Annotated in this window: 124 protein-coding genes, 1 tRNA gene, 11 pseudogenes, 1 riboswitch and 1 other annotated feature (2 of these 138 only partly in view); of the genes and pseudogenes, 108 read left to right on the top strand and 28 right to left on the bottom strand. The window is 42.4% G+C overall.

What is annotated here, in order from left to right:
* From AU387_RS08565 to AU387_RS21130, 3 genes and pseudogenes are all read left to right on the top strand, one after another.
* Window positions 1–165, top strand: the end of a protein-coding gene (locus AU387_RS08565; protein ID WP_059335456.1) for a DMT family transporter. 735 nt of this gene lie to the left of the window's left edge; only the last 165 of its 900 coding nucleotides appear in the window; its start codon lies beyond the left edge, outside the window; its stop codon occupies window positions 163–165.
* A 441-nt stretch (window positions 166–606) separates the two neighbouring features.
* Window positions 607–996, top strand: a complete 390-nt coding sequence (locus tag AU387_RS08560; protein ID WP_059335455.1) for a tautomerase family protein — start codon at window positions 607–609, stop codon at window positions 994–996.
* A gap of 378 nt (window positions 997–1374) precedes the next feature.
* Window positions 1375–1473 (top strand): annotated as a pseudogene (locus AU387_RS21130) (recombinase family protein); the annotation flags it as partial.
* A 182-nt stretch (window positions 1474–1655) separates the two neighbouring features.
* On the opposite strand, the gene sigK reads toward AU387_RS21130, so the two are convergent.
* Complete coding sequence (gene sigK / locus AU387_RS08550) at window positions 1656–2384, bottom strand: RNA polymerase sporulation sigma factor SigK (RefSeq protein ID WP_013308023.1); 729 nt, start codon at window positions 2382–2384, stop codon at window positions 1656–1658.
* Between the two features lie 176 nt (window positions 2385–2560).
* On the opposite strand from sigK, the gene AU387_RS08545 reads away from it, so the two are divergent.
* On the top strand, window positions 2561–2986 hold the full coding sequence (locus AU387_RS08545) for a NucA/NucB deoxyribonuclease domain-containing protein (protein ID WP_059335453.1): 426 nt from the start codon (window positions 2561–2563) through the stop codon (window positions 2984–2986).
* A 33-nt stretch (window positions 2987–3019) separates the two neighbouring features.
* Here AU387_RS08545 and AU387_RS08540 read toward each other — a convergent pair whose 3' ends face one another.
* Window positions 3020–3748, bottom strand: coding sequence for a YqeB family protein (locus AU387_RS08540; RefSeq protein ID WP_044154478.1), 729 nt, complete (start codon window positions 3746–3748; stop codon window positions 3020–3022).
* 320 nt (window positions 3749–4068) lie between these two features.
* Between AU387_RS08540 and gnd the strand changes: the two genes are divergently transcribed.
* Window positions 4069–4962 (top strand): phosphogluconate dehydrogenase (NAD(+)-dependent, decarboxylating), encoded by an 894-nt coding sequence (gnd, locus tag AU387_RS08535; RefSeq protein WP_059335452.1) that lies wholly within the window; start codon window positions 4069–4071, stop codon window positions 4960–4962.
* A gap of 20 nt (window positions 4963–4982) precedes the next feature.
* Here the strand turns inward: gnd and AU387_RS08530 are convergent, their stop codons facing one another.
* Complete coding sequence (locus tag AU387_RS08530; RefSeq protein ID WP_059335451.1) at window positions 4983–5609, bottom strand: TVP38/TMEM64 family protein; 627 nt, start codon at window positions 5607–5609, stop codon at window positions 4983–4985.
* Between the two features lie 194 nt (window positions 5610–5803).
* On the opposite strand from AU387_RS08530, the gene AU387_RS08525 reads away from it, so the two are divergent.
* The 3 genes from AU387_RS08525 to AU387_RS22185 all read left to right on the top strand — a co-directional run bounded on the left by AU387_RS08525 (window position 5804) and on the right by AU387_RS22185 (window position 7746).
* Entirely contained in the window at window positions 5804–6556 is a 753-nt protein-coding gene (locus AU387_RS08525) for a peptidoglycan recognition protein family protein (protein WP_059335450.1), read from the top strand.
* A gap of 246 nt (window positions 6557–6802) precedes the next feature.
* Window positions 6803–7534: an SGNH/GDSL hydrolase family protein gene (locus AU387_RS08520; protein WP_059335449.1), complete on the top strand. Its 732-nt coding sequence runs from the start codon at window positions 6803–6805 to the stop codon at window positions 7532–7534.
* 77 nt (window positions 7535–7611) lie between these two features.
* Complete coding sequence (locus tag AU387_RS22185; protein ID WP_010335019.1) at window positions 7612–7746, top strand: hypothetical protein; 135 nt, start codon at window positions 7612–7614, stop codon at window positions 7744–7746.
* Between the two features lie 137 nt (window positions 7747–7883).
* Here AU387_RS22185 and sda read toward each other — a convergent pair whose 3' ends face one another.
* Window positions 7884–8024: a sporulation histidine kinase inhibitor Sda gene (sda, locus tag AU387_RS08515; RefSeq protein WP_003226124.1), complete on the bottom strand. Its 141-nt coding sequence runs from the start codon at window positions 8022–8024 to the stop codon at window positions 7884–7886.
* A 361-nt stretch (window positions 8025–8385) separates the two neighbouring features.
* Here sda and AU387_RS08510 point away from each other — a divergent pair, with 361 nt between their 5' ends.
* From AU387_RS08510 to AU387_RS08475, 8 genes are read left to right on the top strand one after another with little or no spacing between them, the layout of a single operon-like run.
* Window positions 8386–8904: a YqeG family HAD IIIA-type phosphatase gene (locus AU387_RS08510; protein ID WP_003226126.1), complete on the top strand. Its 519-nt coding sequence runs from the start codon at window positions 8386–8388 to the stop codon at window positions 8902–8904.
* 2 nt (window positions 8905–8906) lie between these two features.
* Entirely contained in the window at window positions 8907–10007 is a 1101-nt protein-coding gene (gene yqeH / locus AU387_RS08505; protein WP_059335448.1) for a ribosome biogenesis GTPase YqeH, read from the top strand.
* 18 nt (window positions 10008–10025) lie between these two features.
* On the top strand, window positions 10026–10862 hold the full coding sequence (aroE, locus tag AU387_RS08500; protein WP_059335447.1) for a shikimate dehydrogenase: 837 nt from the start codon (window positions 10026–10028) through the stop codon (window positions 10860–10862).
* Window positions 10862–11152 carry a ribosome assembly RNA-binding protein YhbY gene (yhbY, locus tag AU387_RS08495; protein WP_024122118.1) on the top strand — a complete coding sequence of 97 codons (291 nt, stop codon included), beginning with the start codon at window positions 10862–10864 and terminating at the stop codon, window positions 11150–11152. Before aroE ends, yhbY begins: the two co-directional genes overlap by 1 nt.
* Window positions 11153–11162: 10 nt before the next feature.
* A complete protein-coding gene (locus tag AU387_RS08490; RefSeq protein ID WP_010335014.1) occupies window positions 11163–11732 on the top strand; it encodes a nicotinate-nucleotide adenylyltransferase in 570 nt (189 codons plus the stop codon).
* Window positions 11722–12282, top strand: coding sequence for a bis(5'-nucleosyl)-tetraphosphatase (symmetrical) YqeK (gene yqeK / locus AU387_RS08485; RefSeq protein ID WP_024122116.1), 561 nt, complete (start codon window positions 11722–11724; stop codon window positions 12280–12282). The genes AU387_RS08490 and yqeK overlap by 11 nt, the downstream gene beginning before the upstream one ends.
* A 17-nt stretch (window positions 12283–12299) precedes the next feature.
* A complete protein-coding gene (gene rsfS / locus AU387_RS08480; protein WP_044154484.1) occupies window positions 12300–12656 on the top strand; it encodes a ribosome silencing factor in 357 nt (118 codons plus the stop codon).
* The gene (locus AU387_RS08475) at window positions 12653–13396 is read left to right on the top strand and encodes a class I SAM-dependent DNA methyltransferase (RefSeq protein WP_059335446.1); all 744 of its coding nucleotides are present in this window, start codon (window positions 12653–12655) and stop codon (window positions 13394–13396) included. Before rsfS ends, AU387_RS08475 begins: the two co-directional genes overlap by 4 nt.
* Window positions 13397–13460: 64 nt before the next feature.
* Here the strand turns inward: AU387_RS08475 and comER are convergent, their stop codons facing one another.
* Window positions 13461–14282 carry a late competence protein ComER gene (comER, locus tag AU387_RS08470; RefSeq protein ID WP_059335445.1) on the bottom strand — a complete coding sequence of 274 codons (822 nt, stop codon included), beginning with the start codon at window positions 14280–14282 and terminating at the stop codon, window positions 13461–13463.
* Between the two features lie 83 nt (window positions 14283–14365).
* Here comER and AU387_RS08465 point away from each other — a divergent pair.
* The 3 genes and pseudogenes from AU387_RS08465 (at window position 14366) to AU387_RS08455 (ending at window position 17951) form a co-directional block, all read left to right on the top strand.
* Window positions 14366–14982: pseudogene (locus tag AU387_RS08465) on the top strand (helix-hairpin-helix domain-containing protein).
* 65 nt (window positions 14983–15047) lie between these two features.
* Window positions 15048–15617, top strand: coding sequence for a ComE operon protein 2 (locus AU387_RS08460; protein ID WP_044154488.1), 570 nt, complete (start codon window positions 15048–15050; stop codon window positions 15615–15617).
* 3 nt (window positions 15618–15620) lie between these two features.
* Entirely contained in the window at window positions 15621–17951 is a 2331-nt protein-coding gene (locus AU387_RS08455; protein WP_059335658.1) for a DNA internalization-related competence protein ComEC/Rec2, read from the top strand.
* A 38-nt stretch (window positions 17952–17989) separates the two neighbouring features.
* On the opposite strand, the gene AU387_RS20485 is transcribed toward AU387_RS08455, so the two are convergent.
* A complete protein-coding gene (locus tag AU387_RS20485; RefSeq protein WP_010335005.1) occupies window positions 17990–18124 on the bottom strand; it encodes a YqzM family protein in 135 nt (44 codons plus the stop codon).
* A gap of 40 nt (window positions 18125–18164) precedes the next feature.
* On the opposite strand from AU387_RS20485, the gene AU387_RS21575 reads away from it, so the two are divergent.
* On the top strand, window positions 18165–18314 hold the full coding sequence (locus AU387_RS21575; RefSeq protein WP_157722685.1) for a hypothetical protein: 150 nt from the start codon (window positions 18165–18167) through the stop codon (window positions 18312–18314).
* Between the two features lie 39 nt (window positions 18315–18353).
* Window positions 18354–19397, top strand: coding sequence for a DNA polymerase III subunit delta (gene holA, locus AU387_RS08450; protein WP_059335444.1), 1044 nt, complete (start codon window positions 18354–18356; stop codon window positions 19395–19397).
* Between the two features lie 14 nt (window positions 19398–19411).
* Here the strand turns inward: holA and rpsT are convergent, their stop codons facing one another.
* Complete coding sequence (gene rpsT / locus AU387_RS08445) at window positions 19412–19678, bottom strand: 30S ribosomal protein S20 (RefSeq protein WP_010335003.1); 267 nt, start codon at window positions 19676–19678, stop codon at window positions 19412–19414.
* A 203-nt stretch (window positions 19679–19881) separates the two neighbouring features.
* On the opposite strand from rpsT, the gene gpr reads away from it, so the two are divergent.
* From gpr to mtaB, 12 genes and pseudogenes are all read left to right on the top strand, one after another.
* A complete protein-coding gene (gene gpr, locus AU387_RS08440; protein ID WP_044154490.1) occupies window positions 19882–20988 on the top strand; it encodes a GPR endopeptidase in 1107 nt (368 codons plus the stop codon).
* A 62-nt stretch (window positions 20989–21050) separates the two neighbouring features.
* Window positions 21051–22256 carry a spore autolysin SpoIIP gene (gene spoIIP, locus AU387_RS08435; protein ID WP_059335443.1) on the top strand — a complete coding sequence of 402 codons (1206 nt, stop codon included), beginning with the start codon at window positions 21051–21053 and terminating at the stop codon, window positions 22254–22256.
* Window positions 22257–22272: 16 nt separating this feature from the next.
* Entirely contained in the window at window positions 22273–22611 is a 339-nt protein-coding gene (locus AU387_RS08430) for a YqxA family protein (RefSeq protein ID WP_044154492.1), read from the top strand.
* Between the two features lie 133 nt (window positions 22612–22744).
* Window positions 22745–24580: a translation elongation factor 4 gene (lepA, locus tag AU387_RS08425; protein WP_010334999.1), complete on the top strand. Its 1836-nt coding sequence runs from the start codon at window positions 22745–22747 to the stop codon at window positions 24578–24580.
* Window positions 24581–24635: 55 nt separating this feature from the next.
* Entirely contained in the window at window positions 24636–25775 is a 1140-nt protein-coding gene (hemW, locus tag AU387_RS08420; protein WP_044154494.1) for a radical SAM family heme chaperone HemW, read from the top strand.
* 80 nt (window positions 25776–25855) lie between these two features.
* Window positions 25856–26887: a heat-inducible transcriptional repressor HrcA gene (hrcA, locus tag AU387_RS08415; protein WP_024122104.1), complete on the top strand. Its 1032-nt coding sequence runs from the start codon at window positions 25856–25858 to the stop codon at window positions 26885–26887.
* Between the two features lie 72 nt (window positions 26888–26959).
* Window positions 26960–27523, top strand: a complete 564-nt coding sequence (gene grpE, locus AU387_RS08410; protein WP_024122103.1) for a nucleotide exchange factor GrpE — start codon at window positions 26960–26962, stop codon at window positions 27521–27523.
* Window positions 27524–27546: 23 nt separating this feature from the next.
* Entirely contained in the window at window positions 27547–29382 is a 1836-nt protein-coding gene (gene dnaK / locus AU387_RS08405; RefSeq protein WP_024122102.1) for a molecular chaperone DnaK, read from the top strand.
* A gap of 196 nt (window positions 29383–29578) precedes the next feature.
* Window positions 29579–30703 carry a molecular chaperone DnaJ gene (dnaJ, locus tag AU387_RS08400; protein WP_059335442.1) on the top strand — a complete coding sequence of 375 codons (1125 nt, stop codon included), beginning with the start codon at window positions 29579–29581 and terminating at the stop codon, window positions 30701–30703.
* A 24-nt stretch (window positions 30704–30727) separates the two neighbouring features.
* Window positions 30728–31663, top strand: a complete 936-nt coding sequence (prmA, locus tag AU387_RS08395; protein ID WP_059335441.1) for a 50S ribosomal protein L11 methyltransferase — start codon at window positions 30728–30730, stop codon at window positions 31661–31663.
* 22 nt (window positions 31664–31685) lie between these two features.
* A pseudogene (locus AU387_RS08390) lies at window positions 31686–32456 on the top strand (16S rRNA (uracil(1498)-N(3))-methyltransferase).
* The gene (mtaB, locus tag AU387_RS08385) at window positions 32456–33811 is read left to right on the top strand and encodes a tRNA (N(6)-L-threonylcarbamoyladenosine(37)-C(2))-methylthiotransferase MtaB (protein WP_044154501.1); all 1356 of its coding nucleotides are present in this window, start codon (window positions 32456–32458) and stop codon (window positions 33809–33811) included. The pseudogene AU387_RS08390 and the gene mtaB overlap by 1 nt, the downstream one beginning before the upstream one ends.
* Window positions 33812–33851: 40 nt before the next feature.
* Here the strand turns inward: mtaB and AU387_RS08380 are convergent, their stop codons facing one another.
* Window positions 33852–34778 carry a Na/Pi symporter gene (locus AU387_RS08380; RefSeq protein WP_059335440.1) on the bottom strand — a complete coding sequence of 309 codons (927 nt, stop codon included), beginning with the start codon at window positions 34776–34778 and terminating at the stop codon, window positions 33852–33854.
* A 172-nt stretch (window positions 34779–34950) separates the two neighbouring features.
* Between AU387_RS08380 and rpsU the strand changes: the two genes are divergently transcribed.
* From rpsU to AU387_RS08260, 25 genes and pseudogenes are all read left to right on the top strand, one after another.
* Window positions 34951–35124, top strand: coding sequence for a 30S ribosomal protein S21 (rpsU, locus tag AU387_RS08375; RefSeq protein ID WP_003152957.1), 174 nt, complete (start codon window positions 34951–34953; stop codon window positions 35122–35124).
* A gap of 14 nt (window positions 35125–35138) precedes the next feature.
* Window positions 35139–35585 carry a GatB/YqeY domain-containing protein gene (locus AU387_RS08370; protein WP_059335439.1) on the top strand — a complete coding sequence of 149 codons (447 nt, stop codon included), beginning with the start codon at window positions 35139–35141 and terminating at the stop codon, window positions 35583–35585.
* 131 nt (window positions 35586–35716) lie between these two features.
* Window positions 35717–37030 carry an NfeD family protein gene (locus AU387_RS08365; RefSeq protein WP_059335438.1) on the top strand — a complete coding sequence of 438 codons (1314 nt, stop codon included), beginning with the start codon at window positions 35717–35719 and terminating at the stop codon, window positions 37028–37030.
* Window positions 37031–37051: 21 nt separating this feature from the next.
* Window positions 37052–38047, top strand: a complete 996-nt coding sequence (gene floA / locus AU387_RS08360) for a flotillin-like protein FloA (protein ID WP_044154507.1) — start codon at window positions 37052–37054, stop codon at window positions 38045–38047.
* 27 nt (window positions 38048–38074) lie between these two features.
* Window positions 38075–38500, top strand: coding sequence for a hypothetical protein (locus AU387_RS08355; RefSeq protein ID WP_044154508.1), 426 nt, complete (start codon window positions 38075–38077; stop codon window positions 38498–38500).
* Window positions 38501–38555: 55 nt separating this feature from the next.
* Window positions 38556–38837, top strand: a complete 282-nt coding sequence (yqfC, locus tag AU387_RS08350) for a sporulation protein YqfC (protein ID WP_024122093.1) — start codon at window positions 38556–38558, stop codon at window positions 38835–38837.
* Between the two features lie 18 nt (window positions 38838–38855).
* Window positions 38856–40051, top strand: a pseudogene (gene yqfD, locus AU387_RS08345) (sporulation protein YqfD).
* Entirely contained in the window at window positions 40048–41007 is a 960-nt protein-coding gene (locus AU387_RS08340) for a PhoH family protein (RefSeq protein ID WP_044154510.1), read from the top strand. Before yqfD ends, AU387_RS08340 begins: the two are co-directional and overlap by 4 nt.
* A gap of 71 nt (window positions 41008–41078) precedes the next feature.
* A complete protein-coding gene (gene pgpH, locus AU387_RS08335; protein WP_081638339.1) occupies window positions 41079–43214 on the top strand; it encodes a cyclic-di-AMP phosphodiesterase PgpH in 2136 nt (711 codons plus the stop codon).
* The gene (gene ybeY / locus AU387_RS08330) at window positions 43215–43688 is read left to right on the top strand and encodes an rRNA maturation RNase YbeY (protein WP_059335437.1); all 474 of its coding nucleotides are present in this window, start codon (window positions 43215–43217) and stop codon (window positions 43686–43688) included.
* A complete protein-coding gene (locus AU387_RS08325; protein WP_059335436.1) occupies window positions 43669–44046 on the top strand; it encodes a diacylglycerol kinase family protein in 378 nt (125 codons plus the stop codon). Before ybeY ends, AU387_RS08325 begins: the two co-directional genes overlap by 20 nt.
* A gap of 113 nt (window positions 44047–44159) precedes the next feature.
* Window positions 44160–44570 (top strand): cytidine deaminase, encoded by a 411-nt coding sequence (gene cdd, locus AU387_RS08320; protein WP_059293579.1) that lies wholly within the window; start codon window positions 44160–44162, stop codon window positions 44568–44570.
* On the top strand, window positions 44551–45456 hold the full coding sequence (gene era / locus AU387_RS08315; protein ID WP_044154513.1) for a GTPase Era: 906 nt from the start codon (window positions 44551–44553) through the stop codon (window positions 45454–45456). Before cdd ends, era begins: the two co-directional genes overlap by 20 nt.
* A 143-nt stretch (window positions 45457–45599) precedes the next feature.
* A complete protein-coding gene (locus AU387_RS20475) occupies window positions 45600–45743 on the top strand; it encodes a YqzL family protein (protein ID WP_024122087.1) in 144 nt (47 codons plus the stop codon).
* Window positions 45744–45779: 36 nt separating this feature from the next.
* Window positions 45780–46547 carry a DNA repair protein RecO gene (gene recO / locus AU387_RS08310; RefSeq protein ID WP_024122086.1) on the top strand — a complete coding sequence of 256 codons (768 nt, stop codon included), beginning with the start codon at window positions 45780–45782 and terminating at the stop codon, window positions 46545–46547.
* A 39-nt stretch (window positions 46548–46586) separates the two neighbouring features.
* Window positions 46587–46761, top strand: a binding site (T-box leader).
* A gap of 83 nt (window positions 46762–46844) precedes the next feature.
* Window positions 46845–47732, top strand: a complete 888-nt coding sequence (gene glyQ / locus AU387_RS08305) for a glycine--tRNA ligase subunit alpha (RefSeq protein ID WP_010334976.1) — start codon at window positions 46845–46847, stop codon at window positions 47730–47732.
* Window positions 47725–49764, top strand: coding sequence for a glycine--tRNA ligase subunit beta (gene glyS / locus AU387_RS08300; protein ID WP_059335435.1), 2040 nt, complete (start codon window positions 47725–47727; stop codon window positions 49762–49764). Before glyQ ends, glyS begins: the two co-directional genes overlap by 8 nt.
* A 133-nt stretch (window positions 49765–49897) precedes the next feature.
* Window positions 49898–50536 (top strand): transcriptional regulator CcpN, encoded by a 639-nt coding sequence (gene ccpN, locus AU387_RS08295; RefSeq protein ID WP_024122084.1) that lies wholly within the window; start codon window positions 49898–49900, stop codon window positions 50534–50536.
* Between the two features lie 25 nt (window positions 50537–50561).
* Window positions 50562–51374 (top strand): pyruvate, water dikinase regulatory protein, encoded by an 813-nt coding sequence (locus AU387_RS08290; protein ID WP_044154519.1) that lies wholly within the window; start codon window positions 50562–50564, stop codon window positions 51372–51374.
* Window positions 51375–51627: 253 nt separating this feature from the next.
* Window positions 51628–52122: a YaiI/YqxD family protein gene (locus AU387_RS08285; RefSeq protein ID WP_024122083.1), complete on the top strand. Its 495-nt coding sequence runs from the start codon at window positions 51628–51630 to the stop codon at window positions 52120–52122.
* Between the two features lie 33 nt (window positions 52123–52155).
* A complete protein-coding gene (gene dnaG / locus AU387_RS08280; protein WP_059335434.1) occupies window positions 52156–53967 on the top strand; it encodes a DNA primase in 1812 nt (603 codons plus the stop codon).
* A 199-nt stretch (window positions 53968–54166) separates the two neighbouring features.
* The gene (gene rpoD, locus AU387_RS08275) at window positions 54167–55282 is read left to right on the top strand and encodes an RNA polymerase sigma factor RpoD (protein ID WP_003226225.1); all 1116 of its coding nucleotides are present in this window, start codon (window positions 54167–54169) and stop codon (window positions 55280–55282) included.
* A 328-nt stretch (window positions 55283–55610) separates the two neighbouring features.
* On the top strand, window positions 55611–55973 hold the full coding sequence (gene cccA / locus AU387_RS08270; RefSeq protein WP_059335433.1) for a cytochrome c550: 363 nt from the start codon (window positions 55611–55613) through the stop codon (window positions 55971–55973).
* A gap of 244 nt (window positions 55974–56217) precedes the next feature.
* Window positions 56218–56886, top strand: coding sequence for a tRNA (adenine(22)-N(1))-methyltransferase TrmK (gene trmK / locus AU387_RS08265; RefSeq protein ID WP_059293832.1), 669 nt, complete (start codon window positions 56218–56220; stop codon window positions 56884–56886).
* Window positions 56879–58000: a Nif3-like dinuclear metal center hexameric protein gene (locus AU387_RS08260; protein ID WP_059335432.1), complete on the top strand. Its 1122-nt coding sequence runs from the start codon at window positions 56879–56881 to the stop codon at window positions 57998–58000. Before trmK ends, AU387_RS08260 begins: the two co-directional genes overlap by 8 nt.
* 23 nt (window positions 58001–58023) lie before the next feature.
* Here AU387_RS08260 and AU387_RS08255 read toward each other — a convergent pair whose 3' ends face one another.
* Window positions 58024–58968 (bottom strand): 4-hydroxy-3-methylbut-2-enyl diphosphate reductase, encoded by a 945-nt coding sequence (locus AU387_RS08255; protein WP_044154526.1) that lies wholly within the window; start codon window positions 58966–58968, stop codon window positions 58024–58026.
* Between the two features lie 123 nt (window positions 58969–59091).
* A complete protein-coding gene (gene vrrA / locus AU387_RS08250) occupies window positions 59092–59799 on the bottom strand; it encodes a VrrA/YqfQ family protein (RefSeq protein WP_059335431.1) in 708 nt (235 codons plus the stop codon).
* A gap of 168 nt (window positions 59800–59967) precedes the next feature.
* On the opposite strand from vrrA, the gene cshB reads away from it, so the two are divergent.
* Complete coding sequence (gene cshB / locus AU387_RS08245; RefSeq protein WP_044154530.1) at window positions 59968–61284, top strand: DEAD-box ATP-dependent RNA helicase CshB; 1317 nt, start codon at window positions 59968–59970, stop codon at window positions 61282–61284.
* A gap of 9 nt (window positions 61285–61293) precedes the next feature.
* Window positions 61294–62187 (top strand): deoxyribonuclease IV, encoded by an 894-nt coding sequence (locus tag AU387_RS08240; RefSeq protein WP_044154531.1) that lies wholly within the window; start codon window positions 61294–61296, stop codon window positions 62185–62187.
* Between the two features lie 28 nt (window positions 62188–62215).
* On the opposite strand, the gene AU387_RS08235 is transcribed toward AU387_RS08240, so the two are convergent.
* Window positions 62216–62470: a DUF2624 domain-containing protein gene (locus AU387_RS08235; protein WP_044154532.1), complete on the bottom strand. Its 255-nt coding sequence runs from the start codon at window positions 62468–62470 to the stop codon at window positions 62216–62218.
* A 116-nt stretch (window positions 62471–62586) separates the two neighbouring features.
* Here AU387_RS08235 and AU387_RS08230 point away from each other — a divergent pair, with 116 nt between their 5' ends.
* The gene (locus AU387_RS08230) at window positions 62587–63468 is read left to right on the top strand and encodes a YitT family protein (RefSeq protein ID WP_059335430.1); all 882 of its coding nucleotides are present in this window, start codon (window positions 62587–62589) and stop codon (window positions 63466–63468) included.
* Between the two features lie 141 nt (window positions 63469–63609).
* Window positions 63610–64047 carry a zinc uptake transcriptional repressor Zur gene (gene zur / locus AU387_RS08225; protein WP_059335429.1) on the top strand — a complete coding sequence of 146 codons (438 nt, stop codon included), beginning with the start codon at window positions 63610–63612 and terminating at the stop codon, window positions 64045–64047.
* A 42-nt stretch (window positions 64048–64089) separates the two neighbouring features.
* Here zur and AU387_RS08220 read toward each other — a convergent pair whose 3' ends face one another.
* Window positions 64090–64671 carry a nucleotidase gene (locus tag AU387_RS08220; RefSeq protein ID WP_044154534.1) on the bottom strand — a complete coding sequence of 194 codons (582 nt, stop codon included), beginning with the start codon at window positions 64669–64671 and terminating at the stop codon, window positions 64090–64092.
* A 132-nt stretch (window positions 64672–64803) separates the two neighbouring features.
* Here AU387_RS08220 and AU387_RS08215 point away from each other — a divergent pair, with 132 nt between their 5' ends.
* The gene (locus AU387_RS08215; protein ID WP_082687864.1) at window positions 64804–65193 is read left to right on the top strand and encodes a DUF308 domain-containing protein; all 390 of its coding nucleotides are present in this window, start codon (window positions 64804–64806) and stop codon (window positions 65191–65193) included.
* Window positions 65194–65218: 25 nt separating this feature from the next.
* Here the strand turns inward: AU387_RS08215 and ispG are convergent, their stop codons facing one another.
* On the bottom strand, window positions 65219–66337 hold the full coding sequence (ispG, locus tag AU387_RS08210; RefSeq protein ID WP_174754447.1) for a flavodoxin-dependent (E)-4-hydroxy-3-methylbut-2-enyl-diphosphate synthase: 1119 nt from the start codon (window positions 66335–66337) through the stop codon (window positions 65219–65221).
* A gap of 137 nt (window positions 66338–66474) precedes the next feature.
* Window positions 66475–66774 carry a LysM peptidoglycan-binding domain-containing protein gene (locus AU387_RS08205; protein WP_059335427.1) on the bottom strand — a complete coding sequence of 100 codons (300 nt, stop codon included), beginning with the start codon at window positions 66772–66774 and terminating at the stop codon, window positions 66475–66477.
* 185 nt (window positions 66775–66959) lie between these two features.
* Here AU387_RS08205 and AU387_RS21125 point away from each other — a divergent pair.
* Together AU387_RS21125 and yqgA are read left to right on the top strand one after the other, a co-directional pair.
* Window positions 66960–67104, top strand: a pseudogene (locus tag AU387_RS21125) (transposase); the annotation flags it as partial.
* 905 nt (window positions 67105–68009) lie between these two features.
* A complete protein-coding gene (gene yqgA, locus AU387_RS08200) occupies window positions 68010–68438 on the top strand; it encodes a cell wall-binding protein YqgA (protein ID WP_044154538.1) in 429 nt (142 codons plus the stop codon).
* A gap of 527 nt (window positions 68439–68965) precedes the next feature.
* Here the strand turns inward: yqgA and AU387_RS08195 are convergent.
* A pseudogene (locus tag AU387_RS08195) lies at window positions 68966–69741 on the bottom strand (DUF1189 domain-containing protein).
* A gap of 129 nt (window positions 69742–69870) precedes the next feature.
* Between AU387_RS08195 and AU387_RS08190 the strand changes: the two are divergent.
* From AU387_RS08190 to pstB (AU387_RS08150), 9 genes are all read left to right on the top strand, one after another.
* A complete protein-coding gene (locus AU387_RS08190) occupies window positions 69871–70353 on the top strand; it encodes a DUF456 domain-containing protein (RefSeq protein WP_059335426.1) in 483 nt (160 codons plus the stop codon).
* Window positions 70354–70530: 177 nt separating this feature from the next.
* On the top strand, window positions 70531–71139 hold the full coding sequence (gene sodA, locus AU387_RS08185) for a superoxide dismutase SodA (protein WP_044154540.1): 609 nt from the start codon (window positions 70531–70533) through the stop codon (window positions 71137–71139).
* A 105-nt stretch (window positions 71140–71244) separates the two neighbouring features.
* Window positions 71245–72537, top strand: coding sequence for an MFS transporter (locus tag AU387_RS08180; protein ID WP_044154541.1), 1293 nt, complete (start codon window positions 71245–71247; stop codon window positions 72535–72537).
* Between the two features lie 113 nt (window positions 72538–72650).
* On the top strand, window positions 72651–74801 hold the full coding sequence (gene pbpA, locus AU387_RS08175; protein ID WP_044154542.1) for a penicillin-binding protein 2A: 2151 nt from the start codon (window positions 72651–72653) through the stop codon (window positions 74799–74801).
* Between the two features lie 154 nt (window positions 74802–74955).
* On the top strand, window positions 74956–75858 hold the full coding sequence (locus tag AU387_RS08170) for a phosphate ABC transporter substrate-binding protein (protein WP_044154545.1): 903 nt from the start codon (window positions 74956–74958) through the stop codon (window positions 75856–75858).
* A gap of 68 nt (window positions 75859–75926) precedes the next feature.
* Complete coding sequence (gene pstC / locus AU387_RS08165) at window positions 75927–76856, top strand: phosphate ABC transporter permease subunit PstC (protein ID WP_024122067.1); 930 nt, start codon at window positions 75927–75929, stop codon at window positions 76854–76856.
* Window positions 76856–77740, top strand: coding sequence for a phosphate ABC transporter permease PstA (gene pstA, locus AU387_RS08160; protein WP_059335425.1), 885 nt, complete (start codon window positions 76856–76858; stop codon window positions 77738–77740). Before pstC ends, pstA begins: the two co-directional genes overlap by 1 nt.
* A gap of 20 nt (window positions 77741–77760) precedes the next feature.
* Entirely contained in the window at window positions 77761–78570 is an 810-nt protein-coding gene (gene pstB / locus AU387_RS08155) for a phosphate ABC transporter ATP-binding protein PstB (RefSeq protein WP_059335424.1), read from the top strand.
* A gap of 10 nt (window positions 78571–78580) precedes the next feature.
* Complete coding sequence (gene pstB, locus AU387_RS08150; protein ID WP_044154551.1) at window positions 78581–79363, top strand: phosphate ABC transporter ATP-binding protein PstB; 783 nt, start codon at window positions 78581–78583, stop codon at window positions 79361–79363.
* Window positions 79364–79393: 30 nt separating this feature from the next.
* On the opposite strand, the gene AU387_RS08145 is transcribed toward pstB (AU387_RS08150), so the two are convergent.
* The gene (locus tag AU387_RS08145) at window positions 79394–79855 is read right to left on the bottom strand and encodes an endolytic transglycosylase MltG (protein WP_024122063.1); all 462 of its coding nucleotides are present in this window, start codon (window positions 79853–79855) and stop codon (window positions 79394–79396) included.
* Window positions 79852–80205 (bottom strand): hypothetical protein, encoded by a 354-nt coding sequence (locus AU387_RS08140; protein ID WP_010334943.1) that lies wholly within the window; start codon window positions 80203–80205, stop codon window positions 79852–79854. Before AU387_RS08140 ends, AU387_RS08145 begins: the two co-directional genes overlap by 4 nt.
* Window positions 80206–80384: 179 nt before the next feature.
* Here AU387_RS08140 and AU387_RS08135 point away from each other — a divergent pair, with 179 nt between their 5' ends.
* The 12 genes and pseudogenes from AU387_RS08135 (at window position 80385) to AU387_RS08090 (ending at window position 90678) form a co-directional block, all read left to right on the top strand.
* A complete protein-coding gene (locus tag AU387_RS08135) occupies window positions 80385–80855 on the top strand; it encodes a hypothetical protein (protein ID WP_059335423.1) in 471 nt (156 codons plus the stop codon).
* Window positions 80852–81937 (top strand): glycosyltransferase family 4 protein, encoded by a 1086-nt coding sequence (locus AU387_RS08130; RefSeq protein ID WP_059335422.1) that lies wholly within the window; start codon window positions 80852–80854, stop codon window positions 81935–81937. The genes AU387_RS08135 and AU387_RS08130 overlap by 4 nt, the downstream gene beginning before the upstream one ends.
* An 84-nt stretch (window positions 81938–82021) precedes the next feature.
* Window positions 82022–82171: a 50S ribosomal protein L33 gene (rpmG, locus tag AU387_RS20470; protein WP_003153056.1), complete on the top strand. Its 150-nt coding sequence runs from the start codon at window positions 82022–82024 to the stop codon at window positions 82169–82171.
* Between the two features lie 82 nt (window positions 82172–82253).
* A pseudogene (locus tag AU387_RS08125) lies at window positions 82254–82816 on the top strand (5-formyltetrahydrofolate cyclo-ligase).
* A gap of 66 nt (window positions 82817–82882) precedes the next feature.
* A complete protein-coding gene (locus AU387_RS20465; RefSeq protein WP_024122059.1) occupies window positions 82883–83056 on the top strand; it encodes a hypothetical protein in 174 nt (57 codons plus the stop codon).
* A gap of 88 nt (window positions 83057–83144) precedes the next feature.
* Complete coding sequence (gene yqgP / locus AU387_RS08120; RefSeq protein WP_059335421.1) at window positions 83145–84665, top strand: rhomboid protease YqgP; 1521 nt, start codon at window positions 83145–83147, stop codon at window positions 84663–84665.
* Between the two features lie 130 nt (window positions 84666–84795).
* Window positions 84796–85012, top strand: a pseudogene (locus tag AU387_RS08115) (YqgQ family protein).
* A gap of 10 nt (window positions 85013–85022) precedes the next feature.
* Window positions 85023–85988, top strand: a complete 966-nt coding sequence (glcK, locus tag AU387_RS08110; RefSeq protein WP_044154564.1) for a glucose kinase GlcK — start codon at window positions 85023–85025, stop codon at window positions 85986–85988.
* A 138-nt stretch (window positions 85989–86126) separates the two neighbouring features.
* The gene (locus AU387_RS08105) at window positions 86127–88022 is read left to right on the top strand and encodes an LTA synthase family protein (protein WP_059335656.1); all 1896 of its coding nucleotides are present in this window, start codon (window positions 86127–86129) and stop codon (window positions 88020–88022) included.
* An 81-nt stretch (window positions 88023–88103) separates the two neighbouring features.
* A complete protein-coding gene (locus AU387_RS08100; protein ID WP_082687880.1) occupies window positions 88104–89234 on the top strand; it encodes a M14 family metallopeptidase in 1131 nt (376 codons plus the stop codon).
* 67 nt (window positions 89235–89301) lie between these two features.
* On the top strand, window positions 89302–90360 hold the full coding sequence (locus AU387_RS08095; protein WP_059335419.1) for a YqgU-like beta propeller domain-containing protein: 1059 nt from the start codon (window positions 89302–89304) through the stop codon (window positions 90358–90360).
* 3 nt (window positions 90361–90363) lie between these two features.
* The gene (locus AU387_RS08090) at window positions 90364–90678 is read left to right on the top strand and encodes an MTH1187 family thiamine-binding protein (RefSeq protein ID WP_010334936.1); all 315 of its coding nucleotides are present in this window, start codon (window positions 90364–90366) and stop codon (window positions 90676–90678) included.
* A gap of 32 nt (window positions 90679–90710) precedes the next feature.
* On the opposite strand, the gene AU387_RS20460 is transcribed toward AU387_RS08090, so the two are convergent.
* A complete protein-coding gene (locus tag AU387_RS20460) occupies window positions 90711–90884 on the bottom strand; it encodes a DUF2759 domain-containing protein (protein WP_010334935.1) in 174 nt (57 codons plus the stop codon).
* Window positions 90885–91040: 156 nt separating this feature from the next.
* Here AU387_RS20460 and AU387_RS08085 point away from each other — a divergent pair, with 156 nt between their 5' ends.
* Window positions 91041–91676, top strand: a complete 636-nt coding sequence (locus AU387_RS08085) for an MBL fold metallo-hydrolase (RefSeq protein WP_059335418.1) — start codon at window positions 91041–91043, stop codon at window positions 91674–91676.
* 39 nt (window positions 91677–91715) lie between these two features.
* On the opposite strand, the gene AU387_RS08080 is transcribed toward AU387_RS08085, so the two are convergent.
* Entirely contained in the window at window positions 91716–91961 is a 246-nt protein-coding gene (locus AU387_RS08080; RefSeq protein ID WP_033884711.1) for a DUF2626 domain-containing protein, read from the bottom strand.
* A gap of 234 nt (window positions 91962–92195) precedes the next feature.
* Between AU387_RS08080 and mgsR the strand changes: the two genes are divergently transcribed.
* Window positions 92196–92576 carry a transcriptional regulator MgsR gene (gene mgsR / locus AU387_RS08075; RefSeq protein WP_052330300.1) on the top strand — a complete coding sequence of 127 codons (381 nt, stop codon included), beginning with the start codon at window positions 92196–92198 and terminating at the stop codon, window positions 92574–92576.
* Between the two features lie 65 nt (window positions 92577–92641).
* On the opposite strand, the gene AU387_RS08070 is transcribed toward mgsR, so the two are convergent.
* Window positions 92642–92712, bottom strand: a tRNA-Gln gene (locus AU387_RS08070).
* Between the two features lie 96 nt (window positions 92713–92808).
* Here AU387_RS08070 and AU387_RS08065 point away from each other — a divergent pair.
* Complete coding sequence (locus AU387_RS08065) at window positions 92809–93648, top strand: STAS domain-containing protein (RefSeq protein WP_059335417.1); 840 nt, start codon at window positions 92809–92811, stop codon at window positions 93646–93648.
* Between the two features lie 78 nt (window positions 93649–93726).
* On the opposite strand, the pseudogene AU387_RS08060 reads toward AU387_RS08065, so the two are convergent.
* Window positions 93727–95056 (bottom strand): annotated as a pseudogene (locus AU387_RS08060) (hemolysin family protein).
* Window positions 95057–95199: 143 nt separating this feature from the next.
* Here AU387_RS08060 and corA point away from each other — a divergent pair.
* The 10 genes from corA (at window position 95200) to AU387_RS08010 (ending at window position 101138) form a co-directional block, all read left to right on the top strand.
* Entirely contained in the window at window positions 95200–96153 is a 954-nt protein-coding gene (gene corA, locus AU387_RS08055; protein ID WP_059335416.1) for a magnesium transporter CorA, read from the top strand.
* Window positions 96154–96215: 62 nt separating this feature from the next.
* Complete coding sequence (locus tag AU387_RS08050; RefSeq protein ID WP_024122048.1) at window positions 96216–96626, top strand: CBS domain-containing protein; 411 nt, start codon at window positions 96216–96218, stop codon at window positions 96624–96626.
* Between the two features lie 320 nt (window positions 96627–96946).
* A complete protein-coding gene (comGA, locus tag AU387_RS08045; RefSeq protein ID WP_024122047.1) occupies window positions 96947–98017 on the top strand; it encodes a competence protein ComGA in 1071 nt (356 codons plus the stop codon).
* A complete protein-coding gene (comGB, locus tag AU387_RS08040; RefSeq protein WP_059335415.1) occupies window positions 98004–99041 on the top strand; it encodes a competence type IV pilus assembly protein ComGB in 1038 nt (345 codons plus the stop codon). The genes comGA and comGB overlap by 14 nt, the downstream gene beginning before the upstream one ends.
* Before the next feature lie 13 nt (window positions 99042–99054).
* The gene (comGC, locus tag AU387_RS08035; RefSeq protein WP_010334925.1) at window positions 99055–99351 is read left to right on the top strand and encodes a competence type IV pilus major pilin ComGC; all 297 of its coding nucleotides are present in this window, start codon (window positions 99055–99057) and stop codon (window positions 99349–99351) included.
* Complete coding sequence (comGD, locus tag AU387_RS08030; protein ID WP_059335414.1) at window positions 99341–99772, top strand: competence type IV pilus minor pilin ComGD; 432 nt, start codon at window positions 99341–99343, stop codon at window positions 99770–99772. The genes comGC and comGD overlap by 11 nt, the downstream gene beginning before the upstream one ends.
* A complete protein-coding gene (gene comGE, locus AU387_RS08025; RefSeq protein WP_059335413.1) occupies window positions 99756–100103 on the top strand; it encodes a competence type IV pilus minor pilin ComGE in 348 nt (115 codons plus the stop codon). The genes comGD and comGE overlap by 17 nt, the downstream gene beginning before the upstream one ends.
* Before the next feature lie 25 nt (window positions 100104–100128).
* Window positions 100129–100512 (top strand): competence type IV pilus minor pilin ComGF, encoded by a 384-nt coding sequence (gene comGF, locus AU387_RS08020; protein ID WP_157722684.1) that lies wholly within the window; start codon window positions 100129–100131, stop codon window positions 100510–100512.
* Complete coding sequence (gene comGG, locus AU387_RS08015) at window positions 100513–100887, top strand: competence type IV pilus minor pilin ComGG (protein ID WP_059335411.1); 375 nt, start codon at window positions 100513–100515, stop codon at window positions 100885–100887. It abuts the gene before it with no gap.
* 71 nt (window positions 100888–100958) lie between these two features.
* Window positions 100959–101138, top strand: coding sequence for a YqzE family protein (locus AU387_RS08010; protein WP_003236949.1), 180 nt, complete (start codon window positions 100959–100961; stop codon window positions 101136–101138).
* Window positions 101139–101180: 42 nt separating this feature from the next.
* On the opposite strand, the gene AU387_RS08005 is transcribed toward AU387_RS08010, so the two are convergent.
* Complete coding sequence (locus AU387_RS08005; protein WP_024122040.1) at window positions 101181–101504, bottom strand: YqzG/YhdC family protein; 324 nt, start codon at window positions 101502–101504, stop codon at window positions 101181–101183.
* Between the two features lie 276 nt (window positions 101505–101780).
* Between AU387_RS08005 and tapA the strand changes: the two genes are divergently transcribed.
* The 3 genes from tapA to tasA all read left to right on the top strand — a co-directional run bounded on the left by tapA (window position 101781) and on the right by tasA (window position 103948).
* Window positions 101781–102542, top strand: a complete 762-nt coding sequence (gene tapA, locus AU387_RS08000; RefSeq protein WP_059335410.1) for an amyloid fiber anchoring/assembly protein TapA — start codon at window positions 101781–101783, stop codon at window positions 102540–102542.
* Window positions 102514–103098, top strand: a complete 585-nt coding sequence (sipW, locus tag AU387_RS07995; RefSeq protein ID WP_059335409.1) for a signal peptidase I SipW — start codon at window positions 102514–102516, stop codon at window positions 103096–103098. Before tapA ends, sipW begins: the two co-directional genes overlap by 29 nt.
* Before the next feature lie 64 nt (window positions 103099–103162).
* Complete coding sequence (tasA, locus tag AU387_RS07990) at window positions 103163–103948, top strand: biofilm matrix protein TasA (RefSeq protein ID WP_059335408.1); 786 nt, start codon at window positions 103163–103165, stop codon at window positions 103946–103948.
* Window positions 103949–104034: 86 nt separating this feature from the next.
* On the opposite strand, the gene sinR is transcribed toward tasA, so the two are convergent.
* From sinR to AU387_RS07970, 4 genes are all read right to left on the bottom strand, one after another.
* Window positions 104035–104370 (bottom strand): transcriptional regulator SinR, encoded by a 336-nt coding sequence (gene sinR, locus AU387_RS07985; RefSeq protein WP_082687863.1) that lies wholly within the window; start codon window positions 104368–104370, stop codon window positions 104035–104037.
* 33 nt (window positions 104371–104403) lie between these two features.
* A complete protein-coding gene (gene sinI / locus AU387_RS07980; RefSeq protein WP_024122036.1) occupies window positions 104404–104577 on the bottom strand; it encodes an anti-repressor SinI in 174 nt (57 codons plus the stop codon).
* A 183-nt stretch (window positions 104578–104760) separates the two neighbouring features.
* A complete protein-coding gene (locus tag AU387_RS07975) occupies window positions 104761–105555 on the bottom strand; it encodes a YqhG family protein (RefSeq protein ID WP_059335406.1) in 795 nt (264 codons plus the stop codon).
* Between the two features lie 19 nt (window positions 105556–105574).
* Window positions 105575–107248: a DEAD/DEAH box helicase gene (locus AU387_RS07970; protein ID WP_059293610.1), complete on the bottom strand. Its 1674-nt coding sequence runs from the start codon at window positions 107246–107248 to the stop codon at window positions 105575–105577.
* A 168-nt stretch (window positions 107249–107416) separates the two neighbouring features.
* Window positions 107417–107518: riboswitch (glycine riboswitch) on the top strand.
* A 173-nt stretch (window positions 107519–107691) separates the two neighbouring features.
* Between AU387_RS07970 and gcvT the strand changes: the two genes are divergently transcribed.
* Genes gcvT through gcvPB form a run of 3 tightly spaced genes read left to right on the top strand, consistent with a single transcriptional unit; the run spans window position 107692 to window position 111630 of the window.
* Window positions 107692–108780, top strand: coding sequence for a glycine cleavage system aminomethyltransferase GcvT (gcvT, locus tag AU387_RS07965; RefSeq protein WP_059293611.1), 1089 nt, complete (start codon window positions 107692–107694; stop codon window positions 108778–108780).
* A 29-nt stretch (window positions 108781–108809) separates the two neighbouring features.
* Entirely contained in the window at window positions 108810–110156 is a 1347-nt protein-coding gene (gene gcvPA / locus AU387_RS07960; RefSeq protein ID WP_059293612.1) for an aminomethyl-transferring glycine dehydrogenase subunit GcvPA, read from the top strand.
* Window positions 110149–111630, top strand: a complete 1482-nt coding sequence (gene gcvPB / locus AU387_RS07955; RefSeq protein ID WP_044154625.1) for an aminomethyl-transferring glycine dehydrogenase subunit GcvPB — start codon at window positions 110149–110151, stop codon at window positions 111628–111630. Before gcvPA ends, gcvPB begins: the two co-directional genes overlap by 8 nt.
* 33 nt (window positions 111631–111663) lie before the next feature.
* On the opposite strand, the gene AU387_RS07950 is transcribed toward gcvPB, so the two are convergent.
* Entirely contained in the window at window positions 111664–112044 is a 381-nt protein-coding gene (locus AU387_RS07950; protein ID WP_059335405.1) for a rhodanese-like domain-containing protein, read from the bottom strand.
* Window positions 112045–112234: 190 nt separating this feature from the next.
* On the opposite strand from AU387_RS07950, the gene lipM reads away from it, so the two are divergent.
* The 3 genes and pseudogenes from lipM (at window position 112235) to AU387_RS07935 (ending at window position 114601) form a co-directional block, all read left to right on the top strand.
* Window positions 112235–113071 (top strand): octanoyltransferase LipM, encoded by an 837-nt coding sequence (gene lipM, locus AU387_RS07945; protein ID WP_059335404.1) that lies wholly within the window; start codon window positions 112235–112237, stop codon window positions 113069–113071.
* Window positions 113072–113171: 100 nt separating this feature from the next.
* Window positions 113172–113600, top strand: coding sequence for a transcriptional regulator MntR (gene mntR, locus AU387_RS07940; RefSeq protein ID WP_010334908.1), 429 nt, complete (start codon window positions 113172–113174; stop codon window positions 113598–113600).
* Between the two features lie 126 nt (window positions 113601–113726).
* Window positions 113727–114601 (top strand): annotated as a pseudogene (locus AU387_RS07935) (patatin-like phospholipase family protein).
* On the opposite strand, the pseudogene AU387_RS07930 reads toward AU387_RS07935, so the two are convergent.
* A pseudogene (locus tag AU387_RS07930) lies at window positions 114598–114733 on the bottom strand (SA1362 family protein); it runs 259 nt beyond the window's last position. The pseudogenes AU387_RS07935 and AU387_RS07930 sit on opposite strands and share 4 nt — an antisense overlap.

Here is a 114733-nt window from a genome sequence, read left to right as displayed (position 1 = left end):
TCATACATGTTTGTTATACCAATCGTTGCATTAATTATTGGAGCACTTTTTTTAAATGAACCAATTACTTTAAATATTCTGGTGGGCATAATTATGGTTACTATGAGTATTTATTTTGTGAATAGAAAGCCGAAGAAATTAGATGTTTTAAAAATTCAGAGTTAACAACCTGTGAAACATTAACATGTCCTTGCAGTAATTAGAAAAACTTTCATCAATTGAATATTCATCATGAGTTCTCCTGAAAAGCGATACCTAATTTTAAGATGTCTAACATCTTAATTTTGAATTATATACGACAGGAGAATTTAATGTAATCTAAGGCTTAGAAAAATACAGATAAGGCTATTAAAGAAATGGTTAATTTGCTCGAAGTTGATTCTGTATATTGTCCAATGGAAATACGCATCATAACATGGGAACGACTAACAACAGAATTAAAAGGACAATCAAGAGGAAGGGCTATTGTGAAATTATTTTAACCTAATGTAGTAAGAGTAAAAAATAACACATTATGTAGTAGCTACTCAACTGCTTGGACACAGCTACACATTAACGAATAGAAATTAAAAAGACTGTTGATTTGTAGTAGAAGGAGGAAATTTTATGCCATTACTTCGTTTTGACTTAATAGAAGGGCGAGATAAATCAAGTTTAAAAAAACTTCTAGATGTCACTCACAATGTTGTGGTAGAGGCTTTTGATGTGCCTCAACAGGACCGTTATCAAATTGTTCATGAACATCCAGAAGATCATATGATTATTGAGGATACTGGCTTAGGATTTAAACGAACCAAAAATCTTGTTGTTCTTTCTGTTACAAGTAAATCCCGACCGGAAGAGAAGAAACAAAAATTCTACAATCTGTTAGCCGAAAGACTGGAATCTGAGTGTGATATCGCATCAACTGATTTAATTGTATCTATTGTTGAAAATGATAATGCTGACTGGAGTTTTGGACTTGGGGAGGCCCAATTTTTAACCGGTAAATTGTAGTTGAAAACACATTTAGATAATGATTAAGCTTCATTTAAAACTTATGCCCAAAATGAATATAAAATCATGCAATCGAGTGTAATGAATTACTTCAATTGCTTGAAATAATGGGCTTCTGTAACTGAAAATATACTTACACTTTATTTAGGGCCTAGTGGATTTAGTAAATATTCTAGAAAAAACCGATGGTTTCAAACTATCGGTTTTTATCTGTTTTCATTTTGAAAATCACCTCATTAGGACAAACAGTTATTACATAGCATTACCCAAGGTGTGATGCATTTTTGAAGGTGATACTCATCGAGGGACCGCAAGCTGACAAATGCATGAACGATTCCTCTCATTATTTAATAAAACTTGATAGGAAGAAGATCCAGAGTGATGGCAATGTATATAAGGGTATCGACCGAGAAACAAGCGATCAAGGGATCGAGCAACTACACCCAGATCGAGGCCTGTATAAAGAAAGCAGGGACGATGCGATTAAAGAATTCATAATCAAGTTATCTGTATGATCCAGATTGTCTTTCTCATATAGCTTATTAGTATGCAAAAAATGCTTTTCATAACTCTTTCATCTATTCTTTCTCTATTTCTTTTAAAAGAAACTTTAGTGAAAATATAGAAAAGCCGGAATGTCCGATCCGGCCTTTGCTAAATTATTTCCCCTTCGCTTTCTTCCGCTTTTCCTTCTCCGCCCGATAAAACTCATGAAACATCTTCATCAGCGCCCGTTTCTCAATCCGCGATACATAGCTGCGCGAAATACCGAGTTCTTTGGCAATCTCACGCTGCGTTTTTTCCTTCTTTAAATCAAGCCCAAACCGCCCGACAATCACTTCCTTCTCACGGTCATCTAAAATGTCAATGTATTGCTTCACTTTTTCAAGCTCCATATTGAGCTGGATCGTATCAATCACGTCTTCATTTTCTGATTTCAGGACATCGATCAGGCTTATTTCATTCCCTTCCTTATCCTGCCCGATCGGATCATGAAGGGAGACGTCTTTTTTTGTTTTTTTTAATGCACGCAAATGCATGAGGATTTCATTTTCAATACACCGTGCAGCATACGTCGCCAGTTTTGTCCCTTTTCCGGCGGAATAGCTTTCAATTCCTTTGATCAGCCCGATTGTTCCGATGGAGATTAAGTCCTCTGCGTCTTCACCTGTATTTTCAAACTTTTTTACAATATGGGCGACCAAGCGAAGATTATGCTCAATCAGCATGTTTCTGGCATGTTCATCCCCTTTAGCCATGAGCTCTAAGTATTTTTTTTCCTCGCTGCTTGAGAGCGGTTGTGGAAAGGCATTGTTTTTCACGTAAGATACTAAAAAGACAAGCTCTTTAACTACAAAACCGAGCGCTGCGAAAACACCTGTCACCATCGTCACCTCCACATGATTATGTAGGCAAAAGCCTATATGTCAATGTATGTGATCGGAAGGCTGTCTGTGTCTGTACCGGGAAATTTCTCAATGGAGAGCTTAGGTTTTGTTTTTTAAAATAATCTTTACGCTGCCCCCATACATTTAAATGAACGAAACCGTATGGGGGGATGAGGATGAAAAGATGGATGGCAATGCTTCTTCTGGCGGCAGCGGTTTTTCTTTGTTTGTTGGGAAAGGATATGACGGCTCCGCAACAGGTCAAGGGGGCTGCTTTATATGACAAAATTTTATACTTTCCGTTGTCTCGTTATCCGGAAACCGGGGATCATATAAAAGATGCGATTGCCGAAGGACATTCTGATATATGTACAATTGATCGTGAGGGGGCGGACAAAAGGCGGGAGGAGTCATTAAAAGGAATTCCGACGAAGCCTGGCTACGATCGGGATGAATGGCCGATGGCAGTTTGTGAAGAAGGAGGCGCCGGAGCCGATGTCCGATATGTAACGCCTTCTGATAATCGCGGCGCCGGTTCATGGGTAGGAAATCAAATGAGCAGTTATCCGGATGGCACCAAAGTGTTGTTTATTGTTCAGTAATAAAAGAAGAGGCTCAATTCTGAGCCTCTTTTGCTATGATCCTATTTTGCCGCTAGGCTGATTCTCCTGAGGAGGATACGATTCTGCTTTTCGCCAATACTGGCGTGTTCCTTCTTCACGTACAACAATTCCGATCTTTGCGAGTTCAAGACGGAAATCTTCAATGTCGTCTGTTTCCTCTTCTTTCAGTGCTTTCTGACGAGCCTTCAATATAGCATGAGCGCTTGGAGAGAGATCGGGTGATTCAGGTACCCATCGCCGAAATTTATCTTTAAACGGGTCACCTTCAGCCGACCACACGTAATGATGCTTTTTAAAGGCCTGCTCAATGTTTTTAGGTTTTTCATCTATTTCTTCACGGGCCAGTTCATATCCGTCTGTTCCTAAGAGGACAAGCCGTTTGTGATCAATAAATACCAGAGCAATGTCTTCGGAGTGGATCGTTTGCACATGCTTGCCTTTCATTAATGCTACGGAGTCGTTTGTAATCTGTACAGTTAATAGCAATTTCATGATTGAATGAGCGAACCATATACCGGCAATCAGGCCAAGCAGCGCGGTGATAAACTTAACCGGTGATCCGTAAAAAGAGGTAACAAGCCGAAGAGGGCCTTCTAATGGAATCCACGGCAGGGATAATGCCCATTTCGCAAGCTGATGAAAAAAATAACCAATGAGAAGACCGATGATTGCAAGTGTACCGTATAATAAACATTTCGCGGTTTTCGTCATTCCAATGATCGTTTGTGTTTGATCCTGCAAGTTGTCACCTTCTTAGCTAGAAATAAGTTGAATTCCCTTCCCATATTTTAACTTAAATAGAGAGGAAATCAAGCATGTTGCCGCGATTTTTGCTGTCATACATGAAGCCGCCAAATGATTATCAAGCCTTCTTTATGATAAAGCTCATACAGAAACGATATGACACGGAGCAGTAAGTTACTGGGGATAAAAGGAATGACTCTTGCTGATCGCGGCCTGCTTTTGTTTTTTATTTGAGAAAACAGGACGTATCACATAGCAGTTCACAGGGAACATAAAGAGTAATGGCTTTAGAGTTTAGACAACCAGGAGGAACTCACATGAAAATAGGATTGATCGGCTTAGGGAAAATGGGCATAAACATAGGAAAGCAATTGATCGACCGCAATCATCAAGCAATCGGTTATGACGTGAATCAAGCGGCTGTTGATGAACTGATATCATATGGAGCTGAGGGGACAACAAATATAAAAGAATTGATTTCTTTATTAGATACGCCGCGAATTTTGTGGGTGATGGTGCCGCATGGCGTTGTAGATGCTGTACTGAGTGATGTGGCACCGTTATTAAACGAAGGGGATATTATCATTGAGGCTGGAAATTCTCATTATAAAGAATCGATACGGCGCTACAATCAATTGAAAGAAACCGGTCTTCATTATCTCGACGCCGGAACTTCGGGCGGAATGGAAGGAGCGCGTCACGGGGCTTGTTATATGGTTGGAGGAGACCCGGAAGCATGGCGTATCGCGGAGCCGCTGTTTCGGGATACTGCTGTTGAAAATGGATATTTATATGCCGGAGAAGCGGGCAGCGGCCACTTTTTGAAAATGATTCATAATGGCATTGAGTACGGAATGATGGCTGCCATTGGTGAAGGATTTGAAGTGCTGGAAAACAGTCCGTTTGAATTTGACTATGAGAAAGTTGCAAGGGTATGGAATCATGGCTCTGTCATAAGGTCGTGGCTTATGGGGCTGACTGAGCGCGCTTTTTCTAAAGACGCGAGGCTGGATCAGATCAAAGGCGTCATGCATTCCTCCGGGGAAGGGAAATGGACAGTGGAAACGGCACTAGATCTGCAGACAGCAGCTCCGGTGATCGCGATGTCGCTCTTGATGAGATACCGTTCGTTAACAGACGATACGTTTACAGGAAAGGTTGTTGCTGCGCTCCGTAATGAATTTGGAGGACATGCAACAGAAAAAAAGTAAGGGGGCGAAGCGGGCCGCCCTTATTTTTTTGACGCTTTTACCAGATGAGGAAACTTTATATATATGATTAGCATCAAGATCAGAACGTAGGCCCCGTAAATACTGAAAGACAGCAATTTGTTGCTGGAGAAATTGGCGCCGGCAATGGTAACAACTAAAATGTTTGGAATTTTTCCTATTAAAGAGGCGAAGAAAAAAACATGCCACCGAACACTGCTTAGTCCGCATACAACGTTCATGACTAGAGAAGGGATAACAGGGATCAGCCTTCCCAATAAAACAGCGGTAAACGCATTTTTATCGAATGAAGCCTCGTATCCTTGTATAGCAGGATAAGCTTTTATTTTTTTTCTGGCCCAATCTCGAAAGCTGTACCTCGCGAGAAAAAACAGCAATATTGTACCGAGCATTGAACCGGACAGTGTAATCCAAACACCATTTGCAATTCCGAACACAGCGCCATTTAAAGCTGCAATGATTGCAAACGGCACAATCGGGAAAAAGACGTCGGCGGCTATCAGCAGCATACTACATAAAACGGAGATCAATCCGCCTGCTTTTATAGCATCAAGCCAAGCTTCTTTCTGATAAAACCCGACTGCAATTACGGCGATGATCAAGATTATACCTAAAGTCTTTTTTAACATTTCAATTATCCACTCCCAACACTTGCGGCGATGTCATGAGGCAGAATCTCCGGCATCTACGTTAGTATAACTTGTACCGTTTCGGTGGTTCAACTGTAATATTAGTGGGGGGAAATACAATTCTTTTTTATCTAGTAAAATAGGCTGTCCATTTCTCTTGTTGCTGCATTCTTTAATAGTAGGGAGGGATAGAAATGGTAGCGATAAAAAAGGATTTTATACCAGAATCAAACGATAACCGTCCCGGCTATGCGATGACACCTGCATATATTACGGTGCACAATACAGCAAATACCGCCAAAGGTGCCGATGCGAAAATGCACGCTGATTATGTGAAAAACCCAAGTACATCTGTCAGCTGGCATTTTACAGTAGACGATTCAGACATCTATCAGCATCTTCCTCTTACTGAAAACGGGTGGCATGCTGGCGACGGCATCAATGGGACAGGGAATCGCAAATCAATCGGGATTGAAATCTGTGAAAATGCAGACGGCGATTTTGACAAAGCAGTAGCTAATGCGCAGTGGCTGATCAAAAAATTAATGAAGGATCATAATATTTCGCTGGATCGTGTTGTTCCCCACAAAAAATGGTCTGGAAAAGAATGTCCCCGCAAACTCTTACATCAATGGAGTGCTTTCAAAAACGGAATTTCTTCCTCTGATACGCCATCTAAAGAATCACCCAAATCTTATCCTCTGCCATCAGGAGTAATAAAACTCACTGCGCCTTATAGAAAAGGCACTAAAGTTCTTCAGCTGCAAAAGGCTTTAGCCGCCCTTCATTTTTACCCCGATAAAGGCGCGAAGAATAACGGTATTGACGGCATTTATGGACCGAAAACAGCAAATGCCGTGAAACGTTTTCAGCTGATGAATGGATTAAAAGCTGATGGTATTTACGGACCAAAAACAAAGGCCAAGCTTAAAGCGAAATTAAAATAAATGCAGAGATAATCAATAGCCTGTTTCCTCTGGCGGAAGCAGGTTATTGCATTCAACTCTCTGAAGTGTTTTTTCACAGAAAAAGACGGGAACTGAAATAGATATCTCACCCCTTACTGGAAACAGAATGATTTTAGTTGAGAGGGACACGTTAACAATAGAGAGAACGCTATAACGAAAAAACTCTGCGTTGAATGAAACAGAACAGAGGTATAACATAAAGATGAAGCTTTTGGGGGTGTAAAGATGAAGTATATGTTCATCCTTTTCCTTCTGCTGTTCGTTACAGCAGGATGTGAAGGAAAAGGATACGAAGACGTGGTAGCGTTTGGTGACAGCAATACACGCGGCTCTAATTGGGATTATCGTGACTATCCAAAAGCGCAGCAGTGGGTCAATGTATTAAAAACGGCTGAACGCGGGAATCTTGATATTCTCAACGCAGGAATTGGAGGACAAACGACTGAAGATGCCCGTTTACGGTTTCAAACAGATGTACTCGATCAAAAACCTAAGCATCTTTTTATTATGTTTGGCACTAATGACGCTGGGATTCTGGCTGAAGGAAAGCCAAGAGTGTCAAAGCTGCGTTTCAGAGAGAATCTGGTTTACTTTATAAAAGAAAGCAGAAAACACGGCATCAAGCCTGTTTTAATGACGTGTATCCCTATTATTGAAGGAAACGGGAAGCGTCACCTCTTTTACTATTCCAGGTATAAAGCGGCTGCTTTTGAATCAAAAGGCGGGGCGAGAAAGTGGCATAACTCATACAATGATATTACAAGAGATGTCGCGAAACATATGAATGTGCCTCTCGTAGACAACTGGAAGCACTTTATAGAAGCAGACGGCGGAAAAGCTACTGATGAAGCACTTATCCAATCCGGCTTGATAGATCCTTCTGGCAATCATATGACACCTAAAGGGGCAAGGGTAGTTTATGAAGGAATACAAGATGGGCAGGTCCTGAAGCGCTGATCCGGACAAAGGCCTAAGCCGTTTTATTTCTCCTACATAGGCTGTTATAGAAACATTTTTAAGGAGGCGCGCTTCACATGTACAGCGGTTATTTATACACGTATCCTTTCGGCGGCTGGCCATATGGCGCAAGCAGAGCATACGGATACGCTTTTATCGTTGTTTTGATTGTTGTTCTCCTGATTGTGGGCGGAGTGTATTGGTTCACATGAAATCCAGCCCTGAAAACACCTCTTTTTAGGGGTGTTTTTTGCTGAAAACAGTAGTAAAGCGCGTAACTGAAGTGATATAATATCAGTCATCTGAGTAAAAAAAGGAAATACGCCCGGAAAAAATAGACAAATTCCTATTAAGAAGATACGGAAATAATATGTCCGAGCGATCTTCTTTTTATTTCGTTTTCGATTAACTCGATAAAGTCACGGTTTAAATTCATTTCGGTGGCTTTGAAATAAGATTCTATTAATAATTCATCAGACAATTTTCTCATGCTAGGAACCCAATTAATGGGAGAGACACCTCCTTCATAGTTGGAATCATTCATGACTTTGTGACATACATTTATAGGTTGCGTTCATCTGAAGCTGAAGATTATCTTTAATCTACCATGAATTGCATATAAGAACAATCGTTCTGTTATCCACACCAAAAAGTGGATAACTTGTGAGTATCGTGTTTATAATTTGTCAAAAGAGTGATGTAATAAGAGTGGATAGTGTGTGTAAATTTATCCACACCTGGTGAAGAAACCCAATTTTTGTCGAAATTTTTTTGCTCAGTTTTTCTTTAAGCGCAAGTTCGATTTTTTTCGACATGAATTTTAAGAGAAAGAAAAGGGAAGGGTGCGGGTTTTGTTAAAAAAGTTTTTTTTACCTGACGAGTTTGTTAAAAATATTTTTCATATTACACCTGAAAAATTAAAGGAACGAAATGTAAAAGGAATTATCACTGACCTGGATAATACACTTGTTGAATGGGACAGACCAAACGCGACGCCGCGATTGATCGAGTGGTTTGAAGAAATGAAAGAGCACGGCATTAAAGTGACGATTGTCTCTAATAATAATGAGCGAAGAGTAAAACTTTTCTCGGAACCGCTCGGCATACCATTCATCTATAAAGCAAGAAAACCGATGGGCAAAGCCTTTAATAGAGCAGTGCGCAATATGGAGCTGAAAAAAGAGGACTGTGTTGTCATCGGAGACCAGCTGCTGACTGATGTACTCGGCGGGAACCGTAACGGCTACCATACGATCCTGGTCGTGCCTGTCGCTTCCTCGGATGGCTTTATTACGCGCTTTAACCGCCAGGTCGAACGCAGAATACTGAGTGCTCTCAAACGAAAAGGGCACATTCAGTGGGAGGAGTAAGAATGGAAAAGGTTGTTTGTATCGGCTGCGGAGTCACAATCCAAACCGAAGACAAAAATGGTCTGGGATACGCGCCGCCGGCTTCGCTTTCTAAAGAAAGTGTAATTTGCCAGCGCTGCTTCAGACTGAAAAACTACAATGAAATACAAGACGTTTCCTTAACGGATGATGACTTTTTAAACATCCTCCATGGAATTGGAGAAACGGATTCTCTCGTTGTTAAAATTGTTGATATTTTTGATTTTAACGGCAGCTGGATTAATGGATTGCAGCGCTTAGTCGGAGGCAATCCTATATTGTTAGTCGGAAACAAGGCGGATATTCTGCCTAAATCGCTCAAAAGAGAACGGCTGATCCAGTGGATGAAGCGCGAGGCGAAAGAGCTTGGCTTAAAACCGATTGACGTATTTTTGGTCAGTGCGGGACGCGGCCAGGGAATCAGAGAAGTCATTGATGCGATTGAGCATTACCGTAACGGCAAGGATGTTTACGTTGTCGGCTGTACCAATGTAGGAAAATCAACGTTCATTAACCGGATTATTAAAGAAGTGTCAGGTGAAGACAACATTATCACGACATCCCAATTCCCGGGCACAACTCTTGATGCTATTGAAATTCCGTTAGATGACGGCTCTGCGCTTTATGATACACCGGGAATCATCAATCACCATCAAATGGCGCACTATGTAAACAAAAAGGATTTAAAAGTACTCTCGCCCAAAAAGGAACTGAAGCCGCGCACATTCCAGCTAAACGATCAGCAAACGCTGTATTTCGGCGGACTGGCAAGGTTTGATTATGTTTCAGGTGAAAGAGCTGCCTTTGTCTGCTATATGCCGAATGAATTAATGATTCACAGAACGAAACTGGAAAATGCAGACGCGCTTTATGAAAAGCACGCAGGAGAATTGCTCACACCGCCGGAAAAAGATGATATGGATGAGTTTCCGGAGCTGGTTGCCCATACGTTTACGATGAAAGAGCAAAAGACAGATATCGTTTTCTCTGGGTTAGGCTGGGTAACGGTGCATGACGCGAATAAAAAAATAACGGCTTATGCGCCAAAAGGCGTTCACGTATTTGTTCGGCGCTCATTAATTTAACAAAAAGGGGAGAGGAGTATGAAGAAGCTGTACGGGGTTATCGGAAATCCGATTGCGCATTCCATGTCACCGGATATCCATAACGCGGCTTTGAAGGATCTTGGTTTGGACGGACACTACCATGCATTTAAGGTGGAAGAGAATAGTCTGGAAGATGCGGTAAAAGGGATAAGAGCTCTTGGTGTACAAGGCATCAATGTGACTGTTCCGCACAAGGTTTCCATCATGGATCATCTCGATCATATTGATGAGAGCGCAAAAGTGCTTGGTGCCGTTAACACTGTCAGAAGAGAAGGAGACAAGCTTGTCGGATATAATACAGATGGAGAAGGCTTTGTGAAATCTTTAATGAGAATTTTGGACAAACCAATCTCCGAACTGTCTTTCTTAATGATCGGCGCGGGCGGGGCAGCCAGAGCGATTTTTACAACGATCGTCCGCGACAATCCGGAAAAGTTTGATATTTGCAACCGAACGATAGAAAAAGCCAAACAGCTCGCAGAATCTGCTCCCTCGTTCCGCAATGCAGAAGTGTTAAGCATAAAAGAAGCAGAAGAACGGCTTGAGCAGTATGATGTAATGATCCATACAACATCTGTAGGCATGTATCCAAACGTGGAAGATATTCCGCTTTCATTGCAGCGTGCTGCAAGCAGTGCGGTTGTTTGCGATATCGTGTATAATCCGATTCAGACTTCACTATTAAAAGAAGCGAAGCAAAAAGGTCTGAAAACACTGGATGGAGTCGGCATGTTTGTTGAGCAGGCGGCATTGTCTTTCCGCTTGTGGACGGGACATGAGCCTGATGTTGAAAAAATGAGATCTATTGTAGTAGGGAAATTAGGAGGAAAATAATGTTAACAGGAAAACAAAAACGTTTCTTGCGTTCAAAAGCGCACCATTTAAGCCCGATTTTTCAAGTAGGAAAGGGCGGAGTCAATGACAACATGATTAAACAAATTTCTGAAGCGCTTGAAGCGAGAGAGCTGATTAAAATCAGCGTTCTTCAAAACTGCGAAGACGATAAAAATGATGTTGCGGAAGCTCTTGTAAAAGGAAGCCGCGCACAGTTGGTTCAGACGATCGGCAATACGATTGTTTTATATAAGGAATCAAAGGAAAATAAACAAATCGAGCTTCCTTAAGGTGGTTGAAATGAAGAAAATCGGAATTTTCGGAGGCACGTTTGATCCTCCGCATAACGGTCACCTTTTAATGGCGAATGAGGTGCTGTATCAGGCGGAGCTCGACGAAATTTGGTTTATGCCCAATCAAATTCCTCCGCATAAACAGGATGAAGACTATACAGACAGCACTCATCGGGTGGAAATGCTGAAGCTTGCTATTCAGTCTAATCCATCCTTTAAGCTGCAGCTGGCTGAAATGGAAAGAGAAGGGCCGTCATATACCTTTGATACCGTTTCTTTACTAAAGCAGCGATATCCGAATGATCAGCTTTTCTTTATTATCGGTGCTGACATGATTGAATACCTGCCTAAATGGTATAAGCTGGACGAGCTGCTGAACCTTATTCAATTTATCGGAGTAAAGCGCCCCGGTTTTCATGTTGAAACCCCTTATCCGCTTCTCTTTGCAGACGTTCCGGAGTTTGAGGTATCATCGACTATGATAAGGGAACGGTTTAAAAGCAAGAAGCCCACTGACTACTTAATCCCTGATAAAGTGAAGAAGTATGTAGAGGAGAATGGTTTATATGAATCGTGAGGAGGCACTTGCCTGCGTCAAGCAGCAATTGACCGAGCATCGATATATCCATACAATTGGCGTAATGAACACGGCGATTGAACTTGCGGAGCGCTTTGGCGCCGACTCCAAAAAAGCGGAAACGGCGGCTATCTTTCATGATTACGCCAAATTCCGCCCGAAAGAAGAAATGAAACAAATTATAGCTAGAGAAAAAATGCCCGCGCATCTGTTGGATCACAACCCGGAGCTGTGGCATGCTCCGGTCGGCGCTTACCTAGTCCAGAGAGAAGCGGGAATTCATGACGAAGATATTCTTGACGCGATCAGATATCATACCTCTGGGCGTCCGGGCATGACGCTTTTGGAAAAAGTCATTTACGTTGCTGATTATATTGAACCAGGCCGTAAATTTCCCGGTGTCGATGAGGTGCGTGAACTTGCAGAAACGGATTTGAATCAAGCATTGATTCAGTCGATCAAAAATACAATGATTTTTCTAATGAAAAAAAATCAACAGGTTTTCCCAGATACATGTTTAACTTATAACTGGCTTGTGTCTGGCAAATGAACAGGAGGAATATGTGAATGAATCAAACGTCCATTTTAAAGATTGCAGCTGCGGCTTGCGACGATAAGCGGGCAGAGGATATTTTAGCACTGGATATGGAAGGAATTTCTCTGGTTGCGGATTATTTTCTGATCTGCCACGGTAATTCAGACAAACAAGTGCAGGCCATTGCGCGTGAAATCAAGGACCAGGCTGAAGAAAACGGCATTGAAGTCAAAAAGATGGAAGGCTTCGATGAAGCAAGATGGGTATTAGTTGACCTTGGGGATGTCATTGCCCATGTGTTTCATAAGGACGAAAGAAGCTATTACAACCTGGAAAAACTGTGGGGAGACGCTCCGCTCGCAGACCTGGAACTTGGATTGAATCAATGATTTACCAAGGCTTTGCAAGCGTGTATGACGAGTTAATGTCTCACGCACCTTACGACAAATGGACAAAATGGATTGAAGCATCTCTACCGGAAAAAGGCCGTATTCTCGATTTGGCATGCGGCACCGGAGAGATTTCAATCCGGCTTGCCGAAAAAGGTTTTGAAGTCACCGGGATTGATCTCAGTGAAGAAATGCTCTCTTACGCCCAGCAAAAAGTACCAGCTAAACAGCCGATTCTTTTCCTTCAGCAGGACATGAGAGAGATTACCGGATTTGAAGGCCAGTTTGACGCGGTTGTGATCTGCTGTGACTCCTTGAATTATTTAAAAACGAAAAATGACGTAATGAATACCTTTAAAAGTGTATTTCAGGTGCTGAAGCCCGACGGCATATTGCTGTTTGATGTTCATTCATCGTATAAAATAACCGAGGTTTTTCCTGGGAGCACGTTTGCTGATCAGGACGAAGATATCAGCTATATTTGGCAAAGCTTTGCCGGAAGTGAAGAGCTTTCCGCCATTCATGATATGTCATTTTTTGTTTGGAACGGAGAGACGTACGACCGCTTCGACGAAACACATGAGCAAAGAACGTTCCGAGTGGATGAATACGAAGAAATGCTGGCAAGCTGCGGCTTTCAGCTTCATAAGGTTACCGCTGATTTTACCGATTCAGCGCCGTCACCACAATCTGAACGCCTGTTCTTTAAAGCGCAGAAATCAAAAACCATCGTTTACTAAGACGATGGTTTTTAAAATGCCTTTTTACCCTTTTGCATACAACAAACGGCTATGACATACTCGTTTACACATGAAACTGCTTCTTCACCGCGGAAATATCCTCTTCGTACTTCAAATGCGTATTTTGAAACACCCGATGAAACATATCCTGTACACCGCTTTCGAGTGCTTTAATGCCTTCTCCTGTCACGCCGCCTTTTACGCAAACCTTTTCCTGTAATGCAGGAAGGGTATACAATTCTGTTTCTAACAGTTTTCCCAGCCCGACAAGCATTTCTTTACACATGAGAACAGCGTCCTCTTTAGACACTGACGTTTCCGTAACGGCTGCATCTATAAATCGTTGAATCAGATAGCTCATAAAAGCGGGTCCGCAGCTTACGATATCTGACGCTACTCTTGTGATGTCACTTTCAATTTGCAGCGGATTAGAAATGTGCTTCATCAGCTCGATGATTTTTGTTTTTGCTGCCTCTCCGCAGCTTTTACCGTAGGTGACAAGAGAAACGCCAGCAAGCGCCCGGTTTGTAATACTCGGGATAACTCGTGCCACCTGACATGGCACATACTGTTCCAGCTGATCAGTCTGAAGCGGGCTTGTAATTGAAATGAGAATGTGATCCTTTGTTAAATAAGGGACTGCCCTTGACAATAATGGATATATATCAAGCGGCTTTACACAGATGAAAATGATCTCATTTTCTGCAACAAGCTTTTCAAGGCTCTCTGTTACGTTTAAGCTGTTGTAGCGGTTTTTTATCTTCAACGCTTTTTCAATTGTGCGGTTTGTGATTGTGATGTTTGAGGGATCGGCTGCTCGTGATTCAATGAATGATTCTATAAGGATCGTACCCATATTTCCAGTGCCGATAAAGCCAATCTTCAATGATTTCCCCTCCTTTGAGCTATTATCCTCTAAACCATATGTGATAAAGAAACAAAATATGACGAAAGCGGGGCGTATGCAAGTTGAATTGGTTGAACCAACATAAAACGATAATCATGTCAGCGGGCTCTGCTGCTGTTCTCATTGCAGTTCTTTGCCTCTTTTTTTCAGCGGACATAACAAAGAGCCTGTAAAACAAGTTGTATCTAGTGAAAAGGAAAATGCCGAGGTCAAGCAGGAAGCAACAAAAGACAAAGTGGAAGAAAATATTGTAATTGATATAAAAGGCGCCGTTAAGCATCCCGGCGTTTATGAAATGCATACGGGAGACAGAGTGTCGCAGGCTATTGAGAAAGCAGGCGGCATTGGTGAAAAAGCAGATGAAACGCAAGTGAATTTGGCGGAACTTTTACAGGACGGTACAGTGGTGTATATACCGAGTAAGGGAGAAGAGGCGGCGCAGCAAGCGGCCGGCGGCGCTGTACAAAGCAGTAAGGGGAAGGAGACATTGGTCAATATCAATACAGCAACATTAGAGGATTTACAAAACATTTCGGGAGTAGGGCCTTCAAAAGCTGAAGCGATTATTGCATATCGGGAAGAGAACGGGCGTTTCCAAACAATTGAAGATATCACAAAGGTTTCGGGAATTGGCGAAAAATCTTTTGAAAAAATAAAGTCTTCCATTACAGTAAAGTGAATTGACGGTCATGCATGATGATAGGTAAACTAAAGAACAGGCAACACACATTTGGAGGGAACAACGTGGAACGAATTTCATGGAATCAATATTTTATGGCTCAAAGCCATTTACTGGCACTGCGCAGCACCTGCCCGAGATTGTCTGTCGGCGCTACCATTGTCAGAGATAAACGCATGATTGCAGGAGGCTATAACGGGTCAATCGCAGGCGGCGTACATTGCGCGGACGAAGGATGCTTAATGATAGACGATCATTGCGCGAGAACGATTCACGCGGAAATGAATGCGATACTTCAATGCGCTAAATTTGGAGTGCCGACAGATGGAGCGGAGATATATGTCACGCACTATCCGTGTATTCAATGCTGTAAGTCTATCATTCAAGCCGGTATCAAAACAGTATATTACGCTGAGGATTATAAAACACATCCGTATGCCCAGGAGCTATTTGAGCAATCAGGCGTTACGGTTGAACAGGTTGAACTCGATGAAATGATCGTTGATCTGAAAAACAGAGAAAAGCTTTCATTTGTAGCGGGGCTTTTAGAAAAATTAGCGGATGCCGGTCTTGCAGAGGAAGATTTGAAGAAAATACATGAACAGGCTAATCAACTTTTTACGAGTTATGTGTGATTGATGCGGAATTCGCGTCTATTATTGCCTTTGGCGGCAGCTTCAGCAACGGCTGGAATTGCTGCCGCCTCTTATTTCTCCGCTGTCTTTCTCTTCTTCCTCTTTCTTCTTATTGTGACAATCAAAACAAGGCACGCTCCACTCATTTTTGTTTGTTTATTCTCTTTTGTACTCAATTTTGCCCTGTTTAAGATCACAGATTCTCAAAATACTTCTTCGTATCAGCAGGGAAGCTATGACTTCAAGGCGGTCATTCATAGTATTCCTAAAATTGACGGGGATCGGATGTCTATGCTGATCAAGACGCCCGATGGCGAAAAATGGGCTGCCTCTTATCGGATTCAGTCTTTAGCTGAAAAAGACAAACTGTCACATCTAGAGCCGGGTATGGCATGCGAATTGACTGGTGCTTTGGAGAAGCCAAAACAAGCAACAGTGCCGGGAACATTTGATTATCAACAGTATCTTTACCGGCAGCATATTCATTGGAGCTATTCTGTCACATCTATTGGAAATTGCAGCGAGCCTTCAGATGTCCGGTATAAGCTTCTCAGTTTGAGAAAATACATCGTATCATTCACGAACACACAGCTTCCGCCAGATTCAGCAGGAATCGTACAGGCGCTTACAGTAGGTGAAAGATCTTATTTGGATGACGATGTGCTTAATGCTTACCAAAGTCTAGGTGTTGTCCATCTGTTAGCCATCTCAGGACTCCATATCGGGATTTTGACAGCAGGCCTATTTTACGCAATGATCCGTCTGGGCATAACAAGAGAAAATGCGTCAATCCTATTGCTTTTGTTTCTGCCGATCTATGTTATTTTGACAGGTGCAGCGCCCTCTGTTCTCCGAGCCGCTCTGATGTCGGGCATATACTTAGCGGGAAGCCTTTTTCAGCAGCGGGTGAATTCTGCCGGGGTAATCTGTCTTTCGTATATTGTCCTCTTGCTTTTTAATCCCTACTACCTTTTTGAAGCTGGATTTCAGCTTTCATTTGCGGTCAGTTTTTCTTTAATTCTCTCATCATCTATTTTTCAGCATATCAAAACGGGTCTGGGACAGCTGACGATTGTATCTGTTATCGCCCAGATAGGCTCACTGCCCATTCTTCTGTATCATTTTCAGCAGTTTTCTATCATTAGCATTCCAATGAATATGGTGTTGGTGCCTTTTTATACATTCTGTATTTTACCGGCTGCTATTATAGGAGTTATTCTATTATTTTTTTCAGCATCCGTCGGTCAATTTCTGTTCTATTGGTTTGATGTAATGATGACCTGGACCAACAGACTGATCACTAAAATCGCTGATATAGATATATTCACAATCATCATCTCACGTCCTGCACCTGCTCTTCTTCTCTTATTCACGCTCACTGTCATCATATTGCTTATGAGTATTGAGAAACCCTCATTTCTCCGGCTGACAGTGTCCACAAGCCTTTTTTGTGCAACACTTATCCTGCTCTTTGTTTTCCCTTATGTTAGTTCCGACGGAGAAGTAGATATGATTGATATCGGTCAAGGTGACAGTATGTTTGTCAGTGCACCGTATCAGAAAGGCCGCGTTTTAATTGATACGGGAGGCACTTTGTCTTATTCGTCAGAGCCTTGGCGCGAAAAACAGCATCCTTTTTCACTGGGGGAAAAGGTGCTGATCCCTTTTTTAACGGCAAAGGGCATCAAGCAGCTTGATGCGCTGATACTGACGCACGCAGATCAAGATCATATCGGAGAGGCAGAGGTTTTGCTGAAGCATCATAAAGTGAAGCGTCTCATCATTCCAAAAGGATTTGTTTCTGAATCGCATGATGAGAAGGTGCTGCGGACTGCCAGACAGGAGGGGGTGGCTATTGAAGAGGTGAAGCGGGGTGATGTATTGCAGATAAAGGACTTACAGTTTCATGTGCTGTCACCGGAAACGCCTGATCCGGCAAGTAAAAATAATTCTTCTCTCGTTCTATGGATGAAAACAGGCAGGCTCAGCTGGCTCCTGACGGGTGATCTGGAAAAAGAGGGGGAACAGGAGGTTATCAATGTGTTCCCGAATATAAAAGCGGATGTGTTAAAGGTAGGGCATCATGGAAGCAAGGGCTCGACCGGTGAAGAATTCATCAAACAGCTTCAGCCCAAAACGGCGGTCATCTCAGCGGGTGAAAACAATAGGTACCATCATCCGCATCAAGAAGTTCTTCAATTGTTAGAGAGCCGATCCATCCGTGTGCTGCGCACGGATCAAAGCGGCACGATCCAATACACGTACAAAAGCGGATCTGGAACCTTTTCTGTTTATCCTCCATATGATACATCAGATATGACAGAGACGAATTAAAAAAGACTGCCGAGAAATCAGCAGCCCGGGCAGTCGTGTTATGAACCAACCAGGTGAATAACCGTTGCCATGACAAACAATAAGGCGAAAAATCCGAAGGACACAACAAAACCAACCGCTGAATCTACAGCATCATTTCGTTTGCTTTGAACGTTTTTTTCAAAATCATTCAATTTCATCCCCCCTGACTGACTTAAGTATAATGGAATCGTTTTGAAAAATCTAGAAGCTAAGGTAACGTTTTCTGTTCTGGTGATTATCGCCTTTTTACAAGCTGTCCTGGGGGCTTGCGAACAGGCGTTTAATATAAATGGGGAAGCAGCTGTCAGGCTTCCTCTTTACTATTTTGCAAACACAATTTAGGATAGAAGGGGATGATGAAAGAGAGGAAGTCGTACAACAATGGTATTTGATGTGTGGAAAAGCCTGAAAAAAGGAGAAGTCCATCCGGTTTATTGTTTATACGGAAAAGAGACGTATCTGCTCCAAGAAACCGTCAGCAGGATCAGACAGACTGTGATTGATCAAGAGGCAAAAGATTTCAACCTGTCTGTTTTTGATTTGGAAGAAGACCCGCTGGATCAGGCGATTGCCGACGCTGAAACGTTCCCGTTTATGGGGGAGCGGCGCCTTGTCATTGTGAAAAATCCATATTTTTTAACGGGTGAGAAAAAGAAAGAAAAAGTTGAGCACAACGTCACCGCGCTTGAATCGTATATACAATCACCGGCACCATATACGGTCTTTGTTCTGCTTGCGCCTTATGAAAAACTGGATGAGCGGAAAAAACTGACCAAAGCGCTAAAAAAACAGGCGTTCATGATGGAGGCAAAGGAATTAAACGCGAAGGAAACGACAGACTTTACGATCAATCTGGCGAGAACCGAGCAGAAAACGATCGGCACCGAGGCGGCAGAGCATTTGGTTTTGCTTGTAAACGGGCATCTGTCATCTCTTTTTCAGGAGATTCAGAAACTCTGCACGTTTATTGGAGACCGTGAAGAAATTATGCTGGATGATGTGAAAATGCTTGTGGCGAGAAGCCTGGAACAAAATATCTTTGAACTGATTAATAAAATCGTCAATCGGAAACGAACTGAGAGTCTGCAAATTTTTTATGATCTGCTCAAACAAAATGAAGAACCGATCAAAATTATGGCTCTTATATCGAACCAGTTCCGGCTGATTCTGCAGACGAAATATTTCGCGGAACAAGGGTACGGCCAAAAACAGATTGCTTCTAATTTAAAGGTGCATCCATTCCGGGTAAAGCTGGCGATGGATCAAGCGAGACTTTTTTCAGAAGCCGAGCTCCGGTCTATTATTGAACAGCTTGCCGTTATGGGCTATGAGATGAAAACCGGGAAAAAGGACAAGCAGCTTTTACTAGAGCTTTTTCTCTTGCAGCTGTTAAAAAGAAATGAAAAAAACGATCCTCAATTATGAGGATCGTTTTTGTTTTATGCAGAAAGTCCGTTCACTTTTTTCGCTAGTCTTGATTTGTATCGAGCTGCGGCATTTTTGTGTACAAGACCTGTTTTCACTGCTTTATCAATACGTTTAGCTGCTTCAGTAAGAGCAGTTTTCGCTTTGTCAGCTTCGTTGTTTGCAACAGAAGCTTCAACTTGTTTGATTGCAGTACGCATAGCAGATTTGATTGTCGCGTTATGAGCGCGGCGTTCGTTATTAGTTTTTGTACGTTTAATCGCTGATTTAATGTTTGGCATGTGTTTCACCTCCTAAGATACAACCTGTAGCACAGTGTCTTAAGGTTAAATCTTCTTCACAATAGAACAAATTGTATTCTATCAAACACACCTTTAGATTGCAATATAAATGTAAAGTATTTTTCATTGAAGGAATGCTTTTAAGCATGATTCATTTTATAAATGGAAACAATATGGATACTGAATATCGAAGGAGGCCCTGTATGAAAAAGAGTGAGCTGGATGTAAATCAGTATTTGGTACGTACGGATTTAGCGGTTGAAACGAAGGAAGCCATGGCTAATCAGCAGGCTGTGCCTGCAAAAGAGATAAAAGGTTTTATCGAAAAAGAACGCGATCACGGCGGAATAAAAATCCGCACTGTTGACATCACGAAGGAAGGCGCTGAGCTTTCAGGAAAAAAAGAAGGACGTTATTTAACGATTGAGGCCCAAGGGATCAGAGAAAATGACTCGGAAATGCAAGAGAAAGTCTCTGCTGTATTTGCGGAAGAATTTTCAGCCTTTCTGGAAAGCCTTAAGATCTCAAAGGATGCAAGCTGTTTAATTGTCGGCCTCGGCAACTGGAATGTGACACCTGATGCGCTCGGTCCGATGGCTGTAGAAAATCTATTGGTGACAAGACATTTATTTAAACTCCAGCCTGAAAATGTGCAGGAGGGCTACAGGCCTGTCAGCGCATTTGCTCCTGGTGTCATGGGAATTACAGGCATCGAAACAAGCGACATTATTAAAGGGGTAATCGAACAGTCAAAACCTGATTTTGTGATTGCCATTGATGCACTTGCGGCACGTGCGGTAGAAAGGGTCAACACAACCATTCAAATATCAGATACAGGAATTCACCCGGGGTCAGGCGTCGGAAATAAACGTAAAGACTTGAGCAAGGACACCCTAGGCGTACCTGTCATTGCAATCGGTGTACCGACGGTCGTTGACGCGGTAACAATTGCCAGCGATACGGTTGACTACATATTAAAGCATTTTGGCAGAGAAATGAGAGATGACAGTCCGTCGAGATCGCTTGTTCCGGCGGGGATGACGTTTGGGAAAAAGAAAGTGCTTACTGAAGAGGATCTTCCCGACCCAAAACAGCGTCAATCGTTTCTCGGCATTGTCGGGACTCTTGAAGAAAACGAAAAGCGGCAGCTCATTCATGAGGTGCTGGCGCCTCTGGGCCATAATTTGATGGTCACGCCGAAGGAAGTCGATTCATTTATTGACGATATGGCAAATGTGCTGGCAAACGGATTAAATACAGCGCTTCATGAAAAGGTGTCTCAAGAAAACAAAGGCTCCTATAATCACTAAACGGTTCTACTTCCTCTAGCTTGTTCATAGAGTAATTACTAGACAAGCGCTGGAGGGATTCAATGAGAAATAAACGCAGAAACAGACAAATTGTTGTTGCGGTGAATGGCGGGAAAGCGATAAAGGCGATCTTTCTATTTATCGCAAGCCTAGTAGTGATTTTTGTTTTATCTGGTGTGCTGACGTCTCTCCGGCCGGAACTCAGGCCTTCGTCTGACTCTTTTTACGGGATTGCCGACGAACTGCCGGGTAACGTATTTGCACACTTGCTGCGGATGGAAAACCATTATTTCGCTTCTGACCTTTCTCAAACCGACAGCTCATTTCATCTATCACGTCTTTCTTTAAAGCTGGCGACAAGTATTAATCTCGAAGATCCGCGAAGTTTTCTTGGACGCGAGCTGCCTGGGTTTGCGCAATTTGACACAGAAATTCTTTTAGCGGGACAAGGCACCGATTATACAAACATGCCGTCGGAATCCCCGCCGCCTTCAAAGGTGATGCAGGAAGAAAGAGAAGCGAATTTGGCGGAGATTGAAAAACAGCAGACGCAAACAGACAATACGCAAAAAGACCCGCCAAAACAAACAACCGGCGATAAGAAGGTTGTCTTTATCTATCACACGCATAATACGGAATCTTATCTCCCGCTATTAAAAGGTGAAACCGACCCCGATATGGCGCGTCATTCTAAAGCTAACGTCACCCTCGTGGGGGACATGTTCGGAAAAGCGCTGCAATCTCAAGGTATCGGAGCCACAGTTAACAAAACGGATATACAGGCAAAACTGAGCAAAAAAGGTTTGAATTATGTTAGATCCTACGATGAATCAAGGCCGGTCGTACAGGAAGCCCTTGCGTCAAACAAAAATCTGCAATATATCATTGACATCCATAGAGACTCCAGGCGCAAGAAAAATACGACGGCAACCATTAAAGGGAAAAGCTATGCCCGGGTGGCGTTTGTGGTCGGCAAAAAAAGCAAGAATTTCGAAGAAAACTACAAAATTGCAAGTGAACTTCACAAGCTGATGGAGAAAAAATACCCGGGACTCAGCACAGGGGTCTTTTCTAAAGGCTCACCAGGCGATAACGGAGTTTACAACCAAGACTTAAACGACAGAGCGCTTTTGCTTGAATTCGGCGGAGTGGATAACAATCTCGAAGAGCTGCAGCGGGCGGCTGACGCAACTGCTGACGTATTCAGCGAAATGTACTGGGATGCTGAAAAGGTTAATGCTGAAAGCGGCGAGACGAAAAAACAATAAGAAATAGGTGGTCGAGTTGATTGCATATCTTGGCAAATGCTTGCTTCTTGTGACGATGATGTTTATAGGCGTCCTGTTCGGCATGCAGCAGGCGAATAACGGCATGCTGAGCATGAAAGGCTATCATGATCCTTCACTGAAAGGCGCGTTTACGCTCACAGACGGAGAAAATAATGAAAAAGAAGCGACCGTTTTAGGGGAAACAGTAACCTCGAAAGATTTAGAAGAGAAACAAAAAGAGCTGGAACAGGTGGAAACCTTTAACGTTTTCTCTAAAGCCGGAAAAACGCTTTCTGACACAGTGACCAACACAGCCCAATCGATGTATGAATGGGTACGGGATATGAGAAAATAAGTGCTTGAAAGAGAAAAGCAGCCCCAGTATGAGAGGGAACTTTTCTCTTTCTTGTTTTACATTGAATCTTTACAATCCTATTGATATAATCTAAGCTAGTGTATTTTGCGTTTAATAGTAGGAGTGATAGATTGTGACAGATAAAGAAAAGCGTTTAGAGAGGCAGTCGAGAATTCGGAATTTCTCCATCATCGCCCATATTGACCACGGAAAATCGACCTTAGCGGATCGTATTTTAGAAAAAACGTCGGCAATCACTCAACGAGAAATGAAAGAACAATTGCTTGATTCTATGGATCTTGAACGCGAACGGGGCATCACCATTAAATTAAACTCTGTTCAGCTTAAATACAAAGCGAAAGACGGAGAGGAATATATTTTCCACCTGATTGACACACCGGGACACGTCGATTTCACATATGAAGTATCCCGAAGCCTTGCTGCCTGCGAAGGAGCGATACTTGTCGTGGATGCGGCGCAAGGAATTGAAGCGCAGACGCTTGCGAACGTTTACTTGGCGCTTGATAATGACCTTGAAATTCTTCCAGTTATTAATAAAATCGATCTGCCAAGCGCAGAGCCGGAACGTGTTCGCCAAGAGGTGGAGGACGTCATCGGCCTTGACGCATCGGAAGCCGTGCTCGCTTCAGCAAAAGCCGGGATCGGGATTGAAGAGATATTAGAGCAGATCGTGGAAAAGGTGCCTGCTCCGACCGGAGATCCAGAAGCGCCGCTTAAAGCGCTGATCTTCGACTCGCTTTATGACGCTTACCGCGGTGTCGTGGCTTATATAAGAGTTGTTGAAGGAACGGTAAAGCCGGGGCAAAAAATCAAAATGATGGCAACCGGCAAAGAGTTTGAAGTGACAGAAGTCGGTGTGTTCACGCCGAAAGCAACTCCGACAGATGAACTGACCGTCGGTGATGTAGGCTTTTTAACTGCTGCGATCAAAAATGTCGGTGACACACGCGTCGGTGACACGATAACAAGCGCGGCCAATCAGGCTGCCGAAGCATTGCCTGGGTATCGCAAGCTGAACCCGATGGTGTATTGCGGTTTGTATCCGATCGATACGGCCAAATACAATGATTTAAGGGAAGCTCTTGAAAAGCTTGAGCTGAATGACTCATCGCTTCAATATGAAGCAGAGACATCCCAAGCGCTCGGATTCGGTTTCCGCTGCGGATTTTTAGGTATGCTTCACATGGAAATCATCCAGGAGCGGATTGAGCGTGAGTTTAAAATCGACCTGATCACAACAGCACCGAGTGTTATCTACGATGTGTATATGACAGACGGCGAAAAGGTTGTTGTCGACAACCCGTCCAACATGCCTGACCCACAAAAGATCGAAAGAATCGAGGAGCCTTATGTTAAAGCGACAATGATGGTGCCGAACGATTATGTCGGTGCGGTGATGGAGCTTTGCCAAGGAAAACGCGGCAATTTTATCGACATGCAATATTTAGACGCAAATCGTGTCAGCATTGTCTATGACATGCCATTAGCGGAAATCGTCTATGAGTTTTTTGATCAGCTGAAATCAAGCACAAAAGGCTACGCGTCCTTTGATTACGAACTGATCGGCTACAAACCGTCTAAACTTGTCAAGATGGACATTATGCTGAACGGAGAAAAAATCGACGCCCTTTCATTTATCGTGCATCGCGATTACGCGTACGAACGCGGAAAAGTAATTGTGGAAAAACTGAAAGAGCTTATTCCGCGCCAGCACTTTGAAGTACCGATTCAAGCGGCGATCGGCCAGAAAATCGTGGCCCGCTCTACCATTAAAGCGATGCGTAAAAACGTATTGGCTAAATGTTACGGCGGAGACATCTCGCGGAAACGGAAGCTTCTTGAAAAACAAAAAGAAGGAAAACGCCGAATGAAGCAGGTCGGCTCAGTTGAAGTGCCGCAAGAAGCATTTATGGCGGTCCTGAAAATGGACGACAATCCGAAAAAATAATAGAAGCTGCCGCAGTCCTGTACTGCGGCTTCTTTCTTTAAAGAAGGTGAATACATTGAAATCAGCTTATATCCATATTCCATTTTGTGAGCATATTTGCCACTACTGCGATTTCAATAAATATTTTATTCAAAGCCAGCCCGTCGGCGAGTATTTAAACGCACTCGAGAAGGAAATGATAAATACGATAGAAAAAACGGGGCAGCCTGATTTGGATACGATTTTTATCGGAGGAGGCACGCCGACATCCCTCTCAGAGGACCAGCTCAAAAAATTAATGGACATGGTCAGCCGTGTGCTGAAGCCTTCAGACACTTTAAAGGAATTCGCTGTTGAGGCGAACCCGGACGACCTATCGGCAGAAAAACTGAAAATACTCAAGGAAGCGGGCGTTAATCGTTTAAGCTTCGGTGTGCAAACATTCGAAGACGACCTTCTAGAAAAAATCGGACGGGTGCATAAACAAAAAGACGTATTTGCCTCTTTTGAACGTGCAAGGGAAATTGGTTTTGAAAATATCAGTCTCGATTTGATGTTCGGTCTTCCCGGACAAACGCTTAAGCATCTGGATCATTCTTTAAAAACTGCTTTATCCCTGAACGCAGAGCATTATTCCGTTTACTCTCTCATTGTAGAACCGAAAACGGTATTTTATAATTTGATGCAAAAAGGGCGGCTTCATTTGCCGGCGCAGGAACAGGAAGCCGAAATGTACGAAACGGTGATGAGCCGGATGGAAGCTGCCGGTATTCATCAATATGAAATCAGCAATTTTGCAAAGCAAGGCATGGAATCTAAGCACAATCTGACGTACTGGAGCAACGAGGAATATTTCGGTTTCGGAGCAGGAGCCCACGGGTATATCGGCGGAATTCGAACGGTAAACGTCGGACCTGTTAAACATTACATTGACCTGATAGCTGAAAAAGGTTTTCCTTACCGGGATACACATGAAGTGACGATGGAAGAACAAATTGAAGAAGAGATGTTTTTAGGATTAAGAAAAACATCCGGCGTCAGCAAAAAACGGTTTGAAGAGAAATACGGTCGTTCTCTTGATAAACTTTTTCCCGGCGTTTTAAAAGAGCTTTCTGAAAAGGGACTGATTCTTAACACAGAATCTGACGTTTGTTTGACTCATCAGGGAAAATTATTGGGTAATGAAGTTTTCGGCGCTTTTTTGGGTGAGTTATAATTGACATTTTTCTTGTGGTTTGATACTTTTGTTATAGATTTAGCACTCGCTTGTTGAGAGTGCTAACAGAGGTGATGATGATGTTAACAAATCGTCAGCTGCTGATCCTTCAGGTCATAATCAACGATTTTATTAAATCGGCGCAGCCGGTCGGATCTAGAACTCTTTCGAAAAAAGATGAAATCACATTTAGCTCTGCAACAATAAGAAACGAGATGGCTGACTTGGAGGAACTGGGCTTTATTGAGAAAACCCACTCTTCCTCAGGACGTGTTCCGTCGGAAAAAGGGTACCGGTATTATGTTGATCATTTGCTGTCGCCCGTCAAACTGACAAAAACCGACCTAGACCAAATCCACTCGATCTTCAAAGAAAAAATATTCGAGCTGGAAAAGACAGTTCAAAAATCAGCAAAAATTTTGTCCGATCTTACGAATTATACGTCTATCGTACTCGGGCCGAAGTTGAGCGAGAATTATCTTAAACAGATTCAAATCATACCGATTCAGCCCGATAAAGCGGTAGCCATTCTCGTTACCAATACGGGGCATGTGGAAAACAAAACGATTAATTTTCCAACCAAAATGGATCTGTCTGATATTGAAAAGCTGGTAAATATACTGAACGACCGTTTAACCGGTGTTCCGATGGATGAATTGAATGAACGCATTTTTAAAGAAGTTGTCATGTACTTAAGGCAGCACATTAAGAACTACGACAACATACTTGAAGCGCTGCGGTCAACATTTCATTCGACAAGTCACGTTGAAAAATTGTTTTTCGGCGGGAAAATCAATATGCTGAACCAGCCCGAGTTCCATGATATCGGCAGAGTGCGGTCGCTGCTTTCTCTAATCGAAAAGGAGCAGGACGTCTTGAAGCTCGTCCAATCTTCAGATACAGGCATTTCGATTAAAATCGGAAAAGAAAACGACTATGAAGAGATGGAAAACTGCAGCCTGATTACAGCCTCTTATTCAGTAGATAAGAAGCAAATAGGCTCAATTGCGATCATCGGACCAACCCGCATGAATTATTCACGGGTCGTCAGTCTGCTTCAGCATGTGACTTCAGACTTGTCAAAAGCATTAACAAGTTTGTATGATGAGTAAGGGAAATTTGGCAAATTTTATCGAAGGGCATCACCCGCCCTTCTCCTTACACTTTTGAGGGAGGTGAACACAATGTCAGAAGAAAAACAAACCGCGGAACAAAACGAAACAGAAGAGCAAGAAGTAATCGAAGAACAAGCTGCCGCTGAAGAACAGCAGGAAGAAACAAACGAAAGCGAACTTCTTCAAAATCAAATTAACGAATTGCAAGGTTTGCTTGAGGAAAAGGAAAACAAACTTTTGCGTGTTCAAGCAGACTTTGAAAACTATAAACGACGCAGCCGCTTAGAAATGGAAGCGTCCCAGAAATACCGTTCTCAAAACATCGTTACTGAATTGCTGCCGGCTCTTGACAGCTTTGAAAGAGCGCTTCAGGTTGAAGCCGACAATGAACAGACGAAAAGTTTGCTCCAAGGAATGGAAATGGTCCACCGCCAGCTCGTAGAAGCCTTGAATAAAGAAGGCGTAGAAGCAATCGAAGCTGTAGGACAGGAATTTGATCCGAACCTTCACCAAGCCGTTATGCAGGCTGAAGATGAAAACTACGGCTCCAACATTGTCGTTGAGGAAATGCAAAAAGGCTACAAGCTGAAGGATCGCGTCATTCGCCCTTCCATGGTAAAAGTGAATCAATAATTACATAGCAGGAGGTTATTCAAGTGAGTAAAGTTATCGGAATCGACTTAGGTACAACAAACTCATGTGTGGCAGTGCTTGAAGGCGGCGAGCCTAAAGTTATTGCTAACGCTGAAGGAAACCGCACAACTCCATCAGTTGTCGCATTCAAAAACGGCGAACGCCAAGTAGGGGAAGTGGCTAAACGCCAATCTATCACAAACCCTAACACAATTATGTCTGTCAAACGCCATATGGGTACAGATTACAAAGTTGAAATTGAAGGAAAAGATTACACTCCTCAAGAAGTGTCTGCTATCATCCTTCAACACCTTAAATCATACGCTGAAAGCTATCTTGGCGAAACAGTATCAAAAGCAGTTATCACAGTTCCTGCATACTTTAACGATGCTGAGCGTCAAGCGACAAAAGACGCTGGTAAAATCGCAGGTCTTGAAGTAGAACGTATCATCAACGAGCCGACTGCAGCAGCGCTTGCATACGGACTTGATAAAACAGATGAAGATCAAACGATCCTGGTATACGACCTTGGCGGCGGTACATTCGACGTTTCCATCCTTGAACTTGGCGACGGTGTATTCGAAGTTCGTTCAACTGCCGGTGACAACCGTCTGGGCGGAGACGATTTTGACCAAGTCATCATCGACCATCTTGTGTCTGAATTCAAAAAAGAAAACGGCATTGATCTGTCAAAAGACAAAATGGCGCTTCAGCGTTTGAAAGACGCAGCTGAGAAAGCGAAAAAAGATCTTTCCGGCGTATCTTCTACGCAAATTTCTTTACCGTTTATCACAGCTGGAGAAGCAGGACCGCTTCACCTTGAACTTACATTAACTCGCGCTAAATTCGAAGAGCTTTCTTCTCATTTAGTAGAGCGCACAATGGGCCCTGTCCGTCAAGCGCTTCAAGATGCAGGACTTTCTGCAAGCGAAATCGACAAAGTCATCCTTGTCGGCGGATCAACTCGTATTCCTGCCGTACAAGAAGCAATCAAAAAAGAAACTGGAAAAGAAGCGCATAAAGGCGTAAACCCGGATGAAGTTGTAGCGCTTGGTGCAGCGATTCAGGGCGGCGTTATCACTGGTGACGTAAAAGACGTTGTTCTTCTTGACGTTACACCGCTTTCTCTCGGTATTGAAACAATGGGCGGCGTGTTCACAAAACTGATCGACCGCAACACAACAATTCCGACAAGCAAATCACAAGTGTTCTCAACTGCTGCTGATAACCAAACAGCTGTTGATATCCATGTTCTTCAAGGTGAGCGCCCAATGTCTGCCGACAACAAAACACTCGGCCGCTTCCAGCTTACTGATATCCCGCCAGCACCGCGCGGCGTGCCTCAAATCGAAGTTTCTTTCGATATTGACAAAAACGGTATCGTAAACGTAAGAGCAAAAGACTTAGGCACAGGAAAAGAACAAAACATCACAATCAAATCTTCTTCAGGTCTTTCTGATGATGAGATCGAACGCATGGTAAAAGAAGCGGAAGAAAATGCTGACGCTGATGCGAAGAAAAAAGAAGAAATCGAAGTCCGCAACGAAGCAGATCAGCTTGTTTTCCAAACTGAGAAAACATTAAAAGATCTTGAAGGCAAAGTGGACGAAGAACAAGTGAAAAAAGCCAACGATGCCAAAGACGCTTTAAAAGCAGCGATTGAGAAAAACGAATTTGAAGAGATCAAAGCGAAAAAAGATGAGCTTCAAGCAATCGTTCAAGAGCTTTCTATGAAGCTTTACGAAGAAGCTGCTAAAGCACAGCAAGCTCAAGACGGAGCAAACGCTGAAGGCAAAGCTGATGACAACGTTGTTGACGCTGAATACGAAGAAGTAAACGACGACCAAAACAAAAAATAAGTTTCTTTCTGAGTCAGCCCGCTTTTGGGCTGGCCGAAAAGAACATATTTCATAATCTGATTCAATGGTTAGAAAGTCAAAGTCAGGCATCTCTTGGCTTTGACTTTTTTTCTTGCCCGGGATAAAAGGAATTGAAAAATCATAATTCAAAATGATACAATCTAATTTATGTGAGAAATTCGGGAGAGTGAAGTAGATGAGTAAGCGTGATTACTATGAAGTGCTGGGTGTAAGTAAGAGCGCTTCAAAGGATGAAATAAAAAAGGCTTATCGAAAGCTGTCAAAAAAATATCATCCTGACATTAACAAAGAAGCCGGATCAGATGAAAAGTTTAAAGAAGTCAAAGAAGCATATGAAACGCTGTCTGATGACCAAAAACGGTCTCATTACGACCAATTTGGCCATACTGATCCTAACCAAGGCTTCGGCGGCGGTTTTGGCGGCGGTGACTTCGGCGGTTTTGGTTTCGATGATATTTTCTCAAGTATTTTCGGCGGCGGCACTAGACGAAGAGATCCGAATGCACCGCGTCAAGGGGCGGATCTGCAATATACGATGACTTTGTCATTTGAGGATGCCGTTTTCGGAAAAGAAACGACCATCGAGATTCCGCGTGAGGAAACATGCGATACATGTAAAGGCTCAGGGGCGAAACCTGGTACAAATCCGGAAACGTGCTCACACTGCGGAGGCTCCGGTCAGCTAAATGTGGAGCAAAACACGCCGTTTGGTAAAGTTGTCAACAGACGAGTCTGCCACCACTGCGAAGGTACAGGTAAAATCATTAAAAACAAATGTGCGGATTGCGGCGGCAAAGGAAAAATCAAAAAACGCAAAAAAATCAACGTCACAATTCCTGCCGGTGTAGATGACGGGCAGCAGCTGCGACTCTCAGGACAGGGTGAACCAGGCGTAAATGGCGGCCCAGCCGGGGATTTATTTGTCGTATTCCACGTGCGCGCCCACGAATTCTTTGAGCGCGACGGAGATGATATTTACTGTGAAATGCCGTTAACGTTTGCTCAAGCCGCGCTTGGAGATGAAGTGGAAGTTCCGACGCTTCACGGGAAAGTGAAATTGAAAATCCCTGCCGGTACACAAACAGGAACAAAATTCAGATTAAGAGGCAAAGGCGTTCAAAATGTCAGGGGCTATGGACAGGGTGACCAGCATATCGTCGTCCGCGTTGTCACTCCGACAAACTTGACAGATAAACAAAAAGATATTATCCGCGAATTTGCCGAAGTCAGCGGAAACCTGCCTGATGAACAGGAAATGAGTTTCTTTGATAAGGTAAAACGCGCGTTTAAAGGCGATTAATTATTGGATGAGGAGTTGGTAGTTTTGAAATGGTCCGAATTAAGCATTCACACAACACATGAAGCGGTCGAACCTATCTCAAATATTTTGCATGAAGCTGGTGCGAGTGGGGTTGTGATAGAGGACCCGCTGGATTTAATTAAAGAACGTGAGAATGTGTACGGGGAAATCTACCAGCTCGACCCCAATGATTATCCGAACGAGGGTGTCATTGTTAAAGCGTATCTGCCGGTCAACAGCTTTCTTGGAGAAACGGTAGAGGGCGTTAAAGAAACAATTAATAATCTGCTTCTTTATGATATTGATTTGGGCAGGAACCATATCACCATTTCCGAAGTGAACGAAGAGGAATGGGCGACTGCTTGGAAAAAGTATTACCATCCTGTGAAAATTTCTGAAAAGTTTACGATTGTACCAACGTGGGAGGAATATACGCCGGTACATACGGATGAGCTGATTATTGAAATGGACCCGGGAATGGCATTCGGAACAGGCACACACCCGACAACCGTACTTTGTATTCAGGCGCTTGAACGCTTTGTGCGAAAGGGTGATAAGGTGATTGATGTAGGTACAGGTTCCGGAATTTTAAGTATTGCGGCTGCAATGCTTGAGGCTGAATCGGTTCATGCCTATGATCTTGATCCCGTTGCTGTAGAAAGCGCACGTCTCAATTTGAAGTTAAACAAGGTTAGCGATATAGCTCAAGTCAAACAAAATAATTTGTTAGACGGGATTTCAGGAGAACATGATGTGATCGTTGCCAACATTTTGGCTGAAGTCATCCTTCGTTTTACTTCACAGGCATACCATCTGCTGAAAGACGGCGGGCATTTTATTACTTCAGGAATTATCAGCCATAAAAAGCAAGAGGTAAAAGAAGCATTGGAACAGGCTGGTTTTACCATTGTGGAAATTCTCTCAATGGAAGATTGGGTCAGTATTATTGCGAAAAAATAACAGTTAGTAGGTGTCACAGCGTATGCAACGATATTTTATCGAGCTCACGAAACAGCAAATGGAGGAAGCGCCGGCTATTTCAATTACCGGAGAAGATGTTCATCATATTGTAAATGTCATGAGAATGAACGAGGGAGACGAGATTATCTGCTGCTCTCAGGACGGCTTCGAAGCAAAATGTGAACTTCAATCTGTTTCCAAAGAAAAAGTGTCCTGTCTTATGATAGAATGGACGAATGAAAACAGAGAGCTTCCGATAAAGGTTTATATTGCAAGCGGCCTCCCGAAAGGGGATAAACTTGAATGGATTATCCAAAAGGGGACTGAGCTGGGAGCTCATGCTTTTATTCCTCTGCAAGCCGCACGCTCTGTTGTCAAGCTGGATGACAAGAAAGCTAAGAAGAAGCGGGAAAGATGGACGAAAATTGCGAAGGAAGCGGCGGAGCAATCGTACCGAAACGAAGTGCCGCAAGTGCTGTATATCCATTCCTTTCAGTAGCTTCTTGAAAAGGTGCAGAATGTCGATAAATGTGTCGTTGCATACGAAGAGTCATCGAAGCAAGGAGAAACAAGCTCGTTCAGCGCAGTTGTAAGCAGCCTTCCGAAAGGATCATCCCTTTTGATCGTATTCGGTCCCGAAGGCGGTTTAACAGAAGCGGAGGTTGAGCGGCTCACGGCGAAAAACGCTGTTCCGTGCGGCCTCGGACCGAGAATTTTAAGGACAGAAACCGCTCCGCTATACGCGCTGAGCGCAATTTCTTATCATACAGAGTTATTAAGAGGTGATCAATAATGGCAACTGTTGCGTTCCATACGCTTGGCTGCAAAGTCAATCATTATGAAACAGAAGCAATCTGGCAGCTTTTCAAAGATGCGGGCTATGAAAGAAGAGACTTTGAACAAACAGCTGACGTATATGTCATTAATACATGTACGGTAACAAATACGGGAGATAAAAAAAGCCGCCAAGTGATCAGACGCGCCATTCGTCAAAATCCTGACGGCGTCATCTGCGTCACAGGCTGTTATGCGCAAACCTCGCCAGCTGAGATTATGGCAATCCCGGGTGTTGACATTGTAGTCGGAACTCAGGATCGAGAAAAAATGCTCGGCTACATCGATCAATATCGTGAAGAGCGTCAGCCGATCAATGGCGTCAGCAACATTATGAAAGCTAGAGTATATGAAGAGCTTGATGTACCGGCTTTTACAGACCGGACAAGAGCGTCATTAAAAATACAGGAAGGCTGCAATAACTTCTGCACGTTCTGTATCATTCCGTGGGCGCGCGGACTTCTCCGTTCACGTGACCCGGAGGAAGTTATTAAACAAGCACAGCAGCTTGTTGATGCGGGTTATAAAGAAATCGTACTTACTGGTATCCATACAGGCGGCTACGGTGAAGATATGAAAGATTACAACTTTGCCAAGCTTTTGAGAGAACTTGACGCCCGTGTTCAAGGCGTGAAACGGATCAGAATTTCGTCCATCGAGGCAAGCCAGATCACAGACGAAGTGATTGAAGTTTTAGACCGTTCAGATAAGATTGTGCGCCATTTGCACATTCCGATTCAATCCGGATCAAACACAGTGCTTAAACGGATGAGACGCAAATACACTATGGAATTTTTCGCTGACCGTTTAAATAAGCTGAAAAAAGCACTTCCGGGCTTAGCCGTAACCTCCGATGTCATTGTAGGCTTCCCTGGTGAAACAGAAGAAGAATTTATGGAAACCTATAACTTTATTAAAGAAAACAGATTCTCTGAACTGCATGTTTTCCCTTACAGCAAACGTACGGGAACGCCAGCTGCGCGGATGGAAGACCAAGTGGATGAAAACGTCAAAAACGAACGTGTACACCGCCTGATTGCACTTTCTGACCAGCTTGCGAAGGAATATGCCTCTGATTATGAAAATGAAGTCCTTGAAATTATCCCTGAGGAAACATTTAAAGAATCAGATGAAGAAAACATGTATGTCGGTTACACAGACAACTATATGAAAGTTGTTTTCAAAGGTACGGAAGACATGATCGGCAAAATCGTGAAAGTAAAAATACTAAAAGCAGGCTATCCATACAATGAAGGACAGTTTGTCCGTATTGTTGAGGATGACATAACAGAACAAATGCGTATGTCTTCTTAATCTAAAAAACCGGTGCATCTGAATGTGCCGGTTTTTATGTTCAGTTTTTAGCTGGGATAAGCAGGTTAATAAAGCTGTAGAACAAGTTGGTAAGCGGTAAAAACAAAAGAGCTAATACGACATTAAATAGCAGACTGAAATGGGCGATTCTTTGGGCAGGGTCTGCCGAGAGCTGTTCAACAAAGCCGGTCGCTGCCGCCAAAAACGGGAATACAATTGCTACGCCGATTATGTTAAACAAGACATGGGCGCACGCTGTCTGTTTTGCCGCATATCCGCCGGATACAGCAGCCATGACAGCTGTAATGCATGTCCCGATGTTTGACCCAAGCACAACGCTCATTGCCTGTGTCAGTCCAATAACGCCTTCATTCATAAAGCTCATTAAAATGCCGATGCAGACAGAACTTGAGTGAATGATTGCAGTTAACACCATGCCGATAAGCAAAGCAGACCAGTTTGAGTCGTTTACATGATGAAGAATACCTGCACCTGTTTTCAGCTGAGTAAGCGGTTCTGCAAGACGGCTGAAGCCGCTGATGCAAAAAAAGATAGTTCCGAGTCCGAGGAAGCTTGTTCCCAGCTGTTTGAACGGATACCTGCCCGTCAGAAAAAACAGCAAACCGCCAATCAATAGAATCCAAATCAACACATCCATTTTGATTGCAAGAAATTCGGTTGTAAAGGTCGATCCGACATTTGTTCCAAGGATCATCGGTATTGTCCGTTTGAAAGAAAGGGCCCCCGCACTTACAAATCCGATGACAATTACCATAAAGGCGGAGCTGCTTTGGAGAAATCCTGTAAAAACAATACTGATGAGGAATGCTTTTAATGGATGATCCGTAAAAATCAGCAGCTGCTCTTCAATTTTTGAATACGTCAGCGAAATTAAACCTTTCCGAAGCATGTTCATTCCTGCGAGAAAGAATAATATAAGAGCAGTAAAACTAATCAGAAGCAACATTTTATTCACCAACCCCTTTCTATCATTATATAGACAGGCAGTCCCGCTCATGACGGAAAAGTGAACTCACTTAGTTGACCTGACTGAAGGCTTATATTATAATGTCAAAGTACATGTTTATATGTGTAACTTAAAGGTAGTCGATTGGTGTATTCGGAGGGAGGGAAAGAGAATGTCAAAAACGGTCGTTAGAAAAAACGAATCGCTTGAAGATGCTCTTCGTCGCTTCAAACGCAGTGTATCAAAGACAGGTACTTTGCAAGAAGCAAGAAAGCGCGAATTTTATGAAAAACCTAGCGTAAAGCGCAAGAAAAAGTCTGAAGCTGCTAGAAAACGCAAATTCTAAAAGAGGGTGGATTTATGAGTCTTCTTGAGCGACTTAACCAAGATATGAAGCTATATATGAAAAGCCGTGAGAAAGACAAACTGACTGTCGTTCGAATGGTTAAGGCTTCACTTCAAAACGAAGCAATTAAGCTTAAGAAAGACAGTTTGACCGAGGATGAGGAACTCACTGTCCTTTCTCGTGAACTTAAGCAACGTAAAGACTCCCTCCAGGAATTTTCAAACGCTAATCGTTTAGATTTAGTAGATAAAGTTCAAAAAGAGCTGGACATTTTAGAAGTTTATTTACCACAGCAGCTATCAGAAGAAGAGCTGCGTACAATCGTAAATGAAACCATTGCGGAGGTCGGTGCGAGCTCAAAAGCGGACATGGGCAAAGTGATGGGGGCAATTATGCCTAAAGTAAAAGGTAAAGCTGACGGAAGTTTAATTAATAAGCTTGTGAGCAGTCGACTGTCTTAAATGGCAAAGAAAAGGACATCTTTCTAAGAGAGATGTCTTTTTTTTATACATAAAAAAATGAAACCTTTGATACATTTGTTACGTATGAAGAGAAGGCACTTAATATACGAGGAAGGAGGGATACATCGCCCTTGCTTCAAACAAAAGGATTCCGAGCGGCTCTTTTGAGCATATTTCTACTATCATTATTAGGAGTTCAGCTGCACACAAAAGCAGAAAAACAAACCGTCTACGTCATTCCCGTTGAAAAAAATGTCGAACAGGGTCTCGCCTCGTTTTTGTCGCGTTCGCTACAAGATGCAGAGGCTCAGCATGCAAACCATATTATTCTTGATATTAACACACCGGGAGGACTGGTAAAATCAGCTATTGATATAGCGGACACGATCAACGAAACGGATATCCCGATAACTGCTTATGTAAACAAACGGGCATTGTCTGCTGGTGCATATATCGCGTTACAGGCTGACGCCATTTATATGGCGTCCGGAGGAAAGATGGGAGCCGCGGCGATCATAGACGGTAAAGGCAATGCTGCTGACAAAAAAGCTGAATCATTCTGGCTTGCGGAGCTGGAAGATGCTGCAGCAAAAAACAACCGTGATCCAAAATATGCGCGTGCCATGGCAGACCCTGATGTAGATGCAAGAGAAGCGGGCGCGCCGAAGGGAGATCTGCTTACGCTGAATGCGGAAAAAGCTGTTGACGTAGGCTATTCAGAAGGAACTGTTAACAATCTTTCCGCGCTTGTGAAGAAGCTTGGATACGAAGATGCACATATCAGCTATGCTGAGGAAAGCTTTGCAGAAAAGGCAGCAAGGTGGCTGACCAGTCCGATTGTTGTTCCTATTTTATTGACAATTGCCTTTTTAGGTCTTACTGTTGAGCTTTTTTCTCCTGGTGTCGGTCTGCCTGGAACAGCAGGATTTATCGCATTGATCCTGTTTTTTTACGGACATCTTGCAACGGGTCTTGCCGGATATGAAACGGTTCTCCTCTTTATAGCAGGGGTGATTCTGATCCTGATGGAGATATTCCTCCCCGGAGGAATCATTGGTTTACTTGGCTTGGGAGCAATTGTTGCGAGCTTATTTTTGGCCGCGGGAAGCTTCACAGTCATGGCGGTTTCTCTCTTGATCGCCTCAGCTGTTTCCATTACAGCTTTCATTTTACTGACAAGGGTGTTGGGAAAGCGTATGAAATTCTTTAAGAAATTTATATTAAATGATTCGACAAATACAGAGAGCGGTTATGTATCAAACCAAACGCGAACGGACTTAATCGGCAAGGAGGGCGTGACCTTTACGCCGCTGCGTCCCGCGGGAACCGTCATTATCGATGACGAACGTCTTGATGTGGTATCTGAAGGATTATTTACAGAGAAAGATAAAAAAGTAAAAGTAATCAAAGTGGAAGGCTCGCGCATTGTCGTGAGAGAAATCTAAACAGAAACGAGGAGAAGTAGCATGGACCCATCAACATTAATGATACTGGCTATTGTCGTAGTAGGGATCATTGTCTTAGCTGTATTTTTTACATTTGTACCTGTTATGCTCTGGATTTCAGCTTTAGCAGCCGGAGTTAAAATCAGCATTTTCACTCTAATAGGGATGAGGCTACGCCGCGTCATACCGAGCCGGGTGGTTAATCCGCTGATTAAAGCGCATAAAGCGGGACTCGACGTTGGAACAAACCAGCTTGAAAGCCACTATCTTGCCGGAGGGAATGTAGATAGAGTCGTTAACGCACTTATCGCAGCTCAGCGTGCTAATATTGAGCTTACATTTGAACGCTGTGCAGCCATCGACCTTGCCGGCCGTGATGTATTGGAAGCCGTGCAAATGAGCGTTAATCCGAAGGTCATTGAAACACCGTTTATTGCAGGTGTTGCCATGGACGGTATTGAAGTGAAGGCGAAAGCGAGAATTACAGTAAGAGCCAATATCGACCGCCTCGTCGGGGGTGCGGGTGAGGAAACGATTGTAGCCCGTGTAGGCGAAGGGATCGTCTCTACAATAGGTTCATCCGAAAATCACAAAAAAGTGCTGGAGAACCCTGATATGATTTCTCAAACGGTTCTCGGTAAAGGCCTGGATTCAGGAACCGCCTTTGAAATTCTTTCGATTGATATTGCTGATGTTGACATTGGTAAAAACATCGGGGCGATCTTGCAGACGGATCAGGCAGAGGCCGACAAAAATATTGCGCAGGCCAAAGCCGAAGAACGCCGTGCAATGGCTGTTGCTCAAGAACAGGAAATGCGCGCACGTGTAGAAGAAATGCGAGCTAAAGTGGTTGAAGCTGAAGCGGAAGTGCCGCTTGCGATGGCCGAAGCCCTGCGCGAAGGAAATATCGGCGTCATGGACTACATGAATATTAAAAACATTGATGCAGACACAGATATGCGTGATTCATTCGGTAAATTAACGAAAGACCAATCGGATGAAGACCGCAAATCATAATCTCTCTATGCAGAAGGGAGAATAGTGATGGAAGATATACTGACGAATCCGCTTGTTATTGCAGCGATTATCGGAATTATTTCCACGATTTTCGGCAAAGTGAAAAAAGAAGAAGAAAAAAACAATCAAAATCAAAAAAGAAAAAAGCCGCAGACAATGAAACCTGCTTCTGTTCAAAATAAACAATCAGCTGAAGAAACGCCAGCTCCTATTCCAAACCGCTTGGAACAGATGAGACAAGAAGCTGAAGACAGACGGAAGGAAACGGAAAGAAACCTGAAAGGGCTTGAGCGTGATCTTACTGCCGCCAAACATAAAGCTGTGTATACCAAGCAAAAACTGCTTCAGGTCAATAAAGACACTGTTGTGCAAGGCATTGTCTTAGGCGAGGTATTCGGTCCGCCAAGGGCAAAAAAACCTCATCACACAATGCGTGCAGCCCGCAAAAATTAAGTGTTAGAACCCTCTTTCAAATCATACATATGAGATGAAAGGGGGTTCTTTTTGTATGGGGCAAAGAAAGAATCGTTTAAAAGCTTGGCTGACAAGAGCATTGGAAATTCCCCCGGACGTTATGATGGATCTGCCGCGGATCACAATGGTCGGCAGACTTCATATCTACATAGAAAACCACAGAGGTCTTCTGCTGTTCAGTGAGAATGAAGTGAGGCTGATGCTGAAGCAGGGCCAGTGCATCATATCAGGAAAAAACTTTGTGATCAAAGCGATTCTTCCGGAAGAAATACTTTTGGAGGGTACGATTGATGTCGTTCGATATGTTGAGTCATAAAGCCGAGGGGGAAATGTTGTGAAAAATAAATGGCTGTCTTTTTTTGGTGGTAAGGTCCAGCTTGAAGTGACGGGACGAGGCATTGAACGGCTCCTTAATGAATGCACAAGAAGAGGGATTCCGATCTTTCATCTGAAAAAAAAGAAAGAAGCCGTCTTGTTATATATACAGCTTCAGGATGTACATGCCTTTCGGCGTGTCAGAAGAGAATTTGACTGTAAAGCCCGTTTTATCAATCGAAAAGGGTTCCCGTTCTTATTGCTGAAATCCAAACTGAATTTAGGTTTTACCATTGGTTTTGCGCTTTTTTTATCCTATTGTTTTTGCTCTCCAATATGGTATGGAAAATTGAAGTGACTGGTGCAAAGCCTGAAACGGAGCACCAAATGATGCAGCATTTGAAGGAAATCGGCGTCAAAAAAGGGCGATTGCAATTTTTAATGCAGTCTCCCGAAAAAATACAAAAATCGTTAACCAACGGAATAGACAATATCACTTGGGTCGGAGTCGATTTGAAAGGCACGACCATCCACATGAAAGTTGTGGAGAAAAATGAGCCTGAAAAAGAAAAGTATGTCAGTCCGCGCCACATTATCGCCAAAAAGAAAGCAACCATTACAAGAATGTTTGTCCAGAAAGGACAGCCCATGGCCGCAATCCATGATCATGTGGAAAAGGGGCAAATGCTTGTCTCCGGCTTAATCGGAAGCGAAGATGAGCAGCAGGAAGTCGCCTCTAAAGCTGAAATTTACGGCGAGACCTGGTACAGATCTGAAGTAACGGTGCCCCTTGAAACATTATTTAACGTCTATACGGGCAAAGTAAGGACAAAGCACAAGCTTTCTTTTGGCTCATGGGCTTTCCCAATCTGGGGGATAACGCTTAAAAAAGAAGAATTAAAACATCCAAAAACAGAACAAGAGAAGCATTCGCTTCATTTTCTCGGTTTGGAGCTCCCTGTTTCTTATATCAAAGAGCAAACGAGAGAAAGTGAAGAGGCTTTGCGAAAATATACGAAAGAAGAAGCAGTTCAAGAAGGAATCAAAATGGGTAAACGGGATGTAGAGAGTAAAATAGGCGAGGACGGCGAGGTGAAAAGTGAAAAAGTTTTGCACCAGACAGTCGAGAATGGTAAAGTAAAGTTGATTATTCTCTACCAAGTTATAGAAGATATCGTTCAAACCACACCTATTGTCAGGGAGACTGAAGAATGACAGAACATTTACTTGCGATGAATCAAAAACTGAAAAGCCCGGACGAGGCGCTTTCACTGTTCGGGAATCAAGATTCTTTTTTGACACTGATGGAGAAAGATCTGGATGTAAATATCATTACGCGAGGCGAAACGATTTATATTTCAGGCGATGAAGAATCGTTTCAGATTGCCGACAGGCTGCTGGGATCACTTCTCGCATTAATTCGCAAGGGGATAGAGATCTCTGAACGTGATGTGATTTCCGCCATCAAGATGGCAAAAAAGAATGAACTTGAATATTTTGAAAGCATGTACGAAGAAGAAATTACAAAAAACGCAAAAGGCAAACCGATCCGTGTGAAAACCATGGGACAGCGGGAATACGTGGCCGCCATGAAACGAGATGATCTTGTATTTGGCATCGGCCCGGCGGGAACCGGAAAAACGTACCTTGCTGTCGTAAAAGCAGTCCACGCATTGAAAAACGGACATATTAAAAAAATCATTTTAACAAGGCCTGCGGTAGAAGCCGGTGAAAGCCTCGGTTTTTTACCAGGTGACCTCAAAGAGAAAGTAGATCCTTATTTGCGCCCGCTGTATGACGCTCTTCATGATGTGCTTGGAACAGATCATACAGAACGGCTGCTGGAAAGAGGAGTCATTGAAATCGCTCCGCTCGCTTATATGAGAGGCCGGACGCTTGATGATGCCTATGTTATACTTGATGAAGCGCAGAACACTACGCCTGCCCAAATGAAAATGTTTTTGACGAGACTGGGTTTTGGCTCTAAAATGATCATTACAGGTGACGTTAGCCAAATTGATCTGCCGAAAGGCGTCAAATCGGGACTTGCAGTAGCGAGAGAGATGCTGAAAGAAATCGACGGCATTTCTGTGATTGAACTGGACCAGACAGACGTGGTCAGACATCCGCTGGTTGCGAAAATTATTGAAGCATACGATAAGCAAAATTAATCCTGAATGACCCGATCGCGCGTTATCGGGTCATTTTTGCTTATGAGCTTGATTTTCTAGAGGAGGTTCTTGTGTTGAAAAAGAAGGGGAAGACCAAAAGCGGCTCAAAAAAGTGGCGCGGCTTTAAAAATGCCCGCTCCATGCATGTACTGCTGTATCTTCTGCTGGCTGCGATTATGTTCGCATTGCTTTTTGTACATGTGAAGCCGGAAACGCTTGATTTAGACCTGTTTTCAGTCAGCGACAAGACCATTTATGCTCCGGCAACTGTGGAAGATCAAAAAGCGACAGAGGAAAAAAAGCAAGCTGCTGAAGATGCGGTCGAAGATCAATATACCTTAAAGAAAGATTATACAGACAATCGAATTGATCTTGTGTCATCGATATTCGACAGTATCAGTGAAGTGAAAAAATCAGCAGAAGAAGACAGCAGTTCACCATCAGAAAAAACAATGATTAAGTCGGTGAAAAATAAGCTGACGTCAGATGTGAATGATTCTATATCAGAGGATGCCATCAAGACTTTGCTGAAGGCGGACCATGAAGATTTTTCATTTGTCAGAGATACTGTCATAACAGCAGTAAACTCAGTGATGAGCAGTGAAATCCCGTCGGATAAATTATCTGAAGCAAAAGATAAAGTGCAAAAAGAACTGAAGAGTAATTCTATCCCGTCTAAATATTTGGGAGCTGCCACGGAAATCGGGCGTTACGCCATTATTCCGAATTACGTCTTCGATCCAAAAGCAACAGAGGCAAAACGCCAGGAAGCGTCAGACAATGTTCAGCAGGTTCAGATCAAACAGGGGCAGGTGCTCGTGGAAGAAAATGACCTCATTGATCGCGAGGTGTACAGAAAACTTGAGCTGACCGGATTGTTAAATAACTCCAATTTGTTCAAGCCGATTAGCGGCCTATTGATTATGATCGGGCTTTTCATCGCTACACTCGTTTACTATTTCGAAAAACAGAATCAAAATCTGAAATTCAAAAACAAGTCGATCCTATTATTCTCCATTATTACAACGCTTTTGCTTGTTATTATGGAGGTTGTCAGTTTATTTCAAAAGATGGAATATAACAATATTGGCTATCTTGTCCCCATTGCGGCCGGTGCAATCCTAATCAAGCTGCTGATGAATGAACGAATCGCTATTTTAGGAAGTATCATTCTTGCGATTTGCGGAAGTATGATGTTTAATCAAGGTGTGACAGGAACATTTAATTATGTCATTGGTATTTATTATTTGATCAGCGGTATTTCCGGTGTTTTGTTTTTAGGAAAACACAATGGCAGATCAAAAATTTTGCAGACTGGGCTTTTTGTGGCGTTTATCAATATGATTGTGGTTCTATCTCTATTATTGATCCAAAACACCGCGCTGTCAGGCTTGGAAATCGGGACGCTAATGCTGATGGGGGTTGTGTCGGGTTTTGCTTCCTCCGTATTAATTATCGGACTTATGCCGTTTTTTGAGACAGGTTTCGGCATTTTGTCCACAATGAGGCTGATCGAGCTGTCTAACCCTAACCATCCGCTGCTTCGAAAAATACTGACAGAAACACCAGGTACATATCACCACAGCGTCATGGTCGCCAATTTGTCAGAGGCCGCCTGCGAGGCGGTAGGGGCAAATGGTTTGCTTGCAAGAGTCGGTGCGTATTATCACGACCTCGGAAAAACAAAGCGTCCGCAGTATTTTATTGAAAATCAAATGAATATTGACAATCCGCATGATAAGCTTTCTCCGCAGCTCAGTAAAAATATCATTATTTCGCATACCACTGACGGGGCGAATATGCTGAGAAGCTATAAATTTCCAAAGGAGCTTGTGGATATTGCTGAGCAGCACCACGGGACCTCTCTTTTGAAATTCTTTTATTATAAAGCGAAGGAAAAAGGCGATCAGATTACAGAGGAAGAATTCCGTTACCCGGGACCGAAGCCGCAGTCAAAAGAAGCCGCGATTATATCAGTGGCAGATAGTGTCGAAGCGGCTGTCAGATCGATGCATAATCCAAATCCTGAACGAATTGAAAAGCTTGTCAGGGGCATTATATCCGATAAGCTTCAGGACGGACAGTTTAGTGAATGCGATTTGACATTTAAAGAGCTTGATACAATCGCAAAAACGCTTTGTGCAACATTAAAAGGAATTTTCCACTCCCGGATTGAATATCCGGAGGCTACTAAGAAGGTGAAATAGATGAGTTTATTGATTGATATCGTAGATGAAACCGGAAGTGTCTCTGAAGGGATGCTTAAAGAAGTAGAAAATCTGCTTCAATTTGCCGCTGAGCGCGAAGGAGTTCAGGATCAGGCTGAGGTTTCTGTCACGATCGTTACCAATGAAGATATTCAGCAGATCAATAAAGAGTATCGGGGAAAGGATACGCCGACAGACGTCATCTCTTTTGCTCTTGAAGAAGAGGGAGAAGACGAAGTTGAAATTGTCGGTGCTGAAATGCCGCCGGTTCTAGGTGATATTATCATCAGTGCAGATCGTACAAGAGAGCAGGCTGAAGAATATAACCATTCTTTCAAGAGAGAGCTTGGCTTTCTAGCGGTACATGGATTCCTGCATCTTTTAGGATATGACCATATGACGAAAGAGGAAGAAGAGGAGATGTTTACTAAGCAAAAGGATTTGCTGGACGCCTATGGACTCAAGAGATCATAGAAATGAGCTGATGCGATTCCTAATGAGCTTCGTGCACGCAGGGCGGGGCATATGGAGAACGGCGCGGACGGAGCGGAATTTTCAATTTCATGCCGCGGCTGCCTGCGCCGTTATCATTTGCGGTTTTCTCGTTAATCTCAGCCTGACAGAGTGGGCTATTATTTTTCTTTTGATTGGCGGAATGCTTTCACTGGAGCTTTTAAATACAGCTATTGAACACACGGTTGATTTAGTAACAGATAAACATCACCCGCTTGCTAAGGCGGCTAAGGACGCTGCTGCCGGGGCTGTTTGCGTTTTTGCCGTGATTTCGTGTATTATTGGTTTACTTATTTTTTTGCCAAAGCTGTATGGCTGAAAATTCTTACATTTATTTTACATTTTTAGAAATGGGCGTGAAAAAAGGAGCGCCATTATGTAAAATATAAAGTGATAGCGGTACCATTATAGGTAAGAGAGGAACATGTACACATGAACAGACAGAAATTGATAACAGAAGCTTTAAAAGCGCGTGACATGGCATATGCACCGTATTCCAAGTTTAAAGTAGGAGCCGCTCTTCTTACCAAAGATGGAAAAGTGTACAGAGGCTGCAATATAGAGAATGCGGCATACAGCATGTGCAACTGCGCTGAGCGTACCGCTTTATTTAAAGCTGTTTCTGAAGGCGATACTGTGTTTCAGATGCTGGCAGTAGCTGCTGACACCCCGGGACCAGTATCACCGTGCGGAGCCTGCCGGCAGGTGATTTCTGAGCTCTGCACAAAGGACGTTATTATCGTGCTGACCAATTTACAAGGACAAATACAAGAAATGACTGCAGAAGAATTATTGCCAGGCGCATTTTCATCGGAGGATTTACATGACGAACGAAAGCTTTAAATCAGGATTTGTATCCATTATCGGAAGACCAAACGTAGGAAAGTCTACTTTTTTGAACAGAGTGATCGGCCAAAAAATCGCGATCATGAGTGATAAACCCCAAACAACAAGAAATAAGGTGCAAGGGGTATTAACGACAGGCACATCACAAACGATTTTTATTGACACACCAGGAATTCATAAGCCTAAGCATAAGCTTGGGGACTTTATGATGAAAGTGGCGCAAAATACATTAAAAGAAGTCGATTTGATCTTATTCATGATCAACGCTGAGGAAGGCTATGGTAAGGGCGACGAGTTCATTATTGAGAAATTGCAGAATACCTCGACACCTGTTTTCTTAATCGTAAACAAAATTGACAAGATCCATCCTGATCAATTGCTTCTGCTAATTGACGAATACCGCAAGCGATATCCTTTTAAGGAAATTGTTCCGATCTCTGCATTAGAGGGAAATAACATTGAAACATTGCTGGCGCAGATTGAAGCATATTTGCCTGAAGGTCCGCAGTTTTATCCGAGTGATCAGGTGACCGATCATCCGGAGCGCTTTATCATTTCTGAGCTGATCAGGGAAAAGGTGCTGCATCTGACAAGGGAAGAGATCCCGCACAGCATTGCGGTAAGCATCGAATCGATTAAAGGGCAAGACAACGGATCCGTGCACGTGGCGGCAACAATTGTGGTCGAACGGGATTCTCAAAAAGGCATTGTCATCGGGAAAAAAGGCAGCCTGCTGAAAGAAGTCGGAAAAAGAGCGAGAGCGGATATCGAGGCCCTCTTAGGTTCCCGCGTCTATCTAGAATTGTGGGTAAAAGTGCAGAAAGACTGGCGTAACAAAATGTCCCAGCTTCGCGACTTCGGCTTTAAAGAGGATGAATATTAATCACTTGCTGTGTCATTATCTCACATGAACAGGGATACATTAGCAAATTTTGTTTAACATGAAATGGAGGACATCTGGTCAAGATAAAGGTAAGAATTTGGAGTTTAGGTAAGCTAGTTTAACTACAGAAAGGTGGGTTTCTTGTGTTGAATTTTACCTGGAACGTATTTTCTCAAACAGGAAATGTTGATACGTATCTTCTTTTTAAAGAACTGGAAAAAGAGAACATGGAAAGACCCGAAGAACTAGAAGATGAGCTAGCCCGATTTGATTTTCCAATTTTATAGACCTCTTGACCGCTCCTGTTTTAGGAAGGTGCGGAAATGCTGACAAAATGTGAAGGAATCGTTCTTCGTACCAATGATTACGGAGAGACGAATAAAATTGTTACTTTACTGACAAGAGAACACGGAAAAATAGGTGTTATGGCCAGAGGAGCCAAAAAACCGAACAGCCGTTTATCAGCAGTCAGCCAGCCCTTTTTGTATGGTTCATTCCTAATGCAGAAAACAACAGGCCTCGGAACCCTTCAGCAGGGTGAAATGATTCTCAGCATGAGAGGCATCAGAGAGGATTTGTTTTTAACTGCATATGCAGCTTTTATTGCTGAGCTCGTTGACAAAGGCACAGAAGAAAAAAAACCAAATCCCTATTTGTTTGAATTTATTTTAGAATCCTTTAAACAGCTTGACGAAGGAACAGACCCGGATGTTATTACCTTCATTGTTCAAATGAAGATGCTTGCTGTGATGGGACTGTATCCTGAGCTTAATCACTGTGTGCATTGTAAAAGCCAGGATGGGACATTCCATTTTTCTGTTCGCGATAACGGTTTTATTTGCCATCGCTGCTTTGATAAAGACCCTTACAAGGTGCCGATTAAGCCGCAAACGGCAAGGCTTTTGAGGCTGTTTTATTACTTCGATCTTTCAAGGATTGGCAATGTGTCTTTAAAGCAGGAAACGAAAAATGAATTAAAGCAAGTTATTGACTTGTACTACGAAGAATATTCAGGGGTTTATCTGAAATCGAAGCGTTTTTTAGATCAAATGGAGAGCATGAAACATCTTATGGGTGAAAACAAAAGTTGACATATGGCCCATCTTTTTATATGATCATTTATTATAAAATATGTTGCAGTGAGAGAAAGAAGTACTTGCGTTTACCTCATAAAAGCGACCTTAGGACGGTGTAAGCTAAGGATGAGCGCGCAACGAAAGGCATTCTTGAGCAATTTTAAAAAAGAGGCTGGGATTTTGTTCTCAGCAACTAGGGTGGAACCGCGGGAGAACTCTCGTCCCTATGTTTGCGGCTGGCAAGCATAGAGACGGGAGTTTTTTGGTTGCTGCCGCAGCAATTTTTATGAAGGAAAAGTGGAGGTGCTTGAAATGAATATTCAAGACATGATTCTAACCCTGCAGAAGCATTGGTCTAACGAAGGCTGTGTGCTCATGCAGGCATACGATGTAGAAAAAGGGGCCGGCACGATGAGCCCGTATACATTTTTGCGCAGTATCGGTCCTGAGCCGTGGAAAGTGGCTTACGTTGAGCCGTCAAGACGCCCAGCTGACGGCCGATACGGAGAAAACCCGAACAGACTCTATCAGCATCATCAATTTCAGGTCATCATTAAACCATCACCTGATAACATTCAAGAGCTGTATTTAGACTCTTTGCGCGCTCTCGGAATTGATCCGCTTGAGCATGACATCCGTTTTGTTGAGGACAACTGGGAGAATCCGTCTTTAGGCTGTGCGGGTCTTGGCTGGGAAGTCTGGCTTGACGGAATGGAAATTACACAATTCACGTATTTCCAGCAGGTTGGGGGACTTGAGTGTAAGCCTGTTTCCGTGGAAATTACATACGGAATTGAGCGTCTGGCCTCTTATATACAGGATAAAGAAAATGTATTTGATCTTGAGTGGACGTCAGGGTTTACTGTGAAAGATTTATTCATGATGGCTGAGTACGAGCATTCCGTTTATACATTTGAAACATCTGATGTTGATATGCTGTTCCAATTATTCAGCACGTATGAAAAAGAAGCGATCAAGCAAATGGATAATGGTCTTGTGCATCCCGCATATGACTACGTGCTTAAATGCTCGCACACATTCAACCTTCTTGACGCCAAAGGGGCAATCTCTGTTACAGAGCGGACAGGCTATATCGGAAGAGTGCGGAATTTAGCAAGAAAAGTCGCAAAAACCTATTATGAGGAACGAGAAAAACTAGGGTTCCCAATGCTTAAAGGGGAGGGTTCTTCTCATGAGTAAACAGGATTTACTTTTAGAGATCGGATTAGAGGAAATGCCGGCGCGCTTTTTGAATGAAAGCATGGTTCAGCTGGGCGAAAAGCTGACAGGCTGGCTTGCAGAAAAAAATATTGCACACGGTGAAGTGAAGCTTTTTAATACACCGAGACGCCTCGCTGTTTTAGTAAAGGGTGTAGCAGAAAAGCAGGATGATATAAAAGAAGAAGCAAAAGGGCCTGCAAAAAAAATCGCCCTTGATGCTGACGGCAACTGGACAAAAGCGGCGATTGGGTTTTCAAAAGGCCAAGGTGCCAGAGTGGAAGACTTGTACATGAAAGAAATAAAAGGCACGGAATATGTTTTTGTGCAAAAATTCCAAGCAGGACAAGAAACCAAAACGCTTCTGCCTGAACTGAACAGCTTAATCACAAGCCTCCATTTCCCGAAAAATATGAGATGGGGAAATGAAGATCTGCGTTATATCCGTCCGATTAAATGGATTGTCGCTTTATTTGGCCAGGATGTCATTCCGTTTGCAATTACAAATGTTGAGTCAGGCCGGACGACACAGGGGCACCGGTTCCTGGGGCATGAAGTGTCTATTGAATCACCTTCAAGTTATGAAGAACAGCTGAAAGAGCAGCATGTGATTGCTGATCCAAATGTTCGCAAACAGATGATTCAATCGCAGCTGGAAGCAATGGCCGAAGAAAACAATTGGAGTATTCCGGTTGACGAGGATCTCCTTGATGAAGTCAATCATTTAGTAGAATATCCGACGGCTCTTTACGGCTCATTTGAATCTGAGTTTCTGTCCATTCCTGAGGAAGTGCTTGTAACGACAATGAAAGAGCATCAGCGCTATTTCCCTGTTAAAGACAAAAACGGAGATTTGCTGCCTTACTTTATCACAGTCCGTAACGGAAACAGCCACGCGATCGAAAATGTCGCGCGAGGCAATGAAAAAGTGCTGCGTGCTCGTTTGTCAGATGCTTCTTTCTTCTACAAGGAAGACCAGAAACTGAACATTGATGAAAATGTGAAGAAGCTTGAAAACATTGTGTTCCATGAAGAGCTTGGCTCTCTCGCTGATAAGGTAAGAAGAGTAACAGCGATCGCAGAGAAGCTTGCTGTCCGTCTTCAAGCTGATGAAGATACATTAAAACATGTGAAACGTGCTGCTGAAATTTCTAAATTCGACCTTGTGACACATATGATATATGAGTTCCCTGAGCTTCAAGGAATTATGGGTGAAAAGTATGCGAGAATGCTTGGCGAACATGATGCTGTAGCCGCAGCTGTCAACGAACACTATATGCCTAGATCTGCAGGCGGAGAAACGCCTTCCACTTTCACTGGGGCGGTAGTTGCCATGGCGGATAAGCTGGATACAATCGCATCCTTCTTCTCTATTGGCGTCATTCCGACTGGTTCACAGGATCCTTACGGCTTGCGCCGCCAAGCGAGCGGTATTGTCGCTATTCTGCTTGACCGGAATTGGGGCATTTCGTTTGAAGAGCTGCTGACTTTCGTACAAACCGAAAAAGAAACCGAACTGTTAGATTTCTTCACTCAGCGTCTAAAATACGTCTTAAATGCGGAGCAGATCAGACATGATGTAATAGATGCCGTGCTGGAAAGCTCTGAGCTTGAGCCATATTCGGCGCTCCACAAAGCGCAAGTGCTGGAACAAAAATTGGGTGCGCCAGGCTTTAAGGAAACAGCAGAAGCTTTAGGCCGAGTGATCTCTATCAGCAAAAAAGGAGTTCGCGCGGAAATTCAGCCTGATTTGTTTGAAAATGAATACGAAGCGAAGCTGTACGAAGCTTATCAAACTGCTAAACAAAATCTGCAGGAAAGCTTCAGCAAAAAGGATTATGAGGCGGCACTTTCTTCCCTTGCGGCCTTGAAGGAACCGATTGATGCTTATTTCGACCATACGATGGTTATTGCTGATAACGAGACATTAAAGGCAAACCGATTAGCGCAAATGGTAAGCTTGGCGGATCAGATCAAGTCCTTTGCTAATATGAATGCCCTTATTGTAAAATAAAGAAAGAAAAGGCGGTTGCTGTGTGATCGGTAATCGTCTTTTCCCCATTTGAACGTTTTTTTGTTTGATTACAAAGCATTTACGTTATAATATGGTTTATTATTTCTTTACATAGATACGAAGTGAAAAGGTGGTGAGTACGATCGAACTAAATAAACGGCAAGAACATATTTTGCAGATTGTAAAAGAAAACGGACCGATTACAGGGGAGCATATTGCCGAACAGCTGAATTTAACGAGAGCAACACTGCGTCCGGATTTAGCCATACTCACCATGTCAGGTTTCCTTGAGGCGCGCCCGAGAGTCGGTTATTTCTATACTGGAAAAACCGGCACGCAGCTTTTGGCAGATAAACTGAAAAAGCTTCAGGTGAAAGACTTTCAATCTATCCCCGTCGTTATTCACGAGAACGTTTCTGTATATGATGCGATTTGCACCATGTTTTTAGAAGATGTAGGTACTCTGTTTGTAGTGGACCGTGATGCTGTTTTAGTCGGAGTGCTTTCACGAAAGGATTTACTACGAGCCAGCATCGGCCAGCAGGAGCTTACTTCTGTCCCTGTGCACATTATTATGACTAGAATGCCGAATATTACAGTGTGCAGACGCGAGGATTATGTGATGGACATTGCAAAGCACTTAATTGAAAAACAAATCGATGCGCTGCCTGTCATCAAAGATACCGATAAAGGATATGAAGTGATCGGCAGAGTGACGAAAACGAATATGACCAAAATACTTGTCAGTTTATCAGAAAATGAAATCTTATAAGAGCGCAGACTAACGGGGGGATAATATGAATAACCGCATCATCTATGTTGTATCGGATTCCGTCGGTGAAACGGCCGAATTGGTAGTCAAAGCTGCATTAAGCCAATTTAACGGCTCAGCGGATGATACACATGTAAGAAGAATTCCTTATGTTGAGGACATTGGCACTATCAATGAAGTGATTTCACTTGCAAAAGCAGATGGGGGCATTATCTGTTTTACACTTGTGGTGCCGGAAATAAGAGAATATTTGATTGCCGAAGCGGAAAAAGCAAATGTTTTATATTATGATATTATCGGCCCGTTAATTGATAAAATGGAAACAGCCTACGGTTTAACGGCGAAATATGAACCGGGACGGGTCCGCCAGCTTGATGAAGATTATTTCAAAAAGGTCGAAGCGATTGAATTTGCTGTTAAATACGACGATGGGCGTGACCCACGAGGCATTTTAAAAGCTGATATCGTTTTGATCGGTGTATCGAGAACCTCTAAAACACCTTTATCTCAATATCTTGCCCACAAGCGGCTGAAGGTTGCCAATGTTCCGATTGTTCCGGAGGTTGACCCGCCGGAAGAGCTCTTTCATGTTGACCCGAAAAAATGCATCGGCCTGAAGATCAGTCCGGATAAACTGAATCATATCAGAAAAGAACGGTTAAAATCGCTTGGCCTCAATGACAAGGCCATCTATGCAAATATCAACAGAATTAAAGAGGAACTGGAATATTTCGAAAAGATCGTGGATCGAATCGGCTGCCAGGTTGTAGATGTTTCAAATAAAGCAGTAGAAGAAACAGCAAATATTATCCATCATCTCAAAACGAAAAACATGTAACTCAGGACGCTCTATCCTGGGTTTTTGACTTTGCCAAAAGGGAATAATGAAAAACAATAGCATCTTTGTGAAGTTTGTATTATAATAAAAAATTGTGATAAAATGATTAATTTTAGGTTTAAGGTTAGTGTGATACGAATAAACTATTATGGGTAAGATGTCAAGAATTTCTCCCGGAAATTTTTCGACAAATTCATATACACCCGCATTTTTGCAGGGTGTGCGATTTTGCTTGCTTTTATGCAGGAGTTTAATGGAGGGATGGAGAATTACTCTTCTTAATGAAAAAGAAAAGACGATTTTTGTCGATGCTGATGCTTGTCCCGTAAAAGACGAAATTTTACAAACAGCATCTGATTATGAAGTTCAAGTTCTTTTTGTCGCTTCATTTGAACATTACCAGCTTTCCAGAAGTCAGGAAGAAAAATGGAAGTATGTTGATCCTCATAAAGAAGCTGCTGATTTATATATCGCAAATCATGTAAAACCGGGAGATGTTGTGGTGACGCAGGATATTGGTTTAGCATCCCTGCTTGTGAACAGGAATGTCACCGTCATGTCGGAGAGAGGGCGTCTTTACAAGGAAGATACGATTGATTTTGCCCTTGAAGGCCGTCATGTTTCCGGCAAACAAAGGAGAAAAGGCATATATGCCAAAGGGCCTAAAAAATTGAATCATGAAGATCGAGAACGATTTGTTACACTGCTGCAAAAAATCCTGTCGAACGATGAAGGGATTTTGCACTAAAACATCGAATAATGTACGACGGAGTGTTATAAGATGGGAAATCGGATACCAGATGAAATTGTAGACAAGGTGCAAAAGTCGGCAGATATCGTTGAAGTCATAGGTGATTATGTTCAATTAAAGAAGCAAGGCCGAAACTACTTTGGACTCTGTCCTTTTCACGGAGAAAGCACACCTTCGTTTTCCGTATCGCCAGACAAACAGATTTTTCATTGCTTCGGCTGCGGAGCGGGCGGCAATGTTTTCTCCTTTTTGAGGCAGATGGAGGGCTATTCGTTTGCTGAGTCGGTTTCCCACCTTGCGGACAAATACCACATTGATTTTCCAGATGATATAACGGTTCACACCGCAGTCCGGCCAGAATCCCCCGGAGAACAAAAAATGGCGGAGGCTCATGAGCTTCTGAAGAAATTTTACCACCATTTGTTAATAAATACAAAAGAAGGTCAAGAAGCGCTGGATTATTTGCTTGCAAGAGGGTTTACAAAAGAGCTGATTGATGAATTTCAAATCGGCTATGCTCTTGATTCTTGGGATTTCATAACAAAATTTCTCGTCAAGCGGGGCTTCAGTGAAACACAAATGGAAAAAGCGGGTCTGCTAATCAGACGCGAAGACGGAAGCGGATATTTTGACCGTTTCAGAAACCGGATCATGTTTCCGATCCATGACCATCATGGAGCTGTTGTGGCTTTCTCAGGCCGAGCGCTTGGCAGCCAGCAGCCAAAATATATGAACAGTCCGGAAACGCCGCTTTTTCATAAAAGCAAGCTGCTTTATCATTTTCACAAGGCCCGGCTTCATATCAGAAAGCAGGAAAGAGCTGTCTTATTCGAGGGATTCGCTGATGTCATATCAGCGGTAAACTCAGGCGTAAAAGAGAGTATAGCGACGATGGGCACGTCTCTGACAGATGATCATGTAAAGATTCTGAGAAGAAACGTGGAGGAAATCATTCTTTGCTATGACTCTGATAAAGCCGGATATGAAGCCACCTTGAAAGCGGCAGAGCTTCTTCAGAAAAAAGATTGTAAAGTCAGAGTCGCAATGATCCCTGACGGATTGGATCCTGACGATTACATTAAACAGTACGGCGGAGAAAAATTCAAAAATGACATTGTCGATGCAAGCGTTACGGTAATGGCGTTTAAAATGCAATATTTCCGGAAAGGAAAGAACCTGGCCGGTGAAGGCGATCGATTAGCCTACATTAAAGAAGTGCTTAAAGAAATCAGCGCGCTGTCAGGATCACTTGAACAGGAAGTCTATGTGAAACAGATTGCTTCCGAATTTTCGATTTCCCAGGAGTCATTAACTGAGCAGCTGACTGTATTCGGCAGGCAAAACAAGCCTGCTGACAGCAGCGGTGAAACGAAAACAAGAAGAGCGCATCTGACAACTAAGGCAAGGCAAAAACGGCTGCGCCCGGCGTATGAAAATGCAGAAAGGCTTTTACTGGCGCATATGCTTCGTGACAGGGGTGTCATAAAAAAAGTCATTGACCGGGTCGGGTTTGAATTTAATATTGATGAACACCGTGCTTTGGCCGCCTATCTGTACGCTTTTTATGAAGAGGGTGCCGAGCTGACGCCTCAGCATCTTATGGCCAGGGTGACGGATGATCATATAAGCCAGATACTGTCTGATATTTTAATGCTCCAGGTTAATCAAGAACTCAGCGAGGCCGAGTTATCAGATTATGTGAAAAAAGTGTTGAATCACAGAAAATGGTCAATGATAAAAGAAAAAGAGGCGGAAAGAGCCGAAGCCGAAAGGCAAAAAGATTTTTTGAGAGCGGCATCTCTGGCTCAAGAAATCGTTACTTTAAACCGATCTTTAAAATAACCGGGACAACTGATGAGGAGCTTTCATTGGCAATGATTCCTTGCGGAGGAGCAAATAGATCGCTTGACCTCATCATGAATTGTCATTTCATTATTCGCACATTGTTAAAGGCAGTTCACATAGAAAACGCCTGAATGGACCGAATAAGAATCATACCGCTTTTAGAATTCGTTGCAAGCTTTGGAAGGAGGGATCCATAATGGCTGATAAACAAACCCACGAAACTGAATTAACATTCGACCAAGTGAAAGAACAATTAACCGAGTCTGGTAAAAAACGTGGCGTTTTGACATATGAAGAAATTGCTGAGCGTATGTCCAGCTTTGAGATTGAATCAGACCAAATGGATGAGTATTATGAATTTTTAGGTGAACAAGGTGTTGAATTAATTAGTGAGAATGAAGAAACAGAAGATCCTAATATTCAGCAGCTTGCCAAAGCCGAAGAAGAATTTGACCTTAATGACCTAAGTGTACCGCCTGGTGTCAAAATCAATGACCCAGTTCGTATGTATTTAAAGGAAATCGGCCGGGTTAACCTTCTTTCTGCAAAGGAAGAAATCGCCTATGCGCAAAAAATTGAAGAAGGTGATGAAGAATCCAAACGCAGATTGGCTGAAGCGAACCTGCGGCTTGTTGTCAGCATCGCCAAACGGTACGTCGGACGCGGAATGCTGTTCCTTGACCTGATCCAAGAAGGTAACATGGGTCTGATGAAAGCCGTTGAGAAATTTGATTACCGTAAGGGTTATAAATTCAGTACGTATGCTACGTGGTGGATCAGACAGGCGATTACACGCGCCATTGCCGATCAGGCGAGAACGATCCGGATCCCCGTTCATATGGTTGAAACCATTAATAAATTAATCCGCGTACAGCGTCAGCTATTGCAAGACTTAGGCAGAGAGCCAACACCTGAAGAAATTGCGGAAGACATGGATTTAACACCTGAAAAAGTACGTGAAATCTTAAAAATAGCACAAGAGCCAGTGTCCCTTGAAACACCGATCGGTGAAGAAGATGATTCCCATCTTGGTGATTTCATCGAAGATCAAGAGGCTACTTCACCTTCAGATCACGCGGCATACGAGCTATTGAAAGAGCAGCTTGAAGACGTGCTTGATACGTTAACAGATCGTGAAGAAAATGTATTGCGGCTTCGATTCGGTCTTGATGACGGACGTACAAGAACATTGGAAGAGGTCGGCAAGGTATTTGGAGTTACGAGAGAGCGTATTCGACAAATCGAAGCGAAAGCGCTGCGGAAACTAAGACATCCTAGCAGAAGTAAACGTTTGAAAGATTTTCTAGAATAAGATGGAACGGGTCTTGCAGATCCGTTCTTCTTTTTTTAAAAAGATATATGGATAATATGTCTTTATTTTACTGAAAAATGATGTCATTTGCAAATGAACATTGTGATGAAAAATTTCAATATACCAATCCATATTTTCTATTGTAAGCGTATACAATACATTATACAATAGAATAAAAGGAATGTTAGAGAAATAGGCATGATTTGATTCAATTTTGTATAAAGTGTGAATAAAAAACTTTTGTATGCCAATCCATTTACTTTTTGTAAAAATAAGTTAGAATTAGAAGTGTTTACATAGGGGGAAGGATCATAAAGGGGGAAGGGAAATGAAATGGAATCCGCTTATTCCATTTTTACTGATCGCTGTTTTAGGAATTGGTCTGACTTTCTTTTTATCAGTAAAGGGGCTTGATGACTCTCGCGAGATTGCGAGCGGGGGAGAAAGCAAGTCTGCTGAAAAAGATGATGCAAACGCTTCACCGGAAGATATTTACAAGGCGAATTGTATCTCGTGTCACGGGGAAAATTATGAAGGAGTTTCGGGTCCGAGTTTAAAAGGTGTAGGGAATAAAAAGGATGTCGCTGAAATCAAAACAAAGATTGAAAAAGGCGGTAATGGAATGCCTTCCGGTCTTGTTCCGGCTGATAAGCTTGATGACATGGCAGAATGGGTGTCTAAAATTAAATAATGGATGTATCTTTCTCCTTATACGTTCTCAGGCCGCCGAGATGTTCTCGACAGCCTTTTATTTTTGTCCGTCATCCCATACTTGATGTTGTTCCTGCAAAGAAATAAACTGAAAATCATTCGCTCAGCTTGGATTCCGAGCTGATTTTTTATATGATAGAAAAGGAAAAAATGATTGAGAAAAGTTGTGATGACTAGTGAACGAATTAAAATTATCAAAACGATTACAAACAGTAGCGGAGTACATACCGGATGGAGCAGTAGTAGCGGATATTGGCTCTGACCATGCTTACCTTCCCTGTTATGCGGTGCTGAATCATAAAGCCAGCAAAGCTATTGCTGGAGAAATAACAGACGGTCCATTCTTGTCTGCCAAACGGCAGGTCGAAAAATCGGGCTTAAGCGCACACATAACGGTAAGGCAAGGAGACGGCCTGGAAGTGCTTCAGAAAGGTGAGGCTGACGCCATAACAATTGCCGGAATGGGCGGGTCACTGATCGCTCATATCTTAGAAGCAGGCAAAGAAAAACTGACAGGTAAAGAACGGCTTATTTTACAGCCGAATATTCATGCCGTTCATATTAGAGAGTGGCTGTATAAAGAAGGATACGCACTTATTGATGAAGTGATTCTTGAGGAAGACGGAAAGTGCTATGAGGTGCTTGTGGCCGAAGCCGGAGACAGAGATGCAGCTTATGCAGGAATTTCTTTGCCGGCCGGAATGCTCGTAGGCCCATTTTTGGCAAAAGAAAAGAATGCTGTATTTTTGAAAAAATGGACACAAGAGCTTCACCATACTCAAAACATATATGAGCAGATCAGCCGTGCTGCAACATCTGAAGATAACAAACAGAAATTGAAGGAACTAACCGATCGAATGAAGCTATTAAAGGAGGTTATCGATCATGGCTAAAACGGTAAACGGACAGCAAGTCATCCAGCTGTTTGAACAATTTTCTCCGAAAGCCTATGCAGTTGAGGGCGATAAAATCGGTCTGCAAATCGGCAGTTTAAATAAACCGGTTAAAAATGTGATGGTTACGCTGGATGTATTGGAAAGCGTTGTCGATGAAGCGATTGAAAAAGATGTTGATTTAATCATTGCGCACCATCCTCCTATTTTCCGGCCGCTAAAGCATATTTCAACTGATCAGCCCGGCGGAAGGCTGATTGAAAAGTGTTTGAAGCATGATATCGCTGTCTATGCGGCTCATACTAACTTAGATGTTGCTGACGGCGGCGTAAATGATCTGCTTGCTGAGGCCTTGGGGCTGAGTGAAACTGAAGTATTGGCTCCTACCTATACCGATCCTCTTAAAAAGCTGGTCGTATACGTGCCGAAAGAATATGAGGAGCAGGTCAGAGGAGCGCTGGGAAATGCGGGGGCAGGCCATATAGGTGACTACAGCCATTGTGCGTTTTCATCTGAGGGCATTGGCAGCTTTAAGCCACTGGACGGCGCACAGCCTTTTATCGGAGAGGTAGGAGAGCTTGAGCTCGTTCATGAAGTCAGACTGGAGACTGTGTTTCCTAAAAGCATAGAAAAAGCCGTTATAAACGCAATGATAAAAAGCCATCCATATGAAGAAGTCGCTTATGATGTTTATCCTGTCGAACAGTCACCAGCTGAAAAAGGGCTAGGCCGTGTCGGAACACTTAAAAATGAAATGACGCTTCAGGAATTCGCTTTGTTTGTGAAAGACAAGCTTCAAGTGAACGGCGTCAGAATGGTGGGACAGGCTGACAGCATGGTGAAGAAAGTAGCTGTTCTCGGAGGAGATGGGAACAAGTATATCCACCAGGCAAAACGAAAAGGCGCAGATGTTTACGTTACAGGTGATCTATATTTCCATGTTGCCCATGATGCGATGATGCTTGGTCTGAATGTCATTGATCCAGGCCATTATGCTGAAAAAATCATGAAAGAAGGCGTCACAAAAAAACTGGCGTCAATGTGTAAGGATAAAAAAGCAGACGTCAATATCTTTATTTCTGAAACGGATACAAATCCATTTACTTTTCTATAAAAAAAACTGAGGCTGTGAGGGCCTCAGTTTTTTGCTTTCACTTTCGGAAGGATTTTTTTAAGCGGGACATTGTGTTCGATTGTCCAAGTTGATGGGTTTTCATGATCAAACTGTTCTAAAAAGCGAATCACTTCTTTGGTGATCGGTGTCGGTGTTGAAGCTCCGGCAGTAACGGCAACGGTATTTACGCCTTTAAGCCATTCCAGTTTTAATTCGCTTAGATCGCCGATTCGGTACGCTTTTGTTCCGGCTATTTCCTCTGACACTTGAGCGAGCCGGTTTGAATTGTTGCTTTTCGGGTCGCCGACAACGATCGTTAAGTCGGCCTTTTTCGCCTGTTCCGATACAGCTTCCTGCCGCACCTGAGTAGCCAGGCAAATCTCTTGGTGATATTCAACGTGAGGATATTTTTCCTTCACAAACTCCATAATATCGTGAACATCCCATTGAGACATTGTCGTTTGGTTTGTTACGATCAATTTTTCAGCTTGGATATCGAGATTTTTGACATCTTCCGGCGTTTCAACCAAGTGAACGATATCAGGCGCAACGCCAACCGCTCCTTCCGGCTCCGGATGGCCTTTTTTGCCGATATAGATTACGTGGTATCCTTTTTCTTTCATTTCTAAGATTAAATTGTGTGTTTTCGTTACATCCGGACATGTAGCATCTATTGCGACTAAACCTTTTTCTTCGGCGATTCGTCTAACCTCGGGAGAAACGCCGTGCGCTGTGAAAATGACAGTTCCTTTGTCAACCTGCTTCAGGATGTCCAGTCGATTAGCGCCGTCCAATGTATAAATGCCATCTTCCTCAAACGCATCAGTGACGTGTTTATTATGAACAATCATCCCGAGTATATAAATGGGTCTTGGCAAGCTTTTATCCAGTGCCGCGTTTTTAGCGATTACCATAGCGTCAACAACACCATAGCAATAGCCGCGCGGCGAAATTTTAATTACGTCCATTTTCGGTTGTCCTCCAATACAGAAGTGAGTAAAGGCAATATAAAAAGCCGTAATCAAACGGCTCTAATCTTGCATTCTTCTGATCTCCATTATAGCCAAACTCACTCCAGATATCAAAGAATGTTAAATATATAATCTCGGCTTTGAACTGCCTGATGTTTTTTTCGAGGAAGGAGAGGGCGTTTCATTTTTCTTTGAGACAGATGTTTTTGATTCTTGTTCCTTCAAGTCCGGTGCTTCTGTTTTTTTTGCAGGTGATGAACTGCTTGCTTTTGATTTTTTCTTTTCGGCAGAGTCGCTGGACGCAGTTTTCTTTTCTGTTTCTGCACTTTCATCCGATTCTGTCTTCGTTTCTTCTTCAGTGCCCTCTGTATCATCGTTTCTGCTTAATTGACTGTAAAGCTTTATCATTGCCGGCAGATTGCGGACTAAGGGTCCGTACTGCTGGATCATAGGGGTGACTTGCTGCGCCATGCCCAGCACTTTTTGCACATTGTTGAGCATACTGGATAACGATGCCGGATTAGCGAGATTTTGAATGCCTTGCAGACCTGCTCCTCCGCCTGCGGCTGCTCCGGGGGCCCCTGTGCCTCCTGCGCCGGGCAAAAATTTGGACAGCATCCCTTTTAAGCCTGTGCCCGCCCCATTTCTTGCTCCGGCGTTTGGCTGAGGAAGAAATTGCTGCCCTGATTGCTGGAAACTTTGCTGCGGCGGACCAAATGAAGGCCTTCGCATTTCAGGCGCTGCTCTTCCCATCATGCGCTGGTTTTGCATAGGGCGGGGCGGACCCGGCTGCGGATAGTTTCTCATTGGCTGCTGCTGTGAAAACATACTTGTACCTCCTTTCAGTTCTCTCTGCTATTACAATATGCATGGGTTTCGGTATTTGCTTTCCTTATCTGAATAAAACAAACGCCTTCCAAACGTGGTGTTTTTAAGGTGAATCGGGTATAATGTGATGATGGACACATAATGTGCCGCTTTAAGGAGCTGGGAAAAATGAAAGAAACTAAATTTGATGTGTATGAATTGAAACCGTTTATTATAGATGCAGTACATCGCCTTGGTTTTTATGAACCGACTGATATTCAAAAAAGGCTGATTCCTGCTGTATTAAAAAAAGAAAGCGTCATCGGACAGTCTCAGACGGGAACCGGAAAGACTCACGCTTACTTACTTCCTTTGTTAAATAAAATTGATCCTGCTAAGGATGTCGTTCAAGTGGTCATCACGGCTCCGACGCGCGAGCTTGCCAACCAGATTTATCAGGAAGCGCTGAAAATCACGCAGGGTGCAGAAGGCGATTCGATCCGTTCGAAATGTTTTATCGGAGGCACAGATAAGCAGAAAGCCATTGATAAACTGAAAACGCAGCCGCATCTAGTCGTCGGAACGCCGGGACGGATTGCGGATTTAATCAAAGAACAGGCACTAAGTGTTCATAAAGCTGAGTCTCTTGTTATTGATGAAGCAGATTTAATGCTGGATATGGGGTTCCTTGCAGATGTTGATTACATTGGTTCACGCATGCCAGAGAATCTGCAGATGCTTGTGTTCTCTGCAACGATCCCGGAAAAGCTGAAACCGTTTTTGAAAAAATACATGGAAAACCCGAAATATGCCCACGTGGAGCCGAAACAGGTCACTGCTGCAAAAATCGAGCATATCCTTATTCCTTCAAAGCACCGTGATAAGGAAAAGCTCCTTTTCGATATCATGTCTAATCTGAACCCATACTTAGGCATTGTGTTTGCCAATACGAAAAACACTGCCGACCATATTGCCAAATATTTGATGGGCAAAGGTATGAAAATCGGACTTTTGCACGGCGGCTTAACGCCTCGTGAGCGGAAAAAAGTCATGAAGCAGATTAATGATTTGGAATTCACTTATGTAATTGCAACTGACCTCGCCGCAAGAGGTATTGATATTAAAGGTGTCAGCCATGTCATCAACTATGAGCTGCCTGATGATCTTGATTTCTATGTTCACCGTGTGGGCAGAACAGCGCGCGCGGGTTCTTCAGGACAGGCCATGACAATTTATGAGCTTTCTGATGAGGATGCATTGGTGAAGCTTGAGAAAATGGGTATTGAGTTTGATTACCTGGAGATTGAAAAAGGCGAATGGAAAAAAGGCGATGACCGCCAGCGCCGCCAAAAGCGTAAAAAGACGCCGAACGAAGCAGATGAAATCGCCCATCGTCTCGTGAAAAAGCCGAAGAAGGTTAAGCCGGGATATAAAAAGAAAATGAGCTACGAGATGGAGAAAATTAAGAAAAAACAGCGAAGAAATCAATCTAAAAAAAGAAAGTAGGGGAACCGGTTGTTGAGAATAGGTTCACACGTCTCTATGAGCGGAAAACATATGCTTCTGGCTGCGAGTCAGGAAGCAGTCTCTTACGGGGCGAACACGTTTATGATTTATACAGGTGCGCCGCAAAATACGCGCCGAAAAAAAATTGAAGACTTAAATATAGAAGCCGGCCGCGCTCACATGCAGGAAAACGGGATCGACGAGATTATCGTACACGCGCCTTATATTATTAATATTGGCAATACGGTCAATCCGGCTACGTTTGAGCTTGGTGTTGATTTTCTCCGCTCTGAAATTGAGCGGACAGCTGCTATCGGCGCGAAGCAAATCGTCCTTCACCCGGGTGCTCATGTTGGCGCAGGAGCCGAAGAAGGCATTAAAAAAATCATTGAAGGCTTAAATGAAGTCATTGATCCGAATCAAAATGTGCAGATTGCATTAGAAACAATGGCAGGCAAAGGATCTGAATGCGGCAGAAGCTTTGAAGAGCTTGCGCAAATTATTGATGGCGTGACACACAATGAGCAGTTGTCTGTATGTTTTGACACATGCCATACACATGATGCCGGCTATAATATTGTCGAAGATTTTGACGGAGTGCTGAATGAATTCGATAAAATTGTCGGTATTGACAGAATCAAAGTGCTCCATATCAATGACAGCAAAAATATCAAAGGCGCGAGAAAAGACCGTCATGAAAATATTGGCTTCGGGGAAATCGGGTTTGACGCATTGCAATATGTCGTTCATCATGAGCAATTAAAAGACATCCCGAAAATTCTTGAAACGCCGTATGTCGGTGAAGATAAAAAGAACAAAAAACCGCCGTACCGTTTTGAAATTCAAATGCTGAAAGAAAAGCAATTTGACAACACATTACTCGAAAAGATTTTACAGCAATAAAAAAGGGGGGATTGGATCCCCCCTTTTTTTAGTTTGTGAACTGTTTGAAAAGTTCATGAACGGTTTGGGCTGTTTCTTTTGAAGTAATGGATTCTACTTGTTTCAGCAGCCGCGTACGTTCCTGCTCATTAAAAATATTCACATTTTTCCCGTATAACAGGTTTGCTACTTCAACTGCCTGCGGTTTTGACAGACTGATTCCGTATTGCTTAGAGTACTTCAATAAATCTTCAGCAGTGGCTTGATTGAGCCTCTGCAAGATAATTCTTTGAAATAATATCATCGAACATTCCACCTCTCAGACATAATGTATGGGCAAATCAGTAAAATGTGTCAGCATTTCATGGTAAAATAGAGTCATAGTCTATTTAAAATAGTTATTGCAGGAAAGGAGATTTTATGACCCCAACAAAACAACACAAAAGAGAATCATTTACCCACTTTATATTCAGGGTCATCATGATTCTGATTGGAGCTGCGTCTGCGGCGGTAAGTATTGAATTATTTTTAGTCCCCAATGATTTTATTGATGGAGGCATTATCGGTGTATCACTTATTTTAGACCACCTCTTTATGTCAAACCCCTTTCTGAATTTCGCTGTATTCGTTGTCATTTTAAACATTCCTTTTATGATCTTCGGATATAAATATATCGGTAAGACCTTCCTCGTTTCTACTGTTATCGGGATTGTCGGCCTTGCCTTAATCGAATCCTCGCTTCACCACGTAGAAGCCATTGCGACACAGCCTATATTGGCTACAGTATTCGGAGGTCTCTTGCTCGGCTTTGGTGTCGGGCTGGTGATTCGAAACGGTGGTTCAATGGACGGCACAGAAATTCTCGGTATCCTTCTAACGAAAAAACTGCCGTTTTCAGTTGGTGAGTTTGTGATGCTCATCAATGTATTTATCTTTATTTGGGCCGGTTTTGTGTTCGGTCCTGAGCAAGCTATGTATTCTTTCATGACTTACTACATTGCCATGAAAACCATTGATGCGGTCATCCAAGGGCTGGATGAAACAAAAGCTGTGATTATTGTCTCGGACCAGTATGATGAGATTTCCGACGCAATATTACACCGTCTCGGACGCGGAACAACGAAGCTGAAGGGAAAAGGCGGCTATACAGACGAGGAAAAAGATGTGATTTATGCAGTTGTCACAAGGCTGGAAGTGACCAAGCTCAAATCCATTGTGTTTGAAGTCGACGATAATGCATTTATTACAATTATGAATACTCATGAAACAAGAGGCGGTAAATTCAAAACCGCAATCCACTAGGCTTTCATTTACTTTTATTCATTTTATGGGTATAATTTTATCAGTAGTAAAGAAAATGGCTTGCTGGTCAGACAGCTGCCATTTTCTTTTTGATATATAAGATACGTTCGTTCATAAGCAAAGCGAAAAGGGGGGCCCTTCATGAACGTACAAGAAGCGCTGAACTTACTGAAAGAAAACGGATATAAATATACAAGCAAACGGGAAGATATGCTTCAGCTTTTTGCTGATTCGGACAGGTATCTGACCGCTAAAAATGTACTGTCTGCACTAAATGATGATTATCCCGGTTTAAGCTTTGATACGATTTACAGAAACCTTTCTTTATATGAAGAGCTAGGTATTTTGGAAACGACTGAGCTCTCCGGTGAAAAGCTGTTCCGATTTAAATGCTCATTTACTCATCATCACCATCACTTTATTTGCCTGGCTTGCGGCAAAACAAAGGAAATTGAGTCTTGTCCGATGGATAAGCTCTATGATGACCTAGATGGCTATCAGATCAGCGGGCATAAATTTGAGATTTACGGGACATGTCCAAGCTGTGAACAGGAAAAGCAAGATCAACCTTCTTCGTAAGAGTTAAGGATAGAGATAAAGGAGCCTGATCAGGCTCCTTTTTTAATTTTTCACACGTATGAAATAATGTTTATTTTCATTTATCCATTGAACCGCTTCGAGCCAGTTGTTAACTCTAATGATATTTGAATCGGTCGGAAGCTGGTTATAAGGCGAATTGAATAAAATCACCGGTATACCGGCTTCTTTTGCAATCATCATTGCGTTTCCGTGATGATCCTCAAAAAACAAGTCGATGTCATGTTTTTTGACCGCTTCGACTTTATGATGCCCTCCCACGAGCTCTATGTGGTCATAATGGATGTTTTGTCTGTCAAACCATTCGAACGTAACATCGCTTAAATGAGTCCTTCTCGCCGTAATATAAATCAGCCGGTGCTCCTCTTTGAGGAGGTCAAGGGACTGTTTTGCATGCTGCGCAAGAAGTGCTTCTTTATATATGATTGCTTCATTTTGATTCATCCAATCCCAAAATTCTTCCTGTGTAATATGTAACAGTTTTGTTAAATCATAATCCGTCATGTCGTTTAATGAAATGGAAAGATTAAACGAGCGGTTTAAATAAGGGACGAATGTATCCTGAGCCGTGATTGTGCCGTCAATATCTATTCCTAAGCGTAACATGCCCACACTCCTTCAGTTTCATCCTTTCAAGTGTAACATAAACAATTAACATTACCAGAAAAGTTTAGCAAACATGAATCAGCAAAAATGGATCAAACTATAAAAGCTCCTTTAATAAAACAGAAGGGGGAATTGAAGGTGGCAAACGATTACGAAAAACGTGATAACAACAGTTACTATGTAGATCATGGTTCTGAAGGAACAAATATTACCCGCGACAATGATGGTTTTTTTGAGGAAACGGCTGCTGAAATTGCAGAGCCTTTCCGTGCTTCTGACCGAAGCGGTGACCAAGAGAATGACCGCAGCGGCGGAAATGTCAATGAAGGACGGGGGATAGGGTATATCGCTTTAGCCTTGTCCATTATTTCATTGTTTGTTCTTCCTGTTTTGTTGGGAGCTGCCGGTATTATTGTCGGCTATATCGCAAGAAGAAGAGGAGCCCAAAGCCTGGGTGCATGGGCTATGGGGATTGGTGTTGTCTCATTAGTGCTTGGAATATTTATTATTCCATTTTTCTAATACAAAAAAGCTTGACGGGTTCCCGTCAAGCTTTTTGTGTTTCTTCAGCTAATTTCGCTTTTTCAGCCTCAAGCTTTGCGTAGTGCTCTTCAGCAAGTATGTCGATTTCTTTTTTCAGTTCTTCAACCATTGTTTCTTCTGGAACCTTACGGACAATTTTACCTTTTCGGAACAGAAGACCTTCGCCGCGTGCTCCAGCGATGCCGATATCAGCTTCTCTCGCTTCACCCGGGCCGTTTACCGCACATCCGAGAACGGCGACTTTAATCGGCGCTTTCACTTTAGAGATGTATTCTTCCACTTCGTTGGCGATACTGATCAAATCAATCTCGATACGGCCGCAAGTCGGGCATGAGATGAGGGTTGCAGCGTTAGAGGCCAAACCAAAGGATTTCAACAGCTCTCTCGCTACTTTAACCTCTTCAACCGGGTCTGCGCTTAATGAGATACGCAGGGTGTTACCGATGCCCTTGCTTAAAATCGCGCCAAGTCCTGCTGCGCTTTTTACTGTACCGGCAAACAGCGTTCCTGACTCGGTGATTCCGAGGTGAAGCGGGTAATCAAATGCTTTTGACGCTTTTTCGTAAGCCTCGATGGCAAGGTTTACGTCAGAAGCCTTCATGCTGACGATAATATCGTGAAAATCTAGATCCTCAAGAATCTTAATGTGATGAAGAGCACTTTCTACCATGCCGTCTGCTGTCGGATATCCGTATTTTTCTAAAATCCGTTTTTCCAATGAACCTGCGTTTACACCAATTCGGATTGGAATCCCTTTTTCTTTCGCCGCTTTAACGACCGCTTCGACTTTTTCACGGCGGCCGATGTTGCCTGGGTTGATTCGTATTTTATCTGCGCCGCCTTCAATGGCTTTTAACGCAAGCTTATAATCAAAATGAATGTCAACAACGAGCGGAATGGAGATGCGTTTTTTAATATCCGCAATGGCGTTTGCCGCTCGTTCATCCGGACAAGCCACCCGCACGATTTGGCATCCGGCTTCAGCCAGCCGGTTAATTTCCGCAACCGTTGCTTCTACATCATGTGTTTTGGTTGTTGTCATGCTTTGGATAACGACTTCATTGTTACCGCCTATTGTTAAAGGTCCCACTTTAACGGGACGCGTTTTTGTACGATGGGTGATTTCACTCACTTGTCAATCGCTCCTTCATTGTAGTTGCCGCTTCTAGATAGAATAAACCTAGTATGGTGTATGTCAATGTATTTTACAAATTATATTGTAACAGTGTATTCGCCGAACTGACAAGAAATTAACGTTAATTATGGGTAGACCGGGAATTTGTATGCTGTTCCTGCTTGAATCGTATTGGCTTTTACATTTGGATTAAGCGTTTCAAAATCCTTTACAATATCGTCAGGGGAACTTGCAGACCCGACAATCGACATGACCGTGTCACCCGGTTTTACCGTCACCGTTTTATACGCTGTTTCCTGTACAGCTGTTTTTGCCGATGCTTTATAGACAGGGAGGTTCTGAAAGGGGATCGTTCCAATTTTAAGATCATAAAAAATAATAAAAAGGATAAAGAGAATGCTGAATACAAAAGTGAGACGTTTCATTGATTTTGCCTCCCGCATACAAAATTTTATAACATTGTATGCTTGTCCGTGTTGATTCATGACAAAAGAAAAACCTAGACTAGACCTTAATTCCAAGAAAATTCCAGTATGATATGAAAAACACTCTCCAGAGTGCTATATATGTTTAGTTCGACAACCAAAAATGAGCATACGGATGAGTTATGATGTCAAAAGACAGTAATAGTTCAGCGCATACTACTTGGAATAGTAAGTACCACATCGTAATTGCTCCGAAGGACAGAAGGCAAGTAATTTATAGGAAAATCAAAAAAGATATTTGGGAATATCCCCCACCCCTTATGTGAAAGAATGCGCTGAGAAGTTTCGTAAGTGTTTTGTATTTTGCATCGACTGCGATTGTATGAGGCATAGCTACGCGTTCCTTTTTACTTTACTGAAAAAAATGTAAACACTTGACTGTCACGAACCATTTACAGATTCAACCACTATCCCTCCAAGACAAGTCCGTTTCGGTTGAAAGTCATATGCAAATAAACGTTCCAAAATTTATTTTTCAGAAAGTATCACTCTCACAAATCGATTGTGCTGAATTTAAATTTCTCGATCCTCTGAGTAGGACTAGGCTCTAACGGTTTTTTGTTTACTTCGCGATCTATTTTTAATTTCTTGGGTCAACTTGATTTTGAATAGGCGCGGTTGTGTTTCCGCATATTTTCTTCATAATGGCTTTGAGTGCGTTCTGTCGATGGTTGATAGACATGATTGAGATTCATAGCTTCCGGTATACGATAATTTGTTTGAATATGGCCGATGGTCTCGCGAATGGAATGGTGCTCAAATTCATATAGGATGAATACCGCCGAATCAACACTAGGTAGTCCATAATGGAAAATTAAGAAGTAGATTCACCATAAATTAAAAAAAGTAAAATGTTTCTTATGGTTTTCACAACAGTCCAAATGATCAGCTAACCAAGTTTACTCACTGCACAACGATTTGTTCACGTTGTTTTTTCGCTTTACATATTGAACAAAAAAGATTGTCGTTATATCCAACGAATGGACTTTGTCTCTTTTTTATGTGATCGATTTTTGAAGGAATCTCTTTGACTAAAATATAATGCAGTCAAAAAGGTGAGCGAGCTATAATAAAGTGGTGATTTATTATAATATAAAACGCATATACCATTATTTACAAAAGCTGAAGGATTTGTTAGGATTACATAGTAATAGTTTTAAAGGAGGAACCTAGTAATGAAGCAAAGAAAATTTTCAGTGTTTTTAATTTTGCTGCTAATGGCAATGCTCGTAGCACTACCTAAAGAAAAAGCAGAGGCAGCAAGCAGTGGTTGGCAATCAGTAAGTGGTATCTCTGGTTGTAAGATAAGAGTTATTACTGATGCGTATACATATACTAAAAGTGCTACCTCTATTGATGCTTATGCTGAGACAAATGGAAAATGTGGTAAATTAAATTATAAGAGTTTTGGTGTTTCTATTGTCGAAGGTGGGGACATTGGTCCTCAATACTCAGGGTATTTTTCGAGTAGAACACCCACTAAAAAGTTTTATTTCAGTAAATTACCAAAACCGACAGGTGTACCTTGGGCAGTAGGTTTATCTGTGTACAAGGGGAAAGCTAAGGGAGCCGCATTTGTTTATATAAATCCTCAGAAAAGATAATAATATATTATTGCTGAAGCTCAAGAGGATTGGAAGAGATAATTCTAGTTTTTTGGTACTAAATTTGAATTCGAATTAAAAAGCTAGGTGCCTGTCGGCACCTAGCTTTTTAATATATATTTTTAGAAAATTTTTTCATAGCACTTTTTTAAAAAATGTGGATATAAATTTATTTTCTGTTGGTGACTAAAAAAGAAAAAAGTTTTATATATCTTTACCCTGCTATGCTTCAATATTTTACAAAGGATTTGTTCTGAAGGATAGATTCTTGAAATTCAACGGTAATCATTACTGTTTTTTTAGACATTGTTTTATTTGGCTGAGATTAAAACATCAAAATTATTTCACAACTGAAAATTTCCAGACCCCGACCCAGTTCTCGTACAAAAAAGCAATTTTTTAGAATGAAATTCCATCCCAAGAAAAGAAAGGGTAGCATCCAAGTTGTAAGATTGGCCTTTTTACACTGGTTGCTTAAAGAGAAAGTTACACATGTACCATTCTTTTTTTGAAAAGATTCCTGAAAATTAACCGCTATTTTTTAAAGATTTCTTTTTTTTAGCCGGGAGCTCTTTTAATACGAGAAACAGGATGACAAAGTTAACAAACCAGTTGACTAAAAATTCACTTGGCACCGTTGTTTCTAACGCACGCATAATCGTAAAAAATATTGTTGAAAGGGTAATGGAGTAAGCAGAAAGCTTCCATAGCTGCTGGTAGGACAGCTGCTTTTGCTGACCGTTCTTTATGATTAGCCCGATAAGCGCCAAGAATGATACCTCAATAAATTTTCCCGCCGCTGTCACGAGAAATATGAGTACTGAGAGAACAGTCACGATCATTGTTTTATTTTGGTTTAACCCTGCAGTGACATCTTTTTTTGTTAAATCTGACGGCATCATTGAGTAAGCCATCTCTTGGGCCTGTCCGTCAATGGCCAAAACAAACTTATCCTGTAGTATACCTATTGCGTTTTGCTTTGCTTCGATTTGTTCCGTGCCATATGCATCCGTCGGATCAAACACGATGACAAAGCCGTTTGCCTTTGATTCTGTGGCTTTTTTTCATCCGTCTGAAGTTTGCCGTTTGAAATTGTGAAATCAGGGAAATCTTTGTTTAAAACGGATTTAAAGCCGTTCATAGATTGGACGGTCCCTGAGCTTACATAATAAGCAGTGGGAATCGCAAAAAGGACAGAAAGCAAAAATACATAAAGAATCGCTTTTCCGATTCCTTGAAATCTTGTTTTTGCAATATCCCGTGGAGAGTATGTACTTTTGATGAAAAGCTGAAATACATTCACTGTCTTCACTTCCTAGCTATACAATATATGTTGCTTATTGTATCGTTGCCTGCGTATGAATACAAGGAAGACCTGCATTGGCAGAAGTGTAAGATCAGAGATGTAAGCATAATGAGGAGGATGGATTCTATGGATATTTTGTATTGGCTGTTGATCGCGGCACTATTTATCATCGCTTTTATCGGGCTAGTGTATCCTGTTATTCCAAGTGTTGTATTTATCGTTGCCGGTTTTGTATTATACGGATTTTTGTTTTCTTTCAGTTCGTATTCCTATATGTTCTGGCTGGTTGAAGCTGTATTCGCCGCAGTATTATTCGCCGCAGATTATGTTTCCAATCTGCTTGGTGTAAAGAGGTTCGGCGGAAGCAAAGCTGCTATTTGGGGGAGTACGATCGGTTTGTTGATCGGTCCCTTTGTGATTCCGGTTGCGGGGATTATTTTAGGGCCGTTTATCGGAGCTGTTTGCGCAGAGCTTATCGTACATCAAAAAGATGTAAAATCAGCGTTTAAAATTGGGCTAGGCTCATTGATCGGCTTTTTAACAGGGGTCATTGCAAAGGGAATTATTCAGCTTTTAATGATCGGATATTTTTTATGGACTGTCCTGTAAGAATTGCTCTCAGGAGGTTTAAGGGGGCGAAGTAACGGTTAAAGTGAAATATGTCTGCTGAAATAGCCAAGTTGTGAGCTTTTTCATTGATTACACGGCGTTCTTTTGTTACATTGAATGAAGAAAGGCTCGCTGTGAAGCGGCATTTCAGTACATATATATTAAGGAGGAATTATCATGGCTTACGAACTTCCAGAATTACCTTATGCGTACGATGCTTTAGAACCGCATATCGACAAGGAAACTATGAATATTCACCATACGAAGCACCATAACACATACGTTACAAATTTAAACAAAGCGGTTGAAGGAAACACTGCTCTTGCAAACAAATCAGTTGAAGAGCTTGTTGCAGATCTAGATTCTGTTCCTGAAAACATCCGCACAGCAGTCCGCAACAATGGCGGCGGACACGCGAACCACAAATTATTCTGGACACTTTTATCTCCAAACGGCGGTGGCGAGCCAACTGGCGAGCTTGCTGAAGAGATCAACAGTGTATTTGGAAGCTTTGACAAATTCAAAGAACAATTCGCTGCAGCAGCAGCTGGACGTTTCGGTTCAGGCTGGGCATGGCTTGTTGTAAACAACGGCAAACTTGAAATCACAAGCACGCCAAACCAAGATTCTCCGCTTTCTGAAGGCAAAACGCCTATCCTAGGTCTTGATGTTTGGGAGCATGCTTACTACCTTAACTATCAAAACCGCCGTCCTGATTACATTTCAGCTTTCTGGAATGTGGTAAACTGGGACGAAGTTGCTCGTCTTTACAGCGCAGCAAAATAATAACGCAAACAAGGCCCTCATAAAAGGGCCTTGTTTTTTATGTCTTCTCTTTACATATCTCGGTTTCAGTGAGACAGACTAAGGGGTAGTAAAGGGGAGTCAGTAATGAGCAAACTAAAAAAGGTAATTGGAGATGTAGATGTAAATAAAGGATTACTTCTTCTGCTGACCGTTGGCGGTCTTTACTCGTTAGGAATTGCGCTTTCCAATACATTTGTGAATGTGTATCTCTGGAAGCAGTCAGGGAAATTTATTGATTTGGCGATATACAACTTATCAATTGTGACGATGCAGCCGATAACATTTTATTTAGCTGGCCGATTAGCCAAAAAAATAGACCGGGTTTTCATTCTTAGATTTGGAGTGATTTTTTTAGCGGCATTTTATTTAAGTGTGCTGCTGGCTGGAGAAACTGCTGCATCACGTCTTGTTCTCATCGGAGCGGTGCTCGGAGTAGGCTATGGATTTTACTGGCTCGCGTTTAATGTGCTCACCTTTGAAATAACAGAGCCTGATACGCGGGATTTTTTCAACGGCTTTATGGGCATCCTGTCCTCATCCGCAGGAATGATTGGTCCGATTGTTGCAGGATTTGTCATCTCAAGGCTTGAAAATAATACGGGTTACACTGTCATTTTCAGTCTCTCCCTCAGTTTATTTGCACTGGCTGTCGTGATGAGCTTCTTCCTAAAACGGAGAGAATCAAAGGGCCATTTTATGCTGAGTAAGGTATTTGGAGAACGCCACACTAATATGAACTGGCGGCGAATTACAAATGCGCATTTTTTTCAGGGCTTGAGAGAAGGGATTTTCGTCTTTTTAATCAGTGTTTTTGTGTTTATTGAGACAAACAGCGAACTGGCCCTCGGAACCTTTGGCCTCGTCAACTCTGCTGTTTCCTTTTTTGCCTATTATTTTGCATCAAGGCTGATTAAGAAAAAGGCCCGTAAAAAATCAATTTTGCTGGGCGGCCTTATTTTGTATGGTGCGCTGTTTTTGATACTCTTTCATATGAGCTTTACGACATTATTGACATACGGCGTGTTTATTGCGATCGGCTATCCTCTTTTGCTCGTGCCTTATGTATCGCTTACATATGATGTCATAGGACGTGCCAGACATGCCAGAAAAGCGAGAATTGAATATATCGTGCTGAGAGAAATGTTTTTAAACGCCGGCAGAATTGTTTCGATTTTATGCTTTCTCCTTATCGTGGCCCTTTTTAAAGAAGATATGGGTATACCGTTGTCGCTTGCCATCTTGGGCATCGGACATCCGCTCATTTATTACTTTGTCAAGGATATTCGTTTTAAAGAGAAAGAAGAGGAAAATGAAACTATGGAAGAAGACGGCCACAAACGGGTGACTGAACCGAACCTTTTAAAAGGCGAAAGATAATTTTTTGGCAATAAGGGGTTATCTGTAGAAAAAAGTCGAAAAAACCTTTAAAATGAAAAATGGCACTCTTACTTGAGTGTCTTTTCTTTCCGTAAATAGAAAAAGGTGATGTTATGAGGAGAAATAAACAAAAAAAGCAAAATCATAAAGAGAAAAAGAAGTCGCTTCCGATCCGGCTGAATATTTTATTTTTGGCCGCTTTTGTTATATTCACCTGGATTATTGTGGAGCTTGGCATTAAGCAGATCGTTCAAGGCGATGATTACAAAAATCAAGCCAATCAGCAGGAACAAAGTGAAGTCAGCTCGGCGGTGCCGCGCGGGAAAATTTATGATCGGAATTTTAATGCCATTGTAACAAATAAGGCTTTAAATGCGATTACATACACCAGATCTAAATCTACAACGCAAGAACAGCGTCTGAAAATCGCAAAAAAGCTGGCAGATATGATTAAAGTCGACACAAAAAAAGTAACAGAACGGGATAAAAAAGATTATTGGATTTTGACTAGACCAAAAGAAGCGAAAAAGCTGATTACTTCTAAGGAAAGACAGCAGGTAGAAAATAAAAAATTATCAGATGATGATTTATATCAGCTCCAGCTAAAACGGATTACCGATAAGCAGCTGAATGAATTGACTGATAAAGACATGCAGATTCTCGCCATTAAAAGACAGATGGACTCCGGATATGCGTTAACACCGCAATACATCAAAAATGAAGATGTATCAGCGAAAGAAATGGCAGTTGTAAGTGAACATTTAGATGAACTGCCGGGTGTTGATGTCACCTCAGACTGGGAACGTGAATATCCATATGAAAATCTTCTCCGCTCAGTGCTCGGAAGTGTATCAAGCTCTGATGAAGGATTGCCATCCAACTTGCTCGACCATTATCTGTCGCTTGGCTACAGCCGAAATGACAGGGTCGGAAAAAGCTACTTAGAATATCAATATGAAAGTCTTTTGCAGGGGCAAAAAGCGAAGGTGCAAAATATTACAGACTCTAAAGGTAATGTAACTGGGACAAAAACGGTGTCGGAAGGAAAAGCCGGTAAAGACCTTGTGCTGACAATTGATATTGATCTGCAAAAATCAGTCGAAAAAATTATTGAAAAAAAACTTAAAGCTGCTAAAGCAAGACCAAGTACTGAATTGTTAGACCGTGCCTTCGTTGTCATGATGGATCCTAGAAATGGTGAAGTACTGACAATGGCAGGGAAGCAGATTAAACGGGAAAATGGTGCCTATAAGTTTGACGATTATGCATTAGGAAATATGACTTCATCCTACGCTATGGGATCAGCTGTTAAAGGTGCAACTGTTTTGACCGGTCTTCAAACTGGAGCCATTAATTTGAATACGATATTTAAGGACGAACCATTATATATCGGTCAAGATAAAAGAGGAAAAAAATCTTGGCAAAACTTAGGTCCGGTTGGTATTCAAACTGCTTTGGAGAAGTCTTCTAACGTGTTTATGTTTAAGACAGCGATAGCAGTTGGTAAAGGTGAATATAAACCTCACCAAGCCTTGCCTCTGGATACTTCTGCGTTTGATACGTTCAGAAATTATTTCAGTCAATTTGGTTTAGGGGTAAAAACAGGAATTGATCTACCAAATGAAATGACGGGATATAAAGGTACAAACAGATTGTCAGGTTTCTTGCTTGACTACGCGATTGGGCAGTATGATACTTATACACCGCTTGAATTGGCTCAATATGTCTCTACCATAGCAAATGGTGGCTATCGCTTGAAGCCTCAGCTTGTTAAAGAAGTCAGAAAATCAGATGCGAAAAAAGGGATCGGAGCTGTCGTTGAATCTGTTCAGCCTGAAGTATTGAATAAAGTCGATATGAAGAGTAGCTATATTAAAGAGGTTCAGGCTGGCTTTAGACGGGTCGCTACTAAAGGGACAGCCGCAGGTCAACTTGCTTCAGCATCATATAAACCGGCTGCTAAAACAGGAACAGCGCAGTCTTTCTATGATGGACCAGATAAATCAAAAACAGGAACAGCAACTTACAATACGACACTTGTCGCTTACGCACCTGCTGATAATCCTGAGATCGCCATTTCTGTGGTGGTCCCTTGGACCTACATTGATTATAATGACAGATATTCAATTACGAACGAAATCGGCAGAGAAGTATTGGATAAATATTTTGAGCTGAAATCGAAGCAGGACAAAGAAGATACTCAGCAAAAAAATAAAGACAAAATTGAAGAAAAAGCAGAAAACACAACGTCTTCTGATAACTAAACAGAAACGCCCACATCATGTGGGCGTTTTTTTTATACAAAAAAATGCACGGATTTACAAAACCTTAACATTCGATTTAAACCTATTTTACATAGAACCTTTACTCTATACGTGTAGGACAAATTACACATTATACGCAGGGGGAATTCAGGAAATGAAAAAAAACAAATTGGTGCTTATGCTTCTGATGGCTGCTTTTATGATAATTGCAGCTGCATGCGGAAACGCAGGAGAAAGTGAAAAAACAAATAGCGGCTCTGCAAAAGGGGAAGAAAAGGCATCAGGTTCTTTAACCATTTCTGGTTCATCGGCCATGCAGCCATTAGTACTTGCAGCTGCAGAAAAATTTATGGAAGAAAACCCTGATGCTGATATACAGGTACAAGCAGGGGGGTCTGGAACAGGGCTTTCTCAAGTCTCTGAAGGAGCTGTTCAAATCGGAAATTCAGATGTTTTCGCTGAAGAAAAAGAAGGTATCGACGCAAAAGCGCTTGTAGACCATCAAGTTGCAGTAGTCGGTATGGCAGCGGCTGTAAACCCTGACACAGGTGTAAAAGATATCTCAAAAGATGAATTGAAAAAAATCTTCACTGGCAAAATCAAAAACTGGAAAGAGCTTGGCGGAAAGGATCAAAAAATTACGCTTGTAAACCGTCCTGATTCTTCAGGTACACGTGCTACATTTGTAAAATACGCGCTTGACGGAGAAGAACCGGCAGAAGGCATTACTGAGGATTCTTCCAACACTGTGAAAAAAATCATTGCTGATACTCCGGGAGCGATTGGATATCTTGCATTCTCATATTTAACAGATGACAAAGTAACAGCTTTATCTATTGACGGTGTGAAGCCGGAAGCGAAAAACGTTACAACTGGAGAATATCCAATCTGGGCTTATCAGCATTCTTATACAAAAGGCGAAGCGAAAGATCTAGCGAAAGAATTTCTTGATTATCTAAAGAGTGAAGACATTCAAAAAAGCATTGTAACTGACCAAGGGTACATTCCGGTGACTGATATGAAAGTGACTCGCGATGCCAAAGGGAAGCAAAGCTGATCTAAATAAAAAGAGGAGTGCGGAGACTTCCGTTTCTCCTCTTAACACATTCATAGGAGTGTAAAACAATGATAAACAATAGAGAAAATATGTCTGTGAGCGAACGTTTAATCAGCTCAAGGCAAAATAGGCAATTGGATGAAGTTCGGGGAAGAATGATCGTGACAGCCTGCGCGCTTATAATGATAGCGGCATCTGTGGCGATCACCATTTTCCTCGGCATTAAGGGGCTGCAATCTTTTCTTGTAAATGGTGTAAGCCCAATTGAATTCTTAACGAGTCTGAATTGGAACCCTACAGATTCTGATCCGAAATACGGAGTGCTGCCTTTTATCTTTGGCTCATTTGCAGTAACGATTCTCTCCGCTCTCATTGCTGCGCCGCTCGGCATAGCAGGTGCGATCTTTATGACAGAAATTGCGCCGAATTGGGGGAAGAAAGTGCTGCAGCCGGTGATCGAATTATTGGTCGGCATCCCATCTGTTGTTTATGGATTCATAGGTCTTACAGTATTGGTGCCTTTTATTGCTCAGTTCAAAACGAGCGGAACAGGACACAGTTTATTGGCGGGAACGATTGTGCTTTCTATTATGATTCTGCCGACGATTACGTCTATCTCAGCCGATGCGATGGCATCACTTCCGAAAAGCTTAAGAGAAGGTTCTTACGCTCTCGGTGCGACAAGATGGCAGACCATTAGAAAAGTGCTCATCCCTGCAGCTTTTCCGACATTGATGACTGCCGTTGTCCTAGGTATGGCCCGTGCGTTTGGTGAGGCTCTGGCTGTCCAAATGGTCATTGGAAATACAAGAGTATTGCCTGAAAGTCTGTTTGACACCGCAGGAACATTGACAACCATTATTACGCTGAATATGGGCCATACCACATACGGAAGCGTTGAAAATAATACGCTGTGGTCAATGGGACTTGTGTTGCTGGTGATGTCATTCTTGTTCATCTTGCTTATTCGCTACTTGTCATCTAGGAGGAAAGTATAATGAACCGCAAATTAACAGATAAACTGGCAACTGGAATGTTCGGTTTATGCGCAGCCATTATCGCCGCGATTCTAGTCGGTCTGTTTTCCTATATTATTATTAACGGTGTTTCTCAGTTCAGCTTTGATTTTATTACGACAAAATCAAGCGCCATTGCCGCAGGAGGCGGGATACGAGACCAGCTGTTTAACTCCTTTTATATTCTGTTTATCACGATGCTGATTACCATCCCGCTCGGAGTGGGCGGCGGAGTGTTCATGGCGGAATACGCGCCTAACAACAAAGTGACAGATTTTATCAGAACGTGTATTGAGGTCCTTTCATCTCTTCCATCTATTGTCATTGGAATGTTCGGCTTACTGATGTTTGTTAACCTGACAGGCTGGGGATATACGATCATAGGCGGGGCGCTGGCATTAACGGTCTTTAATCTTCCTGTTATGGTGCGTGTGACAGAAGACGCGGTCCGTTCAGTCCCTAAAGATTTGAAGGAAGCATCGCTCGCTTTAGGTGTTTCTCGCTGGCATACCGTAAAAACCGTTTTAATACCAAGTGCGATCCCTTCCATCATCACAGGTGCCATTTTAGCGTCAGGAAGGGTGTTCGGGGAAGCGGCGGCTTTATTATTTACAGCAGGGCTTACAACGCCGCGTCTCAATTTTGCAGAGTGGAATCCGTTTTCTGAAACATCGCCGCTTAATATTTTCAGACCCGCTGAAACACTTGCGGTCCACATTTGGAATGTAAATACGCAAGGGATGATTCCGGATGCTGAAGCGATTGCCAACGGAGGTTCTGCAGTGCTGGTGATTTCAGTTCTTGTCTTCAATCTCGCGGCGAGATGGCTTGGAACAATCATCTATAAAAAGCTTACGGCAAATTAGACCGGAAAGAGGCGAAAACAATGTCTGAACAAATGGTAAAAGAAAAGCCTGAGAGTGCGGTTATAATTCCTCAGCAGCACCATGTGCTCGAGGTGAAGGATCTGTCTATTTTCTACGGAAACAAACAGGCCGTTCGTCACGTGAATATGGAGATTGAAAAAAATGCGGTGACCGCTTTGATCGGGCCGTCAGGATGCGGCAAATCTACTTTTCTTAGAAATATTAACCGCATGAATGACTTAATTCCTTCTGCAAGAAGCGAAGGTGAAATTTTGTATGAAGGATTAAATATACTGGGAAGCAATATTAACGTTGTCAGCTTAAGAAGAGAAATCGGCATGGTCTTCCAAAAGCCGAATCCATTTCCAAAATCGATCTACCATAATATCACGCATGCATTAAAATATGCCGGAGAGCGGAACAAATCAGTGCTCGACGACATCGTGGAAGAAAGCTTAACAAAAGCGGCGCTCTGGGATGAAGTAAAGGACCGTTTGCATTCATCCGCACTTTCGTTATCAGGCGGTCAGCAGCAGCGTTTATGTATTGCCAGAACGCTCGCGATGAAGCCGGCCGTTCTTCTTCTTGATGAACCTGCTTCAGCGCTAGATCCGATTTCAAATGCGAAAATAGAAGAATTGATTACGGAATTGAAAAGCGAATACTCAATTATTATTGTTACTCACAATATGCAGCAGGCTCTGCGGGTGTCTGACCGGACGGCTTTCTTTTTAAACGGCGAGATCGTTGAATACGGACAGACCGAACAAATTTTCACAAGTCCGAAGCAGCAAAAAACTGAGGATTACATTAATGGGAAATTCGGATAGGAGGCTGGCAATGAGTATTGCTACCGAAGCTGTAAAGAAACAGGAAGTTTATCAAGTCAACGGAATGAATTTATGGTATGGGGAAAACCATGCCTTGAAAAATATCAATTTGAGCATTAATCAAAACGAAGTCACGGCGATTATCGGGCCGTCAGGATGCGGCAAATCAACATTTATTAAAACATTGAATTTAATGATTCAGATGACGCCGAATGTAAAGCTTGCGGGTGAGCTGAACTATAATGGCAGCAATATTTTAAAGGATAAAGTCGATATCGTAGATTTGAGAAAAAATATCGGCATGGTATTTCAGAAAGGAAACCCGTTTCCGCAATCAATTTTTGATAATGTCGCTTACGGACCGAGAGTTCACGGCATCAAAAATAAAAAGAAGCTGCAAGACATTGCAGAAAAGTCATTAAAAGACGTGGCGCTGTGGGATGAGGTGAAGGATCGTTTGCATTCATCTGCACTCTCATTATCAGGCGGCCAGCAGCAGCGGCTCTGTATCGCCAGAGCTCTTGCGACAAATCCTGATATTTTGCTGATGGATGAGCCAACATCTGCGCTAGATCCAATTTCGACGAGAAAAATTGAAGAGCTCATTCTGCAGCTGAAAAATAAATACACCATCGTTATCGTGACGCACAACATGCAACAGGCAGCGAGGGTTTCTGATCAAACTGCATTTTTCTACATGGGTGAGCTTGTTGAATGCGACAATACAAATAAAATGTTCTCTCAGCCGAGAGATCAAAGAACACTCGATTATATTACAGGGAAATTCGGATAAAAAAAACAGGCTGTTACATAGCCTGTTTTTTTATCGTGTTAATGTTTTAACGATCTTTTTGAAGCTCATATCTGATTTTACTTTAAATTCTCCGGCACGGATCTCCTTGTGATACCCAGCGTCTATCACGTAGTCATTAAAGTCCTTAGCTGAAGAAATAATGCCTTCTTTTTCAAGAATAGCTGATACATCTGCGGTGCTCATGCCGTCTTTAATGATGAGCTTGTACGTTTTTACTTTGTTTTTCGAGTCTGAGCTGCTGTCATCGCTCAGAGATTTCTCTTTTGAGTCGAGAAGCTTTTGATATTCATCACGGTTAACAGAAACCATTTTTTTAGAATCGAGATAATTGTTCACGTCCTGCTCGGTTACTGTTTTTTGTTCTTTTACAGCAGCGGCTTGATCTTCATCTGTCAGATAAAAAACACTTGCGAGAACGGCTGTCGCTAATATGATACCGCCGGCAAATGCCTGAATGCCTCGTTTTGTCATACGAGCACCTTCTCATTATCTTTTATAATCGTATTCACGTCTTCTACTGATACATGCTCAGCTTTAGCAATTGCTTCAGCTGACATACCGTTATTATATTTAGAAAGTATTTGTTTGGCGATCTTTTGATTGATACCGCTGTTCTTTGCTTTGCGGATCACAAGGTTTGTTTCAAGTAATTCTTCCTCAAGCACTGTCATTTTCTTTTTGAGCTTATAAATTTCCTGCATAGCAGAAAGCTGCAATGTTTCAAGCTCCTGCTCGACATCTTTCATCGGATCTCGTTGAGAATATGAGAATGCAATTAGCGCTATACTGACGATAAACAACGCAATAATAGCAATTTCCACGTTTCATCACCTTCTATTCTTTTTTTATCCTTCTTTTTTATACCATAAAACAAGTGGATTCTAAAGGAATTCGCGAAAAAAACGAGTTTTTGTCGAGAAATCTTTCTTTTCTTCCTTTATGGGTAATGGTTTAATAGGATCACCGAGCCAATGGAAGGAAAGGAGAATGTGAAAAGCCTATGGACAAACACTCATTTCCTCATAACATTCGAAGCGGGATTCCTTTTTTTAGGGACATATTCGACATGAACATCCAAAACTCTCACACATTGACAGTCCGATGGAATCTTTCAGTGGAGACGATGAAACTGGCGGAAACCGTGCTTTTCGAAAAAACGCCAGACATGATAAAAGAAATTCGTATTTTTGTGAAAAGAAACGGTATAGAAGCTGTCAGGACGAACCGCATAAAACGGGATAAAGGGAAATGGATCATTGTTCAGGTGCCTGGTCATGCTTTATATCGCGCTGAATGCAGAATAGTGAATTCGATAAATGTTTCTCTCAAACTAGCTGAAACAGTGGACATCTTTCTTGCAGAAAACGGTGTCAGCGACATAAACAGTTTCCACAATGCAGAAACACATACCAGGTGGGAGGAACAATTTTCTGCTTACACCTGCTATCGCACTGAGGGAAAAGGGAAATGAACATCCTTATGCTTTCATTCGAGCATCCTCATAAACCGAAAAGCGGGCTTGGGGTTCATTTGAGCCGTCTTATTTCCTATTTAAATCCGCATATCAAAATAACGGTATGCGTTCCAAGCAGTAAGCTATGTTCCTATGCGAATGTTGAAGACTTTATAGCTGATGTCAATGTCAGAATGGTTCAACAAGTGTTGTCATGCAATGAACGGTTTGATCTGATTCATGCCCATGATGACATGACGGCCCCTGCCGCTCATTATTTGAAAAAGCAGCTTGGCATTCCGCTTGCTGCAACGATCCACGGGCTTGAAAGCAGAAGGAAGCGTGCATGCAAAGAAACGCCTCATCCGTACAGGCTGCTGACGGAGAGGCTCCTCCTCGACATTTCCGACGAACTGATTGTGTTAAGCACTTTTATGAAGAGATCGATGAATAAGGCGTATCCGTTTCGTGAAAAAATAACCGTCATCCCAAGCCCTCTGTCTCTGCAGGCTAAAAGCGGCCTAGCTAAAAGGATCATTCATAAAAGCTACTTGTTTTCGTTTGGAAGGTTTGTTCCGGAAAAAGGGTTTTCACAGCTGTTGAAGGTATATTCTATTCTGAACAAATGCCGGCCTGACCTTCAGTTGGTGCTAGCTGGACAAGGGCCGTTTCTGGCTGCCTATAAGAAACTGGCTGAGCAATTGAGCATAAAGGAAAGTGTAATGTTTTATCCTTTTTTAAATAGAAGAGAGATTGTGACGTTACTGTCTCAATGTGAAATGGCTGTTTTCCCAAGCTTTTATGAACCCTTTGGGCTCGCTGCACAAGAAAGCATGGAACAAGGCGTGCTGACAGCTGTTTCACAGTCGGGCGGTTTTTGTGACTTTGCCGTTCATGACAAAACTGCAATTGCTGCTGATTTTTCGCAAGAACGGGAGGCAGCCGATAGGCTTCACAACATATTAATAGATGAAGAAAAGGCCCGCCGGATAAAAGAAGCGGGCAGAGAACAGGTGATGAAACTGCATCATCCACGGATCATCACAGCATCATATTTGCAGCTTTATCAGCGTCTATTCAATAATTCATCATTTCATTGAAAAACATCCTAGCATTCCGTGCATTATAGTGGTATTATATATAAGTCTGAATAAGTAAATGATATTTAGTTTGGAGGGAAAACAATGCGCGTTAATATTACTTTGGCTTGCACAGAATGTGGTGAGCGTAACTATATTTCTAAAAAGAACAAACGCAACAATCCAGACCGCGTTGAATTTAAAAAATATTGCCCACGTGATAAAAAATCTACGTTACACCGTGAAACAAAATAACAGCATAGCTGTTTGAGGTGTAAGAAAAAAGCCAGAGCTTTGAAAAAGGTTCTGGCTTTTTTCTATTCCGAGGGGGATGGAAATGAAATCACAATTAAGAAAAAAACAATAGAAACGTTATCAGCGATATCGAATGAAGAACTGTCTAAGAAAACGGCGCGTATCAACGAGCATTTATTTTCTCTCCAAGAGTGGCAAAATGCCAGCATCATAGCCGTCACCATTTCAAGGGGGCTGGAGGTACCGACACGGCCGATCATCGAAAAAGCCTGGGGCGAAGAGAAAGAAGTTTGTATTCCAAAGTGTGATCCTGACACGAAAAGAATGCAGTTCCGCACATTCCAAGCGGATGATCAGCTTGAAACGGTTTACGCCGGACTTCAGGAGCCGATGATTGAGAAAACGAATGAAGTGATCCAATCACAGATTGATTTGATGATCGTGCCTGGTGTATGTTTCGATGCTGACGGCTATAGGATTGGCTTTGGCGGCGGTTATTATGATCGTTATTTAAGTGATTATAAAGGGAACACAGTTTCTTTGCTTTTAGAATGCCAGCTGTATGATCATGTGCCGCATCTGTCACATGATATCCCGGTTCAAATGCTGGTTACTGAGGATCGAATCATTTCTTGCTTTTCATAGCTTACTCGTCCCTCCGTCAAGAATAAATAAGAAAGAATAACAAACCCTAATGGCAGGAGGGATATAATGAAAAAATTTATGATCTATGCCATTTGTGCTGTTTCTGCCGTGATGTTTTACCAAAACCGTTACCGTCTCATGAATACCGTGCTCAGCCAGCCGGGAATCAGACGGTCCTTTATTCATCTTTTTTTAAGAATTCCGTTTATCCGCAATAAGTTTATACAGCAAGCTTTTTAAAAATCCCGTTTTCACGGGATTTTTTGCTTTTAGTAGGCGTCAAGAGCACCAGCTGTTATAATGAAAAAAAACCATTGGAGCGGTAAACATGTATTTGTTGGATTATACATATTGGAAGGTCGCGGCGCATTTAGTAAGAAGAGGGTATGGCGTCATACAATCCGGTGAATCTGATGAAATATGGCTGGAAGCACCGGACAAATCCTCTCATGATCTGCTTCGCCTCTTTAAACAGAATATTGATTTTCGCCAAGAAATTGCAAGGGACATAGAAGTGCAGGCGGAGCGAGTAGAGCATGTCAGGAAGTCTATCGGAAAGCGGCATTTGAAGCTGCTGAATGTGCTGATTTCAGCGGAAGCCCCTGTCGATGACTGGGAGGAAATCACTGAAAAGCCTTTTGAAAAAGGACAGGTATCCGTTGAAACGGCACTTGTGACTGGCACTTCGCTTCATGAAGATCTGCAGGCAGTTTTTCCCTCACTTGATGCTGTTGAATGGACGGAAGACCGAGACTCATTGGAACATGTCCAAATGGCGAAAGAACACTTTTTTTCACTAGTGCAGAAACAAGAAGAACAGCGAAAAAAAGAAGCGGCGTTTTTCCAGAACGGAAAACCGATCTTTACATATTTGTTCATCGCGCTGCAGCTCGTGATGTTTTTTCTGCTCGAAATAAACGGAGGCAGCACCAATACGGAGACGCTTGTTGCTTTCGGTGCTAAGGAAAACGGCCTGATTGCAGCCGGAGAATGGTGGCGCCTGCTGACGCCGATTGTGCTTCACATCGGCCTTGCGCATTTAGCCTTTAACACGCTGGCTTTATGGTCAGTTGGAACCGCTGTTGAGCGCATGTATGGATCAGGCAGATTTTTGCTGATTTATTTGGCGGCGGGTATCACGGGATCGATCGCCAGCTTCGTGTTCAGTCCGTATCCTTCAGCCGGTGCTTCAGGCGCCATATTCGGATGCTTAGGCGCATTGCTGTATGTAGCTGTGTCAAACAGAAAAATGTTTCTAAAAACGATAGGCACAAATATTATTGTTATTATCCTGATAAATCTGGGTTTTGGCTTCGCGGTCTCAAATATTGATAATTCGGGACATATTGGCGGCTTGGCCGGCGGTTTTCTTGCTGCGGCAGCACTTGGTTTGCCAAAAGCAAAAGACTGGGGCAAAAAACTGGTGTCAGCGATGCTGCTGGCTGCCCTGGCCGGCGGGTTTCTCTATTACGGATTGCATTCACCGTCCCATCAGGAGACAGCGCTGATCCGTCAGGCAAATGAGCTTTACCAGGAAGGGAAATATAAAGAAGTAACCGAATTGCTGAACGGTGAAGCAGAGCAGAAAGACGCTTCAGCTGATCTTCTGAAAATCCTGGCAGTTTCTGATATTCAAATCGGCGAATATGATCAGGCGATTTCTCTTTTGGAAAGAGCAGTGCAAAAAGAGCCTAAAGACCATGCGTCCTATTACAATTTGGCATTGCTGTATGCGGAAAAAAATGAACTTGGTCAAGCTGACAAGGCAATCAGGACCGCTGTAAAGCTGAAGCCGAAGGAGAAGCGTTACATAGAACTGCAGCAGCAAATTGAAAATAATAAAGAATAAATGGCTGGATGAGAAAACGTTGAAGTTGCCAAGGAATGAAACCCGGGTATTTTTGTCAGCGTTTTCTTCTTGACTGGCCGCTTCTTTATGACTACGCTATTTATAGTTAAGATCAAGAATGGTGAGGAATATGAACACATTTTATGATGTACAGCAGCTGTTAAAAACTTTTGGACACATTGTTTACTTTGGTGACAGAGAGCTTGAAATTGAGTTTATGCTTGATGAATTAAAGGAACTTTATATAAATCATATGATTGAGAAGGAGCAGTGGGCTAAAGCGGCAGCTGTCCTTCATAAAGAGCTGGAACAAACAAAAAAACGAAAGAGATTTACGTAAAGGTTAAGGTGATAAAAATGGACGAGATATGGTTTGCGGGAATCGATCTTGGAGGAACGACGATAAAACTCGCATTTATTAATCAATATGGAGAGATTCAGCATAAATGGGAAGTGCCGACCGATAAGTCCGGTGACACCATTACCGTGACAATAGCAAAAGCGATTGACAGCAAGCTGGATGAGCTTCATAAACCGAAGCACATCGTCAAATATATAGGAATGGGCGCACCGGGGCCAGTAGATATGGCAACTGGGGTCGTTTATGAAACGGTAAATCTGGGCTGGAAAAACTATGCTTTAAAAAATCATCTGGAAACGGAAACAGGCATCCCTGCGGTTATAGAAAATGATGCGAATATTGCCGCGCTCGGAGAAATGTGGAAGGGTGCGGGTGATGGCGCAAAAGACGTCATTCTCGTTACGCTAGGCACAGGAGTTGGCGGCGGTATTATTGTGAATGGGGAGATTGTGCACGGGATAAATGGCGCTGGCGGAGAAATCGGCCATATTTGCAGCATCCCAGAAGGCGGGGCGCCGTGCAACTGCGGTAAAACAGGCTGTATTGAAACCATCGCGTCAGCAACTGGCATTGTTAGAATTGCAAAAGAGAAAATTGCAAAAGCTAAAAAGCCGACTCAATTAAAAGCATCTGATCATTTAACCGCACGAGATGTATTTGAAGCAGCAAATGAAAATGATGAATTAGCTCTTGAAGTTGTCGATTATGTAGCTAAGCATCTCGGCCTGGTGCTTGGCAATCTGGCCAGCTCGCTTAATCCGTCAAAAATTGTTCTCGGCGGCGGCGTTTCAAGAGCCGGAGAATTGCTGAGATCCAAAGTCGAGAAAACATTCCGTATATGTGCCTTTCCGCGCGCTGCGGAAGCGGCTGATATATCTATTGCGGCGCTTGGAAATGATGCGGGCGTTATCGGAGGGGCTTGGATTGCTAAGAATGAATGGCTGAAACACCAAAATTGTTAAATTTGTGAAAATGAAATTGATTTTTTGTTATGTTCAGGTTAAGATTTAATTTGATGTGTTAATGAGAATGTTGTGAATAGACTGATTTATTTGAGCGTGCTGCATAGGAGGTTGAAATGCGAAAAACGTTTTTTTTCGATGATTTCATTTATGCTGATTGCCATGTTAATGATGTGGCTAAAAACGTATGTTGTTTACAAAACCAGTTTTCATATTAAAATTGACAATCTTACGCAGGAATTTATTCTGTTTATCAACCCATTGAGCTTTTTGCTGCTTATTTTTGGCTTCAGCCTGTTTTTAAAGGGAAGAAACAGAAATCGTTACATTATTGCCATGAGTTGTATTGTCACATTTGTTTTGCTGGCGAATATGGTTTTTTATCGTTTTTACAATGATTTCTTAACGATTCCGGTTCTTTTTCAAACAAGCAATATGGGCGATCTGGGAAGCAGCATCGGAACGCTTCTTGAGCCGACAGACCTCCTATTGGCTGTAGATATCGTGATTTTAATATGGCTTCATATGCGTCAAAAAGCCTTTCAATCAGACATCCCCTCCACGAAAAATGAACGGGCGGCATATTTTTTGTTTGTGGCTTCCGTTTATTTCTTCAACTTAGGTCTGTCCGAGGCAGAACGGCCGCAGCTATTGACACGCTCATTTGACAGAGAAATGCTCGTTAAAAATATCAGCCTGTTTAATTTTCATATTTATGACGGAGTACTTCAGTCAAAGCAATCCGCACAAAGAGCGCTGGCTGACAGCAACAGCCTGACGGAAATTGAAAACTATGTCACAGCCAATGCGAAAGATGCCAATAAGAACTTATTTGGCGCCGCAAAAGGCAGAAACGTCATACTCGTATCTCTGGAGTCGACACAAAGCTTTGTGATCAATGAAAAAGTGAACGGAAAAGAAATCACTCCGTTTTTGAATGATTTTATAAAAGAAAGCTATAACTTTAGTAATGTTTACCACCAAACCGGGCAGGGGAAAACCTCTGATTCTGAATTTATCGTTGACAATTCACTTTATCCGCTTGGACGAGGCGCTGTGTTCTTTACAAATGCGGGCAATCAATACATGGCCGCGCCAGAGATTCTCAAAAATAACGGATATTATTCAGCGGTGCTCCATGCCAATAATAAAAGCTTTTGGAATCGCGATTTAATGTACGATTCATTTGGGTATGATTCATTTTTTGATATTGAATCGTATGATGTAAATGACAATAATTCAGTCGGCTGGGGGCTGAAGGATAAAGAATTTTTTGAACAGTCTTCAGAGCTGATGAAAAACCTGCCTCAGCCGTTTTACTCCAGGCTGATCACACTCACGAACCACTTTCCGTTTGACCTTGATGAAGAGGACAAATTGATTGAGGAATATGATTCAAGCAGCCAAACGTTAAACAAGTATTTCCCAACTGTTCGCTATCAGGATGAGGCGCTGAAACGATTTATCGAAAAGCTGAAGGAAGACGGGTTATATGATAACTCCATTATTGTTTTATACGGTGACCATTACGGGATATCGGAAAACCATAATGAAGCGATGGGGCAGTTTTTAGGGAAAGAAATTACACCATTTGAAGAAGTGCAGCTCCAAAAAGTGCCGTTTGTCGTTCATATTCCTGGAATTACAGACAAGAAGCCGAAAACGATTGATAAGGTAGGAGGACAAATCGATATCCGGCCGACGCTGATGAATCTGTTAGGTATTGATACAAAGAACTTCATTCAATTCGGCAACGATCTGCTTTCTGACGATAAACTGGACTTTACAGTGCTGCGGGACGGAAGCTTTATCACAGACCAGATCGTGTACACTGACGGTCTATGTTATGACAAAGCAAGCGGAAAGCCTTTGAAAGAGGCAAAACAATGTGAAACATTTGCTGATAAAGCGAAGCAGGAGCTTTCACTTTCCGATGAAATCATTTACGGAGATTTGTTACGATTTTATGATCAGGAAAGACTGGACAATTCGTCAAAAAGAAAAGAAAAACAAATTCTTGATCAGGCCTCATGATCACAAAGTCTCCCGTATCAAAAAATGCGGGAGGCTTTCTTTTTTAAAAAACGCCGTCATATAGTAACAAAAAGGGGGATGATGATGGCGTTTATTACGATAAAACCTGAGATCAAATACAATTTGGCTTTATTGGCAAGAGAACTGAAGGTAGATGAGACATTGCTTAGAAGTGCCAATCAAACAGCACAGAAACATCAATTGTACTGTCCGGGTTATAAGATTGAAGAAAGCACTGATAAGGAGCTTCAATCCATTCAGGAAGTAAAGCGCTTTTTACACCCGCTGCAGCTTCAGCCTGCTGATGACTGGCTGCAGCAAGAAAAAATCTATGACTTTCTTGCTGTCGAAGAGGAAATTAAAAAAATAATCAATGTGTTTCCGTTTGTTTCATGCCGGGAGATCGGACGTTCTGTTTTGGGCAGGCCGATCTGGGAGTTGGCAGTTGGGGGAGAGCATACCTCCAAAAAAGTTCACATGAATGCATCATTTCATGCAAATGAGTGGATTACCACGTCTGTATTGCTGAAGTGGCTGAAGGAATATTGCCTTTCTTTATGTCATAATACGAATTTCTTTGGTTTTACTCCTTTGGAGCTGTTCAGCCGAACCTCTCTGTCTCTTGTTCCTCTTGTGAATCCGGATGGCGTTGATCTTGTCTTACACGGATCAGCGGGCATGGGAGACAGGAGAGATGAACTTGAAAGACTAAACTGCCATCGTCCGAATTTTAATGCATGGAAAGCAAATATTAACGGAATTGATTTAAATAAACAATTCCCGTCTTTATGGGAAATTGAAAAATACCGCAAACCAAAAACGCCCAGCTACCGAGACTTTCCCGGAACTTCTCCGCTCACGGAGCCGGAATCCATTGCGATGCAGCAGCTGATAACAGCGGATCCGCCTGACAGGCTGGTGGCCCTTCACACTCAAGGAGAAGAAATCTATTGGGGATATAAAGGCCTTGAGCCCGAAGAATCGGCTGCGGTAATAAAGGATTTTGAGACGATAAGCGGAAACATTTATAAAGGAGTCAAGGATATTGACAGCTATGCGGGATTCCGCGACTGGTTTATTCATCACTATTTTAAGGAAGGTTATACGGTGGAACTTGGAAAAGGCCAAAATCCCTTGCCGTTTGAGCAGTTTTCACATATTTACAAGGCGACAAGCGGGATCTTATGGAGGTCGTTATTTTTTCCTGAATAACTGAAACTTTTTCTTTTTCGTGCCGTATCAAATATGGGACAATAATTATGATCGGAGGGGGAGGCTGATGAGATCAGTTTGTTTGATTCTGCTGTCAGCATTGCTAGTTTGTTTATCGGCATGCGAACCATCTCATCAGCAGCAAAAACAGGCAGCGACGGCAAAAAGTGAGGAAAAAGAGATTGTTCCGCTGCCAGCAGGAAAAGCGGACGGAGCGGAAGGCTGGCTCAATAACAACACAATTCTCTATACAGTCTCAGATCCGACAAAAACAGAGCTTCTTGCCTATCAAATCTTTAATGGCAAAACGAAAAAGCTCTATCAGACGGATGGTCAAATCGTTGATGTTCAAATCAATCCCAAGAAACAGATGATTCTGCTGCAGATCACGCATAGCCAACAGACAGCAGTAGTTTTGCTGAATCAAAAAGGGGAGACGCTGTACCAGAAAGAATACGAAACGTATGAGCTGGAGGCAGCATGGAATCAGTATGATCCGTATCAAATGATGGTCACGGTATTCACTGAAAACTGGGACTTCAATACATACCACGTGGATGCCAAAAAAGACAAGTCTGCTTTAAGTCGAATACAGGTACCGTTTGTCCATTGGACCTCAAAAGACACATTTGACTATCTAAAAGAGGGAAGAAACGATAAAGAAGGCCCTTTGTATACGTATAATATTGCTTCTGAAAAGGAGAAAAAGCTGGAGGAGGATGTCCTTTACTTTGATTCTTTTCATAATATGAGCTTTACCGTCAAAGCAGATTCCGGAGAGAACGGCTTGTATAAATTTACATCACCGCAATTGAATGGTGAAGCAGTTACAGCAGAATGGCCGCTCCAAACCAAATATACAAGTCTGGCTCCGATGGAGTATGATTATGATGAGACTGGCGGTCTGTTTTACACGTTTAAAGAAAGCGGGGACGCATATAAGCTGTCAGCGATCGATATGAAATCGGGAAAGGCGCAGGATCTTCTTACCTTGCCTGAAATGGAGCCGATCCAAGTATCCCCGAACGGAAAATATGCGTTGTACGGTTTTCATTTTGAGCGCATAATTTCATTAATATCTCATGAAATGAAGCCAATCATCATTGATAAAAAGGAGATGGAATAAGTAATGGCTATCGCAGATGTAACCATTATCCCAATCGGAACAGAAACACCTAGTGTGAGCGCCTACGTGGCGGATGTGCAGAAAATTTTAGAGGGCTACAAGGCAGAAGGGAAAATCAAATATCAGCTGACACCAATGAACACACTGATTGAAGGCGAGCTCAGCGACCTTTTTACTGTGATTCAGGCGATTCACGAAGCGCCGTTCCAAAAAGGGCTTCACAGAGTGGCGACCAACATTCGCATCGATGACAGACGGGACAAAAAAACGACGCTTGAAAGTAAAATAGAAAGCGTGAATAAACATTTACAGCAATAAAAAATAAACCTGTATCCCATTGGATACAGGTTTTAATGTGCAGTAGGATAACCGCTGTTTATCACCGTCATCACTGTAAACCAGCCAAACACACACAAGGTGGCCCCGGCTAATAAAAATCCAAGTATATTTTTGTTTTTCACAGAACGCAAGACTCCCCATAAAGCGAAAAGAGCGACAAGGCCGAAAATCACGACAAGTAACATTACGCAGCCCCCTTTACATTGAAAAACCTGCAATTCTTTCCATTTTTATTCTACCCGTTTTCAGTGTGTTTGTCGATAGCGTTTTCATAGCGATTGTTTGAATCTTTTTTCAAAAACCCTCATAATAGGAGCATAAAAAGGAAAGAGGTGAGAAAAGTGAAATGGAGAAGAATGCCTGTAGGACCGATTCAAGCGAATGCATATTTTTTAATCAGTGATGATCAATGCCTGATTTTTGATCCGGGCGGCGAGGGAGATAAAATCAATCAATACATAAAAGAAAAAGGATTAACGCCTTTAGCCATTTTACTGACACACGCCCATTTTGACCATATTGGGGCGCTGGATGACGTGAGAGACAGATGGGGTATTCCTGTCTATCTGCATCAAAATGAAAAGAATTGGCTTACAGATGCCTCATTAAACGGCTCAGGGATACTGAGAGGGATAGAAGTGACAGCTAAGCCGGCAGATCATTTGATTGAAGGGGACGGTGAGCTGAATATTGGGCCTTTCCATCTGGAGACGCTATTTACACCGGGACATTCCCCGGGAAGCGTTTCATATTACGTAAAGGATGCCGACCTGGTGATTTCCGGTGATGTCCTGTTTCAAGGCGGGATAGGCCGTACAGATTTACATGGAGGCGACCAAGAAACGCTGCTGACGTCTATCCATGAAAAATTGCTTACGCTGCCGGAGCACACATTGGTGTTAAGCGGACATGGCCCTGAAACTGACGTGCAGACTGAGCAGGATCAAAATCCGTTTTTAAATGGTTTTTCATTATAGAAAAAGAGACAAACCGATGAGGTTTGTCTCTTTTTGCCTTTAATGTCCTCCTCCGCCTGGTGCCATAATAAAAATGGAATAGTATGTGAAGCCGGCAAAGAAGATGGTTAAATAAGCGCCAAAGATATAAATGTACATCCGTTCTGTTAAATTCAAATACGATAGAAACACAAATAAGATCGTCTGTCCAAAAAATAAAAGGGAAGCATCTTTCATATCACCTAAATAAAACATGACTGCAAATATTCCCGTCCAAAATCCTAACACCCGGAACATGCGATTCATTTTTTATCCCCTCCCGAGAGTCCCTCTGATTGTTATTATAATAGATCACGAACAAAAATGTAAACATTTTCATTATTAATATGAAAAATGGTATTTAACCCTTTGATTGCGTTTTCTATTATATGTGCGGTTTTTTAGAAATAACCCGAAAAAAAGTTCAATAAATGGTTTAAAGAAAAATTGTTACGGGTAGTTATTCTACAAAGAGATGGTTAACTGGAGGAGGAAAAAAACATAATGGAACAATTAACTTTTTACTCATACCCAAGCTGCACGTCATGCCGAAAAACAAAACATTGGCTCAAAGCGCACCAGATTGAATTTAACGAACGGCACTTATTCAGAGAAACTCCAACGATGGATGAATTAAAGTATATTTTATCTTTAACGACAGAAGGAATTGACGAAATTTTAGCAACAAGAAGCCAAACCTTCAAAAATTTAAATTTAAACATTGAAGATATGACTGTAAACGAAGTGCTGGAACTTTTAATTGAGAAACCGAAGCTTTTGCGCCGTCCGATTCTCGTGGACAACAGGAAGCTTGTTATCGGATACAATCCGGGAGAACTGTTAAAGTTATCGAAGAAGAAAACGATTCATCAATCTGCATGATGAAAAACCGAAGATCCGCTGATTTGCTTGAATCAGCTTATCTTCGGTTTTTCACGGTTCAGAAACTGGGCTAGCTGGATTCGAACCAACGATCACGGAGTCAAAGTCCATTGCCTTACCGCTTGGCTATAGCCCATTGAATATAAAAATAGTATGTGTAACGTGAGACAAGTTATACATATCAATCATACACTTTTTGAAAGATAAACATCACAGGAGGTAACCGATTGAAATGAAAGCTCTAGATCAGTATTTAACAGAGCACAAAGAAGACATTACACTCCAATGGCTGGAAACATGCACGTTAAAAGGAAGTTTGCTGTATTCTGCAAAAGATCAGCAAAAATTAGAACGAAAATTAAAAGAGCAGCATGAATCATTGGTAGCTATTGTAGCAAAATCCATTAGAAAAGAAGAGGTGAAGGATCAGCTTAACCAATGGTCACTTCAATGTGCCAGAGACCGTGCTGTTCATGAAGTGACCGTGACGGAAAGTGTCAGTCAGTTTAACGCTTTCAGGCACATCATGTGGCAATGGATTCAAGACTACAGCGAAGCCGCTTCTTCCCAAGAAATCGGCATCCAGGAGATATTTGAGTGGAGCAAGATTTTGAATCAAACGATTGATGAGATAATCGAGGTATTTACAGAAGAATATCATCAGGTCACGGTGATCCAATTAAATGCGCAAAAAGAAATGATCAATGAATTGAGCGCACCGATTATGCCGATTTCTAAAGAGATTGGGATTCTTCCCCTTGTTGGTGAAATTGACACGTACAGAGCGAGAACCATTTTGGAATCCGTTTTGGCCCAATGCTCGGCGTTAAAGCTTTCATATTTATTTTTAGATATATCCGGTGTTCCTATCGTCGATACGATGGTTGCCTATCAAATCTTTAAAGTGATTGACAGCACCAAACTGCTGGGCATTGAGACGATTATTTCAGGAATCAGGCCTGAAATCGCCCAGACTGTTGTGAAGCTCGGATTAGATTTTTCGAATGTGAAAACAGAGCAAAGTCTTGCTAAAGCTTTAGCCAACAAAGGATTTAAGATAGAAGAATCTTAAGATGTCCCTTAAGGGATGTATTTTTTTGAAGCACGTTCAACAATGAAGAGAAGCAACAGCTGAACAGCCTGTGCTAGGCTATTCAGCTTTTTTTACTTCGATAAACAAAATATGGTGACTGTCGATGTCTTTTACCTTGAATGAGTAGCCGTCATATTCAATGACACTTTCAGGCTCGGCGTCTATGTTTTGTGTGAGAAACCAGCCTCCGAGCGTATCGACTTCAGCATCTGATAAATCAGTTCCAAGCAGGTTATTCACGTCACTGATTAATAACTTCGCATTTAATAAATAATGATCTTTTCCCAGCTCTCGAACATGAGGCACTTCATCTGCATCGAATTCATCGCGTATTTCTCCTACAATTTCTTCAATAATATCCTCGACGGTGATCAATCCTGAAGTTCCGCCATACTCATCAATGAGAATCGCCATATGAGTGCGTTCCTTTTGCATTTTGATGAGTAATTTGTAAATCGGAATGGTCTCAATGACATGAATGACGGGCTGTATGAAGGGTTCAATTTTGTGCTTCTGAAAAGAAAAATCTTTCGTCAGCAATGAAAACAGCACTTCTTTCATATTGATTACGCCGATGACGTTATCTTTATCTTCTTTTACAACCGGGTAACGGGTATATTTGGTCTGCTTAACCGTTTCCCGCATGCTTGGAATCGAGTCATCCTCAATAGATAAACTGACCATTTCGTTTCGCGGGACCATGATTTCCTTTGCCATTCGTTTATCAAATGTAAAGATATTATTCATATATTTTAATTCGCTTTTTCTGATTTCTCCGCTTTTATAGCTTTCGGTCAGCAGTACTCTAAGCTCTTCCTCCGTATAAGCCAGTTCATGTTCTGATGCCGGCTTCAGCCCAAAAAGTCCTGTGATCATTCTGGCAGACTGGTTAAGGAGCCAAATGAACGGAAACATGATTTTATAAAACCAGATTAATGGTTTCGCGAGCATCAGCGTAATGCTTTCTGCTTTTTGAATCGCGAAGCTCTTCGGTGCCAGCTCCCCGATGACGACATTTAAATACGTTACCACTAAAAAGGCGATAATAAGGGAAAGAAGATGGGTAAGCGACTCGTTTAAACCTGCCTTATGAAAGAGCGGGCGAAGCAGAGTCTGTACAGTCGGTTCACCCAGCCAGCCGAGTCCTAAAGCTGCGACCGTGATGCCCAGCTGGCAGGCTGATAAATATTCGTCAAGATGTGTGACCACATGTTTTGCCGCTTTAGCGCCTTTTTTGCCTTTTGCGACAAGCTGATCAATTCTGGATCGCCTTACTTTTACGATCGAAAATTCTACGGCGACAAAAAATCCCGTTAACAAAATTAAAAACGCGACTGCTAATAAATTGATAAATTCCAAAATAAACTGCCTTCTCCAAGGAAGGCATGCACCTCCCTTTCCGATGTCTTTCTACATTCCATACCACCGGCAAAAGCTCACAAAACATGTGATGAAGTGCCTAAATGGTTTAGGAATGCTTCTCCTTGGGCAATTAAAGAACAAAAGAATAAAAGTCTGGAGGATCGTAACATGAAGGTACATACAGGTGAAGATTGGTTTTGGTACCAAATGGGGCCTCAGGAAAGAGATAAGGCAAGAGATCTGATCCATTTTTCTCATTGGCCGCAATGTGAAAAGTGGTTTGAAAATAATCATCATATTAACTTTTTGCGCGTGGATACAACAGAAGCTGAGAATGAAGCGGTATTCGGCTCGATCGTATATGATCAGGGGCTTGGCGAGGAAAAAGACCATACCGTTTTTCACTTCTATATTACTAGGCAATATTTTTTCACAATTAACTTTGATTTTTCGATTTTGGAGGGGATTAAGGGAAAACAAGTTGTCCAGCAAATGGAAAGAGCGAACAATGCAATAGAGGGGTTTTTGATTCTTCTCGGCGAACTAATGAATGCGTATTTAATCGGTATAGATGAATTTGAAGTAAAGCTGAGAAAGCTCAGATGGCAAATCAAAGACGACAATAGCAAAAGCATTTTAAATCGCGTCCATCTCCTGCGCCATGAGCTGATGATTTGGAAAAACTTAATCCTAAGCGCTAAAAAAATTGAAATGGCGTTGAAAGAAACCTTTTTGCCTCAAAATGAAGGAAAAAAGGATTATCAGCGGACACACCTGAAAATTGACAGGGGGTTTACATACATCAGCGAATTTGAAGGGGAGCTTAACAATCTGCTGCATTCAGAGGAAGTCATTACCTCGCACAGGGGAAATGAAATTGTAAAAGCGCTGACCATTTTCACGACGCTTTTTACGCCGATTACAGCGCTGGGGGCCCTCTGGGGGATGAACTTTTCCGTGATGCCTGAGCTGAATTGGAAATACGGTTATGTCTTTTCTCTCTTATTGATTATCACTTCTACAGTCTTGATCTACCTATATTTGAAGAAGAAAGGCTGGACGGGAGATATGCTGCAGGAACGGAAGGATAAAAAGAAATCTCGAAAACGGCGGATACTGTAGAATGTTTCATTTTTTGTGCAGCGGATAAAGAATAAATAGAACACGGTAAAGGAGGAATTGAAATGAAAGTAAGAGATATCATGACTGCGAATGTAGAATGCTGCGAGCCAACCGCATCAGTCACTGAACTAGCCAAAAAGATGAAAGACTCCAATGTCGGTTCGATTCCAATTTGTGAAAGCGGCAGACTTCAAGGCATCGTTTCTGATCGGGACATTGTCACCAGAAGCTTAGCTGAAGATCAAATGGAGGCGAAAGCAAGTGATATCATGAGCACAGAAATCGTTTCCGGTCATCCTGATATGTCTGCTGATGAAGCGAGTCAGCTCATGGCAGAGCATCAAATCCGCCGTTTACCGATTCTTGAAAATGAACGTTTAACGGGTATTGTTGCGTTAGGCGACCTTTCCGTTAAGAAAGACACAGACCAGAAAGCCGGTAAAGCATTAAGTGAAATTTCTAAATCAGCATAACAAACAGTTCGGAAGAGGTAATTGCCTCTTCCTTTTTATTTTGTATACAATAAACTGATTCGCCAATTTTAGAAAGCGTCATACTCCGATTTATAAATCCCTCTTTGGATCCAGAGCCGGACTGCGTACATTTGTCCATCAATCTCTTTTCAAATCCTTATTAAAATTGAAAATGATGTGATACATATAGCTGAATTTCTATTTTTGATAGGGGCGAAATGTTTTTTAAAGTTGTAAATACATCAGAAAATCACATTTTCTTTGTTTGATTACCATGTCTTCTTTTTCTACAATACGCTTTGAAAGGAGAGGGAATCAAAGTGGATTCGATAGAAAAAACAAGCAAAACTTTAATTGAAGAGGCATATAGGACGAAGGCCTCTGACATTCACATTGTGCCGAGGGAACGGGACGCAATCATTCATTTTCGGGTTGACCATGCATTGCTGAAAAAGCGAAACATGAAAAAAGAAGAGTGTGTAAGGCTCATTTCACATTTTAAGTTTCTCTCAGCTATGGACATAGGGGAAAGAAGAAAGCCGCAAAATGGATCTCTTACTCTAAAATTAAAAGAGGGTGACGTTCACTTAAGGATGTCAACGCTCCCGACAATTAACGAAGAGAGCCTCGTCATCAGAGTGATGCCTCAGTATAATATCCCTTCGATTGACAAACTGTCTTTATTCCCAAAGACAGGAGCCACCTTGCTTTCATTTTTAAAACACTCCCACGGCATGCTGATTTTTACCGGACCAACAGGCTCTGGGAAAACAACAACATTATATTCTCTGATCCAATATGCAAAAAAACATTTTAATCGAAACATTGTCACACTTGAAGATCCAGTTGAAACGAGGGATGAAGATGTTCTTCAAGTGCAGGTGAATGAAAAAGCCGGTGTCACATATTCCACAGGGCTGAAGGCAATTTTGCGCCATGACCCCGATATGATCATTTTAGGTGAGATTAGAGACGCTGAAACAGCACAAATCGCGGTGCGGGCAGCGATGACTGGTCATTTAGTGCTGACGAGCCTTCATACGAGAGATGCGAAGGGCGCGATTTACAGGCTGCTTGAATTTGGCATTAATATGAATGAAATCGAGCAAACGGTTATTGCGATAGCGGCTCAGCGTTTAGTTGATTTGGCTTGCCCGTTTTGTGAAGACGGATGTTCATCAGTGTATTGCCGCCTGTCACGAAATGTCAGGAGAGCAAGCGTATACGAGCTGCTTTACGGGAAAAACCTTCAGCAGTGTATCCAGGAAGCGAAAGGGGACAATGCAAATTACCAATATCAAACGCTGCGTCAAATTATAAGAAAAGGGATTGCGCTCGGCTATTTAACGACAAACAACTATGACCGGTGGGTTTATCATGAAACAGATTAGAAAAGTTTGGCCGTTAAAGGATCAAGCCTATTTACTGAAAAGGCTGGGTGAAATGACAGCGGGCGGATACAGTCTTTTAGACGGATTGCGCCTGATGCAGCTGCAAATGAATAAAAGGCAGCTGGCGGACTTGGCTAACGCAATAAGCCGGTTGAGAGAAGGGGAATCGTTTTACCATGTATTAAAGAGCTTGTCATTTCATAAGGAAGCCGTCGGTATTTGTTATTTTGCTGAAACACATGGGGAATTGCCGGCTTCCATGATTCAGAGCGGGGAGCTGCTGGAACGAAAAGTAGGCCAGGCAGAACAGGTAAAAAGGGTGTTGCGATATCCTCTTTTCCTCATCTTTACCGTTGTTGTCATGCTTTATATGCTGCAATACATCATCATCCCTCAGTTTTCTGGTATTTATCAATCGATGAATGTAGAAACCTCACGCACAACAGACATCATTTTTGCGTTTTTTCAGCACCTTGATGCTGTGTTCATATTAATGGCCATTTTGGCTGCAGGAACAGGTCTTTATTATTGGTTTATGTTCAAGAAAAAATCCCCTGACCATCAAATGCTCATTTGCGTAAGTATTCCTTTGTTTGGAAAGCTGGTCAGGCTGTTTAACAGCTACTTTTTTTCTTTACAGCTGAGCAGTCTGCTAGCATCAGGTCTTTCTATTTATGACAGTTTGAAAGCATTTAGGCATCAAACGTTTCTCCCTTTTTACCGCCATGAAGCTGAACAAATGATTGAACGGTTAAAAGCCGGTGAAACCATTGAAGCTGCTTTATGCAAACGGCCTTTTTACGAAAATGATTTTTCAAAAGTGATATCTCATGGCCAACTAAGCGGCCGCTTGGATCGGGAACTCCTCACATACAGCCAGTTTATATTGCAGCGGCTTGAGGACAAGTCACAAAAATGGACAGGCATTCTTCAGCCCATTATTTACGGATTTGTCGCAGGGATGATTTTAATTGTTTATCTATCGATGCTCCTGCCTATGTATCAGATGATGAATCAAATGTGAAAGGAAGAGGCTGATGAACGAGAAAGGGTTTACACTTGTGGAAATGCTGATCGTGCTCTTTATTATTTCTATTTTGCTATTGATCACCATACCGAATGTAACAAAACATAATCAAACCATTCAGAAAAAAGGCTGTGAAGGCCTGCAAAACATGATAAAGGCGCAGGTAACAGCATATGAACTCGATCATGACGGGAAGACACCAAGCCTCGGCGATTTACAGGCAGAAGGTTATGTGAAAAAAGATGCGGTCTGTCCAAATGGAAAGCAAATTATCATTACCGGCGGGGAGGTTAAGGTTGAACATTGAATTAAAAGGGGAAGCTGGATTCACTCTTTTAGAAAGCCTGCTTGTTTTAAGCCTCGCCTCTATTATGCTGATTGCGGTGTTTACCACGCTTCCTCCTGTTTATGAAAATACAGCATTACGGCAGACAGTATCCCAGCTGAAAAACGATATTTTACTTGCACAGCAGACCGCAATTTCCAATCATCAAAGAACAAAGATTCTTTTTCAAGAGAAAAAATATCAATTAATCATAGGTGACACTGTTATAGACCGTACATATCATCATGGTCTTTTTGCAGAGTCACTGACATTAAAAGACCGCTTGGAATTTAACGAGAAAGGGCACCCGAATATAGGCGGGAAAATCCGTATAAAAGGGCATGCCGCCTATGACATAACAGTTTATTTAGGGAGCGGAAGAGTGAATGTGGAGAGAAAATAAAGGCTTTTCTACAATTGAAACAATCGCTGCCCTCAGCATATGGATGTTTATGCTTCTGACGATCGTGCCGTTGTGGAACAAGCTGATAGCTGATGAACATATAGCGGAGTCGAGAGAAATTGGTTATCAGCTTGTTAATGAAAGCATAGGCAAATATATGCTGACAGGAGCAGGAAATTCGTCACAGGCTGTTTCGATGAACAATAGCAAATACTCGATGACATGGGAGGAGGAGGGAGAGTATCAAAACGTATGCATCTCATCAGACACCTATAAAGACAAGCCATTTTGCCTCAGCATTTTGCGGACAGACTGGCTATACGCTTCTTAATGTATTATTTTCGCTCTCTGCTTATTTGCTCATATCAGGATCGTTAGCGATGTACTTTCATCTATTTTTGTCACGTCAACAGGAGAATGAGGGCTTCATGCAGCGGGAATGGATCATTTCGGTAGAGCAGATCATGAATGAGTGCAAGCAATCGCAGACAGTGCAGACAGATGAGCATGGGAGCGTCTTAATCTGCAGAAATCTGTCAGGGCAAGAGGTCCGTTTTGAAATCTACCATTCAATGATCAGGAAAAGAGTAGACGGAAAAGGGCATGTTCCGATTCTTGACCATATTAAAACAATGAAAGCCGAGGTTAAAAACGGGATGCTTTGGCTGAAAGTCAAGAATGAGAATGATAAAGAGTATCAAACAGCTTTTCCGGTATATACGTCGTTAGGAGGTGGGTGAATGTACTACTCAAAAGGGTTTATCTATCCGGCCGTTCTTTTTACATTTGCCCTTGTGATGCTGATTGTGAATTTCACCGCCCCTCAATTTGTTTCACGCCATATGTTTGAGAAGGAAACAAAAGAGTATTACACAGGAGAAAATCTGCTGCAAAATGGCGCGCTTCTATCCATCAGGCATATACTTGAGCACAGACCAGGCCGAAAGGGTTCACAGCAGTTTCAATATGGACATGTATCTTATGACATTCGCAAAACAACCATAAAAGAACAGCAAGAAATCACCCTTAAAGCCATCACAGAGTCGGGAACAGAAAAAAACGCTCAGCTGCTGTTCGATCAAAATCAGAAAAAACTGCTGAGCTGGACAGAATAAACCAGCGGTATGTGTATAAAAAAAGTCGTGTGAGCCAACACTTCATAATAACTGAATGATGAGGTGATCACGTGAAAACGAATGATTATGTCAAATATATGACTCAGCAATTTGTGAAATATATAGACACTCCAAAAGATGAGCGAAAAGAACGAAAAGAGGTTCGAAAAGAAACAAAAACGCCTGCTTCTCAGCATTGGTTCGGTATTTTACCTTATGGTTTTAGGCTATGGCTGAAAAGAAAAAAATAAATTGTGCCAATATAACGAGCAAGGTCCTTCACATGGAGGACCTTATTGATATTCTTCTAAAATTGCAATTTTATTCACCTTTTGACTATGAGGATCGAAAGAAATTGTGACAAACACGCCGAATTCCTTTGAGCCTTCTCTCAGGGTTAAATGATATTGTTTCACAGCTTCGTCTTTTCTTTTGCGGTCCCAAACTTTTTGTTTAACCAGTACCTGTGCGAGCGGGTACCTTTTTTTTGCTTCTTTTACAGCAAGCTCTTCCCATTTTGACATGTGTCGGGCGGTTACAAGCGGCCCTTCTTCTGCTTGAGCGGCACTGGTGCCGAAACCGAGAAGAGACAGACAAATCACACATTGTTTGATCATAAGCCGTCACCCTTTCTTTGTTGTTTATTATTGCCAAATGTTAACCGGATATGCGTTTAATTTCTCACATAACAATCCCCAAAAATTCTAAAAACTTAAAAAGGTGAGCAATATTGAGTAAGGCTATGCAATATGATGAAAACATTCTTTTAAACGAACAAAATGGCGGATTTTGGTGTTTTTAAATCCTTCAACCGTTGATTATACTTAGTTTGTGCGGTTCTTAAAAGAGAACGACTGTCACATCAAGTTACAGTGTTTTACAGGGGGTAAGGTATGTTTCGATTGTTCCGCAATCAGCATAAGGCTAAGACAAAATTAAGAGTGCTGCTTGTTTTTCAGCTTTCAGCCATATTCAGTCTGACAGCCGCTATATGCTTACAATTTACCGGAGATACAAGCGCTGCTTTTTATGATATTGAAAACTTTGATGTTTCGCTTCAAACGCGTGAGAACTTTCAGCATACAGATAAAAACTGTCATTATGATAAACGGTGGGACCAAAGTGATTTACACGTGGTGAATCAAACAGATACAAAAGGTACTGTCTGTTCCCCTGTTCGTCTATTTGCCGAGCTGGAAAACAGAGGCCAGAAACTTAAGAAATCGAAATGGAAGTGGGAGCTTCATAAACTGGAAAACACCCGCAAACCGCTAAAAGACGGGAGCGTAATAGATAAAGGATACGTTTCCACCCAAATAGGCGAATCACTTTACAAAATTGAAACAAATAAAAAAGTGAAACCCGGCATTTATGCGTTTAAAGTATATAAACCGGCCGGCTATCCGGCGGACGGCAGCAAATCTGAGTGGTCGGAACCAATGACAATTGTGAAGTGTGACGAAAAACCGACAGCACCGAAAAAGGAAAGTCAGCCGGCTGTGAAAAATCAGCACAATCAAGCAGACAGTGACAGAAAAGACAAAACAGATCAAGAAAAAACAGCCGACAAAGCCGTAAATGAAGACAAAGAAAATCAACCAGTTCAGAAGGAAAGCGGGGAAGAGGATGAAAAAAGCATTAAAGCTGATCAGTAATATCCTTTACGTAATCATCTTTACTCTGATTATTGTGTTAACGCTAGTTGTCATATCAACACGTTCATCCGGGGGAGAGCCGGCAGTGTTCGGATACACGCTAAAATCAGTACTGTCTGGCTCAATGGACCCTGAATTTAAAACGGGCTCATTAATTCTCGTTAAAGAAATCACAGATGTGAAAGAGCTCCAAAAGGGCGACGTGATCATATCTATGCAGGATGCAGACACAGCGGTGACCCATAGAATTATTGATATGAAAAAGCAAGGCGATCATTTGTTATTCCAAACAAAAGGGGATAATAACGCCGCAGCTGATTCTGCGCCTGTGTCGGATGAGAATGTCCGCGCGCAATATACAGGTTTTCAGCTTCCTTATGCCGGCTACATGCTTCATTTTGCCAGTCAGCCGATCGGCACTGCTATTTTACTGATTGTTCCTGGCGTTATGCTGCTGATCTACTCTTTTGTGACAATCAGCAGTGCGATCAGAGAGATTGAAAGAAAGACGAAAGCCTTGGAAACAGAGACAAAGGACAATACGATGTCCACTTAACATCAGTTGTAAACCTGGCAACAGGTTTCGATAATATAATCATTCAATAAAAGGGGAGTTTACCATGGGTATGAAAAAGAAATTGAGTTTAGGAGTTGCATCAGCAGCACTAGGGTTAGCTTTAGTAGGGGGAGGAACATGGGCAGCATTTAACGACATTAAATCAACGGATGCTACTTTTGCATCAGGTACGCTTGATTTAGCAGTGAAAGAAAATTCAGCCAGTGTCAACTTATCAAATCTAAAGCCGGGAGATAAATTGACGAAAGATTTCCAATTCGAAAATAACGGCTCACTTGCGATCAAAGAGGTATTAATGGCGCTGAATTATGGAGAATTTAAAGCAAACGGCGGAAGTAATACATCCCCAGAAGATTTTCTCAGCCAGTTTGAGGTTACATTATTGACAGTCGGCAAAGAGGGAGGCAATGGCTATCCGAAAAACATCATTTTAGATGATGTCAACCTTAAAGACTTATATTTAATGTCCTCTAAGAATGATGCTGCGGCGACTGAAAAAATTAAAAAACAAATTGATCCTAAATTCTTAAACGCAAGCGGAAAAGTCAATATAGCGACAATTGACGGTAAAACCGCTCTTGAATATGACGGTGTTCCAAAAACACCGACTGATTTTGACCAGGTTAAAATGGAAATTCAATTTAAAGACGATAAAACAAAAGATGAAAAGGGACAAATGGTTCAAAATAAATATCAAGGCAACTCATTACAGCTTCAATTCTCATTTGAAGCAACACAGTGGAGTGGCTTGACAATCAAAAAGGAACATACTGATAAAGACGGTTACATTAAAGAAAATGAAAAAGCGCATAGCGAGGATAAACATTAATAGAAAAAGAGGTGGCTCAGTACATGCGTACTGAGCCATTCTTATGTTCATTTGACAAAAGAGGAGTAAGTGCCTCTGCTCAGGCACTACTCCTCTTTTTGGGACTTTCTCCATTTTTGATAATCTAAAAATTCACGAAATTGTTTTTTCGATACCCCAGATGTCATCGCATCGCGAACCAATTTCTCCCATTCACTATCTAATTGACCATCGTATTCGGTTTCATGTTTTTCATCAAGCAAAGTATGAACCGAGACGTCCAGAACAGCGGAGACTTTTTCGAGAAATTGAATGGAGGGGTTCGTTTGTAGATTTCGTTTTATTGAGCTTAAATAAGACTTCGCTACCCCAGCTTTTTCTGCTAGTTCTGATAGTGAGTAGCCTTTTTCTTTACGGTATTGTTTAATACGCTGGCCAATCAATGTCATCACCTTCCTTGTGATATTATAGCACATTCAGAAAGGATTTATGGTATGACTTCTGGCTGCCGGACCAGGATGAGCAGACTTTTTGTTTAAAAGTAAATATTTGCGTATTTCCTCAGGGCTGATATTTGCTTCTCTGGCTTCCATCATTAATTCAACCCATTCTTGATCTAATTCGAAGTGCTCTTGTTTTGCATTTTTCATGCAGTTTCTCCTCCTAAAATACTTGTTTATGTATTTCAGCCAGTCCGGCCATGACCATTGTACGCCTTCTGTGGTCTCTGGAAGTCATTTGCCAATTGAATAGCCAGAATTTTTTTCCAATATACCTTTATTATAATAGCATTTTTCCAAAAAAAACGAGAACGATGTCGAATCTGAAAAAAGTTAGCTCGAAATATTATTTTGCAGAAAAAATAATCCGCCATTTTCGATCTGAACTGATATCTTTGGTTGATACAAGGCTTTTAACGCTTGTTTTTCAAGTTGGTACTCTTCTGGTTTTTCTTCTGTATGCTCATAAAACTGATCAAGCAATTTCATATCGTTTTGCCACCTGTTTACCGCCTGCTCTGCCCAGTCTGACGGTTCTTGTCTAGCGGCTTGGGTAATATAGCTCTCCATCCGCTTAAGACCGCTTTCAGGTTTGATCATAGGCGATATGGTGAAACAATAGTCACATATTTGTGATGTCAATGAAAGCTGTACGAGCTTACTTTGAAAATCTTCAATCATGGCTCCAGAGACAAGGTGAAGACCTAGTGATAATAGCTTATCCTTTTTCATGTCGGACTGGTATGAAATCATGACATTTATACCAAGCCAAGGCTGAAGCGGAATTTTCGCTCCGGCTGATTCAATTTTCTCATACATTCTGGTAAATCTCCCATTTTGTTTAACTGCTTTAAATATTTGAAACAGGCGCGGCGCCCCGAAATAAATAAATTCGCCATCTAGGTCTTCTGGAGCAGATTCCTTATCTGTAATGAACGTTATTTTCATCGGATTCGGGTCGCCGCCGGTCTTCTCGCGCCAGTGCCAGTAAAAAGGCCGATTCATGATCTGTTTGTCCATTTCAACTGTAAGCTGAACCGTCATGTAACCGGGGCCTTGGTCGATGATCGGACAGCTGTTTGCCTGGAAAAAACGAAGCAGAAATTGGTGAACCTCTTGCTGTCTCACTTGTAAAACCTCCTTGCGGCTAAGAACCTCTTTTTTCAGCGGGCTGCTGTTTTTTATAAGATAAAAATGAGGTTAAGTTGTCCATTTTAATTTTCATTTCTTCTTCGGTTGCCGAATGGTACAAAATATCGTGCAGGTGCTCTTCAAAATTGTTGACTTGAATTTTTGTTAAAATGTCATCAAGCTCGCCGACCACTTTTTCAAATAAATGAATTTTTTCATATAAAAGCTTTAAAATATGCTCTTCCACTGTATGTTTGGTAGCCATGTTATAAATATGGACGTCACGTTCCTGCCCGAGCCTGTGGATTCTTCCGATTCTTTGTTCAAGCCGCATCGGATTCCATGGCAAATCATAGTTAATCATGTGATTGCAAAACTGCAGGTTGATCCCTTCGCCGCCCGCTTCAGTTGCAATCAGCACTTGAACCTTCCCGCGGAAAAGGTCCTTCATCCAGTCTTTTTTCCCGCGTTTAAATCCGCCTCTGAACGGCACAGAGCTAATGCCGTGTTGCTGAAGAAACCATTGCAGGTAAATTTGAGTGGCACGGTATTCTGTAAAAATAATGACTTTATCGTCTATCTTTTTAATCAGATCGACGACTTGATTCGCTTTAGAATTTTGCGTCACTTGATTGATGCGGTCCATTAATATAGAAATGGTGTGTTCATCAATGGCTGGTGCCTGTTTTTCTTTTTGGTCGAGCATTTTTTTCAGTGTCATGTACACAGCTTCCCTGCTTGAACAGCATTCTCTTTGGAGTGTCATAATGGAGAACATGCTGGCCGGTTTGTTAATGCTTTCTTTCAGGCGGGAAATCTCATCGTAAAGCGCCTGCTCTGATGGAGAAAATTCAATCGGCACTGTTTCGACGCGGCGCTGCTTCCAATTCAGCCCGGTGTCATGCCGCCTGTTGCGAATCATGACTTTATTCACTAGATCTTTTAAATGATCATGTGCTTCTAAGCTGGATTTCTTTTTAGAAAACATTTCTTGAAAGTGATTCTGATTGCCTAAATGACCAGGCTTTAATAAGGAAACCAAATTGAAAATTTCTTCAACACGGTTTTGGATTGGCGTCGCAGTCAGCAGCAGGCAGTATTTTTTCACAAGATTCCGGACAAATTCATAGTTCTTTGTTTTGCTATTTTTCAGCTTGTGGGCCTCATCAATAATGACGAGATCATATGGGATTGACAGCACAATTTCCCGGTGGGGCGAGCGCTTTGCAGTATCGATGGAGGACACGACGATATCGCACTGCTCCCACACATAGCTCTTCTTTTGCTCAACAGCCGGAATCAAAAATTTTTCCTGAAGCTCTTTCACCCACTGCGAAACAAGAGAAGCTGGCACAAGGATCAGAATTTTTTTGGCTAACCCGCGAATCATATATTCTTTTAGAATCAGTCCGGCTTCAACAGTTTTGCCGAGCCCCACTTCATCTGCTAAAATCGCTTTTCCGTTCATTTTTTCAACAACCTTCTGCGCAACCTCAAGCTGATGGGGAAGCGGCGTGAAGGAAGGGAGATATAATGGGGCCCGCAAGCCTTCAAATTCAGGAATCGCCAATGTTTCCTGGATTTCTGATGAAAGCTTGTACAGCTCCCAGTTTGACCACGGACCGTCGTTTTTCAGTCTTTCGGCAAATTCTTCGGGCCATTTTGTATCATATGTGATTTCTGCATTCATTGCTGTGAAACCGCCTTTCATATTCTTCAATTTTTAAAATGAACAATATAAGAAAAATCCGCCCAAATTGCTGTTGCCCCGCATATAGTGATGATGGTAGGATATGAGTATGTATTTGATGTAAGATATTGCTATAGTATGTCCATAACAGCATGAAAATATGAGCGAATGACAGCAAGGGGAGAGACCTGACCGAGAAAACCGGGATACAGGCGCCGAAGGAGCAAACTGCGGAGTGAATCTCTCAGGCAAAAGAACTCTTGCTCGACGCAACTCTGGAGAGTGTTTGTGTGAAATGCGCAAGCCACCAAAGGGGACGTCTTTGCTATTGCAAAGTAAACTTTCAGGTGCCAGGACAGAGAACCTTCATTTAATATGAGGTGTTTCTCTGTCCTTTTTTGTATGTTTTTTTAGCTGCGCCGTTGAAAAAGGGGAGGAATTTGATGCTGAAAAGAACACCGTTATTTGAATTGTATAAGGAATATGGAGGGAAAACGATTGATTTCGGAGGCTGGGAGCTTCCTGTTCAATTTTCTTCAATCAAAAAAGAGCATGAGGCTGTCCGAACAGCAGCCGGGCTGTTTGATGTATCTCATATGGGGGAAGTCGAAATCACAGGGGATGACAGCTTATCTTTTTTACAAAAGCTGATGACAAATGATGTATCCGCGTTAAAAACCGGCCGTGCGCAATATACCGCGATGTGCTATCCGGATGGCGGCACCGTTGATGATTTACTCATCTATCAAAAAGCTGAAAACCGCTATTTGCTTGTCATAAATGCTTCAAATATAGATAAAGATCTTGCTTGGCTCAAAGAACACGCAGCAGGAGATGTCCAGATTGACAATTTGTCAGATCAGATTGCGCTTTTGGCCGTGCAGGGCCCGAAGGCAGAAACAATTTTAAAAAATCTGACAGCTTCAGATGTGTCTGCTTTAAAACCATTTGCATTTATTGATGAAGCTGATATCAGCGGCTGCAAAGCACTCATTTCGCGCACCGGCTATACGGGTGAAGACGGGTTCGAAATTTACTGCCGTGCTGATGACGCCGTCCGAATTTGGAAACAAATCATTGAAGCGGGTGAAGAACACGGGCTTATGCCATGCGGGCTAGGGGCGCGTGATACACTCAGATTTGAAGCGAAGCTCCCGCTCTATGGCCAGGAGCTGACTCGGGATATCACGCCGGTTGAAGCAGGTATAGGCTTTGCCGTAAAACACAAAAAAGAATCTGATTTTTTCGGGAAGTCTGTATTGAGTGAACAGAAAGAAAACGGGGCGAAACGAAAGCTCGTCGGTCTTGAAATGATTGAAAAAGGAATACCGAGACACGGATATGAAGTGTTTCAAAGCGGCAAGTCCGTCGGAAAGGTGACAACAGGCACCCAGTCACCGACATTGGGGAAAAACGTGGGCCTTGCCTTGGTTGATGCTGGAGCGAGTGAGATCGGAACTGTTGTAGAAGTGGAGATTCGCAAAAAATTAGTGAAAGCAAAGGTAGTTAAAACACCATTTTATAAACGCTAAAAATTTTTTCTTTGGAGAGGGGTCAACACATGAAGCACCGCTATTTGCCCGCGACAGAAAAGGATAAACAGGAAATGCTTGATGCCATCGGCGCAAACACGATCGATGATTTATTCGCCGATATACCGGAGAACGTCAGATTTAAAAAAGAGTATCAAATCAAAAAGGCAAAATCAGAAACAGAATTAACAAAAGAACTGACAAAGCTGGCGTCTAAAAACTGTGATACCGTTCAATACGCATCTTTCTTAGGCGCTGGTGTATATGATCATTATCAGCCGGTTATTGTGGATCATGTCATTTCAAGGTCTGAGTTTTATACAGCTTATACACCATATCAGCCGGAAATTTCTCAAGGGGAGCTTCAGGCGATTTTCGAGTTTCAAACGATGATTTGTGAATTAACTGGCATGGATATCAGCAACTCTTCTATGTATGATGGCGGAACAGCCTTGGCGGAAGCTGCGATGCTTGCCTCCGGACATACGAAAAAGAAAAAAATTGTGGTGTCAACAACCGTGCACCCTGAATCGAGAGAAGTGCTGAAAACATATGCAAAAGGACAGTATATTGAAGTTGTTGAAGTCCCTGCCGCAAATGGAGTGACTGATCTTGATGCTTTGCGCGAAACCGTTTGTGACGATACGGCGGCGGTCATTGTGCAGTACCCGAACTTTTTTGGTCTGATTGAGCCGTTGAAGGATATTGAGCCAATCGCTCATCAGGGAAAATCCATGTTTATTGTCTCAGCCAATCCGCTTGCATTGGGACTTCTGACCCCGCCGGGCGCTTTTCAGGCCGATATTGTGGTTGGCGACGCACAGCCATTCGGGATTCCTTCCGCATACGGCGGACCCCATTGCGGGTTTTTTGCGGTCACGAAAAAATTAATGAGAAAGGTGCCGGGCCGCCTCGTCGGACAAACGGAGGATGAAAACGGAAAAAGAGGTTTTGTGCTTACCTTGCAAGCCAGAGAGCAGCATATTCGCAGGGATAAGGCGACCTCAAACATCTGCTCGAACCAGGCATTAAACGCACTGGCCGCTTCCGTCGCCATGACGGCTCTCGGGAAAAACGGCGTAAAAGAAATCGCCCGCCAAAATCTCTTAAAAGCTAATTATGCTAAGCAAGAAGCGAAAAAAGCGGGGCTCACCGTAATGTTTGACGGGCCGATGTTTAACGAATTCGTTATCAAACTAGATGAACCTGTGAAATCGGTAAATCAAAGATTGCTGACAAAAGGGATCATCGGCGGCTACGATTTGGGTCTGACGTATCCGGAGCTTGACCGCCATATGCTTATTGCCGTAACAGAGCTGAGAACAAAAGAAGAAATTGATGCACTCATTAAGGAATTGGGGGATCGCCATGAATAATCAGGATCAGGCACTTATTTTTGAGCTTTCAAGAGAAGGCCGTGTCGGCTACAGTCTGCCGGAGCTTGACGTACCGGAAATGGAAGTGGAGGACCTCTTGTCAGACAGCTATATCCGGGATGAGGACGCAGAGCTGCCGGAGGTTTCTGAGCTGGATATTATGCGGCATTACACAGCATTGTCCAGACGGAACCACGGGGTTGATTCGGGCTTTTACCCGCTCGGTTCCTGTACAATGAAATACAATCCGAAATTGAATGAAAAAATCGCTCGGATTCCCGGTTTTGCCGCGATTCATCCTCTTCAGGACGAAGACACAGTGCAAGGCGCTTTGGAGCTTTTATATGACTTAAGCAAGCATCTCGAGGAAATTACGGGAATGGATGAGGTCACGCTTCAGCCCGCGGCGGGGGCGCATGGCGAATGGACGGGACTGATGATGATCCGCGCTTATCATGAGGCGCGCGGAGATATGAAACGGACAAAGGTCATTGTCCCCGATTCAGCTCATGGGACAAATCCTGCGTCTGCAACAGTTGCCGGTTTTGAAACGGTGACGGTGAAATCGAATGAAAACGGGCTTGTTGATTTAGAGGATTTAAAAAGAGCGGTGAATGAAGAAACCGCAGCTCTTATGCTGACGAATCCGAATACACTCGGATTATTTGAGGAGCAGATCACCGAGATGGCGGAAATCGTTCACCAAGCCGGAGGAAAGCTGTATTATGACGGCGCTAATTTAAATGCCGTGTTAAGTAAAGCGAGACCCGGTGATATGGGATTTGATGTGGTGCATCTTAATTTGCATAAAACCTTTACAGGGCCTCACGGCGGAGGCGGTCCGGGTTCAGGTCCGGTTGGCGTAAAAGAAGATCTGATTCCTTATCTGCCAAAACCCGTTTTAATCAAAAAAGAAGGCCGGTTTACTTTTGACTATGACCGCCCTCACGCGATCGGCCGTGTTAAGCCTTATTACGGCAACTTCGGCATCAATGTCAGAGCGTATACGTATATCCGCTCTATGGGCCCGGACGGGTTAAAGGCCGTTACTGAAAACGCGGTGCTGAACGCCAACTATATGATGAGAAAGCTTGCCCCTTATTACGATCTGCCGTTTGACCGTCATTGCAAGCACGAATTTGTATTGTCAGGGAAACGCCAGAAAAAGCTTGGGGTGCGTACGCTGGATATTGCAAAACGGCTGCTCGATTTCGGCTATCATCCGCCTACAATTTATTTCCCGCTTAATGTTGAGGAGTGCATCATGATTGAGCCGACAGAGACAGAATCCAAGGAAACGCTGGATGCGTTTATTGATGCTATGATCCAAATTGCGAAAGAAGCAGAGGAAACTCCGGAGCTCGTACAGGAGGCTCCGCATACAACAATCGTCAAAAGAATGGATGAAACAAAAGCAGCGAGACAGCCTGTACTTAGATACGAGAAAAACGTAAGCAGCGAACTTGTAAAATAAAAAACAGCTGTCTGATATCAGACAGCTGTTTTTTTAATTTTTGGCTTTGATTTTTCCGCCCCATTTTTTAAAGCCGCCTTTAAGGTTATAAATCTCAGTGTAGCCGTTTTTGCGCAGGGTTTGTGCCGCGCGTCCGCTGCGGACACTGTTCTGGCAGTACAGATAGACAGGCTTGTCCGGCCGGATTTCATTTTTTCTCTGTTTCAGCTGAGAAAGCGGAATGTTGCGGGCGCCTAAAATATGTCCCCCATCAAATTCATTCGGTTCACGAACGTCGATAAGCTGCGCTTTGCGGTAACCAGCGCGGAATTCTTCTTCCGAAAGTGTTTTCATAATTCGCTGCTGATAGACATATGAAGCAATCATATAGACGATAAACGCAGCAAAAATAATTAAAACGATCATATTAGACAATGTGATTCTACTCCTTTAACGTATAAAATCAAAACCCTGCTTCTTTAAACAAGGGCATAGAGACGTTTTCGACAAATACTATTATAGTAAAGCACGGCGCGATTGTCATCCATAATGGAACTAAAATATTTTTCATTTTCCCGGCAGTTTGTTAAACTGATTCTATTAAAACGGTAAGGAAGGTCTCAAAATGGAAAAAGAAACTTGGCGGTTTATAGACTCAGGAAATGCAAGCCCGGCATTCAATATGGCGCTTGATGAAGCGCTTTTATATTGGCACAGTGAAAAGAAAATTCCTCCGGTCATCCGTTTTTACGGCTGGAATCCGGCGACGCTTTCTGTAGGTTATTTTCAAAATATTAAAAAGGAAATCAATTTTGAAGCAGTACATAAGTATAATCTTGGATTTGTCAGACGACCGACCGGAGGAAGAGGGGTGCTCCACGATCAGGAATTGACATACAGTGTAATCGTTTCTGAGGATCATCCGGAAATGCCGGCGACTGTAACCGAGGCATATCGGGTTATTTCAGAAGGCATACTCCAAGGCTTTAGAAATCTTGGTCTGGACGCTTATTTTGCCATTCCGAGAACCGAAAAAGAAAAAGAAAGCTTAAAGAACCCGCGCTCATCCGTTTGTTTTGACGCGCCGTCCTGGTATGAGCTTGTTGTCGAGGGACGCAAGGTGGCGGGAAGCGCGCAAACGAGACAAAAAGGCGTCATCCTTCAGCACGGCTCCATTCTGCTTGATTTGGATGAGGACAAGCTGTTTGATCTGTTTTTGTATCCGAGTGAAAGAGTCAGAGAGCGGATGCAGCGCAATTTTAAAAATAAAGCGGTTGCGATTAATGAACTCACCGATCACCCGGTGACGATGGACGATGCACGCAAGGCTTTTAAATCCGGATTTGAAACCGGTTTGAATATTCACTTGGAGCCGTACGAATTATCCCAGGAAGAGCTTGATTTTGTTCAGGACTTAGCAGAAACAAAATATGCTTCTGATGAATGGAATTATAAGCGGTAAAAAGGGCTTTTTGGCCTGCAGAGCATCCTTGTTTTTTCAAGTTCATTAGTGTAAACTTGTAATGATTTATAAAGTTAAGGTGCTTTTTGGGAGGGTTTCGATGACGACACCAAGTATGGAAGATTATATTGAACAGATTTATATGCTGATTGAAGAAAAAGGATATGCAAGGGTTTCTGATATCGCGGAAGCATTGGCAGTCCACCCCTCCTCTGTAACAAAAATGGTTCAAAAACTAGATAAAGACGAATATTTAATTTATGAAAAATATCGCGGTCTCGTGCTAACGTCTAAAGGAAAGAAAATAGGCAAACGGCTAGTATACAGACATGAATTGCTTGAGCAGTTTTTAAGAATCATTGGTGTTGATGAAGAGAAAATATATAACGATGTCGAAGGAATCGAGCATCATTTAAGCTGGAACAGCATTGATCGCATCGGTGATCTTGTTCAATATTTTGAAGAAGACGATGCGCGTAAAAAAGAGCTGAAATCAATCCAAAAGAAAACAGAACATCATAATCAGTAAAAAGGCGGGTCTCAAAGGAGGCCGCCTTTTTTTGATGAAATGCGCCCTGCTTCATTCATTGGTCTATTTCTTCGCGTTTTTTCTTAAAATGATAGTAAGCCATTGGATGGAGGGGGAGGGTATGGGATGTATATTGACGGTGTGTTTTCTGGCGGAGGGGTAAAAGGCGTGGCGCTTGCCGGCGCTTATGAAGCGCTTGAGGAAAAAGGCTTCCGCTTTGCACGGCTTGCCGGCACAAGCGCCGGCGCCGTTATTGCCGCTTTTATTGCATCAGGTTATTCAAGCAAGGAAATTCACGCTTTGATTGAAGAAGTGGACGGAGAGAGGCTGCTGGACCAGCGATACTCATTTCTCCCCTTAAAAATGCTCCAATGGGTGTCCATTTACTGGCGTTTGGGCTTGTTTAAAGGAGACACATTAGAAAAGTGGATCGCCGACCTTTTAAGAGCGAAAGGCGTACGCGTCTTTGGCGATTTGAAAAAAGGCTCTTTGCGGCTCATCGCTTCGGATCTGACAAACGGTACAATGATCGTGCTGCCGGATGACTTGGTCCGCTACGGGTTAAATCCGGATATGTTTCCGGTTGCCAGAGCGGTAAGAATGAGCTGCAGCATTCCCTATTTTTTTGAACCAATAAAATTAAAAACAGATACAGGAACTGCCACCGTAGTGGATGGGGGCGTTTTAAGCAATTTTCCCATATGGCTGTTTTCTAAAGAAAGAAAACGACCTGTTATCGGTGTGACGCTTGCGCCGAATGAAAGGGAGCGGCCGAAAAAAAATATCGGAAACGCTTTTGAACTGTTTGGCGCTCTGTTTGAAACGATGAAGGATGCGCATGACGCAAGACATATCGCGTCACGCTATGAGCAAAATATCATTTTTCTTCCGGTTGACAACGTGATGGCGACCGAATTTCATTTAACACAACAAAAAAACTAGCCCTGATTGAGCTAGGTAAAAGTCGGACAGAGCAGTTTTTAAAGCAGTGGACCTATTAAAAAAGCGCTCTGTTTTTCTTTTTATTTTTTTGCCTTCTATGACAGTCAGCTGCGTCTGGCTTTTTTTCTTGAGAATCATCGGCTTAGGTTTGCTGGCGCTCGGAACGCTTCGCAGATGGCTCACCCGGCCTT

Source organism: Bacillus halotolerans (assembly GCF_001517105.1).
Lineage (GTDB): Bacteria > Bacillota > Bacilli > Bacillales > Bacillaceae > Bacillus > Bacillus halotolerans.
Note: the sequence above shows the minus strand (reverse complement) of the source record. Positions and strands in the feature narration are given on the sequence as shown.

Bases quoted from the DNA above. Each gene is read 5' to 3' on its own strand.
- rsfS (WP_044154484.1), top strand. From the start codon at position 12,300: ATGAATCAAACGTCCATTTTAAAGATTGCAGCTGCGGCTTGCGACGAT.
- AU387_RS08095 (WP_059335419.1), top strand. From the start codon at position 89,302: ATGAGATCAGTTTGTTTGATTCTGCTGTCAGCATTGCTAGTTTGTTTA.
- holA (WP_059335444.1), top strand. From the start codon at position 18,354: ATGGTATTTGATGTGTGGAAAAGCCTGAAAAAAGGAGAAGTCCATCCG.
- AU387_RS08005 (WP_024122040.1), bottom strand. From the start codon at position 101,504: ATGATCAAACAATGTGTGATTTGTCTGTCTCTTCTCGGTTTCGGCACC.
- AU387_RS08285 (WP_024122083.1), top strand. From the start codon at position 51,628: ATGGAGGGATGGAGAATTACTCTTCTTAATGAAAAAGAAAAGACGATT.
- comGB (WP_059335415.1), top strand. From the start codon at position 98,004: ATGAAACAGATTAGAAAAGTTTGGCCGTTAAAGGATCAAGCCTATTTA.
- tapA (WP_059335410.1), top strand. From the start codon at position 101,781: ATGTTTCGATTGTTCCGCAATCAGCATAAGGCTAAGACAAAATTAAGA.
- AU387_RS08525 (WP_059335450.1), top strand. From the start codon at position 5,804: ATGGTAGCGATAAAAAAGGATTTTATACCAGAATCAAACGATAACCGT.
- AU387_RS22185 (WP_010335019.1), top strand. From the start codon at position 7,612: ATGTACAGCGGTTATTTATACACGTATCCTTTCGGCGGCTGGCCATAT.
- comGE (WP_059335413.1), top strand. From the start codon at position 99,756: ATGTGGAGAGAAAATAAAGGCTTTTCTACAATTGAAACAATCGCTGCC.
- AU387_RS08475 (WP_059335446.1), top strand. From the start codon at position 12,653: ATGATTTACCAAGGCTTTGCAAGCGTGTATGACGAGTTAATGTCTCAC.
- AU387_RS08100 (WP_082687880.1), top strand. From the start codon at position 88,104: ATGATGGCGTTTATTACGATAAAACCTGAGATCAAATACAATTTGGCT.
- yqeH (WP_059335448.1), top strand. From the start codon at position 8,907: ATGGAAAAGGTTGTTTGTATCGGCTGCGGAGTCACAATCCAAACCGAA.
- gcvPA (WP_059293612.1), top strand. From the start codon at position 108,810: ATGAAGCACCGCTATTTGCCCGCGACAGAAAAGGATAAACAGGAAATG.
- era (WP_044154513.1), top strand. From the start codon at position 44,551: ATGACGAACGAAAGCTTTAAATCAGGATTTGTATCCATTATCGGAAGA.
- AU387_RS08170 (WP_044154545.1), top strand. From the start codon at position 74,956: ATGAAAAAAAACAAATTGGTGCTTATGCTTCTGATGGCTGCTTTTATG.
- comGG (WP_059335411.1), top strand. From the start codon at position 100,513: ATGTACTACTCAAAAGGGTTTATCTATCCGGCCGTTCTTTTTACATTT.
- AU387_RS07970 (WP_059293610.1), bottom strand. From the start codon at position 107,248: ATGAATGCAGAAATCACATATGATACAAAATGGCCCGAAGAATTTGCC.
- yqeK (WP_024122116.1), top strand. From the start codon at position 11,722: ATGAATCGTGAGGAGGCACTTGCCTGCGTCAAGCAGCAATTGACCGAG.
- grpE (WP_024122103.1), top strand. From the start codon at position 26,960: ATGTCAGAAGAAAAACAAACCGCGGAACAAAACGAAACAGAAGAGCAA.
- cccA (WP_059335433.1), top strand. From the start codon at position 55,611: ATGAAATGGAATCCGCTTATTCCATTTTTACTGATCGCTGTTTTAGGA.
- gpr (WP_044154490.1), top strand. From the start codon at position 19,882: ATGAAAAAGAGTGAGCTGGATGTAAATCAGTATTTGGTACGTACGGAT.
- AU387_RS08145 (WP_024122063.1), bottom strand. From the start codon at position 79,855: ATGACAAAACGAGGCATTCAGGCATTTGCCGGCGGTATCATATTAGCG.
- recO (WP_024122086.1), top strand. From the start codon at position 45,780: ATGCTGACAAAATGTGAAGGAATCGTTCTTCGTACCAATGATTACGGA.
- pstA (WP_059335425.1), top strand. From the start codon at position 76,856: ATGAACCGCAAATTAACAGATAAACTGGCAACTGGAATGTTCGGTTTA.
- gnd (WP_059335452.1), top strand. From the start codon at position 4,069: ATGAAAATAGGATTGATCGGCTTAGGGAAAATGGGCATAAACATAGGA.
- AU387_RS08455 (WP_059335658.1), top strand. From the start codon at position 15,621: ATGCGGAATTCGCGTCTATTATTGCCTTTGGCGGCAGCTTCAGCAACG.
- floA (WP_044154507.1), top strand. From the start codon at position 37,052: ATGGACCCATCAACATTAATGATACTGGCTATTGTCGTAGTAGGGATC.
- cdd (WP_059293579.1), top strand. From the start codon at position 44,160: ATGAACAGACAGAAATTGATAACAGAAGCTTTAAAAGCGCGTGACATG.
- AU387_RS08220 (WP_044154534.1), bottom strand. From the start codon at position 64,671: ATGTTACGCTTAGGAATAGATATTGACGGCACAATCACGGCTCAGGAT.
- AU387_RS08205 (WP_059335427.1), bottom strand. From the start codon at position 66,774: ATGAAACGTCTCACTTTTGTATTCAGCATTCTCTTTATCCTTTTTATT.
- AU387_RS08325 (WP_059335436.1), top strand. From the start codon at position 43,669: ATGGACTCAAGAGATCATAGAAATGAGCTGATGCGATTCCTAATGAGC.
- comGC (WP_010334925.1), top strand. From the start codon at position 99,055: ATGAACGAGAAAGGGTTTACACTTGTGGAAATGCTGATCGTGCTCTTT.
- rpmG (WP_003153056.1), top strand. From the start codon at position 82,022: ATGCGCGTTAATATTACTTTGGCTTGCACAGAATGTGGTGAGCGTAAC.
- sipW (WP_059335409.1), top strand. From the start codon at position 102,514: ATGAAAAAAGCATTAAAGCTGATCAGTAATATCCTTTACGTAATCATC.
- ybeY (WP_059335437.1), top strand. From the start codon at position 43,215: ATGAGTTTATTGATTGATATCGTAGATGAAACCGGAAGTGTCTCTGAA.
- gcvPB (WP_044154625.1), top strand. From the start codon at position 110,149: ATGAATAATCAGGATCAGGCACTTATTTTTGAGCTTTCAAGAGAAGGC.
- glyS (WP_059335435.1), top strand. From the start codon at position 47,725: ATGAGTAAACAGGATTTACTTTTAGAGATCGGATTAGAGGAAATGCCG.
- rpsU (WP_003152957.1), top strand. From the start codon at position 34,951: ATGTCAAAAACGGTCGTTAGAAAAAACGAATCGCTTGAAGATGCTCTT.
- spoIIP (WP_059335443.1), top strand. From the start codon at position 21,051: ATGAGAAATAAACGCAGAAACAGACAAATTGTTGTTGCGGTGAATGGC.
- sinI (WP_024122036.1), bottom strand. From the start codon at position 104,577: ATGAAAAATGCAAAACAAGAGCACTTCGAATTAGATCAAGAATGGGTT.
- vrrA (WP_059335431.1), bottom strand. From the start codon at position 59,799: ATGTTTTCACAGCAGCAGCCAATGAGAAACTATCCGCAGCCGGGTCCG.
- mtaB (WP_044154501.1), top strand. From the start codon at position 32,456: ATGGCAACTGTTGCGTTCCATACGCTTGGCTGCAAAGTCAATCATTAT.
- zur (WP_059335429.1), top strand. From the start codon at position 63,610: ATGAACGTACAAGAAGCGCTGAACTTACTGAAAGAAAACGGATATAAA.
- hrcA (WP_024122104.1), top strand. From the start codon at position 25,856: ATGTTAACAAATCGTCAGCTGCTGATCCTTCAGGTCATAATCAACGAT.
- AU387_RS08230 (WP_059335430.1), top strand. From the start codon at position 62,587: ATGACCCCAACAAAACAACACAAAAGAGAATCATTTACCCACTTTATA.
- AU387_RS08490 (WP_010335014.1), top strand. From the start codon at position 11,163: ATGAAGAAAATCGGAATTTTCGGAGGCACGTTTGATCCTCCGCATAAC.
- yhbY (WP_024122118.1), top strand. From the start codon at position 10,862: ATGTTAACAGGAAAACAAAAACGTTTCTTGCGTTCAAAAGCGCACCAT.
- AU387_RS08235 (WP_044154532.1), bottom strand. From the start codon at position 62,470: ATGATATTATTTCAAAGAATTATCTTGCAGAGGCTCAATCAAGCCACT.
- aroE (WP_059335447.1), top strand. From the start codon at position 10,026: ATGAAGAAGCTGTACGGGGTTATCGGAAATCCGATTGCGCATTCCATG.
- yqgA (WP_044154538.1), top strand. From the start codon at position 68,010: ATGAAGCAAAGAAAATTTTCAGTGTTTTTAATTTTGCTGCTAATGGCA.
- AU387_RS20465 (WP_024122059.1), top strand. From the start codon at position 82,883: ATGAAAAAATTTATGATCTATGCCATTTGTGCTGTTTCTGCCGTGATG.
- AU387_RS08180 (WP_044154541.1), top strand. From the start codon at position 71,245: ATGAGCAAACTAAAAAAGGTAATTGGAGATGTAGATGTAAATAAAGGA.
- pstC (WP_024122067.1), top strand. From the start codon at position 75,927: ATGATAAACAATAGAGAAAATATGTCTGTGAGCGAACGTTTAATCAGC.
- AU387_RS08190 (WP_059335426.1), top strand. From the start codon at position 69,871: ATGGATATTTTGTATTGGCTGTTGATCGCGGCACTATTTATCATCGCT.
- glyQ (WP_010334976.1), top strand. From the start codon at position 46,845: ATGAATATTCAAGACATGATTCTAACCCTGCAGAAGCATTGGTCTAAC.
- AU387_RS08355 (WP_044154508.1), top strand. From the start codon at position 38,075: ATGGAAGATATACTGACGAATCCGCTTGTTATTGCAGCGATTATCGGA.
- AU387_RS08050 (WP_024122048.1), top strand. From the start codon at position 96,216: ATGAAAGTAAGAGATATCATGACTGCGAATGTAGAATGCTGCGAGCCA.
- yqgP (WP_059335421.1), top strand. From the start codon at position 83,145: ATGTATTTGTTGGATTATACATATTGGAAGGTCGCGGCGCATTTAGTA.
- AU387_RS08340 (WP_044154510.1), top strand. From the start codon at position 40,048: ATGACAGAACATTTACTTGCGATGAATCAAAAACTGAAAAGCCCGGAC.
- mntR (WP_010334908.1), top strand. From the start codon at position 113,172: ATGACGACACCAAGTATGGAAGATTATATTGAACAGATTTATATGCTG.
- pstB (WP_059335424.1), top strand. From the start codon at position 77,761: ATGTCTGAACAAATGGTAAAAGAAAAGCCTGAGAGTGCGGTTATAATT.
- AU387_RS08090 (WP_010334936.1), top strand. From the start codon at position 90,364: ATGGCTATCGCAGATGTAACCATTATCCCAATCGGAACAGAAACACCT.
- gcvT (WP_059293611.1), top strand. From the start codon at position 107,692: ATGCTGAAAAGAACACCGTTATTTGAATTGTATAAGGAATATGGAGGG.
- AU387_RS08135 (WP_059335423.1), top strand. From the start codon at position 80,385: ATGGACAAACACTCATTTCCTCATAACATTCGAAGCGGGATTCCTTTT.
- glcK (WP_044154564.1), top strand. From the start codon at position 85,023: ATGGACGAGATATGGTTTGCGGGAATCGATCTTGGAGGAACGACGATA.
- sodA (WP_044154540.1), top strand. From the start codon at position 70,531: ATGGCTTACGAACTTCCAGAATTACCTTATGCGTACGATGCTTTAGAA.
- lipM (WP_059335404.1), top strand. From the start codon at position 112,235: ATGGAAAAAGAAACTTGGCGGTTTATAGACTCAGGAAATGCAAGCCCG.
- sda (WP_003226124.1), bottom strand. From the start codon at position 8,024: ATGAGAAAATTGTCTGATGAATTATTAATAGAATCTTATTTCAAAGCC.
- rpsT (WP_010335003.1), bottom strand. From the start codon at position 19,678: ATGCCAAACATTAAATCAGCGATTAAACGTACAAAAACTAATAACGAA.
- AU387_RS08105 (WP_059335656.1), top strand. From the start codon at position 86,127: ATGATTTCATTTATGCTGATTGCCATGTTAATGATGTGGCTAAAAACG.
- AU387_RS08130 (WP_059335422.1), top strand. From the start codon at position 80,852: ATGAACATCCTTATGCTTTCATTCGAGCATCCTCATAAACCGAAAAGC.
- corA (WP_059335416.1), top strand. From the start codon at position 95,200: ATGAAGGTACATACAGGTGAAGATTGGTTTTGGTACCAAATGGGGCCT.
- AU387_RS08260 (WP_059335432.1), top strand. From the start codon at position 56,879: ATGGCTAAAACGGTAAACGGACAGCAAGTCATCCAGCTGTTTGAACAA.
- AU387_RS20460 (WP_010334935.1), bottom strand. From the start codon at position 90,884: ATGTTACTTGTCGTGATTTTCGGCCTTGTCGCTCTTTTCGCTTTATGG.
- yqfC (WP_024122093.1), top strand. From the start codon at position 38,556: ATGGGGCAAAGAAAGAATCGTTTAAAAGCTTGGCTGACAAGAGCATTG.
- AU387_RS08530 (WP_059335451.1), bottom strand. From the start codon at position 5,609: ATGTTAAAAAAGACTTTAGGTATAATCTTGATCATCGCCGTAATTGCA.
- AU387_RS08290 (WP_044154519.1), top strand. From the start codon at position 50,562: ATGAATAACCGCATCATCTATGTTGTATCGGATTCCGTCGGTGAAACG.
- pbpA (WP_044154542.1), top strand. From the start codon at position 72,651: ATGAGGAGAAATAAACAAAAAAAGCAAAATCATAAAGAGAAAAAGAAG.
- AU387_RS08545 (WP_059335453.1), top strand. From the start codon at position 2,561: ATGAAAAGATGGATGGCAATGCTTCTTCTGGCGGCAGCGGTTTTTCTT.
- AU387_RS08560 (WP_059335455.1), top strand. From the start codon at position 607: ATGCCATTACTTCGTTTTGACTTAATAGAAGGGCGAGATAAATCAAGT.
- cshB (WP_044154530.1), top strand. From the start codon at position 59,968: ATGAAAGAAACTAAATTTGATGTGTATGAATTGAAACCGTTTATTATA.
- AU387_RS08370 (WP_059335439.1), top strand. From the start codon at position 35,139: ATGAGTCTTCTTGAGCGACTTAACCAAGATATGAAGCTATATATGAAA.
- AU387_RS08255 (WP_044154526.1), bottom strand. From the start codon at position 58,968: ATGGACGTAATTAAAATTTCGCCGCGCGGCTATTGCTATGGTGTTGTT.
- pstB (WP_044154551.1), top strand. From the start codon at position 78,581: ATGAGTATTGCTACCGAAGCTGTAAAGAAACAGGAAGTTTATCAAGTC.
- AU387_RS08080 (WP_033884711.1), bottom strand. From the start codon at position 91,961: ATGAATCGCATGTTCCGGGTGTTAGGATTTTGGACGGGAATATTTGCA.
- dnaJ (WP_059335442.1), top strand. From the start codon at position 29,579: ATGAGTAAGCGTGATTACTATGAAGTGCTGGGTGTAAGTAAGAGCGCT.
- AU387_RS08520 (WP_059335449.1), top strand. From the start codon at position 6,803: ATGAAGTATATGTTCATCCTTTTCCTTCTGCTGTTCGTTACAGCAGGA.
- AU387_RS08065 (WP_059335417.1), top strand. From the start codon at position 92,809: ATGAAAGCTCTAGATCAGTATTTAACAGAGCACAAAGAAGACATTACA.
- AU387_RS08380 (WP_059335440.1), bottom strand. From the start codon at position 34,778: ATGTTGCTTCTGATTAGTTTTACTGCTCTTATATTATTCTTTCTCGCA.
- sigK (WP_013308023.1), bottom strand. From the start codon at position 2,384: ATGGTGACAGGTGTTTTCGCAGCGCTCGGTTTTGTAGTTAAAGAGCTT.
- rpoD (WP_003226225.1), top strand. From the start codon at position 54,167: ATGGCTGATAAACAAACCCACGAAACTGAATTAACATTCGACCAAGTG.
- tasA (WP_059335408.1), top strand. From the start codon at position 103,163: ATGGGTATGAAAAAGAAATTGAGTTTAGGAGTTGCATCAGCAGCACTA.
- dnaG (WP_059335434.1), top strand. From the start codon at position 52,156: ATGGGAAATCGGATACCAGATGAAATTGTAGACAAGGTGCAAAAGTCG.